Source organism: Pseudomonas sp. B707 (assembly GCF_022496685.1).
GTDB lineage: Bacteria > Pseudomonadota > Gammaproteobacteria > Pseudomonadales > Pseudomonadaceae > Aquipseudomonas > Aquipseudomonas paraglycinae.
In genome coordinates, this window is sequence record NZ_WTVE01000015.1 from 286,017 (window position 1) to 401,359 (window position 115,343).

102 protein-coding genes (2 of these 102 cut by a window edge) are annotated in these 115,343 nt (G+C 60.1%); 45 read left to right on the top strand and 57 right to left on the bottom strand.

What is annotated here, in order from left to right; genetic code table 11:
• The 4 genes from GQX66_RS06835 to GQX66_RS06850 all read left to right on the top strand — a co-directional run.
• Positions 1-411, top strand: the 3' portion of a protein-coding gene (locus tag GQX66_RS06835) for an RnfABCDGE type electron transport complex subunit G (RefSeq protein ID WP_134020410.1). 195 nt of this gene lie to the left of the window's left edge; the window shows 411 of its 606 coding nt (coding positions 196-606); its start codon lies beyond the left edge, outside the window; its stop codon occupies positions 409-411.
• The gene (locus GQX66_RS06840; protein ID WP_085745273.1) at positions 408-989 is read left to right on the top strand and encodes an Rnf-Nqr domain containing protein; all 582 of its coding nucleotides are present in this window, start codon (positions 408-410) and stop codon (positions 987-989) included. The genes GQX66_RS06835 and GQX66_RS06840 overlap by 4 nt, the downstream gene beginning before the upstream one ends.
• Entirely contained in the window at positions 986-1,624 is a 639-nt protein-coding gene (nth, locus tag GQX66_RS06845; protein WP_007953205.1) for an endonuclease III, read from the top strand. Before GQX66_RS06840 ends, nth begins: the two co-directional genes overlap by 4 nt.
• Before the next feature lie 107 nt (positions 1,625-1,731).
• Positions 1,732-1,911 carry a hypothetical protein gene (locus GQX66_RS06850; RefSeq protein WP_007953204.1) on the top strand — a complete coding sequence of 60 codons (180 nt, stop codon included), beginning with the start codon at positions 1,732-1,734 and terminating at the stop codon, positions 1,909-1,911.
• An 88-nt stretch (positions 1,912-1,999) separates the two neighbouring features.
• Here the strand turns inward: GQX66_RS06850 and GQX66_RS06855 are convergent, their stop codons facing one another.
• Complete coding sequence (locus tag GQX66_RS06855; RefSeq protein ID WP_007953203.1) at positions 2,000-2,626, bottom strand: response regulator transcription factor; 627 nt, start codon at positions 2,624-2,626, stop codon at positions 2,000-2,002.
• 396 nt (positions 2,627-3,022) lie between these two features.
• On the opposite strand from GQX66_RS06855, the gene GQX66_RS06860 reads away from it, so the two are divergent.
• Complete coding sequence (locus GQX66_RS06860; protein WP_134020413.1) at positions 3,023-3,607, top strand: hypothetical protein; 585 nt, start codon at positions 3,023-3,025, stop codon at positions 3,605-3,607.
• 157 nt (positions 3,608-3,764) lie between these two features.
• On the opposite strand, the gene GQX66_RS06865 is transcribed toward GQX66_RS06860, so the two are convergent.
• Both GQX66_RS06865 and GQX66_RS06870 read right to left on the bottom strand, forming a co-directional pair.
• Complete coding sequence (locus GQX66_RS06865) at positions 3,765-4,982, bottom strand: argininosuccinate synthase (protein ID WP_007953201.1); 1,218 nt, start codon at positions 4,980-4,982, stop codon at positions 3,765-3,767.
• A gap of 129 nt (positions 4,983-5,111) precedes the next feature.
• Positions 5,112-6,020 (bottom strand): OmpA family protein, encoded by a 909-nt coding sequence (locus tag GQX66_RS06870; protein WP_007953200.1) that lies wholly within the window; start codon positions 6,018-6,020, stop codon positions 5,112-5,114.
• 160 nt (positions 6,021-6,180) lie between these two features.
• Here GQX66_RS06870 and pyrC point away from each other — a divergent pair, with 160 nt between their 5' ends.
• On the top strand, positions 6,181-7,227 hold the full coding sequence (gene pyrC, locus GQX66_RS06875; protein WP_039765844.1) for a dihydroorotase: 1,047 nt from the start codon (positions 6,181-6,183) through the stop codon (positions 7,225-7,227).
• Positions 7,224-7,898 (top strand): ribonuclease T, encoded by a 675-nt coding sequence (rnt, locus tag GQX66_RS06880; protein WP_007953196.1) that lies wholly within the window; start codon positions 7,224-7,226, stop codon positions 7,896-7,898. Before pyrC ends, rnt begins: the two co-directional genes overlap by 4 nt.
• A gap of 74 nt (positions 7,899-7,972) precedes the next feature.
• On the opposite strand, the gene GQX66_RS06885 is transcribed toward rnt, so the two are convergent.
• Positions 7,973-8,575 (bottom strand): peroxiredoxin, encoded by a 603-nt coding sequence (locus GQX66_RS06885; protein ID WP_007953195.1) that lies wholly within the window; start codon positions 8,573-8,575, stop codon positions 7,973-7,975.
• A gap of 291 nt (positions 8,576-8,866) precedes the next feature.
• Between GQX66_RS06885 and GQX66_RS06890 the strand changes: the two genes are divergently transcribed.
• Positions 8,867-9,085, top strand: a complete 219-nt coding sequence (locus GQX66_RS06890; RefSeq protein WP_007953193.1) for a bacterioferritin-associated ferredoxin — start codon at positions 8,867-8,869, stop codon at positions 9,083-9,085.
• Positions 9,086-9,284: 199 nt separating this feature from the next.
• Positions 9,285-9,761 carry a bacterioferritin gene (bfr, locus tag GQX66_RS06895; RefSeq protein WP_011335740.1) on the top strand — a complete coding sequence of 159 codons (477 nt, stop codon included), beginning with the start codon at positions 9,285-9,287 and terminating at the stop codon, positions 9,759-9,761.
• A gap of 106 nt (positions 9,762-9,867) precedes the next feature.
• Here bfr and grxD read toward each other — a convergent pair whose 3' ends face one another.
• From grxD to GQX66_RS06910, 3 genes are all read right to left on the bottom strand, one after another.
• Complete coding sequence (gene grxD / locus GQX66_RS06900) at positions 9,868-10,209, bottom strand: Grx4 family monothiol glutaredoxin (protein ID WP_003227729.1); 342 nt, start codon at positions 10,207-10,209, stop codon at positions 9,868-9,870.
• A 97-nt stretch (positions 10,210-10,306) separates the two neighbouring features.
• Entirely contained in the window at positions 10,307-12,412 is a 2,106-nt protein-coding gene (locus GQX66_RS06905; protein WP_240867729.1) for a molybdopterin oxidoreductase family protein, read from the bottom strand.
• 129 nt (positions 12,413-12,541) lie between these two features.
• On the bottom strand, positions 12,542-12,832 hold the full coding sequence (locus tag GQX66_RS06910; RefSeq protein WP_007953190.1) for a hypothetical protein: 291 nt from the start codon (positions 12,830-12,832) through the stop codon (positions 12,542-12,544).
• Positions 12,833-13,238: 406 nt separating this feature from the next.
• Between GQX66_RS06910 and argF the strand changes: the two genes are divergently transcribed.
• Both argF and GQX66_RS06920 read left to right on the top strand, forming a co-directional pair.
• Positions 13,239-14,159, top strand: coding sequence for an ornithine carbamoyltransferase (gene argF / locus GQX66_RS06915; protein WP_039765834.1), 921 nt, complete (start codon positions 13,239-13,241; stop codon positions 14,157-14,159).
• Positions 14,156-15,265, top strand: coding sequence for an ABC transporter ATP-binding protein (locus GQX66_RS06920; protein WP_085647248.1), 1,110 nt, complete (start codon positions 14,156-14,158; stop codon positions 15,263-15,265). The genes argF and GQX66_RS06920 overlap by 4 nt, the downstream gene beginning before the upstream one ends.
• Before the next feature lie 49 nt (positions 15,266-15,314).
• On the opposite strand, the gene GQX66_RS06925 is transcribed toward GQX66_RS06920, so the two are convergent.
• Positions 15,315-16,097 (bottom strand): PhzF family phenazine biosynthesis protein, encoded by a 783-nt coding sequence (locus tag GQX66_RS06925; protein WP_102687200.1) that lies wholly within the window; start codon positions 16,095-16,097, stop codon positions 15,315-15,317.
• Positions 16,098-16,186: 89 nt separating this feature from the next.
• Entirely contained in the window at positions 16,187-16,657 is a 471-nt protein-coding gene (ybaK, locus tag GQX66_RS06930; protein WP_007953184.1) for a Cys-tRNA(Pro) deacylase, read from the bottom strand.
• A 360-nt stretch (positions 16,658-17,017) separates the two neighbouring features.
• Between ybaK and GQX66_RS06935 the strand changes: the two genes are divergently transcribed.
• The 12 genes from GQX66_RS06935 to GQX66_RS06990 all read left to right on the top strand — a co-directional run bounded on the left by GQX66_RS06935 (position 17,018) and on the right by GQX66_RS06990 (position 31,911).
• Complete coding sequence (locus tag GQX66_RS06935; protein WP_007953183.1) at positions 17,018-17,869, top strand: MIP/aquaporin family protein; 852 nt, start codon at positions 17,018-17,020, stop codon at positions 17,867-17,869.
• Positions 17,870-17,946: 77 nt separating this feature from the next.
• Positions 17,947-19,449, top strand: coding sequence for a glycerol kinase GlpK (gene glpK / locus GQX66_RS06940; RefSeq protein WP_039765827.1), 1,503 nt, complete (start codon positions 17,947-17,949; stop codon positions 19,447-19,449).
• A gap of 95 nt (positions 19,450-19,544) precedes the next feature.
• Positions 19,545-20,300, top strand: coding sequence for a DeoR/GlpR family transcriptional regulator (locus GQX66_RS06945; protein WP_007953179.1), 756 nt, complete (start codon positions 19,545-19,547; stop codon positions 20,298-20,300).
• Between the two features lie 339 nt (positions 20,301-20,639).
• Positions 20,640-22,178, top strand: coding sequence for a glycerol-3-phosphate dehydrogenase (glpD, locus tag GQX66_RS06950; protein WP_085745277.1), 1,539 nt, complete (start codon positions 20,640-20,642; stop codon positions 22,176-22,178).
• Between the two features lie 339 nt (positions 22,179-22,517).
• Positions 22,518-23,432 carry a glutamate/aspartate ABC transporter substrate-binding protein gene (locus GQX66_RS06955; protein WP_039765825.1) on the top strand — a complete coding sequence of 305 codons (915 nt, stop codon included), beginning with the start codon at positions 22,518-22,520 and terminating at the stop codon, positions 23,430-23,432.
• A 194-nt stretch (positions 23,433-23,626) separates the two neighbouring features.
• Positions 23,627-24,373 (top strand): amino acid ABC transporter permease, encoded by a 747-nt coding sequence (locus GQX66_RS06960; RefSeq protein WP_085745278.1) that lies wholly within the window; start codon positions 23,627-23,629, stop codon positions 24,371-24,373.
• Positions 24,373-25,044 (top strand): ABC transporter permease subunit, encoded by a 672-nt coding sequence (locus GQX66_RS06965; RefSeq protein WP_007953172.1) that lies wholly within the window; start codon positions 24,373-24,375, stop codon positions 25,042-25,044. The genes GQX66_RS06960 and GQX66_RS06965 overlap by 1 nt, the downstream gene beginning before the upstream one ends.
• The gene (locus tag GQX66_RS06970; protein WP_007953170.1) at positions 25,041-25,775 is read left to right on the top strand and encodes an amino acid ABC transporter ATP-binding protein; all 735 of its coding nucleotides are present in this window, start codon (positions 25,041-25,043) and stop codon (positions 25,773-25,775) included. The genes GQX66_RS06965 and GQX66_RS06970 overlap by 4 nt, the downstream gene beginning before the upstream one ends.
• 64 nt (positions 25,776-25,839) lie before the next feature.
• Complete coding sequence (locus GQX66_RS06975; protein WP_085745279.1) at positions 25,840-27,753, top strand: sensor histidine kinase; 1,914 nt, start codon at positions 25,840-25,842, stop codon at positions 27,751-27,753.
• Complete coding sequence (locus tag GQX66_RS06980; RefSeq protein ID WP_039765821.1) at positions 27,750-29,078, top strand: sigma-54 dependent transcriptional regulator; 1,329 nt, start codon at positions 27,750-27,752, stop codon at positions 29,076-29,078. Before GQX66_RS06975 ends, GQX66_RS06980 begins: the two co-directional genes overlap by 4 nt.
• Positions 29,079-29,098: 20 nt before the next feature.
• Positions 29,099-29,428, top strand: a complete 330-nt coding sequence (locus tag GQX66_RS06985) for a GlpM family protein (RefSeq protein ID WP_162831789.1) — start codon at positions 29,099-29,101, stop codon at positions 29,426-29,428.
• A 140-nt stretch (positions 29,429-29,568) separates the two neighbouring features.
• Entirely contained in the window at positions 29,569-31,911 is a 2,343-nt protein-coding gene (locus GQX66_RS06990) for a hypothetical protein (RefSeq protein WP_085745280.1), read from the top strand.
• 73 nt (positions 31,912-31,984) lie between these two features.
• Here GQX66_RS06990 and GQX66_RS06995 read toward each other — a convergent pair whose 3' ends face one another.
• Together GQX66_RS06995 and metE are read right to left on the bottom strand one after the other, a co-directional pair.
• Positions 31,985-33,019: an alpha/beta hydrolase gene (locus GQX66_RS06995; protein WP_240867731.1), complete on the bottom strand. Its 1,035-nt coding sequence runs from the start codon at positions 33,017-33,019 to the stop codon at positions 31,985-31,987.
• Between the two features lie 130 nt (positions 33,020-33,149).
• Complete coding sequence (gene metE / locus GQX66_RS07000) at positions 33,150-35,462, bottom strand: 5-methyltetrahydropteroyltriglutamate--homocysteine S-methyltransferase (RefSeq protein WP_240867754.1); 2,313 nt, start codon at positions 35,460-35,462, stop codon at positions 33,150-33,152.
• 111 nt (positions 35,463-35,573) lie between these two features.
• On the opposite strand from metE, the gene metR reads away from it, so the two are divergent.
• Positions 35,574-36,491, top strand: a complete 918-nt coding sequence (metR, locus tag GQX66_RS07005) for a transcriptional regulator MetR (RefSeq protein ID WP_007953158.1) — start codon at positions 35,574-35,576, stop codon at positions 36,489-36,491.
• Here metR and GQX66_RS07010 read toward each other — a convergent pair.
• The 5 genes from GQX66_RS07010 to GQX66_RS07030 form a co-directional block, all read right to left on the bottom strand.
• Positions 36,475-37,005, bottom strand: a complete 531-nt coding sequence (locus GQX66_RS07010) for a GNAT family N-acetyltransferase (protein ID WP_085745283.1) — start codon at positions 37,003-37,005, stop codon at positions 36,475-36,477. The genes metR and GQX66_RS07010 overlap by 17 nt on opposite strands.
• A 1-nt stretch (position 37,006) precedes the next feature.
• Positions 37,007-37,645, bottom strand: a complete 639-nt coding sequence (locus tag GQX66_RS07015) for a LysE family translocator (protein ID WP_179693875.1) — start codon at positions 37,643-37,645, stop codon at positions 37,007-37,009.
• Between the two features lie 23 nt (positions 37,646-37,668).
• Complete coding sequence (locus GQX66_RS07020) at positions 37,669-38,094, bottom strand: NUDIX domain-containing protein (protein WP_085745285.1); 426 nt, start codon at positions 38,092-38,094, stop codon at positions 37,669-37,671.
• A 76-nt stretch (positions 38,095-38,170) separates the two neighbouring features.
• The gene (locus GQX66_RS07025; protein ID WP_240867756.1) at positions 38,171-39,496 is read right to left on the bottom strand and encodes an APC family permease; all 1,326 of its coding nucleotides are present in this window, start codon (positions 39,494-39,496) and stop codon (positions 38,171-38,173) included.
• 280 nt (positions 39,497-39,776) lie between these two features.
• Entirely contained in the window at positions 39,777-40,598 is an 822-nt protein-coding gene (locus GQX66_RS07030; RefSeq protein ID WP_085745287.1) for a carbon-nitrogen hydrolase family protein, read from the bottom strand.
• A 125-nt stretch (positions 40,599-40,723) separates the two neighbouring features.
• Between GQX66_RS07030 and GQX66_RS07035 the strand changes: the two genes are divergently transcribed.
• Positions 40,724-41,524 (top strand): LuxR C-terminal-related transcriptional regulator, encoded by an 801-nt coding sequence (locus GQX66_RS07035; RefSeq protein WP_240867759.1) that lies wholly within the window; start codon positions 40,724-40,726, stop codon positions 41,522-41,524.
• A gap of 35 nt (positions 41,525-41,559) precedes the next feature.
• Positions 41,560-43,179, top strand: a complete 1,620-nt coding sequence (locus tag GQX66_RS07040; protein WP_064383868.1) for an FMN-binding glutamate synthase family protein — start codon at positions 41,560-41,562, stop codon at positions 43,177-43,179.
• 11 nt (positions 43,180-43,190) lie between these two features.
• Here GQX66_RS07040 and GQX66_RS07045 read toward each other — a convergent pair whose 3' ends face one another.
• A complete protein-coding gene (locus GQX66_RS07045; RefSeq protein WP_240867762.1) occupies positions 43,191-44,696 on the bottom strand; it encodes a glucosyltransferase domain-containing protein in 1,506 nt (501 codons plus the stop codon).
• 171 nt (positions 44,697-44,867) lie between these two features.
• Positions 44,868-46,289, bottom strand: coding sequence for an amino acid permease (locus GQX66_RS07050; RefSeq protein ID WP_240867775.1), 1,422 nt, complete (start codon positions 46,287-46,289; stop codon positions 44,868-44,870).
• Between the two features lie 434 nt (positions 46,290-46,723).
• On the opposite strand from GQX66_RS07050, the gene GQX66_RS07055 reads away from it, so the two are divergent.
• Both GQX66_RS07055 and GQX66_RS07060 read left to right on the top strand, forming a co-directional pair.
• Complete coding sequence (locus tag GQX66_RS07055) at positions 46,724-49,849, top strand: transglycosylase domain-containing protein (RefSeq protein WP_240867777.1); 3,126 nt, start codon at positions 46,724-46,726, stop codon at positions 49,847-49,849.
• Positions 49,850-50,132: 283 nt separating this feature from the next.
• Positions 50,133-55,052, top strand: coding sequence for an NEL-type E3 ubiquitin ligase domain-containing protein (locus GQX66_RS07060; protein WP_346769676.1), 4,920 nt, complete (start codon positions 50,133-50,135; stop codon positions 55,050-55,052).
• A 42-nt stretch (positions 55,053-55,094) separates the two neighbouring features.
• Here GQX66_RS07060 and GQX66_RS07065 read toward each other — a convergent pair whose 3' ends face one another.
• From GQX66_RS07065 to GQX66_RS07095, 7 genes are all read right to left on the bottom strand, one after another.
• Positions 55,095-56,345, bottom strand: coding sequence for a hypothetical protein (locus GQX66_RS07065; RefSeq protein WP_240867784.1), 1,251 nt, complete (start codon positions 56,343-56,345; stop codon positions 55,095-55,097).
• Positions 56,346-56,396: 51 nt separating this feature from the next.
• Positions 56,397-56,900, bottom strand: a complete 504-nt coding sequence (locus GQX66_RS07070) for a CS1 type fimbrial major subunit (protein WP_085745293.1) — start codon at positions 56,898-56,900, stop codon at positions 56,397-56,399.
• 33 nt (positions 56,901-56,933) lie between these two features.
• Positions 56,934-57,434 carry a CS1 type fimbrial major subunit gene (locus GQX66_RS07075; protein ID WP_085745427.1) on the bottom strand — a complete coding sequence of 167 codons (501 nt, stop codon included), beginning with the start codon at positions 57,432-57,434 and terminating at the stop codon, positions 56,934-56,936.
• A gap of 32 nt (positions 57,435-57,466) precedes the next feature.
• Positions 57,467-58,210 (bottom strand): pilus assembly protein, encoded by a 744-nt coding sequence (locus GQX66_RS07080; RefSeq protein WP_102718897.1) that lies wholly within the window; start codon positions 58,208-58,210, stop codon positions 57,467-57,469.
• A 44-nt stretch (positions 58,211-58,254) separates the two neighbouring features.
• Entirely contained in the window at positions 58,255-59,472 is a 1,218-nt protein-coding gene (locus GQX66_RS07085; RefSeq protein WP_305955764.1) for a hypothetical protein, read from the bottom strand.
• A gap of 2 nt (positions 59,473-59,474) precedes the next feature.
• The gene (locus GQX66_RS07090; protein ID WP_102687186.1) at positions 59,475-61,997 is read right to left on the bottom strand and encodes a CS1-pili formation C-terminal domain-containing protein; all 2,523 of its coding nucleotides are present in this window, start codon (positions 61,995-61,997) and stop codon (positions 59,475-59,477) included.
• A 109-nt stretch (positions 61,998-62,106) separates the two neighbouring features.
• Positions 62,107-62,601: a CS1 type fimbrial major subunit gene (locus GQX66_RS07095; RefSeq protein ID WP_102687185.1), complete on the bottom strand. Its 495-nt coding sequence runs from the start codon at positions 62,599-62,601 to the stop codon at positions 62,107-62,109.
• Between the two features lie 495 nt (positions 62,602-63,096).
• Between GQX66_RS07095 and GQX66_RS07100 the strand changes: the two genes are divergently transcribed.
• Together GQX66_RS07100 and GQX66_RS07105 are read left to right on the top strand one after the other, a co-directional pair.
• Complete coding sequence (locus tag GQX66_RS07100) at positions 63,097-63,672, top strand: PadR family transcriptional regulator (RefSeq protein ID WP_011335784.1); 576 nt, start codon at positions 63,097-63,099, stop codon at positions 63,670-63,672.
• Positions 63,669-64,454: a siderophore-interacting protein gene (locus GQX66_RS07105; RefSeq protein WP_064383885.1), complete on the top strand. Its 786-nt coding sequence runs from the start codon at positions 63,669-63,671 to the stop codon at positions 64,452-64,454. Before GQX66_RS07100 ends, GQX66_RS07105 begins: the two co-directional genes overlap by 4 nt.
• 18 nt (positions 64,455-64,472) lie before the next feature.
• Here GQX66_RS07105 and GQX66_RS07110 read toward each other — a convergent pair whose 3' ends face one another.
• Entirely contained in the window at positions 64,473-65,111 is a 639-nt protein-coding gene (locus GQX66_RS07110; RefSeq protein WP_085745297.1) for a Pr6Pr family membrane protein, read from the bottom strand.
• Position 65,112: 1 nt separating this feature from the next.
• The gene (locus tag GQX66_RS07115; protein ID WP_007956650.1) at positions 65,113-65,343 is read right to left on the bottom strand and encodes a VF530 family protein; all 231 of its coding nucleotides are present in this window, start codon (positions 65,341-65,343) and stop codon (positions 65,113-65,115) included.
• A 300-nt stretch (positions 65,344-65,643) separates the two neighbouring features.
• Here GQX66_RS07115 and GQX66_RS07120 point away from each other — a divergent pair, with 300 nt between their 5' ends.
• From GQX66_RS07120 to cmoB, 9 genes are all read left to right on the top strand, one after another.
• A complete protein-coding gene (locus tag GQX66_RS07120; protein WP_240867787.1) occupies positions 65,644-67,005 on the top strand; it encodes a carbohydrate porin in 1,362 nt (453 codons plus the stop codon).
• Between the two features lie 136 nt (positions 67,006-67,141).
• Positions 67,142-69,553 (top strand): glucose/quinate/shikimate family membrane-bound PQQ-dependent dehydrogenase, encoded by a 2,412-nt coding sequence (locus GQX66_RS07125; RefSeq protein ID WP_085745299.1) that lies wholly within the window; start codon positions 67,142-67,144, stop codon positions 69,551-69,553.
• Positions 69,554-69,948: 395 nt separating this feature from the next.
• Entirely contained in the window at positions 69,949-70,317 is a 369-nt protein-coding gene (locus tag GQX66_RS07130; protein WP_102687180.1) for a DUF6124 family protein, read from the top strand.
• A gap of 615 nt (positions 70,318-70,932) precedes the next feature.
• A complete protein-coding gene (gene lon / locus GQX66_RS07135) occupies positions 70,933-73,356 on the top strand; it encodes an endopeptidase La (protein WP_102688177.1) in 2,424 nt (807 codons plus the stop codon).
• A gap of 205 nt (positions 73,357-73,561) precedes the next feature.
• Positions 73,562-73,954: a protease inhibitor I42 family protein gene (locus GQX66_RS07140; RefSeq protein WP_102716880.1), complete on the top strand. Its 393-nt coding sequence runs from the start codon at positions 73,562-73,564 to the stop codon at positions 73,952-73,954.
• Positions 73,955-73,956: 2 nt separating this feature from the next.
• Positions 73,957-74,610 (top strand): lysoplasmalogenase, encoded by a 654-nt coding sequence (locus tag GQX66_RS07145; RefSeq protein ID WP_178082644.1) that lies wholly within the window; start codon positions 73,957-73,959, stop codon positions 74,608-74,610.
• A gap of 128 nt (positions 74,611-74,738) precedes the next feature.
• Positions 74,739-75,152, top strand: coding sequence for a hypothetical protein (locus GQX66_RS07150; RefSeq protein ID WP_129974270.1), 414 nt, complete (start codon positions 74,739-74,741; stop codon positions 75,150-75,152).
• A gap of 195 nt (positions 75,153-75,347) precedes the next feature.
• Positions 75,348-76,055: a carboxy-S-adenosyl-L-methionine synthase CmoA gene (gene cmoA / locus GQX66_RS07155; RefSeq protein ID WP_218888027.1), complete on the top strand. Its 708-nt coding sequence runs from the start codon at positions 75,348-75,350 to the stop codon at positions 76,053-76,055.
• Positions 76,052-77,008, top strand: a complete 957-nt coding sequence (gene cmoB, locus GQX66_RS07160) for a tRNA 5-methoxyuridine(34)/uridine 5-oxyacetic acid(34) synthase CmoB (RefSeq protein ID WP_007956659.1) — start codon at positions 76,052-76,054, stop codon at positions 77,006-77,008. The genes cmoA and cmoB overlap by 4 nt, the downstream gene beginning before the upstream one ends.
• Before the next feature lie 179 nt (positions 77,009-77,187).
• Here the strand turns inward: cmoB and tadA are convergent, their stop codons facing one another.
• Positions 77,188-77,688 carry a tRNA adenosine(34) deaminase TadA gene (gene tadA / locus GQX66_RS07165; RefSeq protein WP_085745304.1) on the bottom strand — a complete coding sequence of 167 codons (501 nt, stop codon included), beginning with the start codon at positions 77,686-77,688 and terminating at the stop codon, positions 77,188-77,190.
• On the bottom strand, positions 77,688-79,064 hold the full coding sequence (locus GQX66_RS07170; RefSeq protein ID WP_085745305.1) for a multicopper oxidase family protein: 1,377 nt from the start codon (positions 79,062-79,064) through the stop codon (positions 77,688-77,690). Before GQX66_RS07170 ends, tadA begins: the two co-directional genes overlap by 1 nt.
• Before the next feature lie 290 nt (positions 79,065-79,354).
• Between GQX66_RS07170 and GQX66_RS07175 the strand changes: the two genes are divergently transcribed.
• Entirely contained in the window at positions 79,355-83,659 is a 4,305-nt protein-coding gene (locus GQX66_RS07175) for a membrane-targeted effector domain-containing toxin (RefSeq protein WP_346769677.1), read from the top strand.
• Positions 83,660-83,757: 98 nt separating this feature from the next.
• Here GQX66_RS07175 and guaA read toward each other — a convergent pair whose 3' ends face one another.
• From guaA to GQX66_RS07195, 4 genes are all read right to left on the bottom strand, one after another.
• Positions 83,758-85,335 carry a glutamine-hydrolyzing GMP synthase gene (gene guaA / locus GQX66_RS07180; protein ID WP_011335797.1) on the bottom strand — a complete coding sequence of 526 codons (1,578 nt, stop codon included), beginning with the start codon at positions 85,333-85,335 and terminating at the stop codon, positions 83,758-83,760.
• Positions 85,336-85,435: 100 nt separating this feature from the next.
• Positions 85,436-86,905 (bottom strand): IMP dehydrogenase, encoded by a 1,470-nt coding sequence (gene guaB, locus GQX66_RS07185; RefSeq protein ID WP_034156270.1) that lies wholly within the window; start codon positions 86,903-86,905, stop codon positions 85,436-85,438.
• Between the two features lie 115 nt (positions 86,906-87,020).
• Complete coding sequence (locus tag GQX66_RS07190; protein ID WP_085745307.1) at positions 87,021-87,569, bottom strand: sugar ABC transporter ATPase; 549 nt, start codon at positions 87,567-87,569, stop codon at positions 87,021-87,023.
• 73 nt (positions 87,570-87,642) lie between these two features.
• Positions 87,643-88,410, bottom strand: a complete 768-nt coding sequence (locus tag GQX66_RS07195; protein ID WP_102688186.1) for a sulfite exporter TauE/SafE family protein — start codon at positions 88,408-88,410, stop codon at positions 87,643-87,645.
• Positions 88,411-88,510: 100 nt separating this feature from the next.
• Here GQX66_RS07195 and GQX66_RS07200 point away from each other — a divergent pair, with 100 nt between their 5' ends.
• The 4 genes from GQX66_RS07200 to leuA all read left to right on the top strand — a co-directional run bounded on the left by GQX66_RS07200 (position 88,511) and on the right by leuA (position 93,636).
• On the top strand, positions 88,511-89,398 hold the full coding sequence (locus GQX66_RS07200; protein ID WP_102716887.1) for a LysR family transcriptional regulator: 888 nt from the start codon (positions 88,511-88,513) through the stop codon (positions 89,396-89,398).
• A 10-nt stretch (positions 89,399-89,408) separates the two neighbouring features.
• Positions 89,409-90,788: an exodeoxyribonuclease VII large subunit gene (xseA, locus tag GQX66_RS07205; protein ID WP_007956669.1), complete on the top strand. Its 1,380-nt coding sequence runs from the start codon at positions 89,409-89,411 to the stop codon at positions 90,786-90,788.
• A 3-nt stretch (positions 90,789-90,791) separates the two neighbouring features.
• Positions 90,792-91,613: a peptidoglycan DD-metalloendopeptidase family protein gene (locus GQX66_RS07210; protein WP_039765736.1), complete on the top strand. Its 822-nt coding sequence runs from the start codon at positions 90,792-90,794 to the stop codon at positions 91,611-91,613.
• Positions 91,614-91,956: 343 nt separating this feature from the next.
• Positions 91,957-93,636, top strand: a complete 1,680-nt coding sequence (gene leuA, locus GQX66_RS07215) for a 2-isopropylmalate synthase (RefSeq protein WP_007956672.1) — start codon at positions 91,957-91,959, stop codon at positions 93,634-93,636.
• Between the two features lie 182 nt (positions 93,637-93,818).
• Here leuA and GQX66_RS07220 read toward each other — a convergent pair whose 3' ends face one another.
• From GQX66_RS07220 to trmJ, 21 genes are all read right to left on the bottom strand, one after another.
• Positions 93,819-94,610 carry an amidohydrolase gene (locus tag GQX66_RS07220; protein WP_085745310.1) on the bottom strand — a complete coding sequence of 264 codons (792 nt, stop codon included), beginning with the start codon at positions 94,608-94,610 and terminating at the stop codon, positions 93,819-93,821.
• Positions 94,598-95,746 carry a pyridoxal phosphate-dependent aminotransferase gene (locus GQX66_RS07225; protein WP_085745311.1) on the bottom strand — a complete coding sequence of 383 codons (1,149 nt, stop codon included), beginning with the start codon at positions 95,744-95,746 and terminating at the stop codon, positions 94,598-94,600. The genes GQX66_RS07220 and GQX66_RS07225 overlap by 13 nt, the downstream gene beginning before the upstream one ends.
• A gap of 156 nt (positions 95,747-95,902) precedes the next feature.
• Positions 95,903-97,375, bottom strand: a complete 1,473-nt coding sequence (gene der, locus GQX66_RS07230; RefSeq protein WP_007956675.1) for a ribosome biogenesis GTPase Der — start codon at positions 97,373-97,375, stop codon at positions 95,903-95,905.
• A gap of 136 nt (positions 97,376-97,511) precedes the next feature.
• Entirely contained in the window at positions 97,512-98,663 is a 1,152-nt protein-coding gene (gene bamB / locus GQX66_RS07235) for an outer membrane protein assembly factor BamB (RefSeq protein WP_039765728.1), read from the bottom strand.
• Positions 98,656-99,297, bottom strand: a complete 642-nt coding sequence (locus GQX66_RS07240; protein WP_011335807.1) for a tetratricopeptide repeat protein — start codon at positions 99,295-99,297, stop codon at positions 98,656-98,658. Before GQX66_RS07240 ends, bamB begins: the two co-directional genes overlap by 8 nt.
• Positions 99,298-99,338: 41 nt before the next feature.
• Entirely contained in the window at positions 99,339-100,628 is a 1,290-nt protein-coding gene (hisS, locus tag GQX66_RS07245; RefSeq protein ID WP_102688192.1) for a histidine--tRNA ligase, read from the bottom strand.
• A gap of 22 nt (positions 100,629-100,650) precedes the next feature.
• On the bottom strand, positions 100,651-101,760 hold the full coding sequence (ispG, locus tag GQX66_RS07250; protein ID WP_007956680.1) for a flavodoxin-dependent (E)-4-hydroxy-3-methylbut-2-enyl-diphosphate synthase: 1,110 nt from the start codon (positions 101,758-101,760) through the stop codon (positions 100,651-100,653).
• A gap of 3 nt (positions 101,761-101,763) precedes the next feature.
• On the bottom strand, positions 101,764-102,822 hold the full coding sequence (locus GQX66_RS07255; RefSeq protein ID WP_240867793.1) for a RodZ domain-containing protein: 1,059 nt from the start codon (positions 102,820-102,822) through the stop codon (positions 101,764-101,766).
• Complete coding sequence (pilW, locus tag GQX66_RS07260; protein ID WP_007956682.1) at positions 102,822-103,580, bottom strand: type IV pilus biogenesis/stability protein PilW; 759 nt, start codon at positions 103,578-103,580, stop codon at positions 102,822-102,824. The genes GQX66_RS07255 and pilW overlap by 1 nt, the downstream gene beginning before the upstream one ends.
• 12 nt (positions 103,581-103,592) lie before the next feature.
• Positions 103,593-104,741, bottom strand: coding sequence for a 23S rRNA (adenine(2503)-C(2))-methyltransferase RlmN (gene rlmN / locus GQX66_RS07265; protein ID WP_007956683.1), 1,149 nt, complete (start codon positions 104,739-104,741; stop codon positions 103,593-103,595).
• A 28-nt stretch (positions 104,742-104,769) separates the two neighbouring features.
• Positions 104,770-105,195 (bottom strand): nucleoside-diphosphate kinase, encoded by a 426-nt coding sequence (gene ndk, locus GQX66_RS07270; protein WP_085745314.1) that lies wholly within the window; start codon positions 105,193-105,195, stop codon positions 104,770-104,772.
• Positions 105,196-105,283: 88 nt separating this feature from the next.
• Positions 105,284-105,484 (bottom strand): Fe-S cluster assembly protein IscX, encoded by a 201-nt coding sequence (iscX, locus tag GQX66_RS07275; protein ID WP_085684618.1) that lies wholly within the window; start codon positions 105,482-105,484, stop codon positions 105,284-105,286.
• A gap of 14 nt (positions 105,485-105,498) precedes the next feature.
• A complete protein-coding gene (fdx, locus tag GQX66_RS07280) occupies positions 105,499-105,840 on the bottom strand; it encodes an ISC system 2Fe-2S type ferredoxin (protein WP_007956685.1) in 342 nt (113 codons plus the stop codon).
• Positions 105,840-107,705: a Fe-S protein assembly chaperone HscA gene (gene hscA / locus GQX66_RS07285; RefSeq protein WP_240867796.1), complete on the bottom strand. Its 1,866-nt coding sequence runs from the start codon at positions 107,703-107,705 to the stop codon at positions 105,840-105,842. Before hscA ends, fdx begins: the two co-directional genes overlap by 1 nt.
• Positions 107,706-107,756: 51 nt before the next feature.
• Complete coding sequence (hscB, locus tag GQX66_RS07290) at positions 107,757-108,278, bottom strand: co-chaperone HscB (RefSeq protein ID WP_240867799.1); 522 nt, start codon at positions 108,276-108,278, stop codon at positions 107,757-107,759.
• 8 nt (positions 108,279-108,286) lie between these two features.
• On the bottom strand, positions 108,287-108,610 hold the full coding sequence (gene iscA, locus GQX66_RS07295; protein ID WP_003227904.1) for an iron-sulfur cluster assembly protein IscA: 324 nt from the start codon (positions 108,608-108,610) through the stop codon (positions 108,287-108,289).
• Between the two features lie 34 nt (positions 108,611-108,644).
• Complete coding sequence (gene iscU / locus GQX66_RS07300) at positions 108,645-109,031, bottom strand: Fe-S cluster assembly scaffold IscU (RefSeq protein ID WP_003227907.1); 387 nt, start codon at positions 109,029-109,031, stop codon at positions 108,645-108,647.
• Between the two features lie 101 nt (positions 109,032-109,132).
• On the bottom strand, positions 109,133-110,347 hold the full coding sequence (locus GQX66_RS07305; RefSeq protein WP_007956689.1) for an IscS subfamily cysteine desulfurase: 1,215 nt from the start codon (positions 110,345-110,347) through the stop codon (positions 109,133-109,135).
• Positions 110,348-110,397: 50 nt separating this feature from the next.
• Complete coding sequence (iscR, locus tag GQX66_RS07310; protein WP_007956690.1) at positions 110,398-110,889, bottom strand: Fe-S cluster assembly transcriptional regulator IscR; 492 nt, start codon at positions 110,887-110,889, stop codon at positions 110,398-110,400.
• A gap of 168 nt (positions 110,890-111,057) precedes the next feature.
• Positions 111,058-111,834 (bottom strand): serine O-acetyltransferase, encoded by a 777-nt coding sequence (gene cysE, locus GQX66_RS07315; RefSeq protein WP_007956691.1) that lies wholly within the window; start codon positions 111,832-111,834, stop codon positions 111,058-111,060.
• Positions 111,835-111,836: 2 nt separating this feature from the next.
• A complete protein-coding gene (gene trmJ, locus GQX66_RS07320) occupies positions 111,837-112,607 on the bottom strand; it encodes a tRNA (cytosine(32)/uridine(32)-2'-O)-methyltransferase TrmJ (protein ID WP_108563185.1) in 771 nt (256 codons plus the stop codon).
• Between the two features lie 145 nt (positions 112,608-112,752).
• Between trmJ and suhB the strand changes: the two genes are divergently transcribed.
• Positions 112,753-113,571: an inositol-phosphate phosphatase gene (gene suhB, locus GQX66_RS07325; protein WP_007941397.1), complete on the top strand. Its 819-nt coding sequence runs from the start codon at positions 112,753-112,755 to the stop codon at positions 113,569-113,571.
• A 96-nt stretch (positions 113,572-113,667) separates the two neighbouring features.
• On the opposite strand, the gene GQX66_RS07330 is transcribed toward suhB, so the two are convergent.
• The 3 genes from GQX66_RS07330 to secD all read right to left on the bottom strand — a co-directional run.
• Positions 113,668-114,216 carry a glycine zipper 2TM domain-containing protein gene (locus GQX66_RS07330; RefSeq protein ID WP_007956693.1) on the bottom strand — a complete coding sequence of 183 codons (549 nt, stop codon included), beginning with the start codon at positions 114,214-114,216 and terminating at the stop codon, positions 113,668-113,670.
• A gap of 120 nt (positions 114,217-114,336) precedes the next feature.
• Positions 114,337-115,251 (bottom strand): protein translocase subunit SecF, encoded by a 915-nt coding sequence (gene secF, locus GQX66_RS07335; RefSeq protein WP_007956694.1) that lies wholly within the window; start codon positions 115,249-115,251, stop codon positions 114,337-114,339.
• A 9-nt stretch (positions 115,252-115,260) separates the two neighbouring features.
• A protein-coding gene (gene secD, locus GQX66_RS07340; protein ID WP_007956695.1) for a protein translocase subunit SecD crosses the window boundary here: on the bottom strand, positions 115,261-115,343 show its end. It continues 1,786 nt past the right edge of the window; only the last 83 of its 1,869 coding nucleotides appear in the window; its start codon lies beyond the right edge, outside the window — the gene reads right to left on this strand; it ends in the stop codon at positions 115,261-115,263.

Consider the following 115,343-nt stretch of genomic DNA (forward strand, 5'->3'; position numbering starts at 1 on the left):
GACATCAACCTGAGCCACAGTCTGTTGCTGGGCGGTTATCGGGCGAGCAAAGGCGGCCAACCCGTGGCAGTCCTGTTGCGCAGCCAGGCCCAAGGTTATGCCGGCAATATCGAGTTGCTGATTGCCATCGACGCTAACGGCCGATTGCTCGGTGTAAAAACCCTCGAGCAAAACGAAACACCTTCGCTGGGTGGACATATCGGCGACTGGCCAAATAGCTGGCTTCAGACCTTTAGCGGAAAATCGAGCAACCAACCGACGGACGCCGGATGGGCCTTGAAGAAGGATCAGGGGCAATTCGACCAGATCGCGGGCGCAACCATTACCTCTCGCGCGGCCATCAATGCCATCCACGATGCCCTGCGTTACTTTGATGAACACCGGACGACCCTGCTCGGGAGCACGCCATGAATACGTCAGCGACTCTGGCGAACTCAATGATGCTGGTGTTGTTGATCGGTGCCACCGACTCTGTGGCGGGCGCGCTGGCGACTCTGTTGATATTTGCGGTTGTCGTGGGCATTTACGGTTTGTGCATGGCACCGCTGCGCTCGCGCCTGAGCAACGAGAGCCTGTTGCCGGTCAGCCTGGTACTGGCCGCGACCCTGGCCGGCAGCGCCGATATTGTTCTGCAACGCGGTGCGCTGCAGTGGCATCAACTGATCAGTCTTTATGCCGGGCTGATCGGCTTGCAGTGCGTCGTGCTGGAGCACAATGGATTTTTTCGCCGGTCTGTCCGTAATCGACTGAAACTGTGCGGCCTGTTTGCCGCACTGATGATTGTGCTCGCGGTGTTGCGTGAGCTGATCGGTCAGGGCAGCATCGGCCATCATTTGTCGGAACACTGGCAAGGTTTGATTCTGTTTGGCGACGGCCTGCATTTCGCGACGCTGGCGCCCGGCGCCTTCATATTGCTTGGACTGTTACTGGCCGCCCGTCAGGCCTGGGCTCGCCCCTCCGACCTACCCGAGGAAACGCATCACCCATGAATGCCGCAAAACGTCTGGAGATCTTCCGCAGGCTTCACGAGGACAACCCCGAACCCAAGACCGAACTGGCCTACTCGTCGCCTTTCGAACTGTTGATCGCGGTGATTCTGTCCGCGCAATCAACGGACGTCGGGGTAAACAAGGCGACGGCCAAGCTGTTCCCGGTGGCGAACACGCCGGCAGCCATTCACGCCTTGGGCGTCGAAGGGTTGTCCGAGTACATCAAGACTATCGGCCTCTACAACAGCAAGGCCAAAAACGTGATCGAGACCTGCCGCCTGCTGGTCGAGTTGCACAATGGCGAAGTCCCGCAGACGCGCGAAGAACTGGAAGCCTTGCCCGGCGTTGGCCGCAAGACCGCCAACGTGGTGCTAAACACCGCGTTCCGCCAGTTGACCATGGCGGTGGACACCCACATTTTCCGGGTCAGCAACCGCACCGGGATTGCACCGGGTAAAAATGTGGTCGAGGTGGAAAAGAAGCTGATGAAATTTGTGCCAAAGGAATACCTGCTCGACTCCCACCACTGGCTCATTCTTCACGGACGCTACGTGTGTCTGGCGCGCAAACCCCGTTGCGGCAGCTGTCGGATCGAAGATCTGTGCGATTACAAGCACAAAACTTCCGACGATTGAGCGGCTATGGGTTTTATTGATTTATCGATTGAAAAAATCTTTTTTACCATCTGCTGGAATATCGATATAAGGAGCGCCAAAGGCAGTCTTAGCCTGGAGTCGACCTTATGAGCACCAGCAAAGAGCAATTAGAAGCGGATGACGATTTTATCGCCACGGAGGCCGATGATGCCGAACCTGTGGTTGAAGTCGCCAAGACCAACTTGAGCAAACGCCGAACCATCGACAACCTGCTCGAGGAGCGCCGACTGCAGAAGCAATTGGCCGATTACGATTTTGATCTCTGACATTTGAAAGCCTCCTGAAACGGAGGCTTTTCTCTTTATGTCACACGCTGATTCCGATCCGCCCATGATCCGTCAGCCACTGAAACCCTCAGACAAGGCCGTTTCGTTGCGCCAGTTCAATCAGATCCACCAGCGAGCGCGCATTGAGTTTCAATAACAACCGAGTCTTGTAGGTACTCACGGTCTTGTTGCTGAGGAACATTCCGTCGGCAATCTCCTTGTTGGTCTTGCCGCGCGCCAATTGCTGCAACACCATCATCTCGCGCCCGGACAGGCGATCAACCATGTCCGCCTCGCTGGCATTCCCCAGGCTGGTTCGCACGGTGTGCAACGCCTGGTTCGGAAAATAGCTGTACCCAGACAGTACCGCCTTGATTGCACTCAGCAACTCCGTCAGATCCTGTTGCTTGCAAACATATCCCGCCGCCCCCGACTGCATGCACCGCATGGAGAAGTGTCCCGGTGACTGGGACGTCAGCACGAGCACTTTCAACGGCATTGCACTTGTTGTAAGGCGCGCGATGACTTCCAGTCCATCCAGTTTCGGTATGCCGATATCCAGAATGACGATATCCGGCATCTGGTCACGAGCCAGTTGTAACGCATCTACGCCATTATCGGTTTCTGCAATGACTTCGTAGCCATGACGTTCCATCAGCATACGTACCGCAAGACGAATGACGGGGTGATCATCCACGATCAGCACTTTATTCATGGGCAAGTCCAGTTTCGCTGTTCGAATTTTTAGAACCGGCACAATAACGTAGTCATTTCCTACATGGCATAGAGAAGTTCCTCTACACGGGTAGCGAGAGACGCCTCCTACAGCCAATAAAGACTATTCCTACAGAAATGACTCACCCACACAAAAACATAAAATTTTTTCAGTACGACGAACGCCTGCCACCCTGCTTAAGAGAGCGCCCGCAAATCCAAAAAGAAAAAAAACACGAGTTATTATCGAGCACAAAAAAAACAGCAGATACAACTTATCGGCATCGCAAACACGAGAATTAATATAAACACAAAAAACACACCTCAGACTGACCCAGTCATTTCACACCCACCCAACCCAAGACAACGAGAAAGACTAAAACCATGAGTAAATAACATGCTAAAACTCAACAAGAAGATACCCAACCCGATCAGCGTTATCGCCATCTTTGCATTTATATCAGAGACTTCCGCTGCCGTTTCCCTGCCATTCCTCAATAACAATGAACGGGAAATCTACGTCTGGTTTCTGATCACCTTTCCTTTCTACCTGCTGCTTCTATTTTTCATCACACTCAACTTTAACTATCGCGCACTATATGCACCTTCGGATTTTGATAATGACAAGAATTTCCTGAAGGCTTTCGAGGAAACAACTACCCACCCACCAGAAATACCCTGCGAACACGTCAATAGCGGGTCATACCCAATAAAACTACCGAAACCGTTGAGCGAGGTGTACATCATTGATGCTCGACAGAAAAACACGACTCTGAAAATAGAGGAGCTACTGGAAAAAATCCCACACCCAAACAAGCATTCGCCCCGATTATTCCTTTTTTTAACTGACGCGGTGTCGGACATTTTACTCAATGAACATGTCGCCAGATCAGCAAAACAGGCGAAAACGCCACAAGGAACAACGTACTTTAGTATTTACAACACCCAGTCATCTAACATTTCCGTATTGGGAAAGTTTTAAAAAATAGAACGCGGAGCGCGACATCCATGCAATGCAAGATCTACAGCCGATGAAGACGGGAACGCTGTCCGATATCAATCAGGTCGAAAAAGAAACACCAAAAAAAACGGCCTTGTCATTAAGACAAGGCCGTTTTTTCACATCAGTCCCGATGGACTCAGAACAGCTTGCGGCCCTTGTTGGCAGCAATGCGCATGCGTAGCGCGTTGAGCTTGATGAAGCCCGCCGCGTCGGCCTGGTTGTAGGCGCCGCCGTCTTCTTCGAAGGTCGCGATGTTGGCGTCGAACAGCGAATCGTCGGACTTGCGGCCGGTCACGATCACGTTGCCCTTGTACAGCTTCAGGCGCACTACGCCGTTCACGTTGACCTGGGAGGCGTCGATCATCTGTTGCAGCATCAGACGCTCAGGGCTCCACCAGTAACCGGTGTAGATCAGGCTGGCGTACTTCGGCATCAGCTCGTCTTTGAGGTGAGCGACTTCGCGGTCCAGGGTGATCGATTCGATGGCGCGGTGAGCGCGCAGCATGATGGTGCCGCCCGGGGTTTCGTAGCAGCCACGTGACTTCATGCCGACGTAACGGTTCTCGACGATGTCCAGACGGCCGATGCCGTGCTCGCCACCGATCTTGTTCAGCGTCGCCAGCACGGTGGCCGGGGTCATTTCAACGCCGTCCAGCGCAACGATGTCGCCGTTGCGGTAGGTCAGTTCCAGATATTGCGGGGTGTCGGGAGCCTTCTCCGGAGAGACGGTCCAGCGCCACATGTCTTCTTCGTGCTCGGTCCAGGTGTCTTCCAGCACGCCGCCTTCATAGGAGATGTGCAGCAGGTTGGCGTCCATCGAGTACGGGGATTTCTTCTTGCCATGACGCTCGATCGGGATCGCGTGCTTCTCGGCGTAGTCCATCAGCTTCTCGCGGGACAGCAGGTCCCACTCGCGCCAAGGGGCGATCACTTTCACGCCTGGCTTGAGTGCGTAGGCACCCAGTTCGAAACGGACCTGGTCGTTGCCCTTGCCGGTCGCGCCGTGGGAAATGGCGTCGGCGCCGGTTTCGTTGGCGATTTCGATCAGACGCTTGGCGATCAGCGGACGCGCGATGGAAGTACCCAGCAGGTACTCGCCTTCGTAAACGGTGTTGGCACGGAACATCGGGAACACGAAGTCACGCACGAATTCTTCGCGCAGGTCGTCGATGTAGATTTCTTTGACGCCCATGGCCTGCGCCTTGGCGCGAGCCGGCTCGACTTCTTCGCCCTGACCCAGGTCAGCGGTGAAGGTCACGACTTCACAGTTATAAGTATCCTGCAGCCACTTGAGGATCACCGAAGTGTCCAGGCCGCCGGAATACGCCAGAACGACCTTGTTTACGTCCGCCATGCCATCACTCCACGGGGTTCTACGGAAAGCCGAGGAGTCTACCGCTCAAACGCGATAATTTACAGAGGCGCGACAGCTTAAGACGACAAAGCGACAGAATCTGTCGAGAGGGCGACGATGACCGGCAGGTCAGGAAGTCGCCGCAGTGTTGGCAGGCGTGCTGGCCTGAGGTGCCGGAGCAGTCGTCGGTGCCACCCGCGCCAAGTGTACGTTGACCCGACGGTTCTTGGCCCGGTTGGCGGCATTGGTGTTCGGCACCAGAGGATAACGCTCACCATGGAAACGCACGGTGATCTGCGATTCCTGGATGCCATTGGCCTTGAAGAAGTCGACCACCGCCAGCGCGCGGCGACGCGACAGTTCGCGATTGGTCAGGCGATTGCCGCTGTTGTCGGAATGGCCGTCGAGTTCGATGTGATTGACCGTCGGATCGGCCTTCATATACTCGAGCATCACTTGCAGCTTGGCCTTGGCGGCGGCGTCCAGTTCGATGCCTTCGCCGGGGAAGCCGATCTGCGATTGTTTGACCTGATCGAAATTCTGCGGGAGCAGTTTCGCCACGCAGGTCTGATAGTCATTGAACGCCTTGCTGAACTTGACCGGCAACAGGCGCACTTCCGACACCCGACCATCGCCCGATGCCCGGCGTACCACCGGGCTGCGACCGTCCATCAGCCCGCTGATCAGTTGCCCGGCCTGGGACTGAGAACTGTTGAACAGCACGTTGCCGCTGCCCAGTCGAACCGTGCCCAGATTGATGTCGCCACGTCCCGGCTGCCACGGCGCAGCCGCTGCCAGCAGGGTCGCCGAACCGCCGCCGAGCATGGCGTTGTAGGCGTTCAGGCGGAAGGTCGCCTGCTCGCCGGCCTTGCGCACGAATTGCCCCGAGCCGAAGTCGGTGATCGGCTGCGTCAGGCGGCACTCGAACTTGTCGCCCTCGACCGTCCACTCAATGTTCTCCAGACGGGTCTGGTAGGTCAGTGCCATCGCGGGAAGGCTGGCAAACACACTGAGCAAGGCTAAATATCGCTGGCGCACGGGAGGCTCCATTGGCTTCTACAACAAAAAAGACCGAGACATACATCTTTACGGCATACCTATGGGATATCGGACGCTCGTCGCAAAACTTGATAGCGAGTGCCTGCAAGAGTCTTTTCCGGTAGCATTCGCCTCAGTTTGACCCGCCTGGAATCCCCTCATGTCCGACCGCCTGACCCTGCTGCGTCCCGACGACTGGCACATTCATCTTCGCGATGGTGCCGTGTTGACCAATACCGTTGCGGATGTCGCGCGCACCTTTGGTCGCGCCATCATCATGCCCAACCTGGTACCTCCGGTGCGCAACGCCGCTGAAGCCGACGGCTATCGCCAGCGGATTCTCGCTGCCCGCCCGGCCGGCAGTCGTTTCGAGCCGCTGATGGTGCTGTACCTCACCGACCGCACCCAGCCCGAAGAAATCCGTGAGGCCAAGGCCAGCGGTTTCGTGCACGCCGCCAAGCTGTACCCGGCCGGCGCCACCACCAACTCCGATTCCGGGGTCACCAGCATCGACAAGATTTTCCCGGCGCTGGAAGCCATGGCCGAAGTCGGCATGCCGCTGTTGATCCACGGTGAAGTCACCCGTGGCGACGTCGATGTGTTCGACCGCGAAAAAATCTTCATCGACGAGCACATGCGTCGCGTGGTCGAGCGTTTCCCGACGCTGAAAGTGGTGTTCGAACACATCACCACCGGCGACGCCGTGCAGTTCGTCAACGAGGCTTCGGCCAACGTCGGCGCGACCATCACCGCGCATCACCTGCTCTACAACCGCAACCACATGCTGGTGGGCGGGATCCGGCCGCACTTCTACTGCCTGCCGATCCTCAAGCGTAATACCCATCAGGAAGCTTTGCTCGACGCGGCCACCAGTGGCAGCGCGAAGTTCTTCCTGGGTACCGACTCGGCGCCGCACGCCCAGCACGCCAAGGAAGCCGCCTGCGGCTGCGCCGGCTGCTACACCGCGTACGCCGCCATCGAGCTGTATGCCGAAGCCTTTGAACAGCGCAATGCGCTGGACAAGCTCGAAGCCTTCGCCAGCCTCAACGGCCCGCGTTTCTACGGCCTGCCGGCGAACACCGATCGCATCACCCTGGTTCGTGACGAATGGACCGCCCCGACCAGCCTGCCTTTCGGCGAGCTGACCGTTATCCCGCTGCGCGCCGGTGAAAAACTGCGCTGGCGCCTGCTGGAGGAACACGCGTGAGTGAAGACCATTTCGACGACGAACTGGACGGTCAAGGTGGCGGCGGTTCGCGCCATCCAATGGCAGCACGTTTTCGCGGCTACCTGCCGGTTGTCGTCGACGTAGAAACCGGTGGTTTCAACTCGGCCACCGACGCTCTGCTGGAGATTGCCGCGACCACCATCGCCATGGATGAAAAGGGTTTCGTCTACCCGGATCACACCTACTTCTTTCGCGTCGAGCCGTTCGAAGGCGCCAACGTTGAAGCGGCGGCGCTGGAGTTCACCGGGATCAAGCTCGATCACCCGTTGCGCATGGCCGTCAGCGAAGAAACGGCCCTGACCGACATCTTCCGTGGCGTACGCAAGGCCTTGAAGGCCAACGGCTGCAAGCGGGCGATTCTGGTTGGCCACAACAGCAGCTTCGACCTGGGCTTCCTCAACGCCGCCGTCGCGCGGCTGGACATGAAGCGCAACCCGTTCCACCCATTCTCCAGCTTCGACACTGCGACCCTCGCCGGTCTGGCTTACGGTCAAACCGTATTGGCCAAGGCCTGTCAGGCAGCCGACATCGACTTCGATGGCCGTGAAGCGCACTCCGCGCGCTACGACACCGAGAAGACGGCCGAGCTGTTCTGCGGCATCGTCAACCGGTGGAAACAGATGGGCGGTTGGGAAGACTTCGACGACTGATACTCGTCGGGTTTCTTCCATTCATGAAAAAACCGGCCACATGGGCCGGTTTTTTTGTACCTCGACGTTGCGCCTTACAGGGCAGCAGCGTTCTCGGTCAGGTAAGCCGCAACGCCTTCTGGCGAAGCGTTCATGCCTTTGTCGCCTTTTTTCCAGTTGGCAGGGCAGACTTCGCCGTGCTCTTCGTGGAATTGCAGAGCGTCGACCAGACGGATCAGCTCTTCCATGTTACGGCCCAGCGGCAGGTCGTTGACGATCTGCGAGCGGACAACGCCTTTGTCGTCGATCAGGAACGCGCCACGGAAAGCCACGCCGCCTTCGGATTCAACGTCGTAGGCCTTGGCGATGTCGTGCTTCATGTCGGCAGCCATGGTGTATTTCACCTGGCCGATGCCGCCATTGTTGACCGGAGTGTTGCGCCAGGCGTTGTGGGTGAAGTGCGAGTCGATCGACACGGCGATCACTTCTACGTTGCGTGCCTTGAAGTCGGCCATGCGGTTGTCCAGAGCGATCAGCTCGGACGGGCAGACGAAGGTGAAGTCCAGCGGGTAGAAGAACACCAGGCCGTATTTGCCTTTGATGGCCGAGGACAGGGTGAAGCTGTCAACGATCTCGCCATTGCCGAGTACGGCCGGGACGGTGAAGTCAGGGGCTTGTTTGCCTACGAGTACGCTCATTGATATCTCCTGGTGTAAAAACTTGAAGTTCAGGGTTCGGGCCAGCCTGCCACCCTCAGGCGACAGCCCTGTGACACGAACCCCATTCGCAAGGGCCGACCATCATACACTGCGTTTTTCGACTGTCCTCAAAGGTTTTTCGCGAAATCCCGGCTGGCATCCGGCCATGTACCACCGTTCGTCAGTCACAGGCGTTGGCGATGAAAACCACTGGGAAAGCACTTTGACAATCATTCTCGTTAACATTAAGATCCATCGCAATTGAGTCACAACCAGCGACGGTTCTCACTTATGTATGTTTGCCTCTGCACTGGCGTCACCGACGGACAGATCCGCGAAGCGATCTATGAAGGTTGCTGCAGCTATAAAGAAGTCCGCCAGGCCACCGGCGTAGCCAGCCAATGCGGCAAATGTGCGTGTCTGGCGAAGGAAGTGGTTCGCGAAACCCTGACCAAGCTGCAAACCGCCCAGGCTGCGATCCCTTACCCGGCAGAATTTACCGCCGCGTAATTATCCCGAATTCGAAGAACCGGACTTATGTCCGGTTTTTTTATGCCTGAAAATCAACTGCTTAGCGCCCAGACGCGGAACACAAACATTCTTATTCCGATTAATTTTCATTTATTATTCAATAACTTAGGTTTGACACTTATAAATACCAAGCTCAAACTCTGCCTTATATACCGTTACTTAGGGCAGGACTCCCATCATGAAAGGCGACGTAACAGTCATCCAGCATCTCAACAAGATCCTTGCCAATGAGCTGGTCGCGATCAATCAGTACTTCCTGCATGCACGCATGTATGAAGATTGGGGCCTGAACAAGCTCGGCAAACACGAGTACCACGAATCCATCGACGAGATGAAGCACGCGGACAAGCTGATCAAGCGCATCCTGTTCCTCGAAGGCCTGCCGAACGTGCAGGATCTGGGCAAGCTGCACATCGGCGAGCACACCAAGGAAATGCTGGAGTGCGACCTGCGTATCGAGAAGACCGGCCACGCCGATCTGAAGGCCGCCATCGCCCACTGCGAATCCGTCGGTGACTTCGGCAGCCGCGAACTGCTCGAAGACATCCTCGAATCCGAGGAAGAACACATCGACTGGCTGGAAACCCAACTGGGCCTGATCGATAAAGTCGGTCTTGAGAACTATCTGCAATCGCAGATGGGCGAAGACGAGTAATTAGCCAGCGCTAAACTCGAGACACTAAAAAGCCCCGCCCTCTTTCAAGAGGCGGGGCTTTTTATTGCCCGGATTTCAGACTGGCTGAAACCCGGGCAGAAGCCAATCAGGCTTCGGACTTGGCCGCAGCAGCCTTGGCGGATGCTTCCTTGACCAGAGTCTGCAGCTCACCGTTGGCGAACATTTCAGCCATGATGTCGCTGCCGCCGACCAGTTCACCGCCGACCCACAGTTGCGGGAAAGTCGGCCAGTTGGCGTACTTTGGCAGGTTGGCACGGATTTCCGGGTTCTGCAGGATGTCGACGTAGGCGAACTTCTCGCCACAGCCCATCACAGCCTGCGCAGCTTTCGCGGAGAAGCCACACTGCGGGGCATTCGGCGAGCCTTTCATGTAAAGCAGAATGGTGTTGTTGGCAATCTGCTCTTTAATCGTTTCGATGATATCCATGGAGCACCTCGGCTGAACTTTCCGACTCATGGGTCGGCACGGTGGCGCATTGTAACGGAATCCCGAGCGCGCTGCTCGGTCTCCCCGACAGACATGCTCAAGCCGCCGCCACCGTCACCGGCACGCCATTGAGCGCCGCGTTGCCTGACAGCTCGTCGAGCTGGCATTCATCGGTCAGGTCATTGGCACTGGAGCCCGGCTGACCGCTGGCAATCGCCATCTGCACGCCCGGCCGGGCATGGCCCCATCCATGCGGCAGGCTGACCACGCCCTTCATCATGTCCGCACTGCCCAGCACTTCGACCTCGATCTGCCCGACCCGTGAACTCACGCGCACAAGCTGACCATCACTGAGCCCGCGACTGGCGAGATCGTCCGGGTTCATCAACAGCTGATGACGCGGCTTGCCCTTCACCAGTCGATGGTAATTGTGCATCCACGAATTGTTGCTGCGCACATGACGGCGGCCGATCATCAACAGCTCATCGGCGGCCGGTGCCTGCAAAGCGGCGAAACGCGCGAGGTCAGCGAGGATTTCCGGCGGCGCCGCCTGAACTCGTTGATTGGCGCTCTTCAATCGCGGTGTCAGGTTGGGTTTCAGCGCTCCCAGATCAACGCCGTGAGGATGATCGAACAGCGTCGCCAGCGACAATTTCTGCTCGGATGCATCGCCATACAAACCCATGCGCAACCCCATGTCGATCATCTTCGCCGGCGGCATCGTTGGCTTCAGCTCCTTGCCGGTCTTCGCGGCAAAGGCCTTGGCCAGGCCGACGAAAATTTCCCAGTCGTGCAGCGCCCCTTCGGGTTTGGCGAGGATCGCCCGATTGAACCGGGTGACGTTGCGCACCGCGAACAGGTTGAAGGTGGTGTCGTAGTGATCGTTCTCCAGCGCCGAGGTCGATGGCAGGATCAGGTCGGCATAGCGCGTGGTTTCATTGATATACAGGTCGACGCTGACCATGAACTCCAGCCCGTCCAGCGCCTGCTCCAGCTGCCGGCCGTTGGGCGTGGACAACACCGGATTGCCAGCCACGGTAACCAGCGCGCGAATCTGCCCCTCGCCTTCTGTGAGCATTTCTTCGGCCAGCGCCGAGACCGGCAACTCGCCGCCGTACTCAGGACGCCCGGACACGCGGCTCTGCCATTTATTGAAGTGTCCACCCGAAGTCGACGCCACCAGATCCACCGCCGGCTCGGTGCACAAGGCACCGCCGACGCGGTCGAGGTTGCCGGTGACCAGATTGATCAACTGCACGACCCAATGGCACAGCGTGCCGAAAGCCTGAGTGGAAACGCCCATCCGGCCGTAGCAAACGGCGCTTGGTGCAGCGGCGAAGTCCCGGGCCAGCTGGCGGATCTGTTCGGCGGGAACGGCGCACAACGGGCTCATGGCTTCAGCGGTGAACCCCGCCACCGCAGCGCGAACCTCATCCAGGCCGTCCACCGGCAAATGACTGTCAGACGTCAGCCCTTCGCTGAACAACGTGTTGAGCACACCAAACAACAACGCCGCATCGCCACCGGGGCGCACGAACAAATGCTGATCGGCCATCGCCGCCGTCTCGCTGCGCCGTGGATCGACCACCACCACTTTGCCGCCTCGGGCCTGGATCGCCTTAAGACGCTTCTCGACATCCGGCACGGTCATGATGCTGCCGTTGGACGCCAGCGGATTACCGCCCAGGATCAGCATGAAATCGGTGTGATCGATATCCGGGATCGGCAGCAGCAGGCCGTGGCCGTACATCAAGTAGCTGGTCAGGTGATGAGGCAGTTGATCGACCGACGTCGCCGAATAGCGGTTGCGGGTTTTCAACAGGCCGAGGAAGTAATTGCTGTGGGTCATCAGCCCATAGTTGTGGACACTGGGGTTGCCCTGATACACGGCGACCGCGTTCTGCCCATGACGCTCCTGAATCGCCGAGAGTTTTTCGGCGACCAGTTCGAACGCTTCGTCCCACTCGATCGGCAGCCATTCGCTGCCGACCCGGCGCATCGGCTGGCGAAGGCGATCCGGATCGTTCTGGATATCTTGCAGCGCCACGGCCTTGGGGCAGATGTGTCCACGACTGAACGTGTCCAGCGCATCGCCCTTGATCGAGGTGATCTGCACCTGACCGTCGGTTTCGGTGGTTTCGATGGTCAAGCCGCAAATGGCTTCACACAGGTGGCAGGCACGGTGATGGAGAGTCTTGGTCATGGCCAGTCTCTGTCTTGTTCTGGGCAGGCAATCACGCCTGCGGGAACAAAACTATGGCCCGCGACCCGGTGCAGCGCCAGCGACGTTCGTCTTGTGAATCGGCGGCCATCAGGCCCGCCGATAGACGCGTCAGTTCGCCGGAAGCTGGGGCGGTGCGGCCAGCTGGATTTCCTGGATGGTCTCGATCTGCTCGTGGGCGACGTGGACGCCGGTGAGTTCGCCGATCAGTCGCCAATGCTCGTCGAGCCCGGCGCTGATGGTCGCCATGCGGTCGATCATCTGCCGGCTGGCGGCCTTGACCACGTCGTCATCGCTGCGCAGCAGTTCGAAGGACATCGAGGTCATCGAGGCGGTAAGGTGGGTCAATGAGCGTGCCGTGTGGCCCAGCAGTTCCATTAACAGTTTTTCTTTCGATTCCATGCGGAGGCTTCCTGCGTCGCTCGTGATTTATTTATAACCCAGCACTTTGCTTTAGCAAATGTTTCAACCTGCGCATCCGACCAAGCGAACCAGTGGCTCATCGGTCGCAAACCGACCAGGGCTGTGCCATCCCCGCCGCGCCTGATTGCCAAGCCCGGTGGGGCCAGTGTACAAATGCCTCGCTGCCCTCTCGAAAACTGACCGGAAATCACAGTGTTCGCACTGTTCTCACTCCGGCACATTTCTGCAAAAACCGTAGCCTATTGGAAAAACGCGACATTTAGTGTCAATATCGCGCCTTCCCCTATTTCGTCGCCCCCGTGCGGCTTACGCCGCAGGTCTCGCCCGTTGTTCCGATAAACAAGGCTTTGAGCATCTGCGGTTTGTAGCAAAAAGGTAGTCAATGATGAGCGCAAGGCACTTTCTCTCCCTGATGGATTGCACGCCCGAAGAGCTGGTCAGCGTGATCCGTCGAGGCGTTGAGCTCAAGGACCTGCGTAACCGCGGCGTACTGTTCGAGCCTCTGAAAAACCGCGTCCTGGGGATGATCTTCGAGAAATCCTCGACCCGTACCCGGATCTCCTTCGAGGCCGGCATGATCCAGCTCGGTGGCCAGGCGATCTTCCTGTCGCCGCGCGACACCCAGCTGGGCCGTGGCGAGCCGATCGGCGACTGCGCCATCGTCATGTCGAGCATGCTCGACGCAGTGATGATCCGTACCTTTGCCCACAGCACCCTGACCGAATTCGCCGCCAACTCCCGCGTGCCAGTGATCAACGGCCTGTCCGATGACCTGCACCCGTGTCAGTTGCTGGCCGACATGCAGACCTTCCTCGAACACCGCGGCTCGATCCAGGGCAAGACCGTGGCCTGGATCGGCGACGGCAACAACATGTGCAACAGCTATATAGAAGCGGCGATCCAGTTCGACTTCCAGTTGCGCGTGGCCTGCCCGGAAGGCTATGAGCCAAACCCTGAATTCGTGGCCAAGGCCGGTGATCGCGTAACCATCGTCCGCGACCCGAAAGACGCCGTGCGCGGCGCGCATCTGGTGAGCACCGACGTCTGGACCTCCATGGGTCAGGAAGAGGAAACCGCCAAGCGCCTCAAACTGTTCGCGCCGTTTCAGGTCAACCGCGCCCTGCTCGACCTGGCTGCCGATGACGTGCTATTCATGCACTGCCTGCCCGCTCACCGCGGTGAGGAAATCAGCCTCGACCTGCTCGATGATCCGCGCTCCGTCGCCTGGGATCAGGCAGAAAACCGTCTCCACGCACAGAAGGCCCTGCTCGAGTTCCTCGTCGAACCGGCATATCACCACGCATGAGTCATGAATTACTGCTGAACCTGCGCAACCTCGCTTGCGGCTATCAAGATCAACGTGTGGTGCAGAACCTCAATCTGCACCTCAACGCCGGCGACATCGGTTGCCTGCTAGGCTCCTCGGGCTGCGGCAAGACCACCACCCTGCGTGCGATTGCCGGTTTCGAACCGGTGCACGAAGGGGAAATTTCTCTCGGCGGTGAGGTCATCTCCAGCGCCGGTTTTACCCTCGCCCCGGAAAAACGCCGGATCGGCATGGTGTTCCAGGACTACGCGCTGTTCCCGCACCTGAGTGTCGCGGACAACATCGCCTTCGGTATCCGCAAGCACCCGAACAAGGAGCGCGTCACCGAAGAGCTGCTGGAACTGGTCAACCTGAAGAACCTCGGCAAGCGCTTCCCCCACGAACTGTCCGGCGGCCAGCAGCAACGTGTCGCCCTCGCCCGCGCCCTGGCGCCGGAGCCGCAACTGTTGCTGCTCGACGAGCCGTTCTCCAACCTCGATGGCGAGTTGCGCCGCAAGCTCAGCCATGAAGTGCGCGACATCCTCAAAGCCCGTGGCACCAGCGCGATTCTGGTGACCCACGACCAGGAAGAAGCCTTCGCCGTCAGCGACCACGTCGGCGTGTTCAAGGAAGGCCGGCTGGAGCAGTGGGACACGCCGTACAACCTCTATCACGAGCCGGCGACGCCGTACGTGGCCAGTTTTATCGGTCAGGGTTACTTCATTCGCGGCCAATTGGGCAGCCCGGAATCGGTGCAGACCGAACTCGGCGAACTGCGCGGCAATCGCGCCTACACCTGGCCGATCGGTGGCGCGGTGGATGTGCTGCTGCGTCCGGACGACATCGTTTACGCGCCGGACAGTGCGCTGAAAGCGCGGATCGTCGGCAAGACCTTCCTCGGCGCCTCGACCCTGTATCGCCTGCAACTGCCGACCGGCGCACAGCTGGAATCGATCTTCCCGAGCCATGCCGACCATCAAGTGGGTGCGGATGTCGGGATTCGGGTGGCGGCGGAACATCTGGTGCTGTTCCAGGCCTCCGGCAGCACCGCTGCACAGATTCCGGCGGTGGAAAACGGCGTTCGCCGTTACAGCACCGCGCACTGATCTGCACACAAATAATAAGGGAGCTTGATGGCTCCCTTGTTTTTTGGCTTCAGCCCAGCATCAATGTGCCGCTGGCCACCAGCGTCGCATTCCCGCCGATCTTCACCCGCTCGCCTTCCAGCCGACAGAACAGTTCACCACCCCGCGCCGAACGCTGGCATGCAGTGAGGCTGGATTTGCCCAGACGTTTCGACCAGTACGGAATCAGGCTGCAATGTGTCGAGCCGGTCACCGGATCTTCATTGATGCCGATGGCCGGGGCGAAATAGCGCGAGACAAAATCATGCTGATTGCCCCGGGCGGTGACGATCGCACCCAGCCAAGGCAGCTTGGCGAGGGCGACCATGTCCGGCTGGCAATCAAGCACCGCCTGCTCGGACTCCAGCACCACGAACAGCTCGTTGGAACTCAGAACATCCACCGCCTGAACATTCAGCGCCCGTTCGATCTCCACGGTGACGCCTTTCTCCACCGCTTCGATGGCCGGGAAATCCAGCCACAACCTGCCACCCTCGCGGCTGACGCTCAACGGCCCGGACTTGCAGGTGAAGTCCAGACGCTCGGCGCTTTCCTTATAGATCTCGAACAGTACATAGGCGCTGGCCAGGGTCGCGTGACCACATAGCGGCACCTCGGTGGTCGGCGTGAACCAGCGGATGTGCCACGCCTGCCCTTCGCGCACCAGAAACGCGGTTTCCGCCAGATTGTGCTCGGCGGCGATCTTCTGCATCAGTTCGTCCGCGAGCCACGCGTCGAGCCGATAGACCATTGCCGGATTGCCACTGAACGGTCGATCACTGAACGCGTCGACCTGATGAAACTCGAGCTGCATAACCTTCTCCCTGTGTCAGTCGAACGAGCATGCAGCGCCGGCCGGATCAGCGCCAGTGACAGTGCCGGCCAATTTTCTTCATACAGACTTCAAGGGCGACCGATGTCGGCAAATTTCGCCTGAGTGTGTTCCGCCAATACCGCCGGCGCCAGTTCCACTTCCAGCCCGCGCCGACCGGCGCTGACATAAATGGTCGCAAAAGGTTGGGCCGAGTTATCGATGAAGGTACGCAGGCGTTTTTTCTGCCCCAGCGGGCTGATGCCGCCCAGCAGGTAACCAGTGGAACGTTGCGCGGCGGCCGGGTCGGCCATCTCGACTTTTTTCACGCCGGCGGCGTGAGCAAGCCCCTTGAGGTCGAGACTTCCGACGACCGGCACCACCGCCACCAGCAACTCACCCTTCTCACTCGCCGCGAGCAGCGTCTTGAACACCTGCGCCGGATCGAGCCCCAGTTTCTCCGCGGCCTCCAGGCCATACGACGCGGCCTTCGGGTCATGTTCGTAACTGTGCACGCGATGTTCGGCACGAACTTTTTTCAACAAGTCCAACGCAGGGGTCATGGCAGCTCCGGGCTCGGCAGTGGCAAAAAAACCTGCGGCGGATTTTAGGCCATCGCTGTGCAAAAGGCTCTACCACGCGCCACGTTTCCCGGGGTTTGCAGGCCGATAACAATCGTGCGAGACGGGTGACCCGCAGGATCATTCACGTGACTGATAGTTTATTTGTGACTGACGGTTCACTTTCGACCTTTGACAGGTTTGTTTCTTGTCTATATTTTTTCGAATCTGAATAATGTAAGAATTATCGTCATCGCAGCACCCAGCAGTAAACCGGGAACAGGATGGGGATCCTGCCTCGGCGAAAATCGCGCCTTGCCCTGTCGGCAACGCGCCAGACAACAACAAAAACCGAGGTTTTCAATGACAACTGCGTTACAGCAACCTTCGCTCTCGAGCCAATGCCTGGCCGAGTTTCTGGGTACTGCACTCCTGATCTTTTTCGGTACGGGTTGTGTCGCCGCGCTCAAGGTCGCGGGCGCCAGCTTCGGTCTGTGGGAAATCAGCATCATCTGGGGCGTCGGCGTCAGCATGGCGATCTACCTCACCGCCGGCGTTTCCGGCGCGCACCTGAACCCTGCCGTCAGTATTGCCCTGAGCATTTTCGCCGACTTCGAAAAGCGAAAACTGCCGTTCTACATTCTGGCCCAGGTCGCCGGCGCCTTTTGCGGCGCTCTGTTGGTTTACACGCTGTACAGCAACCTGTTCTTCGATTTCGAACAGACTCACCACATGGTTCGTGGCACTGAAGCCAGCCTCGAACTGGCGTCGGTGTTCTCCACCTTCCCGAACCCTGCGCTGTCGACTGCCCAGGCGTTCCTGGTCGAGGTGATCATCACCGCGATCCTGATGGGCGTGATCATGTCCCTGACCGACGACAACAACGGCCTGCCGAAAGGCCCGCTGGCGCCGCTGCTGATCGGTCTGCTGATTGCCGTGATCGGCAGTTCGATGGGCCCGCTGACCGGTTTCGCGATGAACCCGGCCCGGGACTTCGGTCCGAAACTGATGACTTTCTTCGCCGGCTGGGGTGAAATTTCCTTCACCGGCGCACGTGAAATCCCGTACTTCCTGATTCCGATTTTTGCACCGATTGTCGGTGCCTGCCTCGGCGCTGCCGGGTATCGCGGGCTGATTGCCCGTCACCTGACCGGCGCCACACCTGCTACAAAGGATGCAGAACCGGCCATTGACGGCAAACCAAGAACTTCTTGAAACAGTCGGCGCGGGCTCCTGCCCTTTAGAGCCCGCGCCACGGCCCACTCTCCCTTATTTCGTCCAAGGCAATCGACATGACCGACATTCAGAATAAGAACTACATCATTGCCCTCGATCAGGGTACGACCAGCTCCCGCGCGATCATTTTCGACCGCGACGCGAACGTGGTCTGCACCGCACAACGCGAATTCGCCCAGCATTACCCGCAAGCCGGTTGGGTCGAACACGATCCGATGGAAATCTTCGCCACCCAGAGCGCGGTGATGGTCGAAGCGTTGGCCCAGGCCGGTCTGCATCACGATCAGGTCGCTGCCATCGGCATCACCAACCAGCGTGAAACCACCGTGGTCTGGGACAAGACCACCGGCCGTCCGGTGTACAACGCGATCGTCTGGCAATGCCGCCGCAGCACCGAGATCTGCCAGCAGCTCAAGCGCGACGGTCATGAAGACTACATCCGCGACACCACAGGTCTGGTCACCGACCCGTACTTCTCCGGCACCAAACTGAAGTGGATCCTCGACAACGTCGAAGGCAGCCGCGAGCGCGCGCGCAACGGCGAACTGCTGTTCGGCACTGTCGACAGCTGGCTGATCTGGAAATTTACCGGCGGCAAGGTCCACGTCACCGACTACACCAACGCCTCGCGCACCATGCTCTTCAACATCCACACGCTTGAGTGGGACGCGAAGATGCTGGAGATCCTCGACATCCCGCGCGAGATGCTGCCGGAAGTCAAAGCCTCCTCGGAAATCTACGGTCGCACCAAAAGCGGCATCGCCATCGGCGGTATCGCCGGCGACCAGCAGGCCGCGCTGTTCGGCCAGATGTGCGTCGAGCCGGGCCAGGCGAAAAACACCTACGGCACCGGTTGCTTCCTGCTGATGAACACCGGCGACAAAGCGGTGAAATCCCAGCACGGCATGCTGACCACCATCGCTTGCGGCCCACGCGGCGAAGTGGCTTACGCACTGGAAGGCGCTGTGTTCAACGGCGGTTCGACCGTGCAGTGGCTGCGCGATGAACTGAAAATCGTCAACGACGCCCACGACACCGAATACTTCGCCAATAAAGTGAAGGACAGCAACGGCGTCTATCTGGTGCCAGCCTTCACCGGCCTCGGCGCTCCCTACTGGGACCCGTATGCCCGTGGCGCCCTGTTCGGCCTGACCCGTGGCGTGCGTGTGGATCACATCATCCGCGCCGCACTGGAATCGATCGCCTACCAGACCCGCGACGTCCTCGATGCCATGCAACAGGACTCCGGCGAACGCCTCAAGGCCCTGCGCGTGGATGGCGGCGCAGTAGCGAACAACTTCCTCATGCAGTTCCAGGCCGACATCCTCGGCACCCAGGTCGAGCGTCCGAAAATGCGCGAAACCACGGCGCTCGGCGCAGCTTATCTGGCCGGCCTGGCGTGCGGTTTCTGGGGCAGCCTGGAAGAACTGCGCGGCAAGGCCGTGATCGAGCGCGAGTTCGAACCGAGCCTGGACGAGGCGGCAAAAGAGAAGCTGTATAAAGGCTGGAAAAAAGCCGTCAGCCGTACCCGTGACTGGGAACGTGAAGACGCTGAATAAGCCAAGCTGAGTACTCGTAACCTGTTGTAACTGGTAGGGAGCGGATTCCTGCGGCATCATGGGCAAATTTTGCACGGCAGCCCAAAGGAAGCCCCATGAATCTGCCTCCCCGTCAGCAGCAAATCCTCGAGCTGGTCCGCGAACGCGGCTATGTGAGCATCGAGGAAATGGCCACGCTGTTCGTTGTTACCCCGCAAACCATCCGCCGCGATATCAATCAACTGGCGGAAGCCAATCTGCTGCGTCGCTACCACGGCGGCGCCGCCTATGATTCCAGCGTCGAAAACACTGCCTATGCGATGCGCGCCGATCAGATGCGCGATGAAAAGCAACGCATCGGCGAAGCCATCGCCGCGCAGATTCCCGATCACGCCTCGCTGTTCATCAATATCGGCACGACGACCGAATCGATTGCCCGCGCCCTGCTCAATCACAGCCACCTGAAGATCATCACCAACAACCTGCACGTCGCTTCGATGCTCAGTGCCAAGGATGATTTCGATGTGCTGCTGACCGGCGGCAACGTGCGTCGCGACGGCGGTGTGGTGGGTCAGGCAAGCGTGGACTTCATCAACCAGTTCAAGGTCGACTTTGCGCTGGTGGGCATCAGCGGTATCGACGAAGACGGCAGCCTGCTCGACTTCGATTACCAGGAAGTGCGGGTGTCCCAGGCGATCATCGCCAATGCCCGGCAGGTGATCCTGGCGGCGGACTCCAGCAAGTTCGGCCGTAATGCGATGATCCGCCTCGGCCCGATCAGTCTGATCGATTGCCTGGTGACCGATCAGCAGCCGGTGCCAGCCCTGGCGCAACTGCTGAGCCAGCACAAGATTCGTCTGGAAGTCGTTTAACCCCCCTCCCGCATATAACTCCCTCCCGGTGAATTCTCGTTCCCACGCTCTGCGTGGGAATGCCGCCCGGGACGCTCTGCGTCCCATTCAGAAGCCGACGCAGAGCGTCAATGTATGCACTCCCACGCAGAGCGTGGGAACGATCAGTCCGCTCTGCGTGCAACGATCAGTGCTCTAACGCGCATCTTATGTTCGAAAATTTTCTTTTACCCGTCCTTCGATGAGTTTTTTCAATCGAAGTCGACTGGCTGCGCGCGTCTTTATGGGCTACCATTTTCGCAAATGAACATTCATGTTCGATTTCCAAGACAGAAAATCAAAAGAGCCCGAGGCCAGCCGATGTCCACATCTACCTTGCGTACGCCCCCTATCTCCGAGATCTACGACATCGCCGTCATCGGCGGCGGGATCAATGGCGTGGGGATCGCAGCGGATGCCGCCGGTCGCGGTCTTTCGGTGTTCCTTTGCGAAAAGGACGATCTGGCCAGCCACACCTCGTCGGCCAGCAGCAAGCTGATCCACGGTGGCCTGCGCTACCTCGAACATTACGAATTCCGTCTGGTGCGCGAAGCCCTGGCCGAACGCGAAGTGCTGCTGGCCAAGGCCCCGCACATCGTCAAGCCGATGCGTTTCGTGCTGCCGCACCGCCCGCACCTGCGTCCGGCGTGGATGATCCGTGCGGGCCTGTTCCTTTATGACCACCTCGGCAAGCGCGAAAAACTCGCAGGCTCGAAAAGCCTGAAGTTCGGCGCCGACAGCGCACTGAAAAGTGAAATCAGCAAAGGCTTCGAATACTCCGACTGCTGGGTCGACGACGCCCGCCTCGTGGTTCTGAACGCCATGGCCGCCCGCGAGAAAGGCGCGCACATTCACACCCAGACCCGTTGCGTCAGCGCCCGCCGCGCCAAGGGCCTGTGGCACCTGAACCTGGAACGCGCCGACGGCAGCCTGTTTTCGATCACCGCCAAAGCGCTGGTGAACGCCGCCGGCCCGTGGGTCGCCAAGTTCATCCGTGACGACCTGAAGATGGAGTCGCCGTACGGCATCCGTCTGATCCAGGGCAGCCACATCATCGTGCCGAAACTGTACGAAGGCGATCACGCGCACATCCTGCAAAACGAAGATCAGCGCATCGTTTTCACCATTCCGTACCTGAACAACCTGACCCTGATCGGCACCACCGACCGCGAATACACCGGCGATCCGGCCAAAGTGGCGATCACCGACGGCGAAACCGATTACCTGCTGAAAGTGGTCAACGCCCACTTCAAGAAGCAGATCAGCCGTGACGACATCCTGCACACCTACTCGGGCGTACGTCCGCTGTGCAACGACGAGTCCGACAACCCTTCGGCCGTGACCCGCGACTACACTCTGGCGCTGTCCGGCAGCACCGAAGAAGCGCCGCTGCTGTCGGTGTTCGGCGGCAAGCTGACCACCTATCGCAAGCTCGCCGAGTCAGCGATGGCGCAGCTGATGCCGTACTTCACCCAGATGCGCCCGAGCTGGACGGCCACCGCCACCCTGCCCGGCGGCGAGGACATGACCACGCCACAGGCCCTGAGCGCGCTGATCCGCGACAAGTTTGACTTCGTGCCGACCGAAATTGCACGCCGCTGGGCCACCACCTACGGCAGCCGCACCTGGCGCATGCTCGAAGGCGTCGACACCCTGGCCGACATGGGCGAACACATCGGTGGCGGGCTCTACACCCGTGAAGTCGATTACCTGTGCACTGAAGAGTGGGCCACCACGGCGCACGACATCCTGTGGCGTCGCAGCAAACTGGGCCTGTTCACCACGTCGAACGAGCAAGAGCGACTGGCGGCATACCTGAACAAGGTCGAGCAGAACCGCAGCAAGATCGAAGCGGCCTGATCCGTTCGTCGCTGAACAAAAAGCCCCTGAATCGAAAGATTCAGGGGCTTTTTGCATTCAGGCTGAAACAAGGCGCAATGAGGACGTTCGGTTTTCCGAACGCGACCTGACGGTCAATTCGGTTAACCGGATCAGATTCACGGAAAAACACCATCACAAAACTTTAATAACGTTATAAATCAATGAATTAACCTGTACTGACTGGTCTGGCACGACTCATGCTCTACACTCCTTCGACGAATGCCTGTTGCGCCAACACAACAGGAGCCGTCAGGCATTCGAAGTGCAAAGGGCCCGCTCAACCGGCTCCATAAAAAAAACAATGTCGAGGAAAATTTGATGCGCATCGTTCCCCATATCCTGGGCGCAGCCATTGCTGCCGCTCTGATCAGCACACCAGTTTTCGCTGCCGAACTCACCGGCACCCTTAAGAAGATCAAAGAGTCCGGCGTCATCACCCTGGGCCACCGTGACGCTTCCATTCCTTTCTCCTACATCGCTGACGCTTCCGGCAAGCCGGTCGGCTACTCCCACGATATCCAGCTGGCCATCGTCGAAGCGATCAAGAAAGACCTGGACCTGCCAAACCTGCAGGTCAAATACAACCTCGTGACTTCGCAAACCCGTATCCCGCTGGTGCAGAACGGCACCGTGGACGTCGAGTGCGGCTCCACCACCAACAACGTCGAGCGTCAGCAACAGGTCGACTTCTCCGTCGGCATCTTCGAAATCGGTACCCGTCTGCTGTCCAAGGCTGACTCCAAGTACAAGGATTTCGACGATCTGAAAGGCAAGAACGTCGTGACCACCGCCGGCACCACTTCCGAGCGCATCCTCAAGGCGATGAACGCCGACAAGCAGATGGGCATGAACGTGATCTCCGCCAAGGACCACGGTGAATCCTTCCAGATGCTGGAATCGGGTCGTGCCGTTGCGTTCATGATGGACGACGCCCTGCTGGCCGGCGAAGCCGCCAAGGCCAAGAAAGCCTCCGACTGGGCTGTAACCGGCACGCCACAGTCGTACGAAATCTATGGCTGCATGATGCGCAAGGGCGATGCGCCGTTCAAAAAGGCTGTCGACGACGCCATCAAGGCGACCTACGCCTCGGGCGAGATCAACAAGATCTACGAAAAATGGTTCATGCAGCCGATTCCGCCAAAAGGCCTGAACCTGAACTTCCCGATGAGCGACGAGCTCAAGGCCCTGATCGCCAATCCGACCGACAAAGCGGCTGACGACAAGAAATCCTGATTTCTGACTAACCTTATCCCCTGAGGAGGCGCCTGCCTTTTCAGGGGATGGTCACTCCCTGCTGGCATTTTCTGGAAACACTCGAACCGGTGGCTGTCGAGCCGATCGCGTGTGCCTGATTTTCACAATCAGGGCGGGAACGGAGCTTCCCCAGGCGGGCACTTGTACATCGATCGAATCGAGGGGAGACCCTAATGAATTACAACTGGGACTGGGGCGTGTTCTTCAAGTCCACCGGCGTGGGCAGCGAGACCTATCTCGACTGGTTCATTTCCGGTCTGGGCTGGACCATCGCCATCGCCATCGTGGCCTGGATCATCGCCCTGATACTCGGCTCGCTGCTGGGCATCATGCGCACCGTGCCGAACCGCATCGTGTCGGGCATCGCGACCTGCTACGTCGAACTGTTCCGTAACGTGCCGCTGCTGGTTCAGCTGTTCATCTGGTACTTCCTGGTGCCCGATCTGCTGCCGCCGGATCTGCAGGAGTGGTACAAGCAGGACCTGAACCCGACCACTTCGGCCTACCTGAGCGTTGTCGTCTGCCTGGGCCTGTTCACCGCCGCCCGTGTCTGCGAACAGGTTCGCACCGGTATCCAGGCGCTGCCACGCGGCCAGGAATCCGCTGCCCGCGCCATGGGTTTCAAGCTGCCGCAGATCTACTGGAACGTGCTGCTGCCTCAGGCCTACCGGATCATCATTCCGCCGCTCACCTCGGAATTCCTGAACGTGTTCAAGAACTCCTCCGTGGCGTCCCTGATCGGTCTGATGGAGCTGCTGGCGCAAACCAAACAGACCGCCGAATTCTCGGCCAACCTGTTTGAAGCGTTCACCCTGGCGACCCTGATCTATTTCACCCTCAACATGAGCCTGATGCTGCTGATGCGCATGGTCGAGAAGAAAGTCGCCGTGCCCGGCCTGATCTCCGTGGGGGGTAAATAATGGAATTCGATTTCAGTGGCATCGTTCCGGCCATTCCCGGCCTGTGGAACGGCATGCTGATGACCCTCAAGCTGATGGCGCTGGGCGTGGTCGGCGGGATCATCCTCGGCACCATCCTCGCGCTGATGCGCCTGTCCCACAGCAAACTGCTGTCGAGCATCGCCGGCGCGTACGTCAACTATTTCCGTTCGATCCCGCTGCTGCTGGTGATCACCTGGTTCTACCTGGCAGTGCCGTTCGTGCTGCGCTGGATCACCGGCGAAGACACCCCGATCGGCGCGTTCACCTCGTGCATCGTGGCGTTCATGATGTTCGAAGCGGCGTACTTCTGCGAAATCGTCCGGGCCGGCGTGCAGTCGATCCCGAAAGGCCAGATGGGCGCGGCGCAGGCACTGGGCATGACCTACGGCCAGATGATGCGCCTGATCATCCTGCCCCAGGCGTTCCGCAAGATGACCCCGCTGCTGCTGCAGCAGAGCATCATCCTGTTCCAGGACACCTCGCTGGTCTACACCGTGGGCCTGGTGGACTTCCTCAACGCCTCGCGCGCCAGTGGCGACATCATTGGCCGCTCGAATGAGTTCCTGATCTTCGCAGGTCTCGTGTACTTCACCATCAGCTTTGCCGCCTCGGTGCTGGTCAAGCGTCTGCAAAAAAGGTTCGCCGTATGATCTCTATCAAGAACATCAACAAGTGGTATGGGGACTTCCAGGTGCTGACCGATTGCAGCACCGAGGTCAAAAAGGGTGAAGTGATCGTGGTCTGCGGTCCGTCCGGTTCGGGCAAGTCGACCCTGATCAAGTGCGTCAACGCACTGGAGCCGTTCCAGAAAGGTGACATCGTGGTCGACGGCACGTCGATTGCCGATCCGAAGACCAACCTGCCGAAACTGCGCTCGCGCGTCGGCATGGTGTTCCAGCACTTCGAACTGTTCCCGCACCTGACCATCACCGAAAACCTGACCATCGCGCAGATCAAGGTGCTGGGCCGCAGCAAGGAAGAGGCGACCAAGAAAGGCCTGCAACTGCTCGAGCGCGTCGGCCTGTCGGCTCATGCCCACAAACATCCGGGCCAGTTGTCCGGCGGTCAGCAACAGCGTGTGGCGATCGCCCGTGCGCTGGCGATGGACCCGATCGTCATGCTGTTCGACGAACCGACCTCGGCGCTCGACCCGGAAATGGTCAACGAAGTGCTCGACGTGATGGTGCAGCTGGCCCACGAAGGCATGACCATGATGTGCGTGACCCATGAAATGGGCTTCGCCCGTAAAGTGGCCGACCGCGTGATCTTCATGGACGCCGGCAAGATCATCGAAGACTGCAAGAAAGAAGAGTTCTTTGGCGACATCAGCCAACGCTCCGAACGCGCGCAGCATTTCCTCGAGAAAATCCTGCAGCACTAAAAACGGCTGCATTCCCCGACATCCTCTGTCGGGGAATGCAGGTGGTTGACCCAAGGCATCTGTGATGAAATGCGACCCCACTCTCTATCGCGCCACGCCGCCATCACTTGCCGTGAAACCCCGTCTGATCCGCCACCTGTTCCTGCCGCCGCTGGTCATCGCCCTGATGGTCGGACTGGGTTACATCGGCTTCTGGACCAGTGAACATTTCGGCATCCGCAGCCTCGGCGAAAACGGCCAGCGCCAGCTGGAACTGCACGCCCGCGCGGTCGAAAGCGAGATCAGCAAATACACCTACCTGCCCAGCCTGCTGGAACTCGAATCGAGCGTTTCGCAGTTGCTGGACGACCCGACCCCGGAACACCGGCAAACGGTCAACGATTACCTTGAAGGCCTGAACCGGCGCAGCCGCAGTCGGGCCATCTACGTCATGGACACCACCGGCCGCGTCATGGCCACCAGCAACTGGCGCGACGTCGACAGTTATCTCGGTGAAGACCTGTCGTTCCGCGCCTACTTCCAGAACGCCATTCGCGGCCAGCCCGGACGCTTCTACGGGATCGGCAGCACCAACGGCGAACCCGGTTATTACCTGGCCCACGGCCTCGAAGAACACGGCAAGATCATCGGCGTCGCGGTGGTCAAGGTGCGCCTGGAAGCCTTGGAAGAACGCTGGCAACGGGCGCGCCTCGAAGCCTTCGTCAGCGATGAAAACGGCATCATCATTCTCTCCAGCGATCCGGCCCGGCGCCTGAAATCGGTCATTCCGCTGAGCGACGAGACCAAGGAAAAACTCGCCCGCAGCCTGCAGTACTACTGGTTTCCGCTGAACGAACTGCAACCGCTGGCCCGCGAAACCCTGTCCGAAGGTGTGGAGAAACTCACCTTCCCGGCCAACAGCGAAGTGCCGAGCCAACAGGATGGCGATGAGGAAAACATCAGCTATCTGGCGCAAACCCGACCGCTGAGCGATACCCCGTGGAATTTCACTCTGCTCACGCCGTTGCAGGATCTGCGGCGCGAGGCGATCAATCAGGGGATTCTGGTGGCAGTCGCCTTTGCGCTCGTGGCATTCCTGCTGATCGCCTGGAACGAACGGCGCAAGGTCATCGCCACCCGCCTCGCCGCCCGTGAAGCCCTGCAGGAAGCCAACAATCAGCTGGAGCGTCGGATTACCGAACGCACCGCCGACCTGCGCGCCAGCAACGACCGGCTCAAGAGCCAGATCCGCGAACGGCGTCAGGCCGAGGAGACTTTGCGCCGTGCCCAGGACGAACTGGTGCAGGCCGGCAAACTCGCGGCGATCGGCCAGATGTCCACCAGCATCGCCCACGAACTGAACCAGCCGCTGGCGGCGATGCGCACACTGTCGGGCAACACCATCCGCTTCCTTGAACGCGGCCAGCTCGATGTCGCCAGCACCAACCTCAAGACCATCAACGACCTGATCGACCGCATGGGCCGGATCACCGCCAGCCTGCGCTCCTTCGCCCGGCGCGGTGACGACAAGGGTCGCGCCAGCCTTGGCAAAGCGGTGGATGCCGCGCTGCAAGTGCTCGGCGCCCGCGTCGAAAGTGCCTCCCTGCAACTGCATCGCCAGTTCGACGACGTGCAGGTGCAGATCGACCAGACGCGCCTGGAACAGATTCTGGTCAACCTGATCGGCAACGCCCTCGACGCCATGCAGGCGCAACCGCTGCCGGAGCTGTGGCTGGAAGGCGAAGAATTCAACGGCAAATATCGCCTGCGGGTGCGCGACAACGGTCACGGCATCGACGCCGAAGCCCGCAAGCACCTGTTCGAACCGTTCTTCACCACCAAGCCCGGCGAACAGGGTCTCGGCCTCGGCCTGACCCTGTCGGCCAGTCTGGCGGCCGCCACCGGCGGGCATCTGGGTGTCGAACACCCGGCCAGCGGTGGTACCACTTTCGTCCTCAGTTTACCGTTGGTAAGCCCTACTCCTGCCGAGCCAATATGAACAACGACCTCAGTGTATTGATCGTCGAAGACGACCCCCATGTCCTGCTCGGCTGCCAGCAGGCGCTGACGCTGGAAGACATTCCCTGCATCGGCGTGGGCAGTGCCGAAGAAGCGCTGGAGCAGGTCGGTGACAACTTCGCCGGGATCGTCATCAGCGACATTCGCCTGCCGGGCATCGACGGCCTGGAACTGCTGACCCGGCTCAAGCAGCGCGACCGCAGCCTGCCGGTGGTGTTGATCACCGGCCACGGCGACATCTCCATGGCCGTCGGCGCGATGCAGAAAGGCGCCTACGACTTCATGGAGAAACCGTTCTCCCCAGAACGACTGGTGGACGTGGCCCGCCGAGCCCTCGAACAACGCAGCCTGAATCGCGAAGTCTCGTCCCTGCGCCGGCAACTGGCCGAACGCGATTCCCTTGAAGGTCGGATCATCGGCCGTTCGCCAGCCATGCAGAACCTGCGCGAGCTGATCGCCAACGTCGCCGACACCTCGGCTAATGTGCTGATCGAAGGCGAAACCGGTACCGGCAAGGAACTGGTCGCCCGTTGCCTGCATGATTTCAGCCGCCGTCACAGCAAACAGTTCGTTGCGCTGAACTGCGGCGGGCTGCCGGAAAACCTGTTTGAAAGCGAAATCTTCGGTCACGAGGCCAACGCCTTCACCGGCGCCGGCAAGCGGCGGATCGGCAAGATCGAACACGCCGACGGCGGCACGCTGTTCCTCGATGAAGTGGAAAGCATGCCGCTGCCGTTGCAGATCAAACTGCTGCGGGTGTTGCAGGAGCGCACTCTCGAACGCCTCGGCTCGAACCAGAGCGTGGCGGTGGATTGCCGGGTGATCGCAGCCACCAAGTCCGACCTCGACGAATCGAGCAAGGCTGGGGAATTTCGCAGTGACCTGTACTACCGCCTCAACGTGGTAACGCTGGAACTGCCGCCCCTGCGCGAACGCCGCGAAGACATCCTGCAACTGTTCGAACACTTCACCCAGCAATCGGCCCTGCGTTTCGACCGCGCGCTGCCGGAGCTGGACAACCAGACCCTGTCGAGCCTGATGAGCCACGACTGGCCGGGCAACGTGCGCGAACTGCGTAACGTCGCCGAGCGTTTTGCCCTCGGCCTGCCAGCGTTCAAGAAAACCGGCGCGGGTAGCGCAGGTCAGGGACTGGCCTTCGCCGAAGCGGTGGAAGCGTTCGAGCGCAACCTGCTCAGCGACGCCCTGCAACGCAGCGGCGGCAACCTGACCCAGGCCAGCCTGGAACTGGGCATGGCCAAGACCACGTTGTTCGACAAAGTGAAAAAATACGGCCTGAGCCATTAAGCGAGAACGACGTGGATCTGATTTTCAAGGCAATGCTCGGCGCGGCCGTGGTGGTGATCCTCGCCATGCTGGCCAAGACCAAAAACTACTACATCGCAGGGCTGGTGCCGCTGTTCCCGACCTTCGCCCTGATCGCCCACTACATTGTCGGCAAGGGCCGTTCGATCGACGACCTGAAGACCACCATCGTTTTCGGCATGTGGTCGATCATTCCGTACTTCGTCTATCTGGCGACCTTGTACGTGATGGTCGACCGCATGCGCCTAGAGGCTTCGCTGGCGGTCGCGGCGGTGGCGTGGCTGATGGCGGCGACGGTGCTGGTGTCGGTGTGGGTGCGGCTTCACGCCTGAATCAGACGTAGGTATCGGTGCACCGCTCGTCTGAAAATCACGATGACCTGTTAGATCTGACAGTAGACGGACCTCATCGGTAGCTGCTCAATCTCCCTATACGCAGGGGACTGCAGCGCTACCTTACTTGAGGCAAAAACATGGTCAGCCTATCGAGCAACACTAACGCTTCGACTCAGCAACTTGTCTTTTCAACGGATCACGACCCCTTGCGCATAATGGCGGATGTCCCGCCGTTCATTCCGGGGGCGAAAGCGCTGGCAAATAACGTCTACGGCGTGAATCGAAACATGGTGAATAGCGATCGACGGGGACTATTGGGTTACTTTTTCCCGTACTCGGACATGGACAGTCTGGACTTCATACAGTTACTCATCGGGACACCTCCCAGACCTGTCGGCGACCCCATTTCGGTAGGATCTAACGTCGACAAACCGGTACCGTTTTACCTGCCGTCTGATCTTCTGAATCAGTTGTTTTCCTCCCCCATCCCCATGCCTGATGCGTTGCCGTTGGTGTTCAAAGTCACACGTCCGAGCGGAAATACAAATACCTCTCCGCCCCTGCCTCTGCTGTTCAAACCCTTCGGTCCCGGTGAAGCAGATACACGGCCCGACCTGCCCAACAACCAGGGACTGGCACTGCCAATTCCCTCGGAGACGGTAATTGACAAACCCGTGCTGGACAATGGCATGACCGTCACTGTGCCGCAGTACCGGTATCAGGCAATCGGCGACACGGTTTATCTGATGGTTGGCCCGCTTGTCCTGAGCGTAACGGTCACCGCTTTGGGGGAGGTATTTTTTGACTTGCTTCCCGAATTTCTGGCCAGGCTGCCCAACACCGACAAGGTGGCGCTCAGTTATGAACTCGAAGACCGGGTGCACAACGCCAGTGGATGGTCAAGCGCAGTCATGCTGTCCCTGAAGCCTACCGCTGTGCTTCTCCCGCCCCCCCAGGTAGATGAAACGGATGCTGCAAACAATCTCGACTACAGCAGCCTAGCCGGCGCTGCGGCAACAGTTCTTTTGACGGACCAATTCAGCATTGGCGATAACTTACTACTCACCATTGTCCTGTTTACTTCCCGGGGTGACCGGGTCGAACATGTGATCGAAAGGACGATGGAGGCCAACAGCCGGCTTTTGCAAATACCGTTGCCAAACGAGCTCATTCGAAACGTCATCAAAGGTCTGTTTACGCTCAGCTACACGAAAAAACGCGGCACGATCACTCAGAGCTCCAAGTCCGCTACCGTTACCGTCAGCGCAAGCAAATCCGAAAACCCCGCCGCTGCCCCGACCATTACCGAACAGAAAGGAGACGAACTACCTGCGGACACCACGCTGGCGCATGTCGTGATCCCCAAATACTGGCCTTTGGCCAACGATGCAAAGATGACAATGTTCTGGCAGATAACCGGATCAGACGGGGTGGTGAACATGTATATGTTCAGACAATTCATTGTCGATGCAACCCAGGAGGTTGTCTTCACAGTGCCAGCCGACTACACCAAACGGTTCGCAAGCAAGCGATTGATCGTTGCCTACGAAATCGAAAATCCGGGAACGCCCTCAGTGCAGTCCGAGCTGTTGCTGCTTCAGATCGGTGCCTTACAAACGCAGACGCCTACAATTACCGCAACAATCAACACTCAGACAAACCAGCCTGTACTCAATGGGGGTACCACGACGGCAGTCAGTGTGACCGTGAGCGGCAGCTCGTCGGAAGACGAAAACCTGCAGATTCTGAACGGAAGCACACCGCTCGGTAATACGACAGCAAGATCGACCGGCAAATGGGACTTCACCTTTGTAGTCGCTGCACCAAATACTTATCAAATAATGGCCAAAGCGCTGTCCGGGACCAACCCACTCTCGAACACGTGGACGTTCAAAGTTGTCGCGCCTTTGAGCCTGGGCCAGAATCACTCACAGAATGCACAAGGCTGTTACAACTTCCGGGGAGTCAATCCACAATCACCACTGGCGCAAGGCATTTACCATCGATCCGCCACAGGAGGCACCCCACCATTCCGGTACTACTCTTCAAATCCGTCGGTCGCCTGGATAGATATAAACACCGGAAGAGTGCATGCGACGGGCAACGGGACAGCAATAATCTGGGTTTATGACAGTGCAGGTGGCACTGCGTTTTACGCCATCACTTTTTACAATGTTCAACGACTCGAATTCGGTTACACCACTTGGACCCCACCGGACCAACCCAACCTGGCAAACTACGGATTGACGCTAGGGGAGCTGGAAGTCGTCAGGAGAACGTACCGCGGCCCGGCGGGTACCGCGACCCAAAGAATGGGCTTGCCAAACGAACTGTATTGGTCAAAAGAAAATGTTCTTTACAACCCCGATGGTTCCTGGAGTCCGAACGCTTGGGCGATGTGGCTTTCCAGTATGGGTTCTGACTTAGGCATCTCAGCTTACGGAGAACGACGAGCCTGGCTTTATAAGATCGCAGGATGATTGGCAAGACGACAAACGCGCGGATCGGAGAAGCCTTGGCGACTGACACCCCCGAGGCTTCGCCCTACTCTCCCTACAACAAATTCCCTTCCGCCACCGGCTCGATCTGCGCCCAGTGCGACGTGTCTTCGCGGTGCTCGCGCAGATACGGCAACACCGCCGCCAGCAACGGCTCCTTGAACGCTTCCTGAAAACGGTGCGCCAGCCCCGGAATCAGCCGCAGCTGACTACCACGAATGTGTGCCGCCAGATGTACGCCGTGCATCACCGGCAACAAAGGATCCGCCGTGCCATGCACTACCAGCGTCGGGACGCGTAGTTGATTGAGCAACGCCACCCGGCTCGGTTCGGCGAGGATCGCCATGATCTGGCGCTTCACGCCTTCGGGATTGAACGCTCGGTCATAGGACAGCGCCGCTTGATGCAGCAACGCCTCGCGATCATCGCTGACTGAAGGACTGCCCAGCGCCGCCAGCAGATCGGCCTGTTGCTCAAGCGCGATCTGGCGATTGGGCGCGCCACGTCGTGCCAGCAACTGCACCAACGCCGCGCTCGGCGCCGGCAACCCTTCGGCGCCGGAGCTGGTCATGATCAGCGTCAGGCTCTCGACCCGTTGCGGCGCCATGGCCGCCATGTGCTGGGCGATCATCCCGCCCATGCTCGCGCCGAGCACGTGAAATTGCTCGACGTGCAACGCATCCATCAGGCCCAGCGCATCATAGGCCATGTCGGTCAGGCTGTAAGGCGCCGCCACCGGCAGGCCGAGCTTGTAGCGCAGTACCTCAAAAGTCAGGTTGGCTTCCACCGGCGTCTGGCGCCAGGTCGACAGACCGACATCGCGGTTGTCATAACGGATCACCCGAAAGCCTTGCTGACACAGCGCAACCACCACTTCATCCGGCCAGTGGATCAACTGCCCACCCAGGCCCATCACCAGCAACAGCGCCGGATCCGACGCACGACCGATGCTCTGGTAGGCCAGGCTCACCTGCTCCAGATCGACCCGTTCGGTCGGTACATTGACGTCGCAACGCGACGCCGCATTGGACGCCGGAACGAAAAAAACCGCGGCCAACAACGCCGCGATTGCAAAAAATCCCTTGAACATGAAAAACACCGAAACGCAGAACCCCAGTAGAGCGCGAGTCTGATGAAGTTTGTTCAAGCGCGCTGCCACAGTTCGATGACAGTTTGATGAAGAGTGCCGAGCGGTCGACACTCTTCATCCGGTGCTGCCGTTACGCCAACTGACTGCGCAACTGCCGCGCCGCTGCCACCATGTTCACCAGCGCCGCTTCGGTCTCGGGCCAGGCGCGGGTTTTCAGGCCGCAGTCCGGGTTGACCCACAGACGCTGCGCCGGGATGCGCTTCACGGCTTTGCTCATCAACTTGACCATCTCGGCAGTGTCCGGCACCCGCGGCGAGTGGATGTCGTAAACACCCGGGCCGATGTCGTTCGGGTAGTCGAACGCTTCGAAGGCTTCGAGCAATTCCATGTCCGAGCGCGAGGTTTCGATGGTGATGACGTCGGCGTCCATGTCGGCGATCGCCTTGATCACGTCATTGAATTCGCTGTAGCACATGTGGGTGTGGATCTGGGTTTCATCCTTCACGCCCGACGCTGTCAGACGGAACGCTTCCACCGCCCAGTCGAGGTATTCCTGCCATTGTTCACGGCGCAATGGCAAGCCTTCGCGGAAGGCCGCCTCGTCGATCTGCACGATCTTGATTCCGGCGTTTTCCAGATCCACCACTTCGTCCCGCAGGGCCAGCGCCAGTTGTTGCGCCTGGACTTTGCGCGACACATCTTCACGGGGGAACGACCACATCAGCATGGTCACGGGACCGGTCAGCATGCCTTTCATCACCTTGTCCGTCAGGCTCTGGGCGTAGGTGATCCAGTCAACGGTCATGGCATTAGGACGGGACAGGTCGCCATAAATCACCGCCGGTTTCACGCAACGGGACCCGTAGCTCTGGACCCAGCCGAAGCGGGTAAACAGGTAACCGTCGAGCTGCTCGGCGAAGTACTCGACCATGTCGTTGCGCTCGGCTTCACCGTGCACCAATACATCAAGGCCCAGACGTTCCTGCACCTGTACCGCGTGGCGGATTTCGCTGCGCATGGCGTCGTGGTAATCGTTGGTCGACAGCTTGCCCTGCTTGAACGCCTGACGGGCCAGACGAATCGAGCCGGTCTGCGGGAACGAACCGATGGTGGTGGTCGGGAACGTCGGCAATTTCAGACGCGCCTGCTGTGCGGCGATGCGCTTGGCGAACGGCGAATGACGCTGGCTGTCGCTGGCATTGATCGCCTCGATCCGCGCCTGCACGGCGGCCTTGTGAATACGCGGTGAACGGGCGCGACTTTCTTGAATCGCGCGGCTTTCGGCCAGTGCGCTTTGCACTTTCGGCGCTTGCGGGTCGTTCAGCGCATCACGCAGCACGGAGATTTCGGCGCACTTCTGCACGGCGAATGCCAGCCAGCTTTTCAGTTCCGGATCGAGCTTGTCTTCACGCTCGACATCCACCGGGCTGTGCAGCAACGAGCAGGAACTGCTGACCCACAGGTTGTCGCCAAAGCGCTCCTGCGCCGGTTGCAGTTGCGCCAGCGCCTGCTCCAGTTCGCAGCGCCAGACGTTGCGTCCGTTGACCAGACCCACCGAAAGAATCTTGTAGGTCGGCAGGCGATCGAGCACCTGACCGAGTTGATCCGGCGCACGCACCGCGTCGATATGCAGACCTTGCACCGGCAGGCCGACGGCCAGACCGAGGTTGTCTTGCAGACCGCTGAAATAGGTCGCCACCAGTTTCTTCAGCGGCGAATACTGAAGGATGTGATAGGCGCGTTCAAAGGCGCTTTTCCAGGCTTGCGGCAGGTCGAGGGTGAGGATCGGTTCGTCTATCTGCACCCACTCCACGCCCTGTGCGGCGAGGCGACCGAGGATTTCGTTGTACACCGGCAACAGGCGCTCAAGCAGATCAAGCTTGTCGAAGTCGTTGCCTTTCGCCTTGCCCAGCCACAGGTAAGTCAGCGGGCCGATGATCACCGGTTTGACGTTGTGACCGAGGGCTTTGGCTTCTTCGACTTCATCGAACAACTGCTCCCAGCTCAGCTTGAATTGCTGGCCTGCGCTGAATTCCGGGACCAGGTAGTGGTAGTTGGTATCGAACCACTTGGTCAGCTCTTGTGCGTACTGAGTCTTGCCGTGCTCGCCGCCACAGCAGGACGACGTGGCGCCACGGGCCATGGCGAACAGGGTGTCGAGGGTCGGCAGGCCGCGCTCGTCACGCACACCGTCGAAGCGCTCGGGGATCACACCGAAGGTCAGCGAGTGGGTCAGCACCTGGTCGTACCAGGCGAAGTCGCCGACCGGCAGCAGGTCGATGCCGGCATCCTTCTGCAGTTGCCAGTGTCTGGCACGCAGCTCGCGGCCGACCTGATTCAAAGCGGCCTGATCGAGATCGCCTTTCCAACAGGCTTCGAGGGCTTTTTTCAGTTCACGGTCGGCGCCGATGCGCGGGAAACCCAGGGTGTGTGCCACGGCCATGTCGAGTGTTCTCCATTGCGTAAAAGATGGCGCCATTGTCGACAGCCAGGGCAACATGAGACAAACTCAACCTTTTCGTGTTGATCACAAATTTTTCTCATGGAGCCTGCGGTGCTTGAGATCCGTCACCTGAAAACCCTGCATGCCCTGCGCGAAGCCGACAGCCTGGTCGATGCAGCCGACCGCCTGCACCTGACCCAGTCGGCGCTGTCCCACCAGTTCAAGGAACTGGAAGAGCGCATGGGCATGCCATTGTTCGTGCGCAAGACCAAACCGGTGCGCTTCACCAGCGCCGGCCTGCGCCTTCTGCAACTGGCCGACGCGACCCTGCCGCTGCTGCGCGCCGCCGAGCGTGATATCGGGCGTCTGGCCGGGGGCACCGCCGGGCGTCTGCACATGGCGATCGAATGCCACAGCTGCTTCCAGTGGCTGATGCCGACCATCGACCAGTTCCGCGATGCGTGGCCGGAAGTCGAACTCGACCTCGCTTCGGGTTTCTCGTTTGCCCCGCTGCCGGCTCTGGCCCGGGGTGATCTGGATCTGGTGGTGACGTCCGACCCGCTGGAAATCGCCGGCATCACCTACGTGCCGCTGTTCACCTACGAAGCCATGCTCGCGGTCGCCAATCAGCACGCGCTGGCAAGCAAACCGTACATCGTTCCCGAAGACCTGCTGACCGAAACCCTGATCACCTACCCGGTGGAACGGGATCGGCTGGACATCTTCACCCGCTTCCTCGAACCGGCCGACATCGAACCGGCGCAGGTGCGTACCTCAGAGCTGACGGTGATGATGATGCAACTGGTGGCCAGCGGTCGTGGCGTGTGCGGCATGCCGCACTGGGCGCTGCATGAATACAGCTCGCGCGGTTACGTGAAGGGCAAGCGGCTGGGCGAGAAAGGTCTGTTCGCGACGCTGTACGCGGCGATCCGCGCCGACATGCTGGACGCGCCGTACATGCGCGATTTCCTGCTGACGGCCAAGGACACTTCGTTCTCGACCCTGGATGGGGTCAGCGCGGTTCGTTGAGGCTGGCGGTCGGCACAGAAGGCGGGCACCACATGTGGATCTTGTCGAAGTAGTCCTCGCCGACCCGCACCGCCATCGGCTCCAGGCCGAACTGGATGAAGCCGCAGCGCTGGTACAGCTGGAACGCCGCATCATTGCCGGCGGTGACGGTCAATTGAATGACTTTCAGCGCCGGGTGCTGCTGCGCCTCACCCAGCACCGCCTCCATCAATTTCAGCCCAAGCCCGCGCTGACGAAAGTCGGCCGACACATACATGCCGAAGACCGTTGCCTTGTGCCGGGCCTTTTCCCGAGGCTCGAACGCCAGGCCGACGATGCCCGCCAGCCGGCCGTCTTCGAACGCGCCGAACACCGCGTCGAGCTTGCTGGTCAGGCGTGATTCCCACCAGCTCAGCGGCATCACTGCGCGCTCGCGCACGCTGGAGGTGAACGCCTGCGGATGCCGGTCATAGGCTTCCAGCATCAATTCGCGATAGGCCAGCGCATGACTGGCGTCCAGCCGTTCGATCCACATGTCAGGCTGCCTTGCGCTGTTCAAGCATCAGCCGCACGGCCAGGCCGCCCAGCACGAAGCCCATGAAATAACGCTGCGCCGCCAGCCAGGTCGGGTTGTTGACGAACCACGACGCGATGCCCGCCGCGAACAGCGCGATCAGCAGGTTGACGCAGAAACTGACGCTGATCTGGGTCAGGCCGAGGATGATGCTCTGGGTGAACACCGAGCCGTGCTCTGGCGAAATGAACTGCGGAAATACCGAGAGGTAGAACACCGCGATTTTCGGGTTCAGCGCGCTGGTGAGGAAACCCATGGTGACCAGTTTGCGCGAGGAGTCCGCCGGCAATTGTTGCGCCTCGAATGGCGAGCGGGCGCCGGGTTTCACCGCCTGCCAGGCCAGCCACAGCAGGTACAGCGCACCGGCCCACTTCAACACTTCATAGGCCATCGGCACCGCGAGAAACACCGCAGTCAAACCGGCAGCCGCCGCGAACAGATGCACAAAGAAACCCGCCACCACGCCGAGCAGCGAAGTCACCCCGGCACGGCGTCCCTGACAGATCGAACGCGAGATCAGGTAGATCATGTTCGGCCCCGGCGTCAGTACCATCAGCAGTGCAGCGGCGGCAAAAATCAGCAGGTCTTGAAGCGGGATCATGACGAAGTCCTTTACACGAATGATCAGGCGATCGCGGTCAGCGAGGCTCGATAAAACGGCAGGATCAGGTCACGTGTCAATGGGGCGAGAATTACATTGCCGTCGGTGGCCGGGTCAATCCAGATCACCTCTTCGATCTCGGCAGCCGGCAACACTTGAGCATCGATGGTCAACTGAAAGATCTCGGCCTGCACGACGAATCCCGGCTCGTTGGCGGCGGGCGCCGAGAACTGGCCGAGAAAGCTCGCCTGCGCCGGATCGATCACCAGTCCCAGTTCTTCTTCCAGCTCACGGGCCAATGCATGCACCGGCAGTTCATGAGGTTCGATCTTGCCGCCCGGTTGCATGAACGCCGTAGTGCCGCGCTTGCGCACCAGCAGGGTCTGGCCGTCGGGGTTGAGCAGCAATGCGGCAGCAATGCGAATGATGGAATTATTTGTGGTCGACATGAACGGAAAGCCTTTGACTCAAAAAACGGCAAGCATCACACGCCCGCCGTTCATGAGCAAAGACTCGGCCGGAACCTCAGGCCGCTTCCTGGAAATCCATCTCCGGCGGCTGCCGGCGGAAACCACCCGTGAGCACCGCCAGGTACACCACGCCAATCGCCAGCCAGCTCAGGCCCAGATACACCGCCAGGTGATCAAGGCTGACCATCAGCCACAAGTCCGCCGCCAGGCCGATGAACGGAAAGATCAGGAACAGGATCAATTCGCGCAGGCCTTTTTTCTCGCCGCCGATCCAATAGTGAAAAATCACCGACAGATTGACCAGGCTGAACGCCAGGAACGCGCCGAAGTTGATGAACGAGGTCGAGGTGGTCACGTCGAGTTTCAGCGCCAGCAAGGCCACCACCGCACACAGCAGGATGCTGTTGACCGGGGTGCCGAAGCGCTCGTGCAAGGTGCCGAAGAACGACTTGGGCAGCACACCATCACGGCCCATCGCGAACAACAAGCGCGAACCGCTGGCCTGCGCCGACAGGCCCGAGGCGAACTGACCGACGATCAGGCCGATCAGGAAGATCGACACGAACAGGTCGCCGCCGATGTTGCGCGCAATTTCGTAGGCCGCCGAGTCGACGCTGTCGAACTGGAACGAGGGGTGGGCGATCTGTACGAAGTACGAGACACCGACAAAAATCAGCCCGCCGATCAGGGTGATCAACATGATTGCCCGAGGGATGGTGCGGCGCGGATCGCGGGTTTCTTCGGTCAAGGTGCTGACCGCATCGAAGCCGAGAAACGAGTAGCAGGCAATGGCCGCGCCGCTCATGATCAGCGGCATCTGCATGTCGCCGTTGAAGAACGGTTTGATCGACCACAACGGCGTGCTGGCATCGCCGCCAACGTAATGCACGCACAGTGCGACGAAGGCGATCAGCACCAGAAACTGCACCAGCATCAGCAAGGCGTTGATGCCGTTGGCCAGTTTCAAGCCGATGATGTTGATCGCGCTGGTGATGCCGATGAATGCCAGTACCCAGACCCACTGCGGGATCGACGGGAACGCCGAAGCCAGGTACGCGGCGCCGATCAGCCAGATCGCCATCGGCAGAAACAGATAATCGAGCAGCACCGCCCAACCGGCGATGAAGCCGAGTTTCGGGCTGATGGCCCTGCGCACGTAGCTGTAGGCCGAGCCGGCCACCGGGAACGCGGCGGCCATTCGGCCATAACTCATGGCGGTGAAAAACATCGCCACCAGCGCCGCCAGATACGCGGCGGGCACCATGCCGGCGGTGGACTGGGCGAGGATGCCGAACGTGCCGAGGACAATGATCGGCGTCATGTAGGCGATGCCGAACAGCACCACCGCCCCTAGCGAAAGGGTGCGTTGCAAACGAGCCATGGGCGACTTACTCCGGATTTTATTGGATTTATGGCAGAGGCCGAGTTCGGCGAATGTTTCGGGTGTTGCTTGTTTTTTTGTTCGACTGGAGATCCTTACCCCCTCACCCCAGCCCTCCCGAAACGTCGGACCGCCCCCAAGGGGGCGAGGGGGAAAGGGAGCCGATCTCCATGCTTTTCAAGACCTGAGTTCACTCGGAATTTCAGGTCGACGTAACTTGAGCGAGCACCTCGGTCAGTCCCCTCTCCCTCCGGGAGAGGGTTAGGGTGAGGGCAGCGGTTCATCGGGCAGGAATCAAAAGCTCCCGAACACCACCATCCCGCTCCACCACCTCCCCCGGCAACCTCAACCGCTGATCATCCAGATACCGATAATCCTTGCGCGCCAGCTCCAGCTGACCGAAATCCAGCTCGACACTGAACCGCCCGTCCTCACGCCCGGCCTCGAACAGCACCGTGCCCAGCGGGTCCACCAGCGCACTGCCGCCGGCAAACATCAACCCGTCATCCCCGGCTTCCACCCGATTGACCATCAGCGCAAACGCCTGGTTTTCCTGAGCCCGGGCCATGATCGCGGTACGGTGGGTCGGACCGTATGGGTCCATGTTGCCGTTGGTCACGATCAGCAATTCGGCGCCCAGTTGCGCCAGGGCCCGGGCCGACTCCGGGAACTCGATGTCGTAGCAGATCAGCAGACCGACCCGCACGCCGTTCCACAGGCAGGTGGCGTAACGGTCACCGGCCTCGAACACACCGCGATCCGAGGCCCAGAGGTGGGTCTTGCGGTATTTCAGGGCGATGCCTTCGGGGGTAATCAGCAGCGTGGTGTTGTAGAAGCGGCCGTTGTCGTTCTCGGCCATGCCGATCACCACGGCGAGGTTGCGTTCACGGGCGGCGACCTGCACGGCGCTGACGGTCGGGCCGTCCAGCGGTTCGGCGATCTGCGCCACGGTGTCGGCGGTCGGGAAGCCCATCAGGTGGGTCTCGGGGAACACGATCAATTGCGTGTCGACGGCGCAGGCCGCCATCGCCGCGAGGGCACGTTCGAGGTTGTACGCCGTGTCTTTGTCACGGCCCGCCAGCTGGGCGAGTTCGACTTTCATGGGGAGTCCTTGTTATGAGCGCCGGGCGCCGAAAGATTGCCCGGCGGCTGTCTGTGGGCCAGTATGCTTCGCATTCGACCGGCCAGGGAATTACGCGGCCGGGGTAACCCGATAGGGGTAGAGGCATGACTCTTTCGTTTGACGACATCACCTGGCACCGCGCCGTCGGGCAGTTGATCGACGCCCTCGACAAGCCGAATTTCTGGGCACAACTGGTTCGCCTGCTTGACCAGTACGTGCCGTTCGATAGCTGGGTGGCGCTGCTGTTCAGCGCCGACCGCCACCCGCAGGTGTTCGCCGAATGCCCCGGCGCCGACGGCAGTCCCGACCAGCTGTTTCAGGATTATCTGCGCGGTCTTTATCTGCTCGACCCGTTCTACATCGCCTGCCGTGAGCAGTCGCGCACCGGTTTGTATCGCCTGTCGGAGGTCGCGCCGGAGCACTTCGAACTGACCGAGTATTACCAGCGATACTTTCGTCTGAATGTGGTGGCCGACGAAATCCAGTTCAATTGCCAACTCGAAGGCGACCGCACGTTGTGCCTGTCGCTGGGCAGCCAACAACGCTTCACCGGCGAGCAGATTGCCCTGCTGTCGCTGATCCAGCCGTGGGTGCTCGGCTTGTTGCGCCAGCGCCTGCCCTATGAAATCAACGAAACCGTGGCATTGGCCCCGGTGCCTGCGCAACCGGACTGGCGGGTACAGCTCGAAGCATCGGTGCAGCAACTCAAGGGCGCGCAACTGACCGCCCGGGAACTGGACGTCGGGCGCCTGATGCTCAGCGGTTGCTCCAGTAAAGAAATCGCCCGTAAGCTGGAAATCTCTGTTGAAACCGTGAAAGTCCATAAGAAACACATGTACAGCAAGCTGGGGATCAAATCCCAGTCGGAGCTGTTTTCGATCTTTCTGCAGGCGCAGAACGCCTGACTGCCGCAAAAAACCGTCCGAACCAAGGAAACCGTATGAGCCTGTCACTCCTGAGCCGCTACGCCTTCTTTGCCGTCTGCGTGATTTTCACCCTCGCCAGCCTGCCCTTTCTCGAACACGACTGGCTGTGGCCGATCACCGCCGTTACCGGCGTATTGAGCCTGATCGGTCTGTTCGACCTGATGCAGAGCCCGCACGCGGTGCGCCGCAATTATCCGATCCTCGGCAACATCCGTTATCTGGTCGAAGGCATCCGCCCGGAGATCCGCCAGTACCTGCTCGAATCCGACAGCGACGCCCTGCCCTTCTCCCGCGCCCAGCGTTCGCTGGTGTACTCGCGAGCGAAGAATGAAACCGCCGACAAACCGTTCGGTACCCTGATCGACGTCTATCAGTCCGGCTTCGAATTCATTGGCCACTCGATGCGTCCGGCGCCGTTGAGCGACCCGAGCAGTTTCCGCGTCACCGTCGGCGGCCCGCAATGCACCCAGCCGTACTCGGCGTCGGTGTTCAACATCTCGGCCATGAGTTTTGGCTCGCTCAGCGCCAACGCGATCCGCGCGCTGAACCAGGGTGCCAAACTCGGCAATTTCGCCCACGACACCGGTGAAGGCAGCATCAGCCCCTATCACCGCGAACACGGCGGCGACCTGACCTGGGAACTGGGTAGCGGCTACTTCGGCTGCCGCACCAGCGACGGCCGCTTCGACCCGGAACGCTTCGCCGCCCAGGCGCAGACCCCGCAAGTGCGGATGATCGAAATCAAGATGAGCCAGGGCGCCAAACCCGGCCACGGCGGGATTCTGCCCAAGCACAAGGTCACCCAGGAAATCGCCGACACCCGCGGCATCCTGATGGGCGAAGACTGCATCTCGCCGTCGCGACACAGCGCGTTCTCAACGCCGATCGAGATGATGCATTTCATCCAGCAACTGCGTGAACTGTCCGGCGGCAAACCGGTGGGCTTCAAGTTCTGCCTCGGCCATCCATGGGAGTTCATGGGCATCGCCAAGGCCATGCTGGAAACCGGCATCCTGCCGGACTTCATCGTGGTCGATGGCAAGGAAGGCGGCACCGGCGCCGCGCCGGTGGAGTTCACCGACCACATCGGCGTGCCGATGCGCGAAGGCCTGCTGTTCGTGCACAACACCCTGGTCGGCCTGAACCTGCGGGACAAGATCAAGCTCGGCGCCAGCGGCAAGATCGTCAGCGCCTTCGACATCGCCAGCGTGCTGGCCATCGGCGCCGACTGGGCCAACTCGGCGCGCGGCTTCATGTTCGCCATCGGCTGCATCCAGTCACAAAGCTGCCACACCAACAAATGCCCGACCGGCGTCGCCACCCAGGACACCCTGCGCCAGCGCGCGCTGGTGGTGCCGGACAAAGCCCAGCGGGTCTACAACTTCCACCGCAATACGCTCAAGGCCCTGGCGGAAATGCTCGCCGCCGCCGGACTCGATCATCCGTCGCAACTGTCGGCCAAGCATCTGGTGCGGCGCATGTCGGCGACCGAAATCAAACTGTTCTCGCAGTTGCACGTGTTCCTGAAACCAGGGGAATTGCTCACCGGGGAAGTGAACGGCGAGTTCTATTCGCGGATGTGGCAGATGGCGCGGGCGGACAGTTTCGAGCCGCAGGAAATCGCGGCGGCCTAGACTCTGAACGGTCACCATTGCAGCAAGCGGCCGTGGGGCGGTTCCTTCATCACGATGAAGCCGTAGTCGCCAATCAGGTAGAGGCGGTAATAGAGGCTGTCCACCAAAGGTGGATAGCCCATCAGACCGACGTGGGTCGCGTTGCGCCGTTCGCGCTCGGCGACCACGTTGGTGATGCCGGCCGAGGGCAGGTTTTCGGCGAGCATGAAGTAATCGATGTTCAGCAGATAGTGCAGCACCGGCAACTGTTTGAACGTACCCACCGTTCCCGCCAGCCAGCGATCGGAGTACGTCACCGAGATATATATCCGTTTGGCTTCGCGCAGCTCGCGATGAGATGAAATGTCGTGGCTCAGGCTGTAGAGCGCACTGCTGGCGAAGGTTTTCTCCATCGTCAGCACCCGGCCATAAGCGAAGGACAGCGACAGCGTGGCCAGAAGCGGAATCGCCAACACCAAAGGCAACCGTTGATGCAGCGGCATCAACCCCAGCCAGACCAGATAGAACAGCAACATCAGCAGCACACCGAATCCCATCAGGGTGCGCGCGCCTTCGTTGAAGTCGCGAAACAGCAGCGTCATGCCCGGCACCAGCAGCACAATCAACGGCAACGCCAGCAGACAGCTGAAGCTCAAGAGCAAACCCTTGGCGCGGGACATGTTGCGCTCGCGAATCTGCCGCCCCAACTGCACGGCGCCGAACACGGCGCACAGCACCAGCACAATAAAAATCGCCGTGTAGCCGCCGTGAAACAGCAGCGCAACTTTCTCTATCACCCGACCGATATTGATGCCGATCTGCAGCAACGGATCAGCGCTCGCATTCAGCAACTGCGTGCGCCCGTGGTCCGTGAACGGATAGGCCGTGACGCTGTAGATCGACACCGCCAGCAGCAGCTGCGCCAGCCTCCAGCCTGACTGGCACCAGAGCGCTGACCACGGCATTCGCCCGTGAACATTCCTGAGCAATTCAAGGCAACACAGCCCGAGAAACACATTGAGGCTGATCTGATACAACCCGATCGCCAGCGCCAGCAACGCCGACGGCACCAGCCATCGCTGAATGCGCGAAGCGCCGCAAAACGTGATCGCGTAAATCACCGCGACCAGACTCAGGGCCATGCCGGCCCCGTCGTATTGATAGGACAGGTTCTGCAACAGAAACGGGTTGTACCAGAGCGGCAACGGCACCAGACAACAGGCCAGCGTCGGTTCGGGAAAATAGTGGAAGGTCAGCCGGGTCAAAGCGAACGACATCGCTACGGCGGCAAGCAACAGCGGCAGAGGAAAAATATTCGGCGCAGCGTCGGTGAAGGTCAGCGCCTGATACAACCAGTCCATGAACAACCGCCCCTGCCCGGCCCAAGCGTTGCCGGCGGCCAGCGTGCGCCAGTTATCGTCGATGTAGGGGAAGTCGGCAAGAATCAGCGGCAGGATGTACAGCAGCGTGGCGAGCAGGAAGAACAGCACGACCTGACGGCGGCCGAGTTCTCGTACGAGAAAATCGCTCATCCTCATACCTGCGCCTCTGTTCACGGCTGCGCTGGAAACAACGTAGCTAAACCTTCGAACATGACTCTGGATCAGAAGTCGTTTTTTGCGGCGCTTTCAGACCAGCGGCATCAACCTCGCACCCACGAAAAAGCCCCGGACTTTCGACCAGGGCTTTCGAGTTTCAGCAACAACGAATTACGAAGCCGAACGCACCGCGCCCTGGGACGCATCGCTTGGTTGCAGCTTGAACACGTAGAACAAAACGGTCAGCAGCACCAGGAACGCCGGGCCTACATAAAGTGCCACGCGAGTGTCCGGGAAGTACGCCATCAGACCGACTACCAGCACCAGGAACGCCAGCGCCAGATACGAGCTGATCGGGAACAGCCACATCTTGTACTTCAGGCCGGCCCGTTCAGTGGCGCTCAGGCCTTTGCGGAATTTCAGCTGGGCCAGCAGGATCATCACCCAGGTCCAGATCGCGCCGAAGGTGGCAATCGAGGTCACCCAGACGAAGACTTTTTCCGGAACCAGATAGTTGAGCAGCACGCCCAGCAGCAGCGCGAAGATCGACAGCAGCAATGCGCGATGCGGTACACCGTTGCTCGAGGTGCGAGCGAAACCGGCCGGCGCCTGGCCGTTCTGCGCCAGGCTGTAGAGCATGCGTCCGGTGCTGAAGATGCCGCCATTGCACGACGACAGCGCTGCGGTAATCACCACGAAGTTGATGATGCCGGCGGCGGTCTTGATGCCCAGACGTTCAAAGGTCATCACGAACGGGCTGCCCTGGGTGCCGATTTCATTCCACGGGTAGATCGACAGGATCACGAACAGCGCACCGACGTAGAACAGCAGGATCCGCCAGAACACCGAGCCAATCGCATTCGGGATGGTCTTCTGCGGGTTCTTCGCTTCACCGGCGGTCAGGCCGATCATTTCCACACCGAGGTAGGCGAACATCACCATTTGCAGGGACATCAGCACGCCCGTCACGCCGTTGGGCATGAAGCCGCCGTGGGCCCAAAGATTGGAAATCCCCAGCGCCACACCATCGTTACCGAAACCGAAGGCAATGATGCCGATGCCGCCAAGCACCATGGCAATGATGGTGACGATCTTGATCAGGGCGAACCAGAACTCGAATTCACCGAAGGCCTTCACCGCGATCAGGTTGATCGAGCCCATGCTGACCAGCGCCGCCAGCGCCCAGATCCAGCGCGGGACATCGGGGAACCAGATGCCCATGTAGACCGCCACCGCGGTGATTTCGGCGACGCAGGTCACCAGCCACAGGAACCAGTAGTTCCAGCCGGTGAGAAAGCCCGCCAGCGGGCCGAGATAATCCTGTGCGTAACGGCTGAAGGAGCCGGCGACCGGGTTGTGTACGGCCATTTCGCCGAGGGCGCGCATGATCACCAGGATCGCCAGACCGCCGATGATGTACGAGAGCATGATCGCCGGGCCGGCCATTTCGATGGCCTTGGCCGAACCGAGAAACAGACCGACACCGATGCAGGCGCCGAGCGCCATCAGGCGAATATGCCGTTCACCGAGTTCGCGTTTGAGCGGACCGCCTTGAGCGGTTTCGCCATGGGGCGGGTGATTGCCGACTGGCATGGGGGACTTCCTCGTCTTGTTATTGGATGTGACCACCGAGTGTTCAAGCGTCGGCCGATAAGCCTGCGCCTGGGTAAATACCGACCCTGCTTCGTGGGCAGAACCGTCCCGCAGAAGCAACCTGCGGGATCAGCGGGGCGTGCAGTATAAAAAGCTTGCGACAGGTTTTTTCACTCTAAAAGGCATCTGATTCAGACGTAAACCTCGTCAATTCACAGGTTTACGAGACAAACCATCCTGCATTTCGAGGATTATTCACCGCACAAATGGGCGCGGAGTATTGCACAGCAATGGTGCAACGTCATGCCGCAACCGGGTTTGAAGGTTTACTCAGATGACGCCGGCCACCGTTCTTCACAATTTTTTCACCGACGCCAACCACCGACTAAGCTTCAGACAAGTCCGATCAATCTGCGTGAATGGATCAATCGACTATGGGCGCTTTGTGGCAAACCGATTCGAGTGAAAAAGTGGTTCCGACTGAACGTGTGGATGAAGCGCCTGTACCTGAAAAACCCCGTCGTAACCGGCATGGGTGGAAGGCTTTCTGGCTCCTGTTGGTGATCATCGCGATTGTCGTAGGCCTGGCTGCGATGAAGGAAATGCGCACCTCGCGTTTTCAGTCCCGCGAGGTCAGCCAGTACGCCGCCAAACTCAAGTACGAATTGCAACCGGGCCCCAGCGAAGCGATCCGCTATCCGGGCAACGGGCCATTCGATCTGCGTCTGGGATACAGCTCGCTGGACGAGTTCCTGCCACGGCTGATCAAGCGCAACTACGTCATCACCGAGCAGACGCGCTTCTCCCCGGCCCTGCTCAACTACACCGACAAGGGCCTGTTCGTGCCCTACTCCGAAAAGATCCAGGCCGGGCTGTCGATCACCGATTGCCGCGCCGCGCCGCTGTATCAGTACAACTATCCGCAGCAGCTGTACGCAAGCTTCGACTCGATCCCGCCGGTGGTGGTCAACAGCCTGCTGTTCATCGAAAACCGCTTCCTGCTCGACCCCAGGCAACCGCTGGCCAACCCGGCGGTGGACTGGCCGCGCTTCGGCATGGCCGCGTGGTCGCAGGTCGCCAAGTTGCTGCACTTGCCGGGGCAGTCGGCCGGGGGTAGTACCCTGGCCACCCAGCTTGAGAAATACCGCCATTCGCCCGATGGCCTGACGGTGTCCGGTGCGGAGAAGATCCGCCAGATGATTTCCGCCAGCGTGCGCGCCTATCAGGGCGGCCCGGACACCTTGCCGGCGCGGCAGAACATCATTCGTGACTACCTCAACAGCGTGCCGCTGTCGGCGGTGCCGGGGCATGGCGAAGTGCACGGCATGGCCGAGGGTCTGCGGGTCTGGTATGGCGCCGATTTCAATGAGGCCAACCGCAAACTATCCAGCTCAGCGACCGATCCGCAGTCCATGGCGGACAAAGGTCTGGCCCTGCGCGAGATGCTCTCGCTGATGATCGCCCAGCGCCGCCCTTCGCATTACCTGACCAAGGGCCGTGAAGAACTGGTCGAACTGACCAACAGCCACTTGCGCCTGCTCAAGCAGAACGGCGTGATCGACGCTGCCCTGGCCGATGCCGCGCTGGCCAGCACCATCAGCTACCGCGACTGGCAGACCCAGCCGACGATCCAGCCGATCGAAACCAACAAGGGCATCAGTGTCGCCCGCAGCCGGTTGGCATCGATGCTCAACCGTCCGCTGTACGACCTCGACCGTCTCGACCTGTCGGCCACCAGCACCCTGCAGGGCGAGCTGCAAACCCAGGCCACCGCCTACCTGAAAAAACTCGCCGACCCGGCCTACGCCACCGAAGTCGGCCTGATGGGCGAACGCCTGCTGACGCCCACCAGCACCACCCAGGTGCGCTACAGCTTCACCTTGTTCGAACTGACCCCGGACGGTTCACGTGTGCGGGTGCAGACCGATAGCACCGACCAGCCGTTCGACATCAACGAAGGCAGCAAACTGGAACTGGGCTCCACGGCGAAGATGCGGGTGTTGACCACTTACCTGCAGATCATCGCCGAGCTGCACGACAAATACGCCGCCATGAGCGTGCCGGAGCTGAAGAAAGTCGACGTGCCGGAGCAGGATCGCCTGAGTCTGTGGGTGATCGATTACCTGATCCAGAACAAGGATCACGACCTGTCGAAAATGCTCGGCGCAGCCCTTGACCGCAAATACTCGGCCAGTCCCGGCGAAGCTTTTTTTACCGGTGGCGGGCTGCACACGTTTCATAACTTTCGCAAGGAAGACAACGGCCGCCTGCCGACCCTGCGCGATGCCCTGCGTGAATCGATCAACCTGCCGTTCATTCGCCTGATGCGCGATCTGGTGCGCTACACCACCTACTCCGGCCCGAACAACAGTGCGGAGTTGCTCAAGGACGATCGCGACCCGCGCCGTCAGGAATACCTCGCCTCGTTCGCCGACCGCGAAGGTACTTCGTTCCTGCTCAAGTTCTGGAAGAAGTACCGCAACAAGGACACCCAGGCCCGGCTCGACACCTTCCTCGACAGCATGCGCCCGACGCCGATCCGCATGGCCGCCGTGCACCGTTACCTGCTGCCCAACGCCAGCCAGGAAGACTTCAACACCTTTGTGCGCTCGCACCTCAAGGGCGTGAAGATCACCGAAAAACTCACCGACGAACGCCTGGAACGGCTCTACCTGGCCTACGGTCCCGGCACCTACGACCTGCCGGATCAGGGTTTCATCGCCAAGGTTCACCCACTGGACCTGTGGATGATCGGCTACCTGCTCAACCATCCCGACGCGACCTTCAAGGACATCGTCAAGGCCAGCCAGTTCGAGCGTCAGGAAGTCTACAGCTGGCTGTTCAAGAGCAAGCACAAGGGCGCCCGTGACAGCCGGATCCGCACGATGCTGGAGATCGAAGCGTTCCTCGAGATTCATCAGCGCTGGCAGAAAGTCGGCTATCCGTTCGATCACCTGGTGCCGTCGCTGGCCACCGCCATCGGCAGCTCCGGCGACCGCCCCGCCGCGCTGGCCGAGCTGATCGGCACCATTCTCAACGACGGCGTGCGTATGCCGACCCTGCGCATCGACAGCCTGCACTTTGCCGCCGGCACGCCTTACGAAACGAAACTGGTCAATGACCCTCACGTCGGCAAACGGGTGATGCCGTCCGAAGTCGCCACGGCAATGCGCGAAGCGTTGTCGCAAGTGGTGGACTCGGGGACCGCCAAACGTGTTTCCGGCAGTTTCAAATTGAACGATGGAACACCGTTGGTCATGGGCGGCAAGACCGGCACCGGCGACAACCGGATCGAAGCGATCGGCTCCGGCGGGCGGATTCTCAGCTCGAAATCGATCAACCGTACGGCCACCTTCGTGTTTTACATCGGTGACCACCATTTCGGCACGCTCACCGCGTTCGTGCCGGGGCGCTCGGCGGAGAACTTCAAGTTCACTTCTGCCCTGCCGGTGCAGGTTCTCAAGGGGATGGCACCGATTCTGATGCCGTATCTGCAACCGGGCAGTGATTCGCAGTGTCTGGCGCCGCAAACAGCGACTGTGGCATCGACCACTAACTGAACCTGTGAAGGGTAATAGTTATGTGTTTTATGCATTCCAATATTCAATAAATCAGACATTAACCCGACACTTCGGCAACAGGCTTTTAAACTAATTAATCCGCTCATTGGACGTTAGGCTGAGAATTCTTTACTTATTCAAGGCCTGCACAATGACTGCAACATCCACATATAAAGGGCAACATTACGACTTAATTAAATCGCGTATCGATCCGGTCTTCAGCGATATGCAGTTACACCGTGCCCATGCGCTAGGCAATACGCCCCTCCAGCTTGAATCCTGGATGACCGATGCGTCGGCCGGCGAGCTGGAACGCATGTCGGCTGATAACCGTCGGGCGTGGGGTGCACAGAACCGAATCGACCGCCTGCTCGGGCGCCTTCAGGATATCTACGCTTTCGCCGAGCCCTTGCTCAAGGCCAGGCTGCTCGAACAGTTCCAGATCGATGTCGACGTCAAGAATACCTATCTGAGGCTATACGCTTCGGCTCAGACGCCCTGGTACGTCCATAACTTCAACAAAGCCTCCAAAGCCAGAACGGTTTCGATGCTTGATGCGGCATTGCATAACTTCGCACACGACGAGCACTATCAAAACTATTCGACTTTCATTACCAAAACCGACGTCGCACGCGACTTGTTCGACTCCTCGCCGATCAACCGGACAATCAGCGTGAGTCAGTTTCAGACGTTGTGCCGGGAACTGGACCTTGGTGCGCGCTACAGGCGCCATCTCGAAACAGTCCTGCTGGACAAGGAACCGGTAGCAGAAACGTACCTGCGCACACGGGTCGAGCAAAGCCAAAAAGCGACGCTCAAGGCCGCTGCGCAGATGGCGCGGCTCAAAAAGGACATCGGTCACAGTGCCCATGCGCTGATCCGCGAAGTGTTGCTTGGCCGTCAGACTCTGACACTGGACGGCCAGCCGATGCTGGTTTGCGACCTGGGCATGATGGATCTGACTTTCACCGGCATCCTGATCATTCGGCCGGATCCGGAACAGGCGCCTCACTCTCCGAAAATGATTGCCTATGTTCCCCACGACCCGGAGCACCCGCTCAAGGAATACGCCTCGACCCTGGACTTCATGCAAGAGCTGACCCGGAAACTTCGGGCCAATGCGACGTCACCCTCCTCCGGGCTCAGCTACCGGCAGTTTTTCAGCCAGTTTGTCGATCATGAACAGCGTGGGCATTTTTTTGCCGGGCTCGAACAACGTCTGAGCTACGTGAAATGGTATCCGCAAGAAGCGGGCGATTCGCGTCCATCATGGCGGGAAACACCGGTGGAGAAACCGCAACTGCAATTCAGCGCACCGCCGATCCGCTCGCCGCTGTGGAAGTACCTCTTCGAGCAGCGACTCAACAAGATTCTCAACGACGCACGCGTGATTGCGGTGGCGACCGCCGACGCCGACGACAAGGCACGCTGGGCCTGGTGGGAGAATGTCCTGAAGATTGCCGGCGACATTCTCAACGTGTCGTTGTTCGTGTTGATGCCGTTCGTGCCGTATCTGGGCGTTGCGATGCTGGTCTACACGGCGTTCCAGTTGACCAATGAAGTCATCGAAAGCGCAGTGGATCTTGGTTACAGAAACTGGGTCGAAGCGGCGGAGCATGTCGTAGGTATCGTCATCGATGTGGTGCAACTGGCGGCATTTGTCGTCGGGGGCCTGGCCGCCAAAAAAATTCTGAAACTCTCGCCACTGGTCGAAGGCATGAAACCGGTGACGGGACACGACGAAAAAATCCGCTTGTGGCACACCGACCTCACGCCATACGCGCAAACAGACACGGTTCCACCGCCGGCAGCGAAACCTTCTGCATCCGGGCTGTATCGATTTGCGGGCAAAACCTTGCTGCCTCTCGACGGTCGGCATTACGCAGTGAAATTCGATCGCAGCAACGGCCGCCATCGCGTCCAGCATCCCACTCGCCCGCAGGCGTACGCACCACAATTGCGCCACAACGAACAGGGCGCGTGGGTACACGAGGGGGAAAAACCACAGGACTGGGACGGTTCGATTCTGATGCGCCGGTTGGGTCACAGCGTGGACGGCTACAGCGACACCGAACTGGAACACCTGCGCAGCATCAGCGGCACCTCGCCAGAATCACTGCGCCGGATGTATATGGACAACGCGCCGCCACCGGCACTGCTGGCCGATACCCTGACTCGTTTTCGGACGTGGGACGAAACCCGCAACGTCGGCCAGTTGATTCGCTCCGGACAACCACTGGCCCCGACCGCCTATTGGTTCAGCCGAATGGTCCCGGACATGCCAGGCTGGCCTGCCGACAAAGCGCTGAAGGTTTTTGAAAGCGCTGACTCGAACGGAAATTTTCACCTGTACGGCAACCCGCAAGCGACAGCCGGACAGACGCTGAGCATTGGCATGCCTGACCTGTTGGCTGGCAGGCTGCCGGAGCGGCTGACGGATTTTCTCGACGACGCCGAGATGCAGTCGTTGCTCGGCGGCAGCTACCCCAGAGCGCAACGGGCTCAGACACTGCGCAACCAACTGGCGGATGCAGTGGAGACGCGCACCCCGGAAATTTTCAACTATCAATATCAAGCCAATGATCACCTTGGCGATGCCCAGGTTCACTTGCTGCAACAACAGTTTCCACAGCTGCCGTCCCGGGTTGCCGAGGCGCTGCTGAAGGACGCGACACCGGCCGAGCAGACCATCATCCGCGAAGAACGACGTATCCCGCTGCGCCTGAAAGACCAGGCCCGGGAAAGTGCTTTTGAAGTCAGCGCGGCGCGTGCCACTGAAGGATTGTATGAGCCGGCATTGCGGTTGCCCGATACCGAGCGATTGATTCTTGGCGCTCTGAGGCAACGCACCGATGCCTTCGCTGATCTGCGCATTGAAGTACGTGAGCTTTTTCATGACGGCGCGCTTCGCTGCAGTGTCGGCAACGAAAAGGCCAGTACCGTGCGTGTACTGATCAGGGATCAGCGTGGCCGCTATGAAGTGCGCGATGACCGGGACAACAGTCTGCATCCGCCTGCAGATCTGTATGAAGCCATTCTGCTGGCCGTGCCCGCCGACAAGCGGGCCGCGTTGGGCTACCGCCTCGGCCAGGGGCAATCGCTCAAACAGTGGGTGCAAGTCATGAGCGAACGTCCTGCCGAACGAAGGACATTGCTCGCACGGCCGCCCATCCGCCCTCGGGTTCCTCTGCAAACCGAGCTGCTGCTGCGCGGGCCGGGGCACTCGAAAACGGCACTGAGCGTAGAGGAGAAAGTCGCAAACCTCTATCCGCATTTCGATCAGGCCGAAGCACTCGCCTTCACCCGTTCCCTGCAAGCGAACGGTGATCCCCACTCACAGATCAAACTGCTGGAACAGCAGCTTCAACGGCTCAGGCAGACACTGGAAACCTGGCGTCAGCGCTATCTGACCGAGTGGGATCCTGAAAGTCCGGACAGCACTATCCCGCGCACTTACTGGGACTATCAACGGAACGGCGGACAGTTTCTCGCCGATCGTCTGCTGGAGTGTTTCGAACGCAAGTCCGAAGTATTCGGCGAGCGCAGTCTCAGCATGCAGGAAGGTTATCGGCTGGACCTGTCCAGCGAATGGCTGCCCAAGGATATCGAGCGTTGGTGGCGACAACTGCCGGAAGAACTCAAATCCTGGTTCGAACAGATCACGACCGTGAATCTGGACGGCTCGACGTTCTCCACCAGACCGAATGGTCTGCTGAAGGACTTGCGGCATATCCGCCAATTAAGTGCCAGAAACTGTGGGCTGAGTTCTCTGCCGGACACCATCGGCCAGATGCAGCAACTGGAGACCCTGCGCCTTAACGACAACCAGATTCAACTGACCCCGAGCACCGCCGAACAACTGCGCAACATGACGCGCATGGAAACCCTCAGGCTCGATCACAATCCACTGGGCATTGCGCCGAATGTCGAGCGCATGCCCCGACTCAAGGTGCTGAGCCTGATCGACACCGGCCTCGAAGGCTGGCCATCGGGCTTGTTCGACAAGCCCCGGCCACGCGGCTTTTTTCTTGATCTGGGCGCCAACTCGCTCAAGCGCATCCCGAATGTACCGCTGGGCTCCGACAGCGCACGGTTGATTGCCCGCAGCCGCGTCTATGCCGACAGACTCTCTGACGCGGTGCGTGTCAGGTACGAGCAATACAGGACATCTGTCGGCATCCCTTCGCGCATGACTTATTCCCGGGCGGCGGAAGATCTGCTGGAACGCTGGCCCGTTTTCGTCGATACCTCGTTGCGCAATGAAACGGCCGGCGTTGGCACCTATCGGCCCGAAGCCTGGCACGAGCTCGCCGAGGAGCCGAATTCCGACGGTTTCTTCACGATCATCGAAGATCTTACCCACTCGGCCGACTACACAGCGGGTGGCAAAGCCAATGATCAACTGACCGACCGCGTGTGGCGGATGATCGGCGCCATGGACATCGACACGCCATTGCGCGAAGAGCTGTTCCTGATGTCGACCGATCCCGAAGGCTGCGCTGACGCCGGCGCACAGCTGTTCAACAACATGGGGGTCAAGACACTGGCCTCTGAAGCCTACTCATACTCGACCAACCGGGCAGAGCTTGAACGCAAACTGGTGACGCTGGCCAAAAGCGCATCGCGACTTGATCAGGTAGGCGAAATCGCCCGCGCCGACATTCGCACTCGCGGAGGCAATCCCGATGAAGTCGAAGTGCACCTGGCCTATGAAACCGGACTGGCGAAAAGTCTCGACTTGCCCTGGCAGTCTGAAGACATGATGTTTCGCCCCACCGCCGGCGTCGATAACCAGACGATCACCACCGCTCGCGATACCGTGCTCGAACGCGAGGCAGGCGACGGACTGGTCAACCAGATGATTGAACAGCCGTTCTGGGAACGCTATCTGCGCGACAACTGGCCGGGCGAAATCGAATCCAACAAGCGCATGCACCTGGAAAAATTCGACTGGCTGGATGACTTGCGAACAGCCCAGACACAATGGGTGCAGGCGGCTGACCTGCCGTCGGCACAACGTGCAGTTCTCAAAAAGAACCTCACGGATCTGGCCGACAAACTGTCGGTGCCACACAAGGAAGTGCTCACCGGGCAAGCCATGAGCGATGCCACCTATGAGCGATTGCTGCGTGACATCGGCTACCAGGAAAAACAGTTGAGCCGACAGCTCACCCGCGAAGCCATGAGCCGGGCCGGGATCTGAGTACGGTGCCCTGAAGGTAAACCTTCAGGGCATTGCAACGTTCTAGACCTCCGAATCCCAGATCACCGTGACGTTGCCGACGTAGCGTTTGCCTTTCCCGGGCTGGAGCATCTGTTCGACATGGGCACCCGGAATCTCGAAGTGCAACGTGGCCGGCGCGCGTTGCATGAAACGGGTCGGCTGGAACGCCATGGCATCGGGACTGTTGCTCAATGGACGGCGTTTGACCGGGTGGCCCGCCATGTCGGCAATGCTGTCGGGCAGGCTGACGCTCAGGAAAACCTGCGCGTCGGTCGCTCCGCTGACCGTGTCGCGCAATGCGCAGGAGGCGACGGCGGCGTACTCGCATTCGAAGTACATCTTGAAGCGTGAGGACGCCGAAATATTGAAGGTCTGGTCGCGAAACAACCGGGTCGGTTTACTGCCCTGCTGCAGCCAGGCTTGCCAGCCGCCCTGGGGTACCAGCGCAATTCTGTTGCCGCCGGGCGGGATATCGACCTTCAGCACATGTTGCACGTCGAGAAGAACCCGGAAAGTCAGGCTGGAGGTATCAGGCAACAGGTTGTTGCCGGCATCGATGTCCTGACCTGGACCCACACCATAGGTGAGCTCACCGGCGTAAATTCCCGCCGACATGCCCAGCGGGTTCGGTGTGCGAAGTTCATAGGCCACGTCGAGATAATCGTAAGTCATCCACGGGATTTCGAACGCGGACGGTTTGCTGCACACGACGTCGGACGGCGTGAACCAGAAAAACCGGTAAAACTCCGGTCCGTATGAGGCCATTGCCCCGTCTTCACAAGGTCTGGGCGCCCAGCCCCACCCCCTCCCGACCCAAAGCGCGTTATGTGACTCATATTCGCCCGAGACACCGGTCAGGTTACTTGCCGTATCGCTAAGGACATAACGCGAGCCAAATCCGCCGATCCGCACCTCTACCGTCTCGGCTTCACCGGTGACGATATTGCGCACCGTCAGGCCACGCCACTGCGCCGGCATCCTGAACATCGCGCCATCGCGCTCGGCGCTTTCCGGCCGAATGGCCTGCACCGAGGTGAAGCGCAGCGGCAGCGAAACCCCCATCAGGTTGTAGCGTCGGCAGTCATTGGGGTATTGGCCGCAGTAGCCGCTCTGCGGCGTCTGGTTGATGAATGCGTTGCTCTGCGGGTTGGCGGGATCGGGAACGTAGGTGGCGCGAATCTCCTGAGTGATTGCCAGCGCTGGCGCGGAAAAAATACTCCCGCAAAAGCAAAACGCACTGATCCTTGAGCACTTGCGTACAGCTGAAACCATTGGCTGTTTCCTTGCCTGTCAGGTCGGTTGTCCTTGTCCGGCGTGCGCAGTTCATCCTGTCGGCGCCGCCACGTTGAACACGATATTGACGGTGCCGTTGTATTCACCCGGCTTGTAGCCGCCCGGTTGCTCGCGGGGGACGATTTCCAGTTGCACGCGACTGCCCGCCATTGCTTCCTCGGCCGACACCACCTGCCGGGGCGTCGGGTCCTGAGTGAGTTCCTTGCCGTTGAAACTGACATGCAACACGATGTTGTCGCGTGAATCGCCACCGGCGGTCAGGTAAGGGAAACTCTCGAGCCGCGCTTCAATGGCACTGCCGTCGGTTTTCACATCGAAGCTCTTGCGCAATCCGAGCAACGTCGAGCTGTGGATATCCCATGGCAGGGTCTGCTCGCGATGAATCCAGTCGGCTTCGCTGGGAATCACGTAGAAACCCAGGGTCGGGATGTCTACCGACACCTCGAAAGTATGTTTTTCCTGGGCGGCGAACACTGCCGGATGAACCGACGCCGGCAGGCCCAGGCACAGCGCGATAGCGACTTGCTTGATCATCTCAGGAACCTCTGCGTGGATGACGGTGCGCGATCAACTTCCCGGTGCCCGGGCGTTGAACAACAACATCACCGTGCCGTCGTACTCCCCCGGTTTGAATCCGCCGAGCGGTTTGATCGGGTCGATTTCCAGCAAAACCCGCTTGCCCGCTGCCGCCTCGGCCTGTGACAGCACTTCACGCGGGCGGGTGTCCTGACTCAACACCACACCGTTGAATTTCACATGCAACAGAATCTCCTCGCCCGTCCGGCCGTTGGACATCGAGCCCGTACGTTCCAGACGCGCTTCGATGGCACTGCTGTCGTGGCGCACGTCGAACGACTTGCGCAAGCCACGCAAGGTCGATGTGTTGTAGTCCCAGAGCAACCGCTGCGGGCGGTGAATCCAGTCGGACTCTGCCGGAATGACGTAAAAGGTGCGACTGGGAATGGTCAGAAACACCTCGAAGTTCAACTCCTCCCGAGCCGCCCAGCCCGGGACACTTGTCAGTGCGGTTAAAGCCATCAGCGCGGCGATGGCGCATTGCTTGTTCATGATCGATACCTGGCGCGTCATTGGTGCAGGCCTTAGCGGCGAGCCACCCTGAGGTCTTTCTTGTTATCGCCTTCAACCAGTTTGAAGCGGTATTCGCGACCGGCTTCCTTGTCGAATGCGAAGCTTTTGCCAGCCATGACGTGATGTTTGGTAGTCGCGCCGCAATCGCTTTCATCGCTCAGCGAACAGTTCTTGAACTCGTCGACCACCATCACCGTGTTGCCGTCGTTGCGGATCTCGTAACGCTCCGGGCTGTCGTTGATCACCGTGGCGAAACGCGCATCTTTGGGCCGCACGAAGAACACGATGCCGAAGCCCGTCATGACGTTGACCCCGGCCGACAGCGACTTTTTGTAGTCTTCGCGTTCATCCTGGGACACCACGAATTCATCTTCCTTTTCCGGCACCACCGGCACGAAGCGCACCCGGAAATAGCGCTCGCGATCCCGCTCTCCCATGTACAGCAAGCGCGTGCCCTGAACGCCCTGCGCCGGTACGATCAAGCGCGCCGGGCTGGCCATCACGCCGTTGCGCGAAGCGCCGTCAGCCGCATTGGCGACGGGAATTTCCTGCGGCTTGCCATCGGCGTCATAAACGATTTCCAGCACGTTGATCTTGACGAACGCGGTGCTGTCACCGCTGTTGAAGACCCGTTTGAGATAGGTACTTTTGTCGCCGTCGAGATAGTCGTACACCGTGCCGACATTGATCTGTGGCCCGCCATGGGCCGTCATGCAGAACATCCCGGACAGCAACAGCAAAAACATTCGAGTCATGGAACTCAACCTCATGAAAATGAAAAATGACCTGCCCCGGAGTTTCATACTTCCGAGTCGAAAATGACGGTGACGTTGCCCCAAAGCGTGCCGTTCATGCCGGGCTTGAGCAGGGATTCGATCCAGCGCCGCGGAATCTGAAAGCGCAGGTTGCCGGGTTTGCGATCGACGTAGCGGGTGGGCTCGAACGGACCGAGCCAGGTGTTGTGCATCAACGTTCCGGACCAGCCGTCACTGTTACCCGGACCGACGATGCCTGCGGGTAGCGTGAGCCTGACCTCAAACTTGGAGAAGCCCACTTCATTGTTGCCAATGCCGCATTCAGACCCACCCAGTGAGTTGCAGATCATCATCACCTTGAAGCGCGACGAGGCCGATATGTGAAACAGTTGATCGCGATAGATATCGGTGGGCATACGCCCCGTTTCGATCCAGCTGCGCCAGCCGCCGGGCGGCTCCATGGTGACCTTGTCGCCGCCCGGTGGCAGGCTGACTTTCAGTTCGTGCTGCACATCAAGCACAAAATCCAGAGTCAGGTTGGCGTCATCCGCCCGAAAGAAAGGCCCCATGTTGAAATCCGCGCTGCCGGGGCCGACGCTGTAGGGCAGTGAACCGGTGTACACACCGGTCGCCATGCTCAACGGATTGGGAGTACGCAATTCGTAGGCGATATCCAGATACTCGAATTCCATATGCCCGATGTCGAAGAGTGCCACCTTGTTACAGCTGCCCAGCACGGGGGTCTTCCAGAAAAACTGGTAAGTGGTGGCGCCGGGAAAGCCGACTCCGCTGTATTCGCATGGAGGCGCGGCATAAACCCACGAACTGCCCACCCACAATTTACGATGCGCCTCCGCTTCGTTTGGCTCGCCCGTGAGTTCGGTGACAGGCTTGCTCAAGCGATATCGCGAACCGATCCCGCTGATCCGAACCTCCACCGGATGAGTCTGCTGAGTCTGCTGATTGATGACATTCACGACTCGCCAATCCGCGGGCACCTTCACCCACACGCCATTGGTCGAAAACATAGGCGTGAACGTCGAGAAGCGGATCGGTACCCGGAGACTGAACATGCCCTGATGGGCGCACTCGTCCGGGTAATCTGCGCAATAACCGCTGTTCGGCGTCTTGTTGATGAAGACGTTCTTGCTTGGCTGTGTCGGATCCGGCTGAAACAGCGCGCGGATTTCCTGATTTGCCGCTTCGACCGGCGGCAGGCTCAGCGCAACGAACAAGCTCAAATATCTGGTCAGCTTTTTCACGCTCAGCCCGCCTTCTGATCGGTAATGGTTGTATCGGCCAGGGTGTCCGGCGTGCAGCGCAGATCCCCGATCATCAACACGTTGTTTTCGCTGCGATGCTGATCGGCGTCGAGGCGGAACTGGCACAGCAGGCGGTTATCCTGGCGCACCTCGAGGGTTGGCGAACCGGCGTTCATTTCCATCGAGAAGAAGCCGTCGACTTCGGTGACTCCGCGACTGGCGTGGTTGATCACGTGATGCCCCTTGAGCGGCTGGCCCTGTTCGTTGACCAGCCGTCCGAGCACGGTCAGGGTTTTCATCACGCGGATCTTGCGGTAGTCCACGCCGCCCTTGTTCAGGTGGTAACGGGTGCGCGCCGGTTCGATGGTGGCGGCGGGCACGTTGTTGCCCTCGAAGTCGAAGCTCACCGAGCTGTTCTGATAGGCAGTGATCGGGATGAAGTTGCGCCCCGGTTTCAGCGCGGCGCTGCCACCGCTGAAGTCGTCGGCGCGCAAGGCAATACCTTCGATATCCGACTCGACATCGACGATCATCCCCGCCCCGCGCATTTCGTACTCGCTGGTCATGAGCATCTGCTGACCACCGACCACCAGTGTGCTGTCGAGGTTGAGACCGCCGGTGAAATTGCCGTTATAGGACGAGCGCTGGATGAAGCCGTCGCCGTTGACCGTATCGGTGCGAAAGTTGGCCAGGCCCGAAGCACCGATGCCGTAGGTGTCGGTCAGCGCGGTGACCGAGACGTTCTGCAGCACGTGGCCTTTGAGGTCCTTGCGCCAGCCGATGGAGGCGTTGTTGTCGCGGCCGCCATCGCGGTCGGTGCGCGAACCGATGCTGCCGGTGATCTGCTCGCCGGGGGCGCCCAGCGCCATGTTGAGGCTCAAATCGACCCCGCGGTTACGCGCGTCGCCGCTACTGAAACTGCCCGGCCGGTCGAACAACGACAGACGCCAGTTGGCGTCATTGCCGAACAGCTCGCTGCGCCGGGTCCAGCCCAGATCCACGCCGACGCCTTCGACATTGCCCTCGCTGTGGGAGACCCGTGCATTCAGCGAATTGCGACTGTTGAGCCGGTGGTTGAGCGCCAGCGACGAGTTGCTGGTTTCGCCGATGAACACATTGCGCTGGCGCACCCGGGTGCCGTCCGGCAGGGTTTCGTACTGGTCGGTGGTGTCGAGCCAGCTGCGGTTGTGGCTGATCACCAGGCTGCCGGAACCGTAGTTGTACAGGCTCTGCAAATCCAGACCGGTGCCGTGATCCTCGGTCTTGTAGACGTTGGCATACAGGCTGATGTGATTGGCCAGGGTCCAGTCGATGGACGTGCCGTATTGCAGCTTTTCGCGGATCTGCCGTGCCGACAGGCCAAGGATGACTCGCGGGTGCAACAGATAGTTGAGCGAGGCACCGGCGGTAGGACTGCCGCTGGATTGTTGGTCCCAGTTGCTCAGCAGTTTCTTTTCTTCGCCGGCAAACAGGTTGTAGCGCCAGCGCTCGTCGAGGTTGCGCCAGTTGCTGGGCTTGTACACCAACTCCTGGGTGCTGGACGTGATCTGGCCGTCTTCGATCAGCCGTACTTCCACCTCGTAAATACCGCCGGGCAGCGGCCGGGTGTCGAGGCTCTGCAAACCGGCGGGTATCGATTGGGTGTTGATCAGCAGGCCATCGCGCCAGATCTCCACCGAGCCTTGGCGATTGGCGGTGACGTAGATCGGGTAGACGCTGGGCGCGGCGTTGTTGATAGCCAGGCTGTCGGAGCTGCCGTACATCACGCCGACGGCGGTATCAGGGCTGGTGCCAAACGTGCGCGGTTGGCGGGTCAGCCCTTCGGAATTGGGGGTGAAGTAGCCCAGGCGAAAGAAATTGCCTTGCAGTTCGCGCTGGGTGTAGAGCTCGTGGACGGCGTGATAGAGCTTGTCGTCCGGGCCGCCGAGGCGAGCCATTTGCATGTTGACGGTCTGGCTCCAGTTGCCCAGGCTGCCGCTGGCTTCAAGGCCAAAACGCCCGCCCAGATCCTGATCCTGGCCGCCATTGAGGTTGAGCTGGTTACGCACCATCAGGCCGCTGCTGCCGCCTTCGGGTTGATCGTGAAAACGCTTGGTTTCCAGGTCACGCTCGGCGTTCTCGGTGAGAATCGAGAGCAACGAATTTTCCAGGTTGTAATGCACCGCCAGCACCTGATCAGGGCAGGAGCCGGTACACGCGCCCAGCGGCACGCCGGGCTTGAGATAGGCCGCCCACTTTTCGCGTTCGGCGGGGGTGTAGCGGTTTTCGCTGGTGTCGGTGAATTCCAGCAAGGTCACGCGATCATCACGGGACAACACCACCATGGCCTCCCCCAGCGGTTGCTGATCGAGCTCGACCCGCACCGCCAGCGGTACATCGAAAAAGTGCTCTTCGAAATCCGCCGGCAAACCTTTGGCCTGCGCCAACAGACTGCGCGGAGTCGTGCCGGCGGGTTCGGAAGCGGCCGCTGCGCTGGCACAAAACAACAGCGCAAGCGCAGCCGCGATGGGTGTCATCGGGAACATGAACTCGTACTCTGATTTACAAAAGTTGAAGTCCGGCGGGACAGACAAGGCTGTTTATCCCGCCGGGGAACGCGACTCTGGCAAGCTGCGTTGAGTGCGGATCAACCGATTACTTGCCACCACCGATCGGCGGCACGGCGTCGAAGGTCATGGCGACAACACCGGTGTAATCACCCGGCTGGAAGTTGCTGCCCTTGGCACTGATCTTCAGGGGGGCGCGGAAGTTGACGTCGGATTCCGACTCGCCCACGACCATTTGCGGGGTCAGGGTCAGTTCCTTGTTGTTGAACAGCACTTGCAGGTCGATGGCGGTGTTGCCGGCGATCAGTTTTGGCTGGCTTTCCAGGCTGGCATGAACCGAGCCGTTGTTATTGCGCACGTCGAAGAAACCATTGACTTCACGCATCTTGCCGGTGCTTGGCTGGAAGCTCATGTCCTGATCCTTGTTGACCAGATCGGAGTCGGTCGGCACCACGTAGAAACCGTTGGTCGGTACGTGGGCGATCAGGCTGATGGAGTGACGGGCTTCACCGGCGGCAAAGACCGCGGACGAGCTCAGGGCCAGGGCAGCGAGAGAAGCGGTGATTGCGATTTTCTTGAACATCGGTCAGTACCTGTTTTCTTTTTAAGGGAATCGAAACATTGAAGTTCATGTCATACCGGTCGATAAGTACCGAAAACATGGAAGTTCAATGCCGGGGCATGATCAACCCTTGTCTCAAGAATGTAAGCAGGCAACTTCCCACGAACTTGTAGTTAAACAACCTCGCAACATGAAAGAAAAAACATCAAAAAATCAGAATATACAAAAGTGACTGTAAGGCATTCCCTACCTACAGTTATTTACAAAAACCGTTACAGCAGTTTCGACAATACCAGCCAGCACTTTCTAATCTTTTTAGAATATACGCTCAAGTATTAATAGAGTGATAGCTTTAACTTTCCGGTTATTCCTGTCTCGATCAACCAGGTAGGGCGGTTCCTCCGTCAGCGCGCCTTGCTCACCGCTGACCACTCGTCAGCTCTGCGGCAAAAAGCTCTTGCCCAGCCGTAAAGATATATCTTAAGTTGTATCTAAACACGACGAAAGAAGACTGAAATGAGAGACCATCATTCCCCCCACCGCGACCACGGCGACAGCCGTGACGGCTTCGAAAAACGCCACGGCCGCGAGCGCGGCGGTCGCGGCCCGCGGGTATTCGCCCCGGGCGATCTGAAATTGCTGTTGCTGGCGCTGATCGCCGAACAGCCGTGCCACGGCTATGACCTGATTCGCCAGATCGAAACCATGTTCGACGGCGCCTACAGCCCCAGCCCCGGCGTGATCTACCCGACCCTGACATTTCTCGAAGAAAGCGAAATGATCACCGGCGATGCCGAGGGCGGCAAAAAGCGCTATGCGGTGACCGATGCCGGCCGCCAATCCCTCAGCGAACAAGCGGTGGCGCTGGACGGCGTGCGCATGCGCATCGACGTCAGCAAGCGCTCGCTGCGCGGCCACGACCGGCCGCCGGAAATTCATGAAGCGGTGCACAACCTGCGTCACGCCCTGCAGATGCACCACGGACGCTGGAGCCCGGAAGAAATCCTGCGCGTACGCGACCTGCTCAACGACACCGCCAAAGCCATCGTCGACGGCCCCGCCGTTCAATCTGCCCCGGAGAAAGCCGAATGACCGCAGTCGATACCCAAACCATTCACCGCGTCATGCATGAAATCAAACGTCGCCGCCTGGAAGTCTTGCGGGTGGTCGACCTGACTCCGCGCATGCGCCGCATCACCCTCGGCGGGCCGGAACTGGCCGGCTTCATCAGCCTCGGCACAGACGATCACGTCAAACTGCTGTTTCCGCAGAACGCCGAACAGGCCGCGGCACTGGAAACCCTGGTGCTCGGCGCCGGCAAGAGCGATGTGCCGATGCCCGAAATGCGCGACTACACCCCGCGGCGTTATGACCTCGACAAGCTAGAGCTGGACATCGATTTCGTCCTGCACGGCGACGGCCCTGCCTCGACCTGGGCCGAACAGGCCAAACCGGGGCAGTTCCTGCACATCGGCGGCCCGCGTGGCTCGATGATCGTGCCGGACATTTTCGACAGCTACCTGCTGATCGGCGACGAAACCGCCCTGCCCGCCATCGCCCGCCGCCTCGAAGGCCTGGCGGCCAATCGCAAGGCGCTGGTAGTGATCGAAGTGGAAAACGGCAAGGAACAGCAAACCCTGGAAAGCGCGGCGCAGGTCAATGTGATCTGGGTACTGCGCGAGGGCGGCAAGGACAACCTGCTGACGACCGTCAAACAATTGCAGGTGCCCAAGGGCAATCTGTATGCGTGGGTGGCGACCGAGACCAAGGTTTCGCGGCAGATCCGTCGGGTGCTGCTCGATGAGCACGGACTCGACGAGAAGTTCGTCAAAGCGGTCGGTTACTGGCGCGCCGAAGGCTCCGAAGAAGAGTGAATACGAGCGGCGGCGCTGCTAAAGGCGCCGCCCCTGCCAGCGATCAATCCCGATCACCAGCAACGCAATCAGCACAAACCCCAGCAGAATCCCCCCGGCATTGATGAACACCTGTGGATAACCCAGCAGCGCCACGTCAATGAACGGATAGGCGTAAGCCCCCAGCAAATGCCCGCGCAGCAGCGCATAGGCGAAGTACACCAGCGGATAGATCAGCCACAGCGGCAGGTGCTTCAGACGCAAAGTGCCCTTCGGCACACACAGCCACCAATAAGCCAGAAACAGCAGCGGCATCACGTCGTGGAGCAATTCGTCAGCGATAAACTGCCAGCCCTGCGGGTGCCACAGATGTCGCAGCAGAATGCTGTAGGCCAGGCCCACCACCGCAATGCTCACGGCAATCCCGCTACTGACCCAGGGCTGCAGAAACCAGCGTCGTGCAGCGGATTCATGATCGGTCACCGCGCAGGTCAGCACCACCGCCACCAGGGTATTGGTGAGCACGGTGAAGTAACTGAAGAAACTCACCAGCCCGCCCAGCAGACTGGCGCCGACGCTCAGCCGGGCGAAGAAAATCAGGTACAGCTGAATCCCCAGCCCGGCCCAGCCCAGCACCGCGGCCGAAGTAATCAGGCGTCGCCGCCATACGGCGTCCATCTCAGAGTGGTCGCTTGGTGCGCATCAGTTTCACGTACAGACGCTCGACTTTCTCCCGCGCCCATGGCGTCTTGCGCAAAAAGGTCAGGCTCGACTTGATGGTCGGATCGCTCTTGAAGCAACGGATGTCGATGCGCTCGGCCAGGCCCGACCATTCGTAGTGGGTCACCAGTGCATTGAGGATCTGTTCGAGGGTCACGCCGTGCAGCGGATCGGGATTGTGGTCGTTCATGCCGGGCCTTTGGGCGAAGTGAAAATGCAGAAGCCGCGCACCTTAGCCGAGGGCATGGGCGGGTGGAAGGCCTTGGGTTAAATGTAGGCCAACCGGAGAAGATCGCAGCCTGCGCCAACGCCCGCAATGCGCCGTATTGCCGCACTGTTACCGAATCCGAAAGGGTTCATGTCTGCAAAAGCACTTTGTGTTTTTGTAACAGGACATTATCCTGCCGCCCTTCTGCTGAATCGCTTCACTGCCTGCGTCAAATCGTAGCGGCCAGCTTATCCCCCAAAAAGATCAAGAAAGACCCTATTCATGCCCGATTTTCCGTTCTCCCGAGACAGCGCTATCTCCACCCTGCGCCTGATCGGCGGCTGCACCGCCCTTGGCCTCGCCACCTGCACCCAGGCCGCCCCGGCCTTCGACAGTGAATCACCGTGGATGCTCGGTGACTGGAACGGCACCCGCAACGAACTCGCGGCAAAAGGTATCGACTTCAAGCTCGACTACACCGGCGAAATGGGCAGCAACCAGCATGGCGGCTACGACCACGACCGCACCGCCCGCTACAGCGACCAATGGGGCCTCGGCACCCATCTGGACCTGCAAAAACTGCTGGGCTGGAACGACGCTGAATTTCAGTTGACCGTGACCAAACGCAGCGGCAACAACATCAGCAACGACCGCATCAACGACCCGCGCGTCGGGGGCTTCACTTCGGCCCAGGAGGTCTGGGGCCGTGGCCAGACCACCCGCCTGACGCAGATGTGGTACCAGCAGAAATTCTTCGACCAGAAGCTCGACATCAAGGTCGGCCGCTTCGGCGAAGGCGAAGACTTCAACACCTTCCCGTGCGACTTCCAGAACCTGGCGTTCTGCGGCTCGCAAGTCGGCAACTGGGTCGGCGGCATCTGGTACAACTGGCCGGTCAGCCAATGGGCGCTGCGCGTCAAATATCACCTGACGCCGGAGCTGTATGCGCAAGTCGGCGCCTACGAGCAGAACCCGTCGAACCTCGATCGCGGTAACGGCTTCAAGCTCAGCGGCAGCGGCACCCAGGGCGCGATCCTGCCGATCGAACTGGTGTGGAAACCGAAGCTCAACGGCCTGCCAGGCGAATACCGCGCCGGTTACTACTACAGCAACGCCAAGGCCTCCGACGCCTATAAAGACAGCAACGGCCAGCCGGCTGCCCTGAGCGGCGAAGCCTATCGCAGCGCTTCGAGCAAACACGGCGTGTGGCTCGGCGTGCAGCAGCAGATCACCAGCGTCGCCAGCGACAATTCCCGTGGTCTGAGCGTGTTCGCCAACGGCACGATGCACGACAAGAAAACCAACGCCATCGACAACTACGTCCAGGCCGGCGTGGTCTACAAAGGCCTGTTCGACGCCCGCGCCAAGGACGACATCGGTTTCGCCCTGGCCCGCGTCCACGTCAACCCGGCCTATCGCAAGAACGCCGAGGCGACCAACCAGGCCCGCGCCGTCTACGACTATTACGATCCGTCCTTCCTGCCGCCGCAGGACACCGAATACAGCGCTGAACTCTATTACGGCGTGCACGTCACCAACTGGCTGACCGTGCGCCCGAACCTGCAATACATCCGCCATCCGGGCGGTGTGGACAAGGTCGACGACGCGCTGATCGGCGGGATCAAGATCCAGTCGTCGTTCTGACCCAATGCAGGCCGCTCAGGCCTGCAGATGAAATTCGATAGCTAGACAAGTTTTTATCTGAACCATGCCCGCGCCCGATCGTCATCTACAGTGACTACAGCGCGGGACTACTTGAAACGTCACGGAGAACCACACTATGAGCACTGAAGGTGCTTCGAGTCGAAGCCGTCTTCTGCCGAACCTGCTCGGCATTCTGCTTCTGCTGATGGGCCTGGCCATGCTGGCCGGGGGAATCAAGCTGAGTACGCTCGGCGGCTCGCTGTATTACCTGCTGGCCGGTATCGGCATCACGCTGACCGGCATTCTGATGCTGATGCGTCGTCGCGCAGCATTGGGCCTGTACGCCATCGTGCTGTTCGCCAGCACCGTCTGGGCGCTGTGGGAAGTCGGTCTGGACTGGTGGCAACTGGTGCCGCGCCTGGCACTGTGGTTTGTCCTCGGTTTCGTGATGCTGCTGCCGTGGTTCCGTCGCCCGCTGCTGCTCGCAGGCCCGGCGCCGATGGGCACCGGCGGCCTGACCGTGGCCGTGATTCTGGCCGGCGTCACCGCCCTGGCCAGCCTGTTCACCCATCCGGGCGAAATCTTTGGCGAACTGGGTCGCGACACCGCCGACACCACCAGCACCGCCCCGCAAATGCCGGACGGCGACTGGCAGGCCTACGGCCGTACCGAGTTCGGTGACCGCTACTCGCCACTCAAGCAGATCACCCCGGCCAACGTCGGCAAGCTGCAGGAAGCCTGGCGCATCCAGACCGGCGACCTGCCGACTGCCGATGACCCGGTGGAGCTGACCAACGAAAACACCCCGCTGAAAGCCAACGGCATGCTCTACGCCTGCACCGCCCACAGCAAAGTGCTGGCACTGGACCCGGACACCGGCAAGGAACTGTGGCGCTTCGACCCACAGATCAAAAGCCCGGTCGGCTTCAAGGGCTTCGCCCACATGACCTGCCGTGGCGTGTCGTACTACGACGAAGCCGCCTACGCCAAGTCTGAAAACGCTGCGTCCGCCGTCATCTCCGAGGCTGGCAAAGCCGTCGCCCAGGCCTGCCCGCGTCGCCTGTACCTGCCGACCGCCGACGCTCGCCTGATCGCACTGAACGCCGACACCGGCAAGATCTGCGAAGGCTTCGGCACCAACGGTGTGGTTGACCTGACCCAGGGTATCGGCCCGTTCACCGCCGGTGGTTACTACTCGACTTCGCCTGCCGCTATCACCCGTGATCTGGTAATCATGGGCGGTCACGTCACCGACAACGAGTCGACCAACGAACCGTCCGGCGTGATCCGCGCCTACGACGTGCGCGACGGTCATCTGGTATGGAACTGGGACAGCAACAACCCTGACGCCACCGAACCGTTGGCCCCGGGCCAGACCTACAGCCGCAACTCGGCCAACATGTGGTCGCTGGCCAGCGTCGATGAAAAACTCGGCATGGTTTACCTGCCACTGGGCAACCAGACCCCGGACCAATGGGGCGCCGACCGCACCCCGGGCGCCGAGAAATTCAGCGCCGGCGTCGTGGCCCTGGACCTGGCCACCGGTAAAGTGCGCTGGAACTACCAGTTCACCCACCATGACCTGTGGGACATGGACGTCGGCAGCCAGCCAACCCTGCTGGACATGAAAACCGCCGACGGCATCAAGCCTGCGCTGATCGCCCCGACCAAGCAGGGCAGCCTGTACGTCCTCGACCGTCGCGACGGCACGCCGATCATCCCGATCCGCGAGATCCCGGTTCCGCAAGGCGCCGTGAAAGGCGACCACACCGCCCCGACCCAGGCCCGTTCGGACCTGAACCTGCTGGCCCCGGAACTGACCGAAAAAGCCATGTGGGGCGCCAGCCCGTTCGACCAGATGCTGTGCCGCATCCAGTTCAAGGAACTGCGCTACGAAGGCCAATACACGCCTCCGTCGGAACAGGGCAGCCTGATCTATCCGGGTAACGTCGGCGTGTTCAACTGGGGCGGCGTCTCGGTCGACCCGGTTCGCCAGATGCTGTTCACCAGCCCGAACTACATGGCCTTCGTCTCGAAAATGGTGCCACGCGAAAAAGTCGCGGCCGGCAGCAAACGCGAGAGCGAAACCGCTGGCGTGCAGCCAAACACCGGCGCGCCATACGCGGTGATCATGCACCCGTTCATGTCGCCACTGGGCGTACCGTGCCAGGCCCCGGCCTGGGGCTACGTCGCCGGTATCGACCTGACCACCGGCAAAGTCGTCTGGAAACGCAAAAACGGCACCAGCCGCGACAGCTCGCCCATCCCGATCGGCTTCACCCTGGGCGTGCCAAGCATGGGCGGCTCGATCGTCACCGCCGGCGGCGTCGGCTTCCTCAGCGGCACCCTCGACCAGTACCTGCGCGCCTACGACGTGAACACCGGTAAAGAACTGTGGAAATCGCGTCTGCCTGCCGGCGGCCAAGCGACCCCGATGACCTACACCGGCAAGGACGGCAAGCAATACGTCCTGCTCGTGGTGGGTGGTCACGGCTCGCTGGGCACCAAGATGGGTGACTATGTGATTGCGTACAAACTGCCGGAATAAGTTTTAGCGGCGGTAAGGAAAAAGGCGATGCCCTGTGAGGGGTGTCGCCTTTTTTTGTGGGCTGCGGTTTTTTAAACAGGGTGTGTATGTCCTACAGACGGGGTGTTTGCGGGGGATGTTTCTGACATGTCGCGTCGGTTGTGGGTCGGAAATGGGGTGGATAGGCTTTGGGGGTCGCTGCAAATTCAGCGAACGGGCGTCGCGGCCCAACTTCTGAGGCATAATTGCCGCCGCTTAACAGCAGCACCTCAAGTGCTTGTATATGGTGGCTGTGCGCGGGATACCTTCGGGTATGCCGAATGCCTCAGGTCGGTCCGCGAACCCGCGTACAGCTGCCACCCCTCTTTTTGCGTCGCGGCAATTAGAGGAATGGACCCATTCCTGAGGAGTAAAAAATGAAAAAGCCAACACCCAATCCCCCCGAATCAAACGACACCTCGCCCTACGAATCCGCCGATTCAAAGAAACTCCACGACGCCGCCGAACGCGCGCTCGACCACCATTTCAATCCCATCCCCAAAAAATGCCCCGGTCGCCGACCGAGCCAGATGTTCCAGATCTCGCCAGACATGGACGATGAAAGCCTGTTGGCCCATGCCTGTGAGTCCCTGGCTACCGCAAGTGTCATGGCCAGTGATGTAGCGGCTTTTGTCGATACGCCGCAGCGGCACCGGATCCTGGGCATTCAGCAGGTGATCATGCTGGCGGAACTGGCGGTGAATCGGGTGCTGGATAACGTTGAGGTCAGTCGATATCCGGCATAAATGCTGATGAGGTCTCTGCGGGAGTCAGGCTTGTGGTGAGTCAGTCATGACGCTGCCCTCACCCTAGCCCTCTCCCGGAGGGAGAGGGGACTGACCGAGTTGATCAATCGATGTACATCGACCTGAAAGTCCGAGTCGACCTCAAGTTTGCAAAGCCCACAAACCACACCTCTCAAGGATGAGCGTTAGCTCGACAAAGCTCTTGATCTTGATCCACCCGTCCCTTCGGAAGGCTGAGTGGAGGTGTTCATCCGGGGATTGGCGCGCAGCGCCGTTTGGCGAAGCCGAACTCATCGACGAAGTCGATGCCCCCGGAGGGACGCCGGAGCGAAGGAACCCGAGCCTGCGAGGGCCGAACGCCGGGACGAGCCTTTTTGGGTACTTTTTTGGCGTTTGAAAAAAGTGCCTCGCCGTAAGGGCGAAACCGCCAGCGGGCGCACCCGAAGAAACGGATATGTACTCGATAAATCCCCAGCATGGCCGGCCCAAAGGCCGCCAAGCCCAACCCCAAAACCCTGTCAAAACCCTGAACACACAAGCAGAAACACCCACCCCCATTGAAACCACCCAAACCCTGCCCCATCTAACAGCCATACCCAATTGCGCAGGTGCCCCATGAGCGACCAGCAAGAATTCCCCGAGAACCCCGACGACATCACCGAAACCGACGCCGAACACATCGAACACCACGTCCCCGGCAAAGGCCTCGCCCTGCCCGGCCAGAACCTGCCGGACAAGGTCTACATCATCCCGATCCACAACCGCCCGTTCTTCCCGGCCCAGGTCCTGCCGGTCATCGTCAACGAAGAACCCTGGGCCGAAACCCTCGAACTGGTCAGCAAATCCGAACACCACTCCCTGGCCCTGTTCTTCATGGACACACCCCAGGAAGACCCGCGCCACTTCGACACCAAGGCGTTGCCGCAATACGGCACCCTGGTCAAGGTGCACCACGCCAGTCGCGAAAACGGCAAACTGCAATTCGTCGCCCAGGGCCTGAGCCGCGTCCGCATCAAGACCTGGCTCAAACACCATCGCCCGCCGTATCTGGTGGAAGTCGAATACCCGCACCAGCCCACCGAGCCGACCGACGAGGTCAAGGCCTACGGCATGGCGCTGATCAACGCGATCAAGGAACTGCTGCCGCTCAACCCGCTGTACAGCGAAGAGCTGAAGAACTACCTCAACCGCTTCAGCCCCAACGATCCGTCGCCGCTGACCGACTTTGCCGCCGCCCTCACATCGGCGACTGGCAATGAGCTGCAAGAAGTGCTCGACTGCGTGCCGATGCTCAAGCGCATGGAAAAAGTCCTGCCGATGCTGCGCAAGGAAGTCGAAGTCGCGCGCCTGCAAAAAGAAATCTCCGCCGAAGTGAACCGCAAGATCGGCGAGCACCAGCGCGAGTTCTTCCTTAAAGAACAGCTCAAGGTCATCCAGCAGGAACTCGGCCTGACCAAGGACGACCGCAGCGCCGACCTCGAACAGTTCGAGCAGCGTCTGGAAGGCAAAGTCCTGCCGACGCAGGTGCAGAAGCGCCTCGAAGAAGAGATGAACAAGCTGTCGATCCTCGAAACCGGATCGCCGGAGTATGCGGTCACCCGCAACTACCTCGACTGGGCAACCTCGGTGCCGTGGGGCGTGTACGGCGAGGACAAACTCGACCTCAAGCACGCGCGCAAGGTGCTCGACAAACACCACGCCGGCCTCGACGACATCAAGGACCGGATCCTCGAATTCCTCGCGGTCGGTGCCTATAAAGGCGAGATCAGCGGCTCCATCGTGCTGCTGGTCGGCCCGCCGGGCGTGGGTAAAACCAGCGTCGGCAAATCGATCGCCGAATCCCTTGGTCGGCCGTTCTACCGCTTTAGCCTCGGCGGCATGCGCGACGAAGCCGAGATCAAGGGCCACCGCCGCACCTACATCGGCGCGCAGCCGGGCAAACTCGTGCAGGCGTTGAAAGACGTCGAAGTGATGAACCCGGTGATCATGCTCGACGAGATCGACAAGATGGGCCAGAGCTACCAGGGCGACCCGGCCTCGGCGCTGCTGGAAACCCTCGACCCGGAACAGAACGTCGAATTCCTCGACCACTATCTGGACCTGCGGATGGACCTGTCGAAAGTCCTGTTCGTCTGCACCGCCAACACCCTGGATTCGATTCCCGGCCCGTTGCTGGACCGGATGGAAGTGATTCGCCTGTCGGGCTACATCACCGAAGAAAAAGTCGCCATCGCCAAACGCCACCTGTGGCCGAAACTGCTGGAAAAGGCCGGCGTGTCCAAGGGCAGCCTGAGCATCAGCGACACGGCGCTCAAAGCCTTGATCGACGGCTACGCCCGTGAAGCCGGCGTGCGCCAGCTGGAAAAACAGATGGGCAAACTGGTGCGCAAAGCGGTGATGAAACTGATCGACGATCCGAAAGCGGTGATCAAGATCGGGCCGAAAGACCTTGAAGCGTCCCTTGGACATCCGGTGTTCCGCAACGAGCAAGTGCTGTCCGGCACCGGCGTGATCACCGGTCTGGCCTGGACCAGCATGGGAGGCGCGACCTTGCCGATCGAGGCCACGCGGATTCACACGTTCAATCGTGGTTTCAAACTGACCGGGCAACTGGGCGATGTGATGAAGGAGTCGGCGGAGATCGCCTACAGCTACGTCAGTTCGCACCTCAAATCTTTTGGTGGCGATCCGAAGTTCTTCGACGAAGCCTTCGTCCACCTGCACGTGCCGGAAGGCGCGACACCGAAAGACGGCCCGAGCGCCGGCGTGACCATGGCCAGCGCCCTGCTCTCGCTCGCCCGTAATCAGGCGCCGAAAAAAGGCGTGGCGATGACCGGTGAATTGACGCTGACCGGGCATGTACTGCCGATTGGCGGAGTGCGCGAGAAGGTGATTGCGGCGCGGCGGCAGAAGATCTTCGAGTTGATTCTGCCGGAGGCGAATCGCGGCAACTTCGAAGAGCTGCCGGATTACTTGAAGGAAGGCATTACCGTGCATTTCGCCAAGAAGTTTGCGGATGTAGCGAAGGTGCTTTTTTGATCACTCTGTAACGATCGTTCCCACGCTCTGCGTGGGAATGCATCCTGTGACGCTCCGCGTCACGCTTGCGAAGGAACGCAGAGCGTCCTGGGCGGCATTCCCACGCGGAGCGTGGGAACGATCACGCCAAGCCTGGCGTTGTCACACTTTGTCTCATCTTCAGTTATGCTCGCCGTTCGTCGCCAACGCCGGAGCCACTGAATCCATGTCCCCCCTTCGCCTGTTTGTCCCCCTGTCCCTCGCCCTGCTGGCCGCCTGTGCCACGCAACCGAAAACCAACGTGACCGTGGAAAAACAGAGCGAATGCCCGGTGCGCCTCACCAACGGGCAAAACCTGATCGTCATGCTCCCGAGCAACCCCACCACCGGCTACCGCTGGGCCATCCAGGATTCCGCCGGCGGCGTATTGCGCGCCCTCAGCCCCGAGGTCTACAGCAATCCGGAAGACGCCGGCGTGGTAGGCGCGGCCGGTCTCTCGACCTGGCGCTTCCAGGCGTTCGCCCCCGGCACCGGCCGTCTGCGCCTGACTTCGCAACAGCCTTGGGCGCCGGAAGTGTTGCCGGTGGAAACCTTTGACTGCGCCATTTCGGTGAACTGATCGTGGGCTGGCTGATCCTCGCGCTGATGGGCGCCGTGACCTTTCTCTATGGCGTCAGCACCCACGCGGCGCTGCTTTGCCTGCTGGTCAAACCGCTGCCGGTATTGGCGTTGCTCGGCTGGCTGCACGATGCGCCACCGAGCGACTATCGCCGCTGGATCAGCCTCGGTCTGATTTTCTCGCTGGTCGGTGATGTACTGCTGGCGTGGCCGGGGGATTTGTTTGTCTTCGGTCTCGGCGCATTTCTGGTTGCGCATCTGGCGTATCTCAAGGCTTACCTCAGCGATTGCCGACGCCTGGCCCTGCTGCCGCTGATCCTGGCCCTCAGCGTGGGTGCAGTGTTGTTGGGCATATTGATCAGCAGCGGACTCGGCCCGTTGACCGTGCCAGTGATCGTCTACGGAACGGCCATCAGCGCCATGCTCTGGCGCGCTCTCGCCCGACTCGGCAGCGGCGTACCGCAACGTTCGGCATTGCTGGCGGCGGGTGGCGCGGTGGCGTTCGTGTTTTCCGACAGCGTGATCGGTATCAACCGGTTCGTCTCACCGTTCAATGCGGCGCCCTACATCATCATCCTCAGTTATTGGCTGGGGCAGTGGGGCATCGTCGCCTCGGCGTTCAAGCATCCGAATGAAGCTAAAGCCGATTTGCGATAAAAAGCGTCGAGCTCATTAGAAAATCGCATTAAAAACTGTCATTTCCGACAGTTAAATCCGCGCCCCCCCTCAGCTTAAAGTGCAGTGAGAGACAGCAAACCGCCTGTCAATCGCCCGAGGGATCGACCATGAATAATCAGATAGAAAACGCCGATACGAACAACACCTTCAAATGCCAGATTGATAGCGGCGAGGCCTTCTACTTCCCAACCGTGAATTGCTTTCTCAGCAATTTTTTAAGGATTACGGGAGCGCAGGAGGAGTTTGAGCAGCAGATTGAGAATCTCGAATTCAACTTTGCTCCCGACATCCAAAGTGGCGAATACAAACTCAATGATCCGGGCGTCAACGTTGATGTCAGAACGGGCTGGGTGAACACTCGATATACCGCGACATCTTTGACCCTGAAACTCACGGTAGATCACTCCTCCAAGAGCATCTCCGGCGTATACGCCATCCAGACCGTGCAGGACTATGGAGGGGTAGTTGAACCAGGAATCGATGTGAACGGAAATTTCGCAGCCAATTACATTATCTCGTAAGTCTTGCCGCAATCTGGACCCGAGAAGGTTTCAGGCTAAGTTGATCGAGTTTTGAACTTTAGCCTGACTCCGACCAGCACGGTTTATCAGACAACCCGCGCATCTGCGCGCCAGTTTGGCTAAAATGCCGGCCTTTTCATCGACACCGCCGGAACCGCCGTGAGCAAAGAACCCGATCGCATTTTCGCCCAGCCGATGGCCCAGGTGCCTGACTTCGCCTTCAACGAAGACGTGGTGCGGGTGTTCCCGGACATGATCAAGCGTTCGGTGCCGGGTTACCCGACCATCGTCGAGAACCTCGGCGTGCTCGCGGCGCAGTTCGCCCAGCCGAACAGCGTGCTCTACGACCTCGGAGCTTCGCTCGGTGCGGTGACCCAAGCCCTTCGCCGCCACGTACGCACCGACGGTTGCCGTGTGATCGCGGTGGATAACTCGGCTGCCATGGTCGAGCGCTGCCGCGAGTACCTCAACGGTCAGGATTCGATGTTCCAGGAGTTGCTGCCGGTCGAAGTGATCGAAGGCGACATCCTCGCCCTCGACTTCAAACCGGCCTCGGTGGTGGCGTTGAACTTCACCCTGCAATTCATTGCCCCGGATCAGCGTACGGCGTTGCTGTCACGCATCCGCCAATCGTTGCTGCCAGGCGGCGCGCTGATTCTGTCGGAGAAGCTGCGTTTCAACGATGCCGAAGAACACGCGCTGCTGACCGACCTGCACGTCGCGTTCAAGCGCGCCAACGGCTACAGCGAACTGGAAATCGCCCAGAAGCGCAGCGCCATCGAAAATGTCATGAAGCCCGACAGCCTCGAAGAACACCGTGAGCGCCTGCTGGCTGCCGGGTTCTCGAAAGTCGTGCCGTGGTTCCAGTGTCTTAACTTTGCCTCGTTGATTGCCTTGCCATGATTGATCTGTCTCCCCTCGCCCGCCGTCTGGCCGGCACGCCGCTGGCCGAATGGGCCAACACCCTGCAAGTGCAGCTCGACAAGAAAATGGAGAAAGGTCACGGCGATCTGGAGCGCTGGCAAAGTGCGCTGGACGCCTTGCCGAAGATCCAGCCGACCGAAGTCGACCTGCTCGACGGCCTGAAACTCGACACCGATTGCGACGACGAAACCCGCGCACAAATGCGCACCGCACTGATGGGCCTGTCGCCGTGGCGCAAAGGGCCGTTCGATCTGTTCGGCGTGCACGTCGACACCGAATGGCGCTCGGACTGGAAGTGGTCGCGGGTCGCTCCGCATCTGGATCTGAAGGGCAAACGCATCCTCGATGTCGGTTGCGGTAACGGCTACTACATGTGGCGCATGCTCGGTGCCGGCGCCGACAGCGTGATCGGTGTCGATCCGAACTGGCTGTTCTTCTGCCAGTTCCAGGCGGTGCAGCGTTATCTGTCAGAACCGAATGCCTGGCACCTGCCGTTCCCTTTCGAAGACCTGCCGCCGAATCTGGAAGGCTTCGATACCGTGTTCTCGATGGGTGTGTTCTATCACCGTCGCTCGCCGATCGAACATTTGCTGGCGCTGAAGGATTGCCTGGTGAAAGGTGGTGAACTGGTGCTGGAGACGCTGGTGGTCGAAGGCGACAAGCATCAGGTGCTGGTGCCGGAAGATCGTTATGCGCAGATGCGTAATGTGTGGTTCCTGCCGTCGGTGCCGGCGCTGGAATTGTGGCTGCGTCGTGCCGGGTTTACTGACGTGAAATGTGTGGATGTGAGCACCACCACTGTTGAAGAGCAGCGCGGGACAGAGTGGATGAAGTATCAGTCGTTGAGTGATTTCCTTGATCCGGAAGATCACAGCAAGACGATTGAAGGGTTGCCGGCGCCGATGCGGGCCGTAATTGTCGCGAAGAAATAACCCGCTCTCCCAAACTCCGCGGTGAGCCCCCCTCACCCCAGCCCTCTCCCCTAGGAGAGGGAGCCGATCCTGGAGCTTTTCAAAACTTGAGTTCGACTCAAAAATCTCAGGACGGCGTAACGTCATCTGTCACCCGGTCAGTCCCCTCTCCCTCCGGGCGGTCCGACGTTTCGGGAGGGTTAGAGTGAGGGGCTTTTGGTTCGGCGAGCTCGGAAGAACTCGGTCAACACCGCCCCACACTCCTCCGCCAACACCCCGCCTTCATACAACACTCGATGGTTGAGAAAGCCCTGAGTGAAGAACTGTCCCTGACTCTGCACAATCCCGGCCTTGGGCTCCAGCGCGCCATACACCACCCGCGCAACCCGCGAATGCACGATCAGCCCTGCGCACATGCTGCACGGTTCCAGCGTCACGTAGAGCGTGCTGCCCGGCAGACGATAGTTGCTCACAGCCTGTGCAGCGGCGCGAATCGCGACCATTTCCGCATGCGCACTCGGGTCGCTGGTACTGATCGGACAGTTGAAACCGCGCCCGATGATCTCGCCATCCTGCACCAGCACCGCGCCCACCGGCACTTCGCCGAGGGCCGCGCCTTGTGCTGCCAACTCCAGCGCCTCACGCATGAAATCGCGATCACGGCTGCGGTCGATGATCGCCGCGGGGCGAATCTGGCGCATCACTTCACCTCGATGGCGGCCATCAGGCCGGTTTCCATGTGGTCGATCACGTGGCAGTGGAACATCCACACCCCCGGGTTATCCGCCACCAGCGCCACTTGCGCGCGCTCGTTCTTGCCCAGCAGATACGTGTCGGTGAAATACGGCACGATCTTGTGCCGGTTCGACGCAATCACCTTGAAGCTCATGCCGTGCAGGTGGATCGGGTGCTGGTACTGGGTCATGTTCTTCAGTTCGAAAATATAGCTCTGGCCCAGTTTCAGGCTGGCGATCGGCCGGTCGGCGCAGGTCTTGTCGGTGATGTCCCAGGCCTTGCCGTTGATCTGCCACAGGCTCGGCGGCTTGCCGTTGTCAACATTCACCGACACCGAACCGACCCATTCGAAATTGAAGTTGAGTTTCTCGGCATTGGCCAGGTCCGGCTCGGCCACCGGGTTGGCCGGCAGTGCTTTCGGCCAGTCGGTCGGCGCGTCATTGTTGGCCACCGACCGCAGGGTGCCCAGGCGAACCGGGCCGTTGCGCAGCGACAGTTCCTCCCCGGCCGGTGGTGCCTTGATCGCCAGGCAGATGCGCATGCCCGGACCCAGCCAGTATTCCTTGCCCAACGGGCGCGGCTCGACCGGGTTGCCGTCCAGCGCATAGATCTGCGCTTCGACACCAGGAATGTTGATGCGATAGGTCAGGGTGTTGTCGAGGTTGAGCAGACGAACCCGGGTGATCTGCCCGGCCGGCAACTCGATCACCGGCGTAGGCACGCCGTTGATGGTCGACAGCCGCCCCGCCGTACCGCCACGGGCCGCTTCGCGCGGAATGCTGAACTCGACGAAGTTGCCTTCGTCGTCGATGTGCCAGTTCTTCAGGCTCAGGGTCTTTTCGTACTTGAACCCGGTCGGCTCGCGCTCCTCGACAATCAACGGCCCGACCAGCCCGCGACCGAGTTCCTCACTGCTGCTGACGTGCGGGTGATACCAGTAGCTGCCGGCGTCCGGCACACGGAATTTGTAATCGAAGTATTCGCCCGGCAGCACCGGCAATTGCGAAACGTACGGCACGCCGTCCATCTCCAGCGGCAGGCGGATGCCGTGCCAGTGAATGGTGGTCGCCACCGGCAGATGGTTGATGAAGCGCACCCGCAACCACTCGCCCTGACGCACGCGTAATTCGGTGCCCGGCGCCGATGGGCCAAACGCCCATGCTTCGGTCTTGTGCCCTGGCACCAGCTCGACGTCCAGTGGCGCGGCGATCAGCTCGTAGTCATGCCCCGCATCGGCATCGGCCATCTTGCCCAGCCAGTAACGCGACGCGCCCCCCGCTCCTACGCCAACGACAACAAGACCGGCCAGGCCACCGAGGATTTGGCGACGGGTAAAGGACATGAACTCAACTACCTCACGTATCTGCGGCGGGCCCGCAGGCCCGAAAGGGCGAATACGATACACCCGCAGATGAGAAACAGTAAGGGCAGCGCGGCGACTGGCCGCAGTTCCTCAGAGCGAAAAGCAGGACTCAACTGCTGCAAATTGCCGGGTTTTCGTACTGGATCCTGATCCTTTTCCCATACGTCATACCTATTGCTCCGACACCCGTTACACACAGCAGCCGACAGACCCTTCCTACGCCCGCCTGAAATGATCCGGTCCCATCCGTACCACCTCAAGGAAAGACCGTGGACACATCCGAAAACACTGCACTACCCAATGTTGCCGACAAACTGGCCCTGAAAAATCTGGTACCCGCACTGGTTCAGGCCTGCCCCGACATGTACGAAATGGCCAGTGATATCGCCAGGGATATCCTGCGCAAACATGGCGTGGATCATCTGGATCCTGAACAGGTTTACTGGCACCGCTTCAAGTTCTCCAGCAGCAGCTGGAAAGCCTTCACGGGCTGGGAACATCATGGTGCCCGGCCAACCGAGTCCATGACCTTGCCGCAACTGGTGATCCAGCGGTTCCGCGTCGGTGATCAGGACAACTCGGACATGCTCGATGTCGATGGGGGCTTTTACACGACCGGACCGGATGCCGAGGACTTCGACGAGACCAATGAAGTGCGGTTGCATGGAAACGAGGTACTGAAGGACTTCTGGGCGATCAATTTCGCCGATCGGTTCAATCAAAAGGTCGCCTCGTTCTGGAAAAAACACACCAGGACATTTCGCAGCCTGGCCAAGTGCACCTTTATTGCCCAGGCCATGGAGGATCGCGAAGGTGGCCGGTTGTCGGACGAAAACTTCCGAACCGTGGTCAAGGCTGTCGCCGGCAATGTGAGCTGGCCCGTCACGTTGCAGATGCTGGAGGAGGATGCGGCGCCCGCCAAGGGAATGCATCTGAGCCTGCTGAAGGTGGGGGGTTATGTAGCGACCGATATTCTGTGCATCACCGACGTCAATGGCCGAAAGATCCTCTACACCCCTGGGGAAGTCTGGGGCCTGCATGCCTTCGAGACAGCGGAGGACCTGCATTGGTGGGTGTTGTCGCAAACCCGTCAACCGGCTGACCGCAAACGCTTCCTCGCGCACTTTCAGGTAGCCGATCACGACATCATGGAAGACACCTCATGGCGGGATGCGGCAAAGCCGGGGTGGCTCTCGCTGTTGAGTCCCGGGACGTATCTGCTCACTGAGATCTTCCGCCCACCGCACGTCGAAAACGTCGGGCTCAATCATGTCCTGGATCTGCTGGTCAGCGCCTGGGACTGCGCCGATCACTCCCTGATCGAACACACCAGCGAGACGTTCAAGAGCGATGCCTTCACCTTCCTCGCCAACGCCACTCACGCCAGGATGATCAGCGACGCCACGTTCATGATGCACACCAATGGCGATCTGCGGAAAAAGCTGTGGATCGGCTATCTCAACGCTTTCGGTCGCATGTTCGGTCCGATGGCCGCTGTCGGCTGGCCGGTGGCACTGGCGGTCGTGGGTGCCGGCATCGCCAATGTCGGGTTGCAGATTGATCAGGCGGTCAATGGCAAAACACCCGGTGAACGCAAGTCTGCAGTGACGGGCGCCATCTTCGCGACCATCGATACCCTTTTCAACGCCACCTTCCTCAAGGGCAGTGGCCGTCTCCCGGAAATAGCCGAGGCCAGCACGGTCTTCGCACCGGAAGAAAAACTTGTCGAAGCGGCGATTGCCCGCCCCCCGTTGCCTGCATTGGAGGAAATCGCCCCGACGCGCGTCCTGCCCGCGCAGCCCGAGGACTTCCTTGCTTCATTCAAGACTGAAATCACCGAAGGCACCCGCGTTGAAACCGGTGATTCCAAACTGCAGGAGATCATCCTGGCCGCGTCGGGCAAGCGTTACATTTACATGCGCCGCGCAGGAAGCGACGGTTTTTATCAGGTGCGTTATGTCGAGCAGTTACGCGGCTGGGTCATTATTGATCCGGCCAATCCTTTCTCGTTTTACCGCAACGTCCCGGTTCGCTTGAACGAAGCGCTCAGGTGGGAACCGGTGGCCCGTCCCGGACTCAAGGGTGGCATGAAAATTTTCGGCAAGTGGCCCTTCGGACACACGGCCGACCCACTGCCGGAAGTGGAGATGCAACCACTGACGTACGATGTGCCGCAAGCATCGCGATCGGCGCTGCAACCCGTTGCCGAAGCTCAGGTCGATGATTTCCCGCTGGATCCACAGGACAGCAGCGACCGTTTCTATCAAGACTTCAAAACCCTGCGTCGCGGGCTCTACGACGATGCCATCAACGCCTATGCCGCCACCGAATTTCCCCCGCGTCCGGCCGTCCCACTCTTCAAACCCACGACGCCGTTTGCCGAAATGACCAAGCGCCTGTTCAAGGACGGCACCGGCCTCGTAATCGGTCAGGACAGTTCTGCCATCGGTGCTAGACAGACCCTTGTCGACAATCTCAAAGTGCTGAACAAACAGAAGGTCAGGACCCTTTACCTGGATCACTTGCTCACGGATTTCCATCAAGCGGATCTGGATGTTTTTCACCAGAGCGGCAAGATGCCGCCGGCTCTCGAGCGGTACCTGAAGGCTTTGGATGCGCGGTTCAAGACCGACCCTGCCGGACCGTATTCCTACACCGAGCTGGTAAAAGGCGCACAGAAGAATCACATCCGCGTACAAGCGATCGACAGCATGGCGACCCGGCGCTTTCCACGGATGGAAGGTACTACCGAAGCCAGCAGCCGAAAAATGATGAATTACTACTCGGACACCGTGATTCAGGCCGACCAGGCCGCACGAGGTGCTCATCGCTGGATCGCACTGGTTGATGAGGCCCGCGCCAGCAGCTTCGACAACGTTGCAGGGCTGAGTGAGCTGGAAGGGGCGGTGGCATTGCGCGTTGATGAAAGTGCAGTGGGTCAGGCTCAGGGGCTTACAGCTGACCCGGGCAAAAAAGTCAAAGACATCCTGGGACGTCCCTTCGACGAATTGAAAAGCGATCTTCGCCTGCAACTGAGCGCACCGCCCGCGACGGCAACAGCTCGCTCGCTTGAAGAGGCGCTGCCCAGGCGCGGCATGTTCATGGTGCAGGAGCCCTCCACCCTTGTTCACCGCAGTGGCGATGGCAGTCTGGTGCGTACACCGATTCAGCAGGACAGCGCCGGTTTCTCCATCCTCCGGCCGAAATGGTCAGCCATCAGCGGGCGCCACTTCGACAGCCTGCATGAACTATTGGAAGCCATAGAACATGAAGGTCTCACGCAGGTACACGTGCGCATTGATCCCACCGCTACGCCCGGTCAACTGCCAGACATTCAGCCGTCCATCCCGGCGATTGAAGCGCCACCCGCCCCGGATTTGATGATCAAGGATCCACCCCGTTTCACCTCGCCGTATGAGATTGCGGTGCAGGCCCGGGCCGAACTGAAAAACGTGGCGCGGGGCAATGACGCCTCTCTGCTGAACGACTCCGTCGCTTCATGGGGCGGCAATTCACCCCTCGATACATTCAAGACGCTGCGAAAACAACTGCATGAAGCAGCAATACGTTTCTATGCCGAGCTGCATCTTCCCGTACGCCCATCAATGGATTCGCTGACAGCAGGACTGTCGGGACAAGCATTCATCGAGCGGGTATTCACAGAGTTTCGCGGTCTGGTCATTGGCGAAAGCCATGCCGAAATCGGCAGCAAGCAATGGCTGATGGACAATATGCAAACCCTGGCCAACAAGGGTGTGAAGACGCTTTACTCCGAGCACCTGCTCACGGACTTCCATCAGGCCGCGCTGGATAATTACGCCAGGACATCGGTCATGCCGCGGGATCTGGAGAACTATCTGATTCAGCTCGACAGTGGTCACGTGACCGATCCGCTGCAACGCTACACCTTTCTCGATCTGGTCAAGGAAGCCAATCGCAACGGGATACGCGTTCAGGCCATCGACTGCCTGGCCAGTTATCGGGTTGAAGGAATGAGAACGGCGGATCCGTCGGCACGCCAGAGAATGATGAACTACTACGCTCACACCGTGATCGAGGCTGACCAGGCGGCTCGCGGGCCGCATAACTGGGTGGCACTGATGGGGAACTCCCACTCGAACACGTTCGAAGGCGTTGCCGGTGTCAGCGAGCTGGAAGGCGTCGTCGGTCTGCGCGCCGAAGATGTTGCTGAAGGTCAATCCGGCGGTATCGAAGCGGATCCCGGTAAAAGTCTTGCCGATCAAATGGGCAAGAACCAGGCATTCGTAAAAGGTGACCTGCGCCTGCAAGTCGAAACACCGTGGTACGCCCGGACGACCCCAGACATCGAACGGCTACTTTCCCGACCGGGTCTGTACACCTTGAAAAGGGAATTGCGGGAAACCTTTCTGGTTCATCGCAGCCGCGCCAATGCGATCGTGCGCACCGATATCCACTTCGAATCCAACCGCGTTTTCATCGAGCGCCCCGAATGGCCCAGCGTCCATGAAAAGCGCTTCGCCAGTATCAAGGCGCTGCTCAAGGCGCTTGATGAGCGAGGCATGAAACTGGCGGGTTGGTCCAGACCGTTGTAATCAGCCACTGAAAGCCAGAAACAGAAAAGCCGCGTGAAACATCGTTTCACGCGGCTTTTTGTTGGTCCTGACCTCAAGCCATCAGGGCTTGTGCAGGATCACTCCCACTCAATGGTCGCCGGCGGCTTGCTCGACACGTCGTAAGTGACGCGGGAGATGCCTTCGATTTCATTGATGATGCGGCCGCTGACAGTTTCCAGCAGCTCGTAAGGCAGGTGTGCCCAACGCGCGGTCATGAAGTCGATGGTTTCCACGGCACGCAGGGCCACGACCCAGGCGTAACGACGGCCATCGCCGACCACGCCAACCGATTTCACTGGCTGGAACACTACGAAGGCCTGGCTGACCTTGTGGTACCAGTCGGCCTTGCGCAGTTCTTCGATGAAGATGTGGTCGGCGCGACGCAGCAGGTCGGCGTATTCCTTCTTCACTTCACCAAGGATGCGCACGCCCAGGCCCGGGCCCGGGAACGGGTGACGGTAGACCATGTCGTACGGCAGGCCCAGTTCCAGGCCCAGACGACGGACTTCGTCCTTGAACAGTTCGCGCAGTGGCTCGACCAGTTTCAGGTTCATTTCTTCCGGCAGGCCGCCCACGTTGTGGTGCGACTTGATCACGTGGGCCTTGCCGCTTTTCGCGCCAGCCGACTCGATCACGTCCGGGTAGATAGTGCCCTGAGCCAGGTACTTGATGTTGTCCAGCTTGCAGGATTCGGCATCGAACACGTCGATGAAGGTGCGGCCAATGATCTTGCGCTTCTTCTCCGGATCGGCTTCGCCGGCCAGGTTGTTCAGGAACTGGTCTTCCGCGTTGGCGCGGATCACCTTGACGCCCATGTTCTCGGCGAACATGGCCATCACTTGCTCGCCTTCGTGCAGACGCAGCAGGCCGTTGTCGACGAAGACGCAGGTCAGTTGATCACCGATGGCCTTGTGCAGCAGCGCCGCAACCACCGAGGAGTCCACACCGCCGGACAGACCCAGCAGCACGTTGTCGGTACCGACTTGTGCGCGGATGTTGGCGATGGCGTCTTCGGCGATCTTCGACGGAGTCCACAGGGCTTCGCAGCCGCAGATGTCGAGAACGAAACGCGACAGGATGCGACCGCCCTGCTTGGTGTGGGTCACTTCCGGGTGGAACTGCACGCCGTAGTAAGCGCGCTCGTCGTTGAACATGCCAGCGATCGGGCAGCTCGGGGTGCTGGCCAGGATGTGGAAATCGCTTGGCATCTTGGTGACCTTGTCACCGTGGCTCATCCACACGTCGAGGCCGAACAGGCCGTCGGCGTCGATGTGGTCTTCGATGCCGTCGAGCAGGCGGCTCTTGCCCACCACGTCAACGCGGGCATAACCGAACTCACGCAGTTCGGAGCCTTCAACCTTGCCGCCCAGTTGCTCGGCCATGGTCTGCATGCCGTAGCAGATACCGAAGACCGGTACGCCCAGGTCGAATACCGCTTGCGGGCAGCGCGGGCTGTTGGCTTCGTGCACGGACTCGGGACCGCCGGCGAGGATCACGCCTTTTGGCGCAAATTCGCGGATCGCATCTTCGTCCATGTCGAACGGGTGCAGTTCGCAGTACACACCGATCTCGCGCACGCGGCGGGCGATCAGTTGGGTGTATTGCGAACCGAAGTCGAGGATCAGGATGCGGTGAGCGTGAATGTCGAGGGCCATGATTCAGTCTCGTCTAAGTAATTCAGAAACAGTCTTTGATTCAGAAACGACTCGGGGCTGAATAAAACAGCCCCGGTCATTTAACGTTTTGCTTGAAGCCTCAACCTACGCGGTAGTTTGGCGCTTCTTTGGTGATCTGCACGTCGTGGACGTGGGATTCGGCCATGCCGGCACCGGTGATCCGCACGAACTCGGGCTTGGTGCGCATTTCTTCGATGTTGGCGCTGCCGGTGTAACCCATCGAGGAACGCAGACCGCCCATCAACTGGTGAATGATCGCGCTCAGGGTGCCCTTGTAAGGAACACGGCCTTCGATACCTTCCGGAACGAGTTTCTCGGCGCCTGCCGAGGAGTCCTGGAAGTAACGGTCGGAGGAACCTTGAGCCTGGGACATGGCGCCCAGCGAACCCATGCCGCGATAAGCCTTGTACGAACGGCCCTGGAACAGTTCGATCTCGCCCGGTGCTTCTTCGGTACCGGCAAACATCGAGCCCATCATCACGCAGGAAGCACCGGCAACGATGGCCTTGGACAGGTCACCGGAGAAACGGATGCCGCCGTCGGCGATCAACGGAACGCCGGTGCCTTCGAGGGCAGCGGCAACGTTGGCGATGGCACTGATTTGCGGAACGCCGACACCGGCGACGATACGGGTGGTGCAGATCGAGCCAGGGCCGATACCGACCTTGACCGCGTCGGCGCCAGCTTCGGCCAGAGCCTTGGCGGCTGCGCCGGTGGCGATGTTGCCGCCGATCACCTGCACTTCAGGGAAATTCTCTTTGACCCAGCGAACGCGGTCGATCACGCCTTTGGAGTGACCATGAGCGGTGTCGACCACCACCACGTCCACGCCGGCATTGACCAGGGCGGCAACGCGGTCACCAGTGTCTTTACCGGTACCGACCGCAGCGCCGACGCGCAGACGACCTTGATCGTCCTTGCTGGCCAGCGGATAGGCCTTGGCTTTCTCGATGTCTTTGACGGTCATCATGCCTTTGAGGGCAAACTTGTCGTCGACGATCAGGACTTTTTCCAGGCGGTGCTTGTGCAGCAGCTCGCGGACTTCGTTCTTGTCGGCGCCTTCGCGAACAGTGACCAGACGCTCTTTGGGCGTCATCACTTCACGAACAGTGGCTTCCAGACGGGTTTCGAAACGCACGTCACGGGAAGTGACGATGCCGACCAGGTCGCCATCGTGCAGAACCGGAACGCCGGAAATGTTGTGCATGCGGGTCAGTTCGAACAGATCACGAACCGTGGCGTCAGCCTCGATGGTGATTGGGTCCTTGACCACACCGGCTTCGAACTTCTTGACCTTGCGAACTTCGGCAGCTTGCTGCTCGATGGTCATGTTCTTGTGGATAATGCCGATGCCACCTTCCTGAGCCATGGCGATTGCCAGACGGGCTTCAGTAACGGTGTCCATGGCGGCAGAAACCAGAGGAATGTTCAGCTCGATGCCACGGGTAAGGCGGGTCTTCAGACTGACTTCGTTAGGAAGCACCTCGGAATAACCGGGCACTAGGAGAATGTCGTCGAAGGTCAGAGCTTCTTGGCTGATACGCAGCATCGCGGGGGCTCCCGAGCGGGAAAATGGAAGCGCGCCATTATACTCAGACACCCTACCGGGCTCAATGTAAAACTTGTCTTATATCAATGTTGCTGATGTACGGGAAAAACGCCCCTCACAACTCGACCTTGACCCAGCTCACCGGTTGATCCAGCCAGTCGGCGAATTCGTCGATGAAACTCTGCTTGAAGCCCGCCTCCAGCCAGTTGTTGAAGATGAAACCGAGGTTGGAAAAACCGCACTCCTGCAAATACAGGAAACCGTTGATGTCGTCTTCATGCCCGCATTCAGGACAGGTGAAGTTGTCGGTGCGGCCCGGCATCCAGTCTTCCAGGCTTTCGAACAACGCTTCGCCGATCTCCTGACGGCATTCGGCGCACCCGGCTTCTCCGAGAAACCCCTTGGCCGGGGTATAGATGCAGCGCTTAGTGATGACCTCGAGACCGTTGATCGGCTCGCCAAACGGCAGCGCCTCGGGGTGCAGCACCACCGCACGGGCACCATCGGCGATGGCGTAGGCCATGCGATTGCCGGTACGTCCGCACGTGCTCAGCTCTTCCTTGACGATGTTCTTGCGCACCAGCCAGCGCAGGATCGCCCGGGCCCGGGGCTCGTGCACCGGCAGGTTGGAGATTTTCGGGACGATGATGCTTTGGGAGTTCATGATGCAAGCCTGCTGCGTCAAAGGATGTTCTGCGACAAACGCGGCCGGCAGCTTAATCCCTGACAAAATCCGGTCAAGTGCTTAAATAGCGGCCGATCAGAGCAATCCCGCTCGCCAGCACCAGCCAGGTCACCAACCGCACGAAGGCCTCGCGGGACAGGCGCATCGTCAAACGCCGCCCGATCCACAAGCCCAGCGCCATGGCTGGCAACAGGCACAGCGCCAGCATCAACAAGGGTAGCTCGGCATACACCCCGGCGATGGCGAACAGGCTCAAACGCACCACCGTGCTGCAACTGATCAGCGCACTTTGCGTGGCCCGGGCTGCGTCCTTGGGCAGTCGGCTGTTGAGGTAGATCGCATAAAGAAAGCCGCCACTGCCGAACAGCGCGCCGAACAGCCCGCCCACGGTGCCCATCGGCAACGCCCATACGGCGGACAACTGCGCCGGTCGCGCCTTGATCCACAAGCTGTAGATCGCGTACACGCTGATGAACAGCCCCATCAGCAGCAACAGCAGATCGGACTTGAGGTTAAGCAAGAAAATCACCCCCAGCGTGCAACCCACCGCCATGCACGGCAGCAGCCGCAGCAATTCCGCTTTCGCCACGTCACGCCGCGACGGCAGCAGATTGCCGAACGCCGCGACGAAATCCAGCAGCACCAGCAACGGCACGATCTTCGACAGCGGCATGAACAGGATCAGGATCGGCCCCGCCACCAGCGCCGTGCCGAAACCGGCAATCCCGAACACGATGTAGGCCAGCGCGATGGCCAGTCCGATCACCACCCAGCCCTGCGCACCCCACGACCATTCGCTCAACAACCCCGCCACGCTCATTCGCTCGCTTCCTTTATAAGCCTGCGATGACTTTAGCCAGCGCCGAGGGTTGCGACTAATATCTTCGAAACCGCCAAGCCATCTCAAAAAGGCATGCCTCGTGCTTTCAACCCGTCAATTGCGCTACTTCGTGGAAATCGCCGAGAGCGGCAGCTTCAGTGCCGCGGCCGAGCGCCTGTTCATTGCCCAGTCAGCGTTGAGCCGACAGATCAAGGACATGGAAACCCGCCTGCAAACGCCGCTGTTCGAACGCACCGCGCGCCAGCCCCGGCTCACCGCCGCTGGCGAAGCGTTCCTGCCCCGGGCGAGAAACCTGCTCAATGAACTGAACAAGGCCAGCACCCTGGCCACGGAAATTGGCCAAGGGCAGCGCGGCACTTTGCGCGTGTGTCACTCCAGCACCGTGCCGATAAGCGGCCGACTGTTGCGCGACATGAGCGCATATCTGCAGCAGCAACCCGGTGTTTCGCTGGACATCGGCACGCTCTCCTCGGAGGCACAACTTGAAGAACTGGCCGAGGGCCGGCTCGATATCGGTCTTCTGCGCCTACCGGTGCTGCGCCAGCGCGAGGGTGTTCAGGTTGTGCCGCTCTATACCGAACGCTTGCTGCTTGCCGTGCCGGCGGATCATCGACTGGCGTTGGCGGAGGCGGTCGATCTGGCGCAATTGAAGGACGAAGCGTTCATCTCCATCCCGCATCCGCAGCGCGGCGGGCTGAGTTATTTGTGCGCCGACCTGTGCATGCGTCACGGCTTCTTCCCCCAGGCTGCGCGGGTGATGTCGCGCAAGACCACGCAATTGCAATTGATCCAGGCCGGATTTGGCATCGCTCTTCTGCCGGAATCAATGCAGGACATCGCGCCCGCTGGTGTGAGATTTCTGCCGCTGAGCGGCGATTGCCAGAGCACTGTCGCCCTCGCATCTCGGCAAAATCCCACACCTCTGGTGCAACACTTCCTCCAGACATTCACCGGCGAATGCCTTTAAACTGCGCCCCATGATTAAAGATCCCTTTGCAAGACTCGGCCTCGACCGCGAAGTCCTGACCGTCAGCCAGCTCAACGGCCGCGCGCGAGTGTTGCTCGAAGACGTGTTCAGCAACATCTGGGTCGAAGGCGAAATCTCCAACCTCGCCCGCCCGGCGTCCGGCCACGTGTATTTCACGCTCAAGGACAGCGGCGCGCAGGTGCGTTGCGCACTGTTCCGCCAGAATGCCGCGCGGGTGCGTCAGGCGCTGAAGGACGGTCTGGCGGTCAAGGTGCGCGGCAAGGTCTCGCTGTTCGAAGGGCGTGGCGACTATCAGCTGATCCTCGACACCGTGGAGCCTGCCGGTGACGGTGCCCTGCGCCTGGCCTTCGATGCCTTGAAGGAAAAGTTAAGCGCCGAAGGCCTGTTCAGTGCCGAGCGCAAGGTGCCGCTGCCGGCACACCCGCAGCGCATCGGCATCATCAGTTCGCCGACCGGCGCCGTGATCCGCGACATCATCAGCGTGTTCCGCCGCCGCGCGCCGCAGGTGCAACTGACGTTGATTCCGACCGCCGTTCAGGGCCGAGAAGCCACCGCACAGATCGTCCGCGCCCTGAAACTGGCGGATGCCCGTGGTTTCGACGCGCTGATCCTGGCTCGCGGCGGCGGCTCGCTGGAAGACCTCTGGTGCTTCAATGAAGAAGCCGTGGCCCGGGCGGTCGATGCCTGTGTTACGCCAATCGTGAGTGCGGTCGGCCATGAAACCGATGTGTCGATCAGCGACTTCGTGGCGGATGTGCGCGCACCGACGCCGTCCGCTGCTGCTGAACTGCTTGCCCCGGATTCCAGCCACCTGATCCGGCAGGTCGAAAGCCTGCATCGCCGACTGGTGATGCGCATGCGTGATCGCCTGATGCGCGATCGCCTGCGCCTTGAAGGCATGACCCGCCGCCTGCGCCATCCCGGCGAGCGTCTGCGCCAGCAGGCACAACGTCTGGATGATCTGGACATGCGCATGCGCCGAGCGTTCGAGCGCCAGCTCAATACCCGCCGCGAACGCCTGATCCGCCTGGAAACCCGTCTCGCCGGGCAACATCCGGGACGCCAACTGGCCCTGTTGCGCCAGCGCCTCGACAGCCTCGCTGAACGCTTGCCACGTGCCATGAACGAAGGTTTGAAACGCCGCCGTTTACAACTGCAAAGCCAGATGCAGACCCTGCACGTGGTCAGCCCGCTGGCGACCCTCGGCCGTGGCTACAGCATTCTGCTGGATGAGCGTGGCAACGCGATCCGCAACGCCGCGCAGACCCACACCGGCCAGCGCCTCAAGGCCAGACTGGGCGAAGGCGAACTGCAAGTGCGCGTCGAGGACAATCACCTGACGCCTGTCACTCTCTCTTTACTGGACTGATCCATGCCGCGTTTTCTCGCTCCGCTGCTGTTGCTCTGCCTGACCTTCAACGCCCACGCCGACAGTTACATCACCCGCCTGCTGAACAAACCGGTGCCGGGCGGCGTGGCTGTCGTCGATCTTGGGACCGCTGCGCAAGCGCCGAAAGCCACGTATCAGGGCAAACCGGTGCTGGTGGTCAAGGAACAGAACAACTGGCTGGCGATTGTCGGCGTTCCGTTGACCGTCAAACCCGGCGTTCAGCAGATCAGCAGTGGCGGCCGCAACCTCAACTTCAATGTCGGTAACAAGAAATACCCGGAACAGCACATCACCCTGAAGAACACCCAGCAGGTCAATCCGAACCCGGCCAACCTCAAGCGCATCGAGGGCGAACTGGCCGAGCAGATCAAGGCCTACCGCAGTTTCAGTCCGAATACGCCGAGCAATCTGCTGCTGGACAAACCGGTCAACGGGCCGCTGTCGAGCAAGTTCGGCGTGCGCCGTTTCTTCAACGGTGAAGAGCGCAATCCGCACGCAGGTCTGGACTTCGCGGTGCCGGCCGGCACGCCGATCAAGACCCCGGCAGCCGGCAAGGTAATCCTGATCGGCAACTACTTCTTCAATGGCAACACTGTGTTCGTCGACCACGGCCAGGGCTTTATCAGCATGTTCTGTCACATGTCGAAGATTGATGTGCAGAACGGCCAACAACTGGCACGCGGTGCAGTGGTTGGCAAGGTGGGGGCCACAGGTCGGGCGACCGGGCCGCACATGCACTGGAACGTCAGCCTGAACGACGCGCGGGTCGATCCGGCGATTTTCATTGGGGCTTTCCAGCCTTGATTTCAGGCTGAAGCCCTTCCAGCAGGGATTGCGCACGACGAATGGTCCGCGCAATCCCCACCAACAATTAGTGCCATATCAAGAATAAAATCTCGGAAAAAACCGCTTTCCGGGTATTCCTCTCAATTTTTTTCGACTGCTTGCCATCCTCATCCCCCGCGGTTAGGGTTGAAGGCATGAAAACCTCTCACACCCTCATTCAGCTTCGCCAGCACCGCAGCCTGTGCCTTGTCAGCGCACGACTGCCGGGCTGAATCGCTGCGCCTCGTCCCACGCTTTTCCAAGAACGTTCGTTCCACCGGCAGGCCGCCTCTTTTCGGCCCAGACAATAAGGAATTTCCCGATGAGCATGCTCAAAGACCCGTCTTCGAAATACCGCGCGTTTCCTGTGATCAACCTGCCGGATCGCACCTGGCCGTCGAAGACCATCGATGCCGCGCCGATCTGGTGCAGCTCCGACCTGCGTGACGGCAACCAGTCGTTGATCGAGCCAATGGACGCGGTGAAAAAGCTGCGCTTCTGGAAAACCCTGGTGCAGGTGGGCGTGAAGGAAATCGAAGCCTCGTTCCCGGCCGCTTCGCAAACCGACTTCGACTTCGTGCGCACTCTGATCGAAGACGGCCACATCCCGGACGACACCACTATTCAAGTGCTGACCCAGGGCCGTGAAGACCTGATCGAGCGCACCTTTGAATCCCTGCGCGGGGCGAAGAAAGCCATCGTTCACCTGTACAACGCCACCTCCCCTTCTTTCCGTCGCATCGTGTTCAACCAGGACAAGGACGGGATCAAGGCCATCGCCGTGAACGCCGCCAAGCTGTTCGTCAAATACGCAGCCATGCAGCCGGACACCGAGTGGACCTTCGAGTACTCGCCGGAAACCTTCAGCGCCACCGAGCTGGAATTCGCCAAGGAAGTCTGTGACGCGGTGATCGAGGTCTGGAACCCGACGCCTGAGCACAAGATCATCCTCAACCTGCCGGCCACCGTTGAATGCGCGACGCCGAACGTCTACGCCGACCAGATCGAGTGGTTCCACCGCAACATCAACCGTCGTGACAGCGTGATCATCAGCCTGCACACCCACAACGACCGTGGCACCGGCGTGGCCGCCACCGAGTTGGGCCTGATGGCCGGCGCCGACCGCGTCGAAGGTTGCCTGTTCGGCAACGGCGAGCGCACCGGCAACGTCGACCTCGTCACCGTGGCACTGAACATGTACACCCAGGGCCTCGACCCGCAACTGGACTTCTCCGACATCGACGGCGTGCGCAAGGTCGTCGAAGAGTGCAACCAGATCCAGGTTCACCCGCGTCACCCATACGTCGGCGACCTGGTCCACACCGCGTTCTCCGGCTCCCACCAGGACGCGATCCGCAAGGGCTTCGCCCAGCAGAAATCCGACGCACTGTGGGAAGTACCGTACCTGCCGATCGACCCGGCCGACATCGGCCGCAGCTACGAGGCGGTGATCCGCGTCAACAGCCAGTCGGGCAAGGGTGGCATCGCCTACTTGCTGGAACAGGAATACGGCATCAGCCTGCCACGTCGCATGCAGATCGAATTCAGCCAGGTCGTGCAGCGTGAAACCGATCGCCTGGGCCTGGAGATGACCGCGCAGCAAATCCACGCGCTGCTGCACAGCGAATACCTGCAAGCCAACACCCCTTACGCGCTGGTCAGCCATCGTCTGCAGGAAGAAAACGGCAACAGCGCCGTCGAAGTGGAAGTGGCGAGCAAGGGTCAGGGCGAAACCAACCTGCACTGGCGCGGCAAGGGCAACGGCGCGCTGGAAGCGCTGGTGGCCGGTCTGCCGATTCCGGTGGAGATCATGGATTACAACGAACACGCCATCGGCGCGGGCACCAACGCCAAGGCGGCGGCCTACATCGAACTGCGTGTGAACGGCGAACGTGCGGTGCACGGCGTGGGCATCGATGAAAACATCACCACCGCCAGCTTCAAGGCCCTGTTCAGCGCGCTGAATCGCTCGCTGAGCCAGCCGGAAGCCAAAGCGGCGTAACTGACCGCTGCAATGAAAAAGGCCCCGGAGTGCGAACTCCGGGGCCTTTTTTTCCTGCCACTTTCTGATCGTTCCCACGCTCTGCGTGGGAATGCAGCTCGTGACGCTCTGCGTCCCTTGAGGCATTCCCACGCGGACGGTTCGACACCTCGAAGTGGGAACGATCTAGGCGACTTGGGCTATTAAGTGAACTCGAAGGTGTCCGCGTCAAGATTCGCCGGAAACCGCTCGCGGTAAGCCGCCAGCGAGGCCGCTTCCAGAACCACCTTGAACACTCCGTCAGCCTCCCCCGCCGCGAGCAACGTCTCGCCCTGGAAGTCCAGCACCTGACTATCGCCGGTGTAAGCGAAACCCTTGCCATCGGTGCCAACGCGATTGACCGCCGCTACATAGCACAGGTTTTCGATCGCCCGGGCCGGCAGCAACCGGTTCCAGTGCTGACGCCGCGCACCCGGCCAGTTGGCGGTGTACAGCAGCAGGTCGGTGTCCTGCGCATCACGGCTCCACACCGGGAAGCGCAGGTCGTAGCAGATCAGCGGACGCACCCGCCAGCCCTTGAGCTCGAACTGCACCTGGCGCTCGCCGGGGGTGTAGTGGTTGTGCTCGCCGGCCATGCGGAACAGGTGACGCTTGTCGTAATGCAGCACTTCGCCGTCCGGCCGCGCCCACAACAAACGGTTGCGGTGGCTGCCGTCGGCGGCCTGGATGATCACGCTGCCGGTGACGACCGCGTTCAGTTTCGCCGCCTGGATCCGCAGCCATTTGCTGGTCGGGCCGTTTTCGGCTTCGGCCAGGGTTTCGGACTCCATGGAGAATCCGGTGGTGAACATCTCCGGCAGGATGATCAGATCCGCACCGCGCGCCTGCTCCAGCAAGGCGTCGAAATGCTCGAGATTGGCCTGACGATCATGCCAGGCCAGACTGGTCTGGATCAGCGCCAGATTGAGATCGGGCAACGCACTCAGATCACGCATAGTTTGGCCGCCGCTTCCCGCAGCGTCTCCTCACGTTTGGCAAAGCACAGGCGCACCAGGCGCTGGCCTTCAGGTGGATTCTGGTAGAACACCGACACCGGAATACTCGCCACACCATGCTCGCGGGTCATCCACATCGCCATCTCGACATCGTTCAGGTCAGGGCGAATCTGCGAGTAATCGACCAGTTGGAAATAAGTGCCGGTGACCCGGGTGAAGCTGAATCGCGACGGCGCCAGCAGATCACAGAACAGATCGCGCTTGGCCTGATAGAAGCCCGGCAGCTCTTCGACGTGTTCCGGATGCTCGGCCATGTAATCGGCCAAAGCAAACTGCAACGGGGTCACGCCGCAGAAACTGACGTACTGGTGCACCTTGCGCAGCTCCGCCGTCAGGGCCGGCGGAGCCACAACGTAACCGGTTTTCCAGCCGGTGACGTGATAGGTCTTGCCGAACGAGCTGACCACGAAGGCGCGCTGATACAGCTCTTCATGGGCCAGCACGCTGACGTGCGGCACGCCGTCGAATACCAGGTGTTCGTAGACTTCGTCGCTGATCACGTAGATGTCGCGATCACGGATCAACGCTGCCAGTTGATCCAGCTCGGCACGGCTGATCAATGCACCGCTTGGATTATGCGGGGTGTTGAGGATGATCATCCGCGTGCGCGGGCTCAGGGCTGCGCTGAGTCTGTCGAAGTCGATGGAGAAATCTTTCAGGCCCAACTGCACATGCACGCAGCGCCCGCCGGCCAGCTCTACTGCAGGCTCGTAGCTGTCGTAAGCCGGGTCGAACACGATGACTTCGTCGCCGCTGTGGATAACCGCCTGGATCGCACAGAAGATTGCCTGGGTCGCGCCCGGGGTCACGGTCACTTCGTTATCGACATCGACATTGGCGCCATAACTGCGGGCGATTTTCGCCGCGATCTGCTGACGCAGCGCCGGCAGGCCGGTCATGGGTGAATACTGGTTATGGCCACTGGCAATGTGTCGACCAACCGCGTCGCGCAGTGCCTGCGGGCCGTCGAAATCGGGAAAACCCTGGGAAAGGTTGATCGCTCCGGTCTGCGCCGCGAGCTGAGACATCTGCGTGAAAATAGTGATGCCGACATTCGGCAGCTTGCTGGTGATCATCGGGAGCCCCTTGCAGGTGAGCTGCAAGTTTCAAGCTGCAAGCGACAAGTTTCAAGCATCAATCCATCGCCCACAAAAAAGGGCTCTGAACAGAGCCCTTCTTTACTTCCACGCTTTAACTTGAAGCTTGCAGCTCGAAACCCGCAGCTGCTCTTTTTACTTCTTGTCGCGACGCTTCTTGCTAGCCTTCTTGTTGTGCGACATCAAGCGACGCTTCTTGTTGACCTGGCGGTCGGTCAGCGTGTTCTTGTTGCCTTCGTACGGGTTCTCGCCGCCCTTGAACTCGATACGGATCGGCGTACCGACCAGTTTGAGCACACGGCGGTAAGTGTTTTCCAGATAGCGCACGTACGACTTCGGCACTTTCTCGATCTGGTTGCCGTGGATCACGATGATCGGCGGGTTCGCACCACCCAGGTGAGCGTAACGCAGCTTGATCCGGCGGCTGTTGACCATCGGCGGCTGGTGCTCGCTGACCGCGTCTTCGAGAATCTGCGTCAGGCGGCTGGTCGGCCAGCGGGTGACCGCGGACTTGAACGAGTTCTGCACCGAGGCGTAAAGGTTGCCCACGCCGGTACCGTGCAGTGCCGAGATGAAGTGGATATCGGCGAAGTCAACGAAGAACAACCGACGCTGCAGCTCGACCTTCACGAAGTCACGCTCGCTCGGCGTCATGCCGTCCCACTTGTTGATCGCGATCACCAGCGCACGACCTGCTTCAAGGGCGAAGCCCAGCAGGTTGAGGTCGTGATCGACCACGCCTTCGCGGGCGTCCATCACGAAGATCACCACGTTGGCGTCTTTGATCGCCTGCAGGGTTTTGACCACGGAGAATTTTTCGACTTCTTCGTGGATCTTGCCGCGCTTGCGCACACCGGCGGTGTCGATCAGCGTGTACTTCTCGTCGTTACGCTCGAACGGGATGTAGATACTGTCGCGGGTAGTGCCGGGCTGGTCATAGACGATAACCCGGTCTTCACCGAGCATGCGGTTGACCAGGGTCGACTTGCCGACGTTCGGACGGCCGATGATGGCGATCTTGATCCCGTCTTTTTCGCTCGGGCCAGGAATGCGCTTGGCTTCCTCGCCTTCGGCGACCACTTCTTCCTCTTCACCTTCGGCCGGTTCGTCATCATCGCGCGGGAAGTCGCTCAGGGCGGCTTCCAGCAATTGCGTGATGCCGCGACCGTGGGCGCCGGCGATCGGGATCGCGTGGCCCATGCCCAGCGGGGCGAATTCGGCGCGGGCCATTTCCGGGTCGATGTTGTCGACCTTGTTGGCAACCACGTGGGAACGCTTGTTACGTTTGCGCAAGTGTTCGGCGATCATCTGGTCGGCGGCGGTGAAACCGGCCTTGGCATCTACCAGGAACAGAACGACATCCGCTTCTTCGATGGCCAGCAGCGACTGCTCGGCCATTTTTTCGTCCATACCATGCTCGTCACCGGAGATACCGCCGGTGTCGATCAGAATGTAGGAACGCCCTTGCCACTTGGCCTCACCGTACTGGCGATCACGGGTCAGACCGGACAAGTCGCCGACGATGGCGTCGCGAGTCCTGGTCAGGCGGTTGAACAAGGTGGACTTGCCGACGTTCGGTCGGCCCACCAGGGCGATTACGGGAACCATGCGGCTCTCCACTTCGTTATTTCAGAAAATACAAAAGCCGCTGCGAGGCAGCGGCTGGTGCTCGGGGCAACACCCGTGGGTGCTGCAAACCCTGCAGAAGCAAGGCCGCCTGGGGAGTTAACCCCAAGCATAGTTGTTACTTGATGGTCAGGGCTTCCAGTTTGCCACTGTTGCCATACACATAAATCGTGTCGCCCACCACCAGCGGACGGGCACGCAGGCCGTCGCTGTCGATGCGCTCGCGGCCGACGAAACGACCGTCCACCTGACTCAGCAGGTGCAGGTAACCTTCCAGGTCACCGACTGCAACGTAGCTGGAGAACACTTCCGGCGCCGACAGTTGACGACGGGCCAGCGAGTCGTTGCTCCACAGTGCTGTGGTGGAACGCTCGTCGACGCCTTCAACGGTACCCGACGACAGGCTTACGTAGACGTTGCCGAAACCCTGGGCAACACCGGCGTAGCTCGACGCGTCGCGCTGCCAGAGCTGACGGCCGCTTTCCAGATCCAGTGCCGCAACGCGACCCTGATAGCTGGCGACGTACAGGGTACCGCCGGACAACAGCAGACCGCCGTCGATGTCGACCACGCGCTCCAGTTCCGAACGACCTTGTGGAATCGCGATCCGCTGTTCCCAGACCGGCACGCCGTTGGAAATGTCGAGAGCGACCACTTTACCGGTCGACAGGCCCGCCACCGCGAGGCGGTTGGTGACGATCGGTGCGCTGGTGCCGCGCAGGGTCAGTACGGCCGGCGTGCTGTCATACACCCAACGCTGATTGCCGGTGGACGCGTCCAGACCGATCAGACGATCGTCCTGGGTCTGTACCACCACCACGTCACCGTTGTTGGCCGGTGGCGCGAGGACTTCGCTGTTGACGCGCGAGCGCCACTTCTCTTCACCGTTGATGGCGTCGAGGGCAACGACTTCACCGCGCAGGGTGCCGACCATGACCAGACCGTAACCCACGCCAACGGCGCCGGACACAGGCAGTTCAAGGTCTTTCTTCCATTTCACGTCGCCGTTGCCGCGATCCAGGCCCATCACGATACCGGTCACGTCGGCTGCGTAGATGGTGTCACCGTCGATCGCCGGTACCAGCATGTTGTACGTTTCGCCCTGACCGTCACCGATCGAGCGGCTCCACTGCTTGTGCAGGACCACTTCTTCTTTGAAGTCGGTCAGCTCGGCCGGTGGCAGTTCTTTTTTGCTGTTGCTGCTGCAACCCGCGGCCAGAATGGCCAGAGCCAGCAATGCTGCATGCTTCCAACGGATCACGTCACGCATCCCCTTTGGCCAGGTCGTCCAGCTTGATTTGAAGGCCACCGACCGCCGCTTCATCCGACAGTGCCGCCTTGGCTTTTTGATACGCCGCGTTCGCTTCGTCGGTACGGCCCAGCTGTACCAGCAGGTCGCCCTTGAGTTCTTCGCGAGTGGCCAGGAACGACTTGTCGGCATCGCCTTCGAGCAGTTTCAGGGCTTCGTCGGCCTTGTTCTGTGCGCCCAGTACCTGCGCCAGACGCTGACGGGCGATTTCGCCCAGCGCCGGGTTGGCCGGTTTGGCAACGATGGCCTTGAGTTCGGTCGCCGCGTCGTCCAGCTTGCCGCTGTCGACCGCGACCTTGGCCACGAACAGGCTGCCGTACTGCGCGTAGGCAGAACCGCCGAATTCGCTGTTGAGCTTGCCGGCCAGATCCGCAACACGCGCGGCGTCAGGCTTGCCATCCGGGGTCAGCGTGGTTTCCAGCAATTGCTGATAGAGCACCGAGGCGCCTTGCGACTGGTTGCTCTGATACTTGTGATAAGCCTGCCAGCCGAACACGATGACCAGCGCCAACAGGCCGCCGGTGACCAGAGGTTTGCCGTTGCGTGTCCACCAGTCCTTCAAATCCGCCAACTGTTCGTCTTCGGTACTCGACACCCCAATACTCCTTAATCGCTAAATCGGCTGTTTGGACAGCTTCAACCCTGCACGACGCAGGTGGCCAGGTGTGCAGCGAGCGCATCCCAGGCAATGCTTTGTTGTTCGCCCTGGCCACGCAGGGGTTTGAAACCTACCACTTGCTGGGCCATTTCGTCGTCACCGAGGATCAGTGCGTACAGCGCACCGCTCTTGTCGGCTTTCTTGAACTGGCTCTTGAAGCTGCCAGCGCCGGCATTGACTTGCAGGCGCAGGTTGGGCAGTTGGTCGCGTACACGCTCGGCCAGGGCCAGACCGGCCAGCTCTGCTTCTTCGCCGAAGGCGCAGAGATAGACGTCGACCTGACGGGAGATTTCTTCCGGGATCTGCTGCAGGGTTTCCAGCAGCAGCACCAGACGCTCGATACCCATGGCGAAACCGACGCCCGGGGTCGGCTTGCCGCCCATCTGCTCGACCAGACCGTCATAGCGCCCACCCGCGCAGACAGTGCCCTGGGCGCCGAGCTTGTCGGTGACCCATTCGAATACGGTTTTGCTGTAGTAATCCAGACCACGCACCAGCTTCGGGTTGAGCACGTAAGGAATGCCGACGGCATCCAGACGGGCCTTTAGCCCTTCGAAGTGGGCACGGGATTCGTCATCCAGGTAATCCGCCATTTTCGGCGCATCGACCAGCACGGCCTGGGTGTCGGCATTTTTGGTGTCGAGCACGCGCAGCGGGTTGGTTTTCAGGCGACGCTGGCTGTCTTCGTCCAGTTTGTCGTGGTGCGCCGAGAGGTACTCGACCAGCGCTTCACGATAACGGCCGCGGGACTCGCTGGTGCCGAGGCTGTTGAGTTCGAGCTTGACCGCATCGCGAATGCCCAGCTCGCCCCACAGGCGCCAGGTCATGATGATCAGTTCGGCGTCGATGTCCGGACCGTCGAGGTTGAACACCTCCAGACCGATCTGGTGGAACTGGCGATAACGGCCTTTCTGTGGACGCTCGTGACGGAACATCGGGCCGATGTACCAGAGCTTCTGCACCTGGCCACCGCCGGTGATGCCGTGCTCGAGCACCGCACGCACGCACGCGGCCGTGCCTTCCGGACGCAGGGTCAGGGAGTCGCCGTTGCGGTCTTCGAAGGTGTACATCTCTTTTTCGACGATGTCGGTCACTTCACCGATCGAGCGCTTGAACAGCTCGGTGAACTCGACGATCGGCATGCGGATCTGCTTGTAACCGTAGTTATCCAGCAGACGCGAAACGGTGCCTTCGAAATAACGCCATACCGGCGTCTGTTCCGGCAGGATGTCGTTCATGCCACGAATGGCTTGCAGAGACTTGCTCACAGAATTTCCTTAATTCGTTCGATCAGCCGCGCGCGATAACCGCTGCGTCAGCTTCGACCTTCTCGGCCGCTTTCTCGCGGATCAGCTTTTCCAGCTCGTCCACCAGATTGTCATTCGTCAGTTTCTGCGACGGCTTGCCGTCGATGTAAATCAGGTTTGGCGTGCCGCCGGTCAAGCCGATATGGGCTTCCTTGGCTTCGCCGGGGCCGTTGACCACGCAACCGATCACCGCGACATCCAGCGGCACCAGCAGGTCTTCAAGGCGCCCTTCCAGCTCGTTCATGGTCTTGACCACATCGAAGTTCTGCCGCGAGCAGCTCGGGCAGGCGATGAAGTTGATGCCACGGGAACGCAGATGCAAAGACTTGAGAATGTCGTAACCGACCTTCACTTCCTCGACCGGGTCGGCCGCCAGCGAGATGCGGATAGTATCGCCAATCCCCTCGGCGAGCAGCATACCTAGGCCCACGGCGGATTTCACTGTACCGGAGCGCAATCCGCCGGCTTCGGTGATGCCCAGGTGCAGCGGCTGGACGATTTCCTTGGCCAGCAGACGGTAGGCTTCAACGGCCATGAACACGTCGGAAGCCTTCACGCTGACCTTGAAGTCCTGGAAATTCAGGCGTTCGAGGTGTTCGACGTGACGCAGGGCGGACTCGACCAGCGCGGCCGGGGTCGGCTCGCCGTATTTCTTTTGCAGGTCTTTTTCCAGGGAACCGGCGTTGACGCCGATGCGGATCGGGATCCCGCGGTCACGGGCGGCATCGACCACCGCACGCACGCGGTCTTCGCGACCGATGTTGCCCGGGTTGATGCGCAGGCAGTCCACACCCAGTTCGGCCACGCGCAAAGCGATCTTGTAGTCGAAATGGATGTCGGCAACCAACGGCACCTTGACCAGTTGCTTGATCTTGCCGAACGCCTCGGCGGCGTCCATGTCCGGTACCGACACGCGGACGATGTCGACGCCGGCGGCTTCCAGACGGTTGATCTGTGCGACGGTGGCAGCGACGTCATTGGTGTCGCTGTTGGTCATGCTCTGCACAGCGATAGGGGCATCGCCGCCCACAGGCACGTTACCGACCCAGATCTTGCGCGATTCGCGACGTTTGATTGGAGATTCGCCGTGCATGACTTATTGACCCAACTTCAGGCGAGCGGTCTCGCCACTGGTGAACGGAGCGACATCGACCGGCTGGCCGTTGTAGCTGACCTGCGCGCCACGGGCAACGCCCAGACGCACGGCAAACGGAGGCTTGCCGACGACAGACAGGCTGTCGCCCTTACGCTTGAGGCCGCTGTACAGCACTTTGCCGCTGCCATCGGTCACTTGAGTCCAGCAATCGGCGATGAACTGCACTTGAACCTGGCCTTGACCTGCGGCCGGAACAACGGGCGCTGTCGGCGCGGGTGCAGCGACGGCCGGGGCTGCCGGGGCAGTGACGGTCGGTGCAGGCGTGGCCGGAGCGGCTGGCGCAGGATTCGCTGGAGCAGCAACCACAGGCGCTGGCGTATGAGCCGGTGCAGCCGGAGTAGCGGCTGGCGCAGCAGGTGCCGGAGCAACCGGTGCGGTGGCTGGAGCCGTGGCCTCGGTCTCGGCGCCGGTCGATTCAGCCGTGGATTCCGATTGAGGCAGTGCCAGAGCGGTCGAGCCCTCGGCTTCGCCTTCCGCGACGGCCTGGTCTTCCGGCTCGTCGAGCGGATGAATCTGGGTGGTGCCGTCGGCGCCTTCGACTTCGACGTGCTCCGGTGCCAGGCCAATCAGGTCCTTGGTGCGCTGCGAAGTCTGATCCTGCCACCAGACGAATCCACCGCCGATGACCGCAATCAGCAGCAACAGGCTGACGATACGCAAAATGGTGTGGGAAACCCGTACCGGCTCTTCGATACGGCCCAGAGCGTGGACGTTGCTGCCCTGGGAATCGGTGCCGGTAGACTGATCGAATTGCTGGACCAGAACGGTCTGATCCATGCCGAGCAATTTGGCGTAGGCGCGAATGTAACCGCGAGCGAAGGTATGCCCGGGCAACTTGTCGAATGCGCCGGCTTCAAGATTGCTCAGGGAAGTCACGGTGAGGTTGAGCTTGAGGGCCACTTCGGCCAGCGACCAGCCATTGCTTTCGCGGGCCTGGCGCAGGGTCTCACCGGGGTTAACGCGATTCGCTGCTACAACTTCGGGATGCGCCGCTTTCATCATTGCTCCGACAGGTATTGCTGATATTCCGGCGTACCGGGATAGAGTCGTTTTAATTGCAGGCCCGCACTGGCGGCCTTGTCGCGATCTTCAAATACTTTTGCCAACCGAACGGCGAGCAACAGACTACGTGCATTTTGCTCGGAGAGCTGGCTGAAACGGTCGTAATAGTCACGCGCGGGCACATAATGCCTGTCTTCGAATGACAACTCAGCCATTTCCAGCAATGCCCGTGGCTGCTGACGGTTCAAACGCAGCGCTTTTTCCAGCTGCTGCTGCGCCAGATCACGCTGCCCAAGCTTCGCCGCCGTCATGCCGAGGTTCTCGAACACCCGCGAACGCTCAGGATACAGGGTATCGGCGGCCGCCTGTTCAAAACGCTCGTAGGCTTCCTTGTAACGCTGTTCTTCGTAGAGAAAACTGCCGTAGTTGTTAAGGATGCGCGCATCGGCGGGACGGGAGGACAAGGCTTTGCGGAAGTGTTCGTCAGCAAGCGCAGGTTCCATTTCAGCCTGGAACACCAGCCCCAGCGCGGCATTGGCGTCGGGATCCGAACCGTCCAGCTCCAGGGCCTTCTTCAGTGGAACCTTGGCCCGCTCGGTCATGCCCTGCTGCAAGTATCCCAGCCCCAGCTGCACGTAGGCAGCCCGCGCTTCGTCACGGCCCTTGCTGGTCTTCATCGGGTTGTAATCACCCGACAGGACACAACCAGCACACAGGCTGGCCAACAGCAACAGCAGCGCAAAGCGCAGGGACATAGAGATCCTCTCTTAGTTAGTGTTCGCGGCGTTCTGTGCCAGATCGCTGTCGGCGCTCAATTCGCGGACGGCGATGTAACGTTCGCTGCGACGGGTGCGATCCAGCACCTGCCCTACCAATTGACCACAAGCCGCGTCGATGTCTTCACCACGGGTGGTGCGCACGGTGACGTTGAAACCGGCCTGGTGAAGCTGATCCTGGAACCGGCGGATGGCGTTGTTGCTCGGCCGCTCGTACCCGGAATGCGGGAACGGGTTGAACGGAATCAGGTTGATCTTGCATGGAATGTTCTTCAGCAGCTCGATCATTTCCACGGCGTGTTCAAGCTTGTCGTTGACGTCCTTGAGCAAGGTGTACTCGATGGTCAGCACGCGCTTCTCGCCCAGTTCGGACATGTAGCGCTGGCACGACTCGAGCAGCATCTTAAGCGGATATTTCTTGTTGATCGGCACCAATTGGTTACGCAATGCGTCATTCGGTGCGTGCAGGGACAACGCCAGGGATACGTCGATGTGCTTGGCCAGCTCATCGATCATCGGCACCACACCCGACGTGGACAGGGTCACGCGGCGCTTGGAGATCCCGTAGCCCAGGTCATCCATCATCAGATGCATGGCGGCCACGACGTTGTCGAAGTTCAGCAGCGGTTCGCCCATGCCCATCATCACCACGTTGGTGATGGCGCGGTCGATGGTAGCCGGAACACTGCCGAAGGATTTGTTGGCAATCCACACCTGACCGATGACTTCGGCGGCGGTGAGGTTGCTGTTGAAGCCTTGCTTGCCGGTGGAGCAGAAACTGCAGTCCAGGGCACAGCCTGCCTGGGACGAAACGCACAGAGTGCCGCGTTTGCCCTGGGGAATGTAAACGGTCTCGACGCAGCTGCCGGACGCCACGCGCACCACCCACTTGCGGGTGCCGTCGCTGGAAATGTCCTCGCTGACCACTTCGGGACCACGGACCTCAGCAACAGCCTTGAGCTTTTCGCGCAAGGCCTTGCTGACGTTCGTCATGGCGTCGAAATCATCGACGCCAAAGTGGTGAATCCATTTCATTACCTGACCGGCACGGAAACGCTTCTCCCCGATTGAGTCGAAGAATTTTTCCATTTCCGGCTGGGTCAGACCCAGCAGGTTGGTTTTAACAGTCGATGTCGTCATGGATTCACCTTCACTCTTAAGCCAATGCTTAGCGAGTGGTTACTTCAGTAGCTGCGAAGAAGTAAGCGATTTCGCGAGCAGCAGCGGCTTCGGAGTCCGAACCGTGAACGGCGTTGGCGTCGATCGATTCAGCGAAGTCAGCACGGATGGTGCCTGGAGCAGCTTCTTTAGGGTTGGTAGCGCCCATCAGCTCACGGTTGCGAGCGATGGCGTTTTCGCCTTCCAGAACCTGAACAACAACAGGACCCGAAGTCATGAAGGCAACCAGGTCGCCGAAGAAACCACGAGCGCTGTGCTCAGCGTAGAAGCCTTCGGCTTCGGCTTTGGACAGTTGCTTCAGTTTCGAAGCTACAACGCGCAGGCCGGCTTTTTCGAAACGAGTGGTGATCTCGCCGATCACGTTTTTAGCAACGGCGTCAGGCTTGATGATGGAGAAAGTACGTTGAACAGCCATGGTGTAACTCCAGAAACGGTAATTTGCGAAAAATTAAACCCGCGAATTATACGCGGGTTCTTGGGTATTGCCTAACCTGCGAGGACGATCAGTCTATTTCATCATTCCAGAGCTGCTGAACCGCTTCCAACACCTTCTCGCCGACACGGCCAGAGTTGTTGTCGAAGTCAGGCAGCTCCATGATCCATCGCTGCAGGTCGACGAAATTGACAGAAAACGGATCTACACCCGGCTTGGCTTCCGCCAGCTCTTCTGCAATACGTTGAACATCATTCCAACCGTAGCTCATGACAGTCTTACCAGTCAGTGCGGCGCTTCGGCCGCATGGTTAAGCGAATATTTCGGAATTTCTACGGTGATGTCTTCTTCACCGACGATCGCCTGACAAGCCAGGCGCGACTGGGCTTCCAGACCCCAGGCACGATCAAGGAAATCTTCCTCCAACTCGTCAGCTTCTTCCAGCGAGTCAAAACCCTCGCGGATGATGCAGTGACAAGTGGTGCAGGCGCAGACGCCGCCGCAGGCGCTTTCCATCTCGATGTGGTGTTCGTGAGCCAGTTCGAGGATCGACGTGCCAGGCGCAGCGTCAACGACCATGCCTTCAGGGCAGAACTTCTCGTGGGGCAGAAAAATGACCTGCGGCATCAGATATCCTCGATTTCATTCAGATTGCGCCCCGACAGAGCGGCTTTCACCGTCTGATCCATACGACGGGCTGCAAAAGCATCGGTCACTTGCGACAGACGCTTGGTCTGCTGCTCGATGGCGTAGCCATCGGTGCCTTTCATCAGTTCGGTCAGTTCCTGCACCTGCAGATCGATGACCATGCGCTCTTCGGCGTCGAGCAAACGCTCGCCATCCGCCTCAAGAGCGCCCTGCACCGCTTCGATCAGGCGCTGAGCATCGACTTGCTGCTCGCGAAGAACGCGGGCGACCTTGTCGTCATTGGCGTGCTGGAACGAATCTTTCAGCATCTTGGCGATTTCGCCGTCGGTCAGGCCATAGGACGGCTTGACCTGAATGCTTGCCTCGACGCCCGAACCCAGTTCACGGGCAGAGACGCTGAGCAAGCCGTCGGCATCGACCTGGAAGGTCACGCGAATTTTCGCCGCACCGGCCACCATCGCCGGGATGCCGCGCAATTCGAAGCGAGCCAGAGAGCGGCAATCGCTGATCAGCTCACGCTCGCCCTGCAATACGTGGATCGCCATGGCCGACTGGCCATCTTTATAAGTGGTGAAGTCCTGGGCGCGAGCGACGGGGATGGTGGTGTTACGCGGAATCACCTTCTCCATCAGGCCGCCCATGGTTTCCAGCCCCAGGGACAGCGGAATCACGTCGAGCAGCAACAGTTCGCCGCCATCGCGCTTGTTGCCAGCCAGCGTATCGGCCTGGATCGCGGCACCGATGGCCACCACTTGATCCGGGTCGATTTCGGTCAGCGGCTGACGACCGAAGGCTTCGGCGACGGCTTCACGAACACGCGGAACGCGGGTCGAACCACCGACCATGACCACGGCGTGCACGCCTTCCAGCTCGACGCCGGAATCGCGGACGGCGCGGCGGCAGGCTTTCAGGCTGCGGGCGACCATTGGCTCAATCAGCGCATCGAAGGCTTCGCGGGTCAGTTGCGCTTTCCAGTCACCGTAGGCAACTTCAACACTGTCAGAGTCCGTCAGGGCTTCTTTGGCGGCGCAGGCGGTTTGAAGCAGGCTGCGTTGTGCGCCCGGATCGAGGTCGGCGGACAAACCGGCGCTCTCGATGATCCAGCCGGCAATCGCATGATCGAAATCATCGCCACCCAGCGCACTGTCGCCGCCAGTGGCCAGCACTTCGAAGACACCGCCAGTCAGGCGCAGAATCGAAATATCGAATGTGCCGCCGCCCAGGTCATAAATCGCGACCAGGCCTTCGGCATGTTGATCCAGACCGTATGCCACCGCCGCAGCGGTCGGCTCGTTGAGCAGACGCAACACGTTCAGACCGGCGAGTTTCGCCGCGTCCTTGGTAGCCTGGCGCTGAGCATCGTCGAAATACGCCGGAACGGTGATCACCGCGCCCACCAGCTCACCGCCAAGGGTGGCTTCAGCGCGCTGACGCAATACTTTCAGGATATCGGCGGAGACTTCGACCGGGCTTTTCGGCCCCTGCACGGTGTCGATGAAGGGCATGTGCGATTCGCCACCGACAAAGCGGTACGGCAGTTGATCGCCCAATTGCTTGACGTCGGACAGACCACGCCCCATCAGGCGCTTGACCGACAGCACGGTGTTCAGGGGATCGGAGGATGCAGCCAGTTTGGCTGACTCGCCGACTTCGACGCGATCGGCGTGGTAACGCACGGCGGAAGGCAGGATGACCCGCCCTTCGGCATCGGCCAGCGGCTCGGAAAGACCACTGCGCAACGCAGCGACCAGCGAATTGGTAGTACCCAAGTCGATCCCCACAGCCAGACGACGCTGGTGCGGTTGAGGACTTTGGCCGGGTTCGGCGATCTGCAGTAGGGCCATCGTGATCAGGACTTATCTGTATATCAGGCGTGCGACCGGAGCGGCACTGGGTTAATCGTCGAGGCGCTCTTCTAACTGGCGCACTTCGTAGGTGAGCTTGTCGAGGAACTGCATGCGCCGCATCAGGCGTTCGGCCTGTTCGCGCTGCGCTGCATCATCCCAACAGGCTGCGAAGCTTTCGTTGAGCTCTTCCTGGGCGGTTTTCAGGCGACGCTTGAACGCCGCGACACCGTCCAGATCGGCACTGTCCTGCAGATCTTCGAGCTCTTCGCGCCATTGCATCTGCTGCAAAAGAAACTCGGGATCGTGGACGGTGACTTCCATCGGCACTTCATGCCCGCTAATGGCCAGCAGGTAGCGTGCACGCTGGGCCGGACACTTGAGCGTCTGATAGGCATCGTTGAGCCGCGCAGACTGCTCGAGCGCCGACCGCTGCTCGCGCTCGGAAGCATCGGCAAAGCGGTCAGGGTGAACGCCGCGCGCCAGCTCGCGATAGCGCGTGGCCAACTGATCGAGATCCAGACGAAAGCCCGGTTGCAGCTCGAATAAAGCGAAATGACAAGGAATACCCACGACAAGCCTCAGATGTTGAAGCTTTCGCCGCAGCCACATTCACCGCGTACGTTGGGGTTGTTGAACTTGAAGCCTTCGTTCAACCCTTCCTTGACGAAGTCGAGCTCGGTGCCGTCGAGGTAGGCCAGGCTCTTCGGGTCGATGATCACTTTTTCGCCGTGACTCTCGAACACCTGATCTTCTGCAACCACCTCGTCGACAAACTCCAGCACGTAGGCAAGGCCGGAACAGCCCGTGGTGCGAACACCCAGACGAATCCCTTCACCCTTGCCGCGCCCGTCGAGGGAGCGCCGCACGTGTCGAGCAGCCGCTTCTGTCATGCTGATAGCCATCGTTGACTCCTTACTCGTCGCCAAATCTTGAAAGTCAGATCAAGCCTTTCTTCTGCTTGTAATCGCGAACGGCCGCCTTGATGGCGTCTTCAGCGAGAACCGAGCAGTGGATTTTTACTGGCGGCAGGGCCAGTTCTTCGGCCAGCTGAGTGTTCTTGATGGTTTCAGCTTCGTCCAGGGTCTTGCCCTTCATCCACTCGGTAGCGAGGGAGCTGGAGGCGATAGCCGAACCGCAGCCGTAGGTCTTGAACTTGGCGTCTTCGATAACGCCCTGATCGTTGACCTTGATTTGCAGACGCATCACGTCGCCGCACGCCGGAGCGCCGACCATGCCGGTGCCGACATCAGGATCTTCCGCGTTCATCTTGCCGACGTTGCGCGGGTTTTCGTAGTGGTCGATGACCTTTTCGCTGTAAGCCATGATTCTCAATCCTCACTCATCAGGGCCGCTCTTGAGACCCTGCAACTGCGCTGCGTAAACCGCCGCGTCGCTACAGGATCTGTATCCGGCGGCTTCTATATTTAGTGTGCCGCCCACTCGATCTTCGAGATATCGACGCCGTCTTTGTACATGTCCCACAGCGGCGACAGAGCGCGCAGCTTGGTAACGGCCTCGCAGACTTTCTGCGCGGCGTAGTCGATTTCTTCTTCGGTGGTGAAACGGCCGAAGGTGAAACGGATCGAGCTGTGTGCCAGTTCGTCGTTGCGGCCCAGGGCGCGCAGTACGTACGAAGGCTCAAGCGACGCCGAGGTGCAGGCCGAACCGGACGAAACCGCCAGATCCTTGAGCGCCATGATCAGCGACTCGCCTTCAACGTAGTTGAAGCTCAGGTTCAGGTTGTGCGGAACGCGGGCGGTCAGGCTGCCGTTGACGTACAGCTCTTCCAGGTGCTCGACCTGCTTGTAGAAACGGTCGCTCAACGCCTTGATGCGGACGTTTTCGGCAGCCATGTCTTCCTTGGCCACACGGAACGCTTCGCCCATGCCGACGATCTGGTGAGTCGCCAGGGTGCCGGAACGCATGCCACGTTCGTGACCGCCGCCGTGCATGGTCGCTTCGATGCGCACACGCGGCTTGCGGCTGACGTACAGCGCGCCGATGCCTTTAGGGCCGTAGGTCTTGTGGGCGGAGAACGACATCATGTCGACTTTCAGTTTCTGCAGGTCGATTTCGACCTTGCCGGTGGACTGAGCGGCGTCGACGTGGAACAGGATGCCCTTCGAACGAAGCAGCTCGCCGATGGCGGCGATGTCGTTGACGGTGCCGATTTCGTTGTTCACGTGCATTACGGACACCAGGATGGTGTCTTCGCGCAGCGCGGCTTCGATCATGGCCGGGGTGATCAGGCCATCCTCGGTCGGATCGAGGTAGGTGACTTCGAAACCTTCACGCTCCAGTTGGCGCATGGTGTCGAGGACAGCCTTGTGTTCGATCTTGGAGGTAATCAGGTGCTTGCCCTTGGAGGCATAGAAATGTGCCGCACCCTTGATTGCCAGGTTGTCGGACTCGGTGGCACCGGAGGTCCAGACGATTTCACGCGGGTCGGCGTTGACCAGATCGGCCACCTGACGACGGGCGTTTTCGACGGACTCTTCGGCTTTCCAGCCGAACACGTGGGAACGGGACGCCGGGTTACCGAAGTTTCCGTCGACCAGCAGGCATTCACTCATTTTTTGCGCAACGCGCGGATCGACCGGGGTGGTCGCAGAGTAATCAAGGTAAATCGGCAATTTCATGGACTATCTCCTAAATCAGGCTGGCTGGCGTGCCGCTAGCTCTCTGGCTGTCATTCGACGGCGGACGCTTCAATCTTGTCCAGGCGCGGCGCCTTGCCATTGCAACGACGCTGATCCTGACGCTGGGCCACTTCCTGCACCTCACGGCGAGTTACGAGGTCGGCCAAGCTGATACCGCTGAGAAATTCGTGAATCTGCAGGCTCAGGTCGCACCACAGGTGATGGGTCAGGCAGGTGTCACCGGAGTGGCAGTCGCCCTGGCCCTGGCATTTTGTTGCATCGACCGATTCGTTCACCGCATCGATCACCTGAGCCACCTGGATGCCCTGCATGTCGCGGGACAACTGGTAGCCACCGCCCGGACCGCGAACACTGGAAACCAGGTTGCTGCGGCGCAGCTTGGCGAAAAGCTGTTCGAGATAGGACAGGGAGATGCCTTGGCGCTCGGAGATATCGGCCAGGGACACCGGCCCGTGTTGCGCGTGCAACGCCAGGTCAAGCATGGCGGTCACGGCGTATCGGCCTTTTGTAGTCAGTCGCATGGACAATTACCACGGAGTTCGGAATGGGCGGGAGTATGCAATTCCCGAGCATTTAAGTCAACTATAAGACCTAGTGCTTTAGTCGGGTTTACCCGCAAAAGAGCGCGCGAATGATAGCAGGGTCTGCGGCCTAATGGCACACCGGTCGGCAGCAGCCCTGCAAGTGCGTCAGTGGAGCTTGGATTCGTCCTTGCCCTTGACGCAGGCGAAGTCTTCTTCACGCAGCTCGGGCAGATCTTTCGCACAATAATTACTGCCCAGATCCTTCAGCGCGCCGCACATTCCCTCCAGACGTCCGTCCACCGCTTGCAGGTGATCGAGCAACTGGCCGATGGCGCGCGCCACCGGATCGGGCATGTCTTCACTGACGCCGTAGGCATCGAAGCCGATCTTCTCGGCCATCGCCTTGCGCTTGGCGTCAGCCTCGTCATCGGACTTGACGATGATCCGGCCCGGAATCCCCACCACAGTGGCGCCCGGTGGCACTTCCTTGGTAACCACGGCGTTGGACCCGACCTTGGCGCCGGCCCCCACAGTGAACGGACCGAGCACCTTCGCGCCCGCCCCCACCACAACGCCATCGCCGAGGGTTGGGTGACGCTTGCCCTTGTTCCAGCTGGTACCACCCAGGGTGACGCCCTGGTAGATCGTCACGTCATCGCCGATTTCAGCGGTTTCGCCGATTACGATGCCCATGCCGTGGTCGATAAAGAAGCGTCGACCGACCTTGGCACCCGGATGGATCTCGATCCCGGTCAGCCAGCGACCAAAGTTCGACACCAGCCGCGCCAGCCATTTCAGATCATTGCGCCAGAGCATGCCGGCCAGTCGATGAATCCAGATTGCATGCATGCCGGGGTAGCAGGTCAGGACTTCAAAAGCGTTACGCGCCGCCGGGTCTCGGTGGAATACGCTCTGGATATCTTCACGCAAACGCTCGAACATCATTAATCCTTCCGCTTAAGGAGCTCGCCACGGGCCGCTTTCTGGGTTTCCGTGAGGATGCCACGCAAAATATTCATTTCCGCCCGGCTGACCGAGCTGCGTCCGTACAACCGGCGCAGGCGCGCCATCAAGTGCCGCGGCTTTTCCGGATCGAGGAATTCGATGGCCACCAGGGTCTGCTCCAGGTGCTCATAGAACCGCTCCAGCTCATCCATGGTCGCAAGCTCTGCGCTTTTCACGGAGGCCACTTCTTCCTTCTCGATCTTGCTCGGCTGGCCTTGTGCAGCCAGCCACGCCATGCGCACTTCATAACTCAACACCTGCACCGCCGCCCCGAGGTTCAGCGAGCTGAATTCAGGATCGGAGGGGATGTGCACGTGATAGTGACATCGCTGCAGCTCGTCGTTGGTCAGGCCGGAATCTTCACGACCGAACACCAGCGCGATCTCCGCGCCCTGCCCGGCCTCCTCGACCACTTTGGTCCCGCACTCGCGCGGATCCAGCAATGGCCAGGGAATGCGCCGGTCACGGGCACTGGTGCCGAGCACCAGATTGCAACCAACCAGGGCGTCTTCCAAGGTGGCGACGACTTGCGCGTTTTCAAGGATGTCACCGGCACCCGAAGCGCGGGCATCGGCTTCGTGATGCGGAAAGACGCGCGGATCAACCAGCACCAAGCGCGACAGGCCCATGTTTTTCATGGCGCGCGCGGTCCCGCCGATGTTTCCCGGATGGCTGGTGTTGACCAGGACGACACGAATATTTTGCAGCACGGCGGGCGCTCTCGGACTCGGCAAAGGGGTGCAAATCTTACAGAACAGCCTACCGTTAAGCTATGAAAGCGAACAGCGACCTTCACCTGAAGAAAAGTTCTGATAGAATGCGCGGCTTTCTTTAACAACCTTAGGTGACACATCCATGCAGCCCATGCTGAATATCGCGCTGCGCGCCGCCCGCAGCGCCAGTGAACTGATCTTCCGCTCCATCGAGCGCCTGGATACCATCAAGGTCGACGAAAAAGACGCCAAGGATTACGTATCCGAGGTCGATCGCGCCGCCGAACAGAAAATCATCGACGCCCTGCGCAAGGCTTACCCGAATCACTCGATCATGGGTGAAGAGACCGGCCTGCACGCCGGCACCGGCATCGAAGGCGAAGAATACCTGTGGATCATCGATCCGCTGGACGGCACCACCAACTTCCTGCGCGGCATTCCTCACTTCGCTGTCAGCATTGCCTGCAAATACCGTGGTCGCCTGGAGCACGCCGTTGTTCTGGATCCGGTTCGCCAGGAAGAATTCACCGCCAGCCGTGGTCGCGGCGCTCAACTGAACGGTCGTCGCCTGCGTGTCAGCGGTCGCACCAGCCTGGATGGCGCTCTGCTCGGTACCGGTTTCCCTTTCCGTGACGACCAGATGGACAACCTCGACAACTACCTGGGCATGTTCCGCGCCCTGGTTGGCCAGACTGCCGGCATCCGCCGCGCCGGTTCGGCAAGCCTGGATCTGGCTTACGTGGCCGCCGGCCGTTTCGACGCGTTCTGGGAGTCGGGTCTGTCCGAGTGGGACATGGCTGCTGGCGCCCTGCTGATTCAGGAAGCAGGCGGCCTGGTGAGCGACTTCACCGGCGGTCACGACTTCCTTGAAAAAGGCCACGTCGTTGCCGGCAACACCAAATGCTTCAAGGCAGTTCTGACGGCGATCCAGCCGCACCTGCCGGCCTCGCTGAAGCGCTAAGCGCTTCGCGAAACCAAAAAAACACCCTTCGGGGTGTTTTTTTATGGGCATGAAAAAGCACCCCGAAGGGTGCTTTTCTTATAAGCCATCAACCAGTCACTGGCCCGGCTCGTTCTGCGACAGGATCAGCTTGCCTTCCTTGTCGACCGGAATCTGGTTGCCCGGATCACGATCCATCCGCACCTTGCCTTCCTTGCCGTCCAGCGAATACCGGACGTCATAGCCCACGACCTTGTCGCTGATGTCATTCACCGTGTTACAGCGAGTCTGAGTCGTGGTGTAGGTATCACGCTCCTGCATACCCTCCTGAACCTTGTTACCGGCGTAACCACCACCGACCGCACCGGCCACCGTGGCAATCTTCTTGCCGGTGCCGCCGCCGATCTGGTTACCCAGCAGACCACCTGCCAGCGCACCGACCACGGTGCCGGCAATCTGGTGTTGATCTTTCACCGGCGCCTGCCGGGTCACTGTCACATCCTTGCACACTTCACGTGGAGTCTTGATCTGTGTTTTGACCGGTTCTACGGCCAGCACTTGCGCATACTCAGGGCCGCTTTTAACCAGGCTGTAGGTGGCAACAGCACCCCCGGCAGTCACACCGACAGCACCCAATACCGCACCAACCAGCAACGACTTGTTCACATGAACCTCCTGACCATCACATGCGGGACGCGCCCGCGCTTCTCCCAGCCTTGGAGCAAAAAAAAAGACGCGAGTTCAACTCGCGTCTTTTTTGACTGACAACCGGGAAAACGATGGCCGTTATGGACGGTCGTCGACTTCCTTCTCGGTGTTGACCGGCGGAATCAGGTCTTCCGTCGACAGGTTCAGCCAGATCAGCACCACGTTGGCGATGTAGATCGACGAGTAGGTACCCGCCAGAACACCCACCAGCAGCGCCAGGGAGAAGCCGTACAGGTTGTCACCGCCGAAGAACAGCAGTGCCGCGATCGCCAGCAAGGTCGAAACCGAGGTCGCGATGGTCCGCAGCAGGGTCTGGGTGGTCGAGATGTTGATGTTCTCGATCAACGTAGCCTTGCGCAGTACGCGGAAGTTCTCACGCACCCGGTCGAACACGACGATGGTGTCGTTGAGCGAGTAACCGATGATCGCCAGTACCGCCGCCAGCACCGTCAGGTCGAAGGTGATCTGGAAGAACGACAGGATACCCACGGTCACGATCACGTCGTGAATCAGCGACACGATAGCGCCGACCGCAAACTTCCACTGAAAGCGGAAAGCCAGGTAGATCAGGATGCCACCGAGCGCCAGCAGCATGCCCATGCCGCCCTGGTCACGCAGCTCTTCACCGACCTGCGGGCCGACGAACTCGACGCGCTTGACGGTCGCCGGGTTGTCGCCGCCGACCTTCTGCAGCGCTTCCGCCACCTGATGGCCCAGCTGCGGGTCTTCACCCGGCATGCGCACCAGCAGATCGGTGGTCGCGCCGAAGTTCTGCACGACGGCTTCGTGATAACCGGAAGAAACCAGTTGCTCGCGCACCTTGGTGACATCGGCCGGACGCTCGTAGGTCAGCTCGATGAGCGTACCGCCGGTGAAGTCCAGACCCCAGTTCATGCCCTTGTGGAACACACTGAAGATTGCCAGCAAGGTCAGAAATACAGTGACGCCGAACGCAAAGTTGCGGACGCCCATGAAGTTGATTGTACGTAACATGGCAGCCCCTTAAATCCACAACTTCTTGAAGTCACGACCGCCGAAGATCAGGTTGACCATCGCGCGGGTGACCATGATGGCCGTGAACATCG

Coding starts and splice junctions, on each gene's coding strand:
- GQX66_RS06840 (WP_085745273.1), top strand. CDS start 408: ATGAATACGTCAGCGACTCTGGCGAACTCAATGATGCTGGTGTTGTTG.
- nth (WP_007953205.1), top strand. CDS start 986: ATGAATGCCGCAAAACGTCTGGAGATCTTCCGCAGGCTTCACGAGGAC.
- GQX66_RS06850 (WP_007953204.1), top strand. CDS start 1,732: ATGAGCACCAGCAAAGAGCAATTAGAAGCGGATGACGATTTTATCGCC.
- GQX66_RS06855 (WP_007953203.1), bottom strand. CDS start 2,626: ATGAATAAAGTGCTGATCGTGGATGATCACCCCGTCATTCGTCTTGCG.
- GQX66_RS06860 (WP_134020413.1), top strand. CDS start 3,023: ATGCTAAAACTCAACAAGAAGATACCCAACCCGATCAGCGTTATCGCC.
- GQX66_RS06865 (WP_007953201.1), bottom strand. CDS start 4,982: ATGGCGGACGTAAACAAGGTCGTTCTGGCGTATTCCGGCGGCCTGGAC.
- pyrC (WP_039765844.1), top strand. CDS start 6,181: ATGTCCGACCGCCTGACCCTGCTGCGTCCCGACGACTGGCACATTCAT.
- GQX66_RS06885 (WP_007953195.1), bottom strand. CDS start 8,575: ATGAGCGTACTCGTAGGCAAACAAGCCCCTGACTTCACCGTCCCGGCC.
- GQX66_RS06890 (WP_007953193.1), top strand. CDS start 8,867: ATGTATGTTTGCCTCTGCACTGGCGTCACCGACGGACAGATCCGCGAA.
- bfr (WP_011335740.1), top strand. CDS start 9,285: ATGAAAGGCGACGTAACAGTCATCCAGCATCTCAACAAGATCCTTGCC.
- grxD (WP_003227729.1), bottom strand. CDS start 10,209: ATGGATATCATCGAAACGATTAAAGAGCAGATTGCCAACAACACCATT.
- GQX66_RS06905 (WP_240867729.1), bottom strand. CDS start 12,412: ATGACCAAGACTCTCCATCACCGTGCCTGCCACCTGTGTGAAGCCATT.
- GQX66_RS06910 (WP_007953190.1), bottom strand. CDS start 12,832: ATGGAATCGAAAGAAAAACTGTTAATGGAACTGCTGGGCCACACGGCA.
- argF (WP_039765834.1), top strand. CDS start 13,239: ATGAGCGCAAGGCACTTTCTCTCCCTGATGGATTGCACGCCCGAAGAG.
- GQX66_RS06920 (WP_085647248.1), top strand. CDS start 14,156: ATGAGTCATGAATTACTGCTGAACCTGCGCAACCTCGCTTGCGGCTAT.
- GQX66_RS06925 (WP_102687200.1), bottom strand. CDS start 16,097: ATGCAGCTCGAGTTTCATCAGGTCGACGCGTTCAGTGATCGACCGTTC.
- ybaK (WP_007953184.1), bottom strand. CDS start 16,657: ATGACCCCTGCGTTGGACTTGTTGAAAAAAGTTCGTGCCGAACATCGC.
- GQX66_RS06935 (WP_007953183.1), top strand. CDS start 17,018: ATGACAACTGCGTTACAGCAACCTTCGCTCTCGAGCCAATGCCTGGCC.
- glpK (WP_039765827.1), top strand. CDS start 17,947: ATGACCGACATTCAGAATAAGAACTACATCATTGCCCTCGATCAGGGT.
- GQX66_RS06945 (WP_007953179.1), top strand. CDS start 19,545: ATGAATCTGCCTCCCCGTCAGCAGCAAATCCTCGAGCTGGTCCGCGAA.
- glpD (WP_085745277.1), top strand. CDS start 20,640: ATGTCCACATCTACCTTGCGTACGCCCCCTATCTCCGAGATCTACGAC.
- GQX66_RS06955 (WP_039765825.1), top strand. CDS start 22,518: ATGCGCATCGTTCCCCATATCCTGGGCGCAGCCATTGCTGCCGCTCTG.
- GQX66_RS06960 (WP_085745278.1), top strand. CDS start 23,627: ATGAATTACAACTGGGACTGGGGCGTGTTCTTCAAGTCCACCGGCGTG.
- GQX66_RS06965 (WP_007953172.1), top strand. CDS start 24,373: ATGGAATTCGATTTCAGTGGCATCGTTCCGGCCATTCCCGGCCTGTGG.
- GQX66_RS06970 (WP_007953170.1), top strand. CDS start 25,041: ATGATCTCTATCAAGAACATCAACAAGTGGTATGGGGACTTCCAGGTG.
- GQX66_RS06975 (WP_085745279.1), top strand. CDS start 25,840: ATGAAATGCGACCCCACTCTCTATCGCGCCACGCCGCCATCACTTGCC.
- GQX66_RS06980 (WP_039765821.1), top strand. CDS start 27,750: ATGAACAACGACCTCAGTGTATTGATCGTCGAAGACGACCCCCATGTC.
- GQX66_RS06990 (WP_085745280.1), top strand. CDS start 29,569: ATGGTCAGCCTATCGAGCAACACTAACGCTTCGACTCAGCAACTTGTC.
- GQX66_RS06995 (WP_240867731.1), bottom strand. CDS start 33,019: ATGTTCAAGGGATTTTTTGCAATCGCGGCGTTGTTGGCCGCGGTTTTT.
- metE (WP_240867754.1), bottom strand. CDS start 35,462: ATGGCCGTGGCACACACCCTGGGTTTCCCGCGCATCGGCGCCGACCGT.
- GQX66_RS07010 (WP_085745283.1), bottom strand. CDS start 37,005: ATGTGGATCGAACGGCTGGACGCCAGTCATGCGCTGGCCTATCGCGAA.
- GQX66_RS07015 (WP_179693875.1), bottom strand. CDS start 37,645: ATGATCCCGCTTCAAGACCTGCTGATTTTTGCCGCCGCTGCACTGCTG.
- GQX66_RS07020 (WP_085745285.1), bottom strand. CDS start 38,094: ATGTCGACCACAAATAATTCCATCATTCGCATTGCTGCCGCATTGCTG.
- GQX66_RS07025 (WP_240867756.1), bottom strand. CDS start 39,496: ATGGCTCGTTTGCAACGCACCCTTTCGCTAGGGGCGGTGGTGCTGTTC.
- GQX66_RS07030 (WP_085745287.1), bottom strand. CDS start 40,598: ATGAAAGTCGAACTCGCCCAGCTGGCGGGCCGTGACAAAGACACGGCG.
- GQX66_RS07035 (WP_240867759.1), top strand. CDS start 40,724: ATGACTCTTTCGTTTGACGACATCACCTGGCACCGCGCCGTCGGGCAG.
- GQX66_RS07040 (WP_064383868.1), top strand. CDS start 41,560: ATGAGCCTGTCACTCCTGAGCCGCTACGCCTTCTTTGCCGTCTGCGTG.
- GQX66_RS07045 (WP_240867762.1), bottom strand. CDS start 44,696: ATGAGGATGAGCGATTTTCTCGTACGAGAACTCGGCCGCCGTCAGGTC.
- GQX66_RS07050 (WP_240867775.1), bottom strand. CDS start 46,289: ATGCCAGTCGGCAATCACCCGCCCCATGGCGAAACCGCTCAAGGCGGT.
- GQX66_RS07055 (WP_240867777.1), top strand. CDS start 46,724: ATGGGCGCTTTGTGGCAAACCGATTCGAGTGAAAAAGTGGTTCCGACT.
- GQX66_RS07060 (WP_346769676.1), top strand. CDS start 50,133: ATGACCGATGCGTCGGCCGGCGAGCTGGAACGCATGTCGGCTGATAAC.
- GQX66_RS07065 (WP_240867784.1), bottom strand. CDS start 56,345: ATGGTTTCAGCTGTACGCAAGTGCTCAAGGATCAGTGCGTTTTGCTTT.
- GQX66_RS07070 (WP_085745293.1), bottom strand. CDS start 56,900: ATGATCAAGCAAGTCGCTATCGCGCTGTGCCTGGGCCTGCCGGCGTCG.
- GQX66_RS07075 (WP_085745427.1), bottom strand. CDS start 57,434: ATGAACAAGCAATGCGCCATCGCCGCGCTGATGGCTTTAACCGCACTG.
- GQX66_RS07080 (WP_102718897.1), bottom strand. CDS start 58,210: ATGACTCGAATGTTTTTGCTGTTGCTGTCCGGGATGTTCTGCATGACG.
- GQX66_RS07090 (WP_102687186.1), bottom strand. CDS start 61,997: ATGTTCCCGATGACACCCATCGCGGCTGCGCTTGCGCTGTTGTTTTGT.
- GQX66_RS07095 (WP_102687185.1), bottom strand. CDS start 62,601: ATGTTCAAGAAAATCGCAATCACCGCTTCTCTCGCTGCCCTGGCCCTG.
- GQX66_RS07100 (WP_011335784.1), top strand. CDS start 63,097: ATGAGAGACCATCATTCCCCCCACCGCGACCACGGCGACAGCCGTGAC.
- GQX66_RS07105 (WP_064383885.1), top strand. CDS start 63,669: ATGACCGCAGTCGATACCCAAACCATTCACCGCGTCATGCATGAAATC.
- GQX66_RS07110 (WP_085745297.1), bottom strand. CDS start 65,111: ATGGACGCCGTATGGCGGCGACGCCTGATTACTTCGGCCGCGGTGCTG.
- GQX66_RS07115 (WP_007956650.1), bottom strand. CDS start 65,343: ATGAACGACCACAATCCCGATCCGCTGCACGGCGTGACCCTCGAACAG.
- GQX66_RS07120 (WP_240867787.1), top strand. CDS start 65,644: ATGCCCGATTTTCCGTTCTCCCGAGACAGCGCTATCTCCACCCTGCGC.
- GQX66_RS07125 (WP_085745299.1), top strand. CDS start 67,142: ATGAGCACTGAAGGTGCTTCGAGTCGAAGCCGTCTTCTGCCGAACCTG.
- GQX66_RS07130 (WP_102687180.1), top strand. CDS start 69,949: ATGAAAAAGCCAACACCCAATCCCCCCGAATCAAACGACACCTCGCCC.
- lon (WP_102688177.1), top strand. CDS start 70,933: ATGAGCGACCAGCAAGAATTCCCCGAGAACCCCGACGACATCACCGAA.
- GQX66_RS07140 (WP_102716880.1), top strand. CDS start 73,562: ATGTCCCCCCTTCGCCTGTTTGTCCCCCTGTCCCTCGCCCTGCTGGCC.
- GQX66_RS07150 (WP_129974270.1), top strand. CDS start 74,739: ATGAATAATCAGATAGAAAACGCCGATACGAACAACACCTTCAAATGC.
- cmoA (WP_218888027.1), top strand. CDS start 75,348: ATGGCCCAGGTGCCTGACTTCGCCTTCAACGAAGACGTGGTGCGGGTG.
- cmoB (WP_007956659.1), top strand. CDS start 76,052: ATGATTGATCTGTCTCCCCTCGCCCGCCGTCTGGCCGGCACGCCGCTG.
- tadA (WP_085745304.1), bottom strand. CDS start 77,688: ATGCGCCAGATTCGCCCCGCGGCGATCATCGACCGCAGCCGTGATCGC.
- GQX66_RS07170 (WP_085745305.1), bottom strand. CDS start 79,064: ATGTCCTTTACCCGTCGCCAAATCCTCGGTGGCCTGGCCGGTCTTGTT.
- guaA (WP_011335797.1), bottom strand. CDS start 85,335: ATGGCCCTCGACATTCACGCTCACCGCATCCTGATCCTCGACTTCGGT.
- guaB (WP_034156270.1), bottom strand. CDS start 86,905: ATGCTGCGTATCAGCCAAGAAGCTCTGACCTTCGACGACATTCTCCTA.
- GQX66_RS07190 (WP_085745307.1), bottom strand. CDS start 87,569: ATGAACTCCCAAAGCATCATCGTCCCGAAAATCTCCAACCTGCCGGTG.
- GQX66_RS07195 (WP_102688186.1), bottom strand. CDS start 88,410: ATGAGCGTGGCGGGGTTGTTGAGCGAATGGTCGTGGGGTGCGCAGGGC.
- xseA (WP_007956669.1), top strand. CDS start 89,409: ATGATTAAAGATCCCTTTGCAAGACTCGGCCTCGACCGCGAAGTCCTG.
- GQX66_RS07210 (WP_039765736.1), top strand. CDS start 90,792: ATGCCGCGTTTTCTCGCTCCGCTGCTGTTGCTCTGCCTGACCTTCAAC.
- leuA (WP_007956672.1), top strand. CDS start 91,957: ATGAGCATGCTCAAAGACCCGTCTTCGAAATACCGCGCGTTTCCTGTG.
- GQX66_RS07220 (WP_085745310.1), bottom strand. CDS start 94,610: ATGCGTGATCTGAGTGCGTTGCCCGATCTCAATCTGGCGCTGATCCAG.
- GQX66_RS07225 (WP_085745311.1), bottom strand. CDS start 95,746: ATGATCACCAGCAAGCTGCCGAATGTCGGCATCACTATTTTCACGCAG.
- der (WP_007956675.1), bottom strand. CDS start 97,375: ATGGTTCCCGTAATCGCCCTGGTGGGCCGACCGAACGTCGGCAAGTCC.
- bamB (WP_039765728.1), bottom strand. CDS start 98,663: ATGCGTGACGTGATCCGTTGGAAGCATGCAGCATTGCTGGCTCTGGCC.
- ispG (WP_007956680.1), bottom strand. CDS start 101,760: ATGCACGGCGAATCTCCAATCAAACGTCGCGAATCGCGCAAGATCTGG.
- GQX66_RS07255 (WP_240867793.1), bottom strand. CDS start 102,822: ATGAAAGCGGCGCATCCCGAAGTTGTAGCAGCGAATCGCGTTAACCCC.
- pilW (WP_007956682.1), bottom strand. CDS start 103,580: ATGTCCCTGCGCTTTGCGCTGCTGTTGCTGTTGGCCAGCCTGTGTGCT.
- rlmN (WP_007956683.1), bottom strand. CDS start 104,741: ATGACGACATCGACTGTTAAAACCAACCTGCTGGGTCTGACCCAGCCG.
- ndk (WP_085745314.1), bottom strand. CDS start 105,195: ATGGCTGTTCAACGTACTTTCTCCATCATCAAGCCTGACGCCGTTGCT.
- iscX (WP_085684618.1), bottom strand. CDS start 105,484: ATGAGCTACGGTTGGAATGATGTTCAACGTATTGCAGAAGAGCTGGCG.
- fdx (WP_007956685.1), bottom strand. CDS start 105,840: ATGCCGCAGGTCATTTTTCTGCCCCACGAGAAGTTCTGCCCTGAAGGC.
- hscA (WP_240867796.1), bottom strand. CDS start 107,705: ATGGCCCTACTGCAGATCGCCGAACCCGGCCAAAGTCCTCAACCGCAC.
- iscA (WP_003227904.1), bottom strand. CDS start 108,610: ATGGCTATCAGCATGACAGAAGCGGCTGCTCGACACGTGCGGCGCTCC.
- iscU (WP_003227907.1), bottom strand. CDS start 109,031: ATGGCTTACAGCGAAAAGGTCATCGACCACTACGAAAACCCGCGCAAC.
- GQX66_RS07305 (WP_007956689.1), bottom strand. CDS start 110,347: ATGAAATTGCCGATTTACCTTGATTACTCTGCGACCACCCCGGTCGAT.
- iscR (WP_007956690.1), bottom strand. CDS start 110,889: ATGCGACTGACTACAAAAGGCCGATACGCCGTGACCGCCATGCTTGAC.
- cysE (WP_007956691.1), bottom strand. CDS start 111,834: ATGTTCGAGCGTTTGCGTGAAGATATCCAGAGCGTATTCCACCGAGAC.
- suhB (WP_007941397.1), top strand. CDS start 112,753: ATGCAGCCCATGCTGAATATCGCGCTGCGCGCCGCCCGCAGCGCCAGT.
- secF (WP_007956694.1), bottom strand. CDS start 115,251: ATGTTACGTACAATCAACTTCATGGGCGTCCGCAACTTTGCGTTCGGC.